The sequence below is a fragment of the Enterococcus sp. DIV0574 genome (assembly GCF_051711125.1).
Classification (GTDB): domain Bacteria; phylum Bacillota; class Bacilli; order Lactobacillales; family Enterococcaceae; genus Enterococcus_D; species Enterococcus_D gallinarum.
Genome location: NZ_JBIOMA010000001.1, coordinates 580172 through 695514, shown reverse-complemented (window position 1 = coordinate 695514; position 115343 = coordinate 580172). Strand labels below are relative to the sequence as shown.

At 40.3% G+C, this 115343-nt stretch carries 118 protein-coding genes, 1 tRNA gene and 3 pseudogenes (1 of these 122 cut by a window edge); 34 read left to right on the top strand and 88 right to left on the bottom strand.

Annotated features, from left to right (window positions below):
- Positions 1 to 856: 856 nt before the first annotated feature.
- From IGJ45_RS03440 to IGJ45_RS03415, 6 genes are all read right to left on the bottom strand, one after another.
- Positions 857 to 1045, bottom strand: a complete 189-nt coding sequence (locus tag IGJ45_RS03440; RefSeq protein ID WP_010733556.1) for a hypothetical protein — start codon at positions 1043 to 1045, stop codon at positions 857 to 859.
- A gap of 13 nt (positions 1046 to 1058) precedes the next feature.
- Positions 1059 to 3734, bottom strand: coding sequence for a pLS20_p028 family conjugation system transmembrane protein (locus tag IGJ45_RS03435; RefSeq protein WP_010733557.1), 2676 nt, complete (start codon positions 3732 to 3734; stop codon positions 1059 to 1061).
- Positions 3721 to 3939: a hypothetical protein gene (locus IGJ45_RS03430; protein WP_002332568.1), complete on the bottom strand. Its 219-nt coding sequence runs from the start codon at positions 3937 to 3939 to the stop codon at positions 3721 to 3723. Before IGJ45_RS03430 ends, IGJ45_RS03435 begins: the two co-directional genes overlap by 14 nt.
- Positions 3936 to 4811, bottom strand: coding sequence for a hypothetical protein (locus tag IGJ45_RS03425; protein WP_047638996.1), 876 nt, complete (start codon positions 4809 to 4811; stop codon positions 3936 to 3938). Before IGJ45_RS03425 ends, IGJ45_RS03430 begins: the two co-directional genes overlap by 4 nt.
- A 395-nt stretch (positions 4812 to 5206) precedes the next feature.
- Entirely contained in the window at positions 5207 to 5491 is a 285-nt protein-coding gene (locus IGJ45_RS03420) for a helix-turn-helix domain-containing protein (RefSeq protein WP_010733559.1), read from the bottom strand.
- Positions 5448 to 5726: a helix-turn-helix domain-containing protein gene (locus IGJ45_RS03415; RefSeq protein WP_010733560.1), complete on the bottom strand. Its 279-nt coding sequence runs from the start codon at positions 5724 to 5726 to the stop codon at positions 5448 to 5450. Before IGJ45_RS03415 ends, IGJ45_RS03420 begins: the two co-directional genes overlap by 44 nt.
- A gap of 134 nt (positions 5727 to 5860) precedes the next feature.
- Here IGJ45_RS03415 and IGJ45_RS03410 point away from each other — a divergent pair, with 134 nt between their 5' ends.
- Together IGJ45_RS03410 and IGJ45_RS03405 are read left to right on the top strand one after the other, a co-directional pair.
- Positions 5861 to 6433, top strand: coding sequence for a helix-turn-helix domain-containing protein (locus IGJ45_RS03410; RefSeq protein ID WP_010733561.1), 573 nt, complete (start codon positions 5861 to 5863; stop codon positions 6431 to 6433).
- Between the two features lie 51 nt (positions 6434 to 6484).
- On the top strand, positions 6485 to 7630 hold the full coding sequence (locus IGJ45_RS03405) for a site-specific integrase (RefSeq protein ID WP_010733562.1): 1146 nt from the start codon (positions 6485 to 6487) through the stop codon (positions 7628 to 7630).
- A gap of 84 nt (positions 7631 to 7714) precedes the next feature.
- Here the strand turns inward: IGJ45_RS03405 and IGJ45_RS03400 are convergent, their stop codons facing one another.
- The 5 genes from IGJ45_RS03400 to IGJ45_RS03380 all read right to left on the bottom strand — a co-directional run bounded on the left by IGJ45_RS03400 (position 7715) and on the right by IGJ45_RS03380 (position 10681).
- Positions 7715 to 8038 carry a DUF1292 domain-containing protein gene (locus IGJ45_RS03400; RefSeq protein WP_021149327.1) on the bottom strand — a complete coding sequence of 108 codons (324 nt, stop codon included), beginning with the start codon at positions 8036 to 8038 and terminating at the stop codon, positions 7715 to 7717.
- Positions 8039 to 8060: 22 nt separating this feature from the next.
- Positions 8061 to 8492: a Holliday junction resolvase RuvX gene (gene ruvX, locus IGJ45_RS03395; RefSeq protein ID WP_005471772.1), complete on the bottom strand. Its 432-nt coding sequence runs from the start codon at positions 8490 to 8492 to the stop codon at positions 8061 to 8063.
- Positions 8492 to 8758, bottom strand: coding sequence for an IreB family regulatory phosphoprotein (locus IGJ45_RS03390; protein WP_003127496.1), 267 nt, complete (start codon positions 8756 to 8758; stop codon positions 8492 to 8494). Before IGJ45_RS03390 ends, ruvX begins: the two co-directional genes overlap by 1 nt.
- A 165-nt stretch (positions 8759 to 8923) precedes the next feature.
- A complete protein-coding gene (locus IGJ45_RS03385; RefSeq protein WP_005471770.1) occupies positions 8924 to 9751 on the bottom strand; it encodes a TIGR03943 family putative permease subunit in 828 nt (275 codons plus the stop codon).
- Positions 9752 to 9754: 3 nt separating this feature from the next.
- Positions 9755 to 10681: a permease gene (locus IGJ45_RS03380; protein ID WP_003127494.1), complete on the bottom strand. Its 927-nt coding sequence runs from the start codon at positions 10679 to 10681 to the stop codon at positions 9755 to 9757.
- A 195-nt stretch (positions 10682 to 10876) separates the two neighbouring features.
- Between IGJ45_RS03380 and IGJ45_RS03375 the strand changes: the two genes are divergently transcribed.
- The gene (locus IGJ45_RS03375) at positions 10877 to 11245 is read left to right on the top strand and encodes a thioredoxin family protein (RefSeq protein ID WP_086269477.1); all 369 of its coding nucleotides are present in this window, start codon (positions 10877 to 10879) and stop codon (positions 11243 to 11245) included.
- Positions 11246 to 11310: 65 nt separating this feature from the next.
- Here the strand turns inward: IGJ45_RS03375 and IGJ45_RS03370 are convergent, their stop codons facing one another.
- On the bottom strand, positions 11311 to 11988 hold the full coding sequence (locus IGJ45_RS03370) for a redox-sensing transcriptional repressor Rex (protein ID WP_003127492.1): 678 nt from the start codon (positions 11986 to 11988) through the stop codon (positions 11311 to 11313).
- 215 nt (positions 11989 to 12203) lie between these two features.
- On the opposite strand from IGJ45_RS03370, the gene IGJ45_RS03365 reads away from it, so the two are divergent.
- From IGJ45_RS03365 to add, 4 genes are all read left to right on the top strand, one after another.
- The gene (locus IGJ45_RS03365; protein WP_005471765.1) at positions 12204 to 14162 is read left to right on the top strand and encodes an ABC-F family ATP-binding cassette domain-containing protein; all 1959 of its coding nucleotides are present in this window, start codon (positions 12204 to 12206) and stop codon (positions 14160 to 14162) included.
- A gap of 67 nt (positions 14163 to 14229) precedes the next feature.
- Complete coding sequence (locus tag IGJ45_RS03360) at positions 14230 to 14946, top strand: C39 family peptidase (RefSeq protein WP_137264473.1); 717 nt, start codon at positions 14230 to 14232, stop codon at positions 14944 to 14946.
- 207 nt (positions 14947 to 15153) lie between these two features.
- A complete protein-coding gene (ald, locus tag IGJ45_RS03355; RefSeq protein WP_270790945.1) occupies positions 15154 to 16263 on the top strand; it encodes an alanine dehydrogenase in 1110 nt (369 codons plus the stop codon).
- A 280-nt stretch (positions 16264 to 16543) separates the two neighbouring features.
- The gene (add, locus tag IGJ45_RS03350) at positions 16544 to 17560 is read left to right on the top strand and encodes an adenosine deaminase (RefSeq protein WP_147587110.1); all 1017 of its coding nucleotides are present in this window, start codon (positions 16544 to 16546) and stop codon (positions 17558 to 17560) included.
- Between the two features lie 264 nt (positions 17561 to 17824).
- On the opposite strand, the gene IGJ45_RS03345 is transcribed toward add, so the two are convergent.
- The 12 genes and pseudogenes from IGJ45_RS03345 to IGJ45_RS03290 all read right to left on the bottom strand — a co-directional run bounded on the left by IGJ45_RS03345 (position 17825) and on the right by IGJ45_RS03290 (position 27710).
- Positions 17825 to 18655, bottom strand: a complete 831-nt coding sequence (locus IGJ45_RS03345; RefSeq protein WP_147587111.1) for a sugar phosphate isomerase/epimerase family protein — start codon at positions 18653 to 18655, stop codon at positions 17825 to 17827.
- 70 nt (positions 18656 to 18725) lie between these two features.
- Positions 18726 to 19469, bottom strand: a complete 744-nt coding sequence (locus IGJ45_RS03340) for a restriction endonuclease (protein WP_261795501.1) — start codon at positions 19467 to 19469, stop codon at positions 18726 to 18728.
- 400 nt (positions 19470 to 19869) lie between these two features.
- Entirely contained in the window at positions 19870 to 20163 is a 294-nt protein-coding gene (locus IGJ45_RS03335; RefSeq protein WP_005471757.1) for a hypothetical protein, read from the bottom strand.
- 774 nt (positions 20164 to 20937) lie between these two features.
- Positions 20938 to 21132 (bottom strand): annotated as a pseudogene (locus tag IGJ45_RS03330) (site-specific integrase); the annotation flags it as partial.
- 116 nt (positions 21133 to 21248) lie between these two features.
- Positions 21249 to 21665, bottom strand: coding sequence for an arsenate reductase (thioredoxin) (gene arsC / locus IGJ45_RS03325; RefSeq protein ID WP_003127483.1), 417 nt, complete (start codon positions 21663 to 21665; stop codon positions 21249 to 21251).
- Complete coding sequence (gene arsB / locus IGJ45_RS03320; RefSeq protein ID WP_123866887.1) at positions 21662 to 22738, bottom strand: ACR3 family arsenite efflux transporter; 1077 nt, start codon at positions 22736 to 22738, stop codon at positions 21662 to 21664. Before arsB ends, arsC begins: the two co-directional genes overlap by 4 nt.
- 18 nt (positions 22739 to 22756) lie before the next feature.
- Positions 22757 to 23053: an ArsR/SmtB family transcription factor gene (locus tag IGJ45_RS03315; RefSeq protein WP_003127481.1), complete on the bottom strand. Its 297-nt coding sequence runs from the start codon at positions 23051 to 23053 to the stop codon at positions 22757 to 22759.
- A gap of 286 nt (positions 23054 to 23339) precedes the next feature.
- The gene (locus IGJ45_RS03310) at positions 23340 to 24413 is read right to left on the bottom strand and encodes an ABC transporter substrate-binding protein (protein WP_003127480.1); all 1074 of its coding nucleotides are present in this window, start codon (positions 24411 to 24413) and stop codon (positions 23340 to 23342) included.
- Positions 24410 to 25246 carry an ABC transporter permease gene (locus IGJ45_RS03305; RefSeq protein WP_003127479.1) on the bottom strand — a complete coding sequence of 279 codons (837 nt, stop codon included), beginning with the start codon at positions 25244 to 25246 and terminating at the stop codon, positions 24410 to 24412. The genes IGJ45_RS03310 and IGJ45_RS03305 overlap by 4 nt, the downstream gene beginning before the upstream one ends.
- Positions 25243 to 26052 (bottom strand): ABC transporter permease, encoded by an 810-nt coding sequence (locus IGJ45_RS03300; protein ID WP_021149310.1) that lies wholly within the window; start codon positions 26050 to 26052, stop codon positions 25243 to 25245. The genes IGJ45_RS03305 and IGJ45_RS03300 overlap by 4 nt, the downstream gene beginning before the upstream one ends.
- A 10-nt stretch (positions 26053 to 26062) precedes the next feature.
- Positions 26063 to 27151, bottom strand: coding sequence for an ABC transporter ATP-binding protein (locus IGJ45_RS03295; RefSeq protein ID WP_003127477.1), 1089 nt, complete (start codon positions 27149 to 27151; stop codon positions 26063 to 26065).
- A gap of 16 nt (positions 27152 to 27167) precedes the next feature.
- Complete coding sequence (locus IGJ45_RS03290; RefSeq protein WP_003127476.1) at positions 27168 to 27710, bottom strand: helix-turn-helix domain-containing protein; 543 nt, start codon at positions 27708 to 27710, stop codon at positions 27168 to 27170.
- 361 nt (positions 27711 to 28071) lie between these two features.
- Here IGJ45_RS03290 and IGJ45_RS03285 point away from each other — a divergent pair, with 361 nt between their 5' ends.
- From IGJ45_RS03285 to IGJ45_RS03270, 4 genes are read left to right on the top strand one after another with little or no spacing between them, the layout of a single operon-like run.
- The gene (locus IGJ45_RS03285; RefSeq protein ID WP_003127474.1) at positions 28072 to 29061 is read left to right on the top strand and encodes an acrylyl-CoA reductase family protein; all 990 of its coding nucleotides are present in this window, start codon (positions 28072 to 28074) and stop codon (positions 29059 to 29061) included.
- Entirely contained in the window at positions 29058 to 29810 is a 753-nt protein-coding gene (locus IGJ45_RS03280; protein WP_003127472.1) for a phosphopantothenate--cysteine ligase, read from the top strand. The genes IGJ45_RS03285 and IGJ45_RS03280 overlap by 4 nt, the downstream gene beginning before the upstream one ends.
- 12 nt (positions 29811 to 29822) lie before the next feature.
- Positions 29823 to 30380 carry a phosphopantothenoylcysteine decarboxylase gene (gene coaC / locus IGJ45_RS03275; RefSeq protein WP_003127471.1) on the top strand — a complete coding sequence of 186 codons (558 nt, stop codon included), beginning with the start codon at positions 29823 to 29825 and terminating at the stop codon, positions 30378 to 30380.
- Position 30381: 1 nt separating this feature from the next.
- Positions 30382 to 31017 (top strand): ECF transporter S component, encoded by a 636-nt coding sequence (locus tag IGJ45_RS03270; RefSeq protein WP_003127470.1) that lies wholly within the window; start codon positions 30382 to 30384, stop codon positions 31015 to 31017.
- Positions 31018 to 31109: 92 nt separating this feature from the next.
- On the opposite strand, the gene IGJ45_RS03265 is transcribed toward IGJ45_RS03270, so the two are convergent.
- The 3 genes from IGJ45_RS03265 to IGJ45_RS03255 form a co-directional block, all read right to left on the bottom strand.
- Complete coding sequence (locus IGJ45_RS03265) at positions 31110 to 32270, bottom strand: hypothetical protein (RefSeq protein ID WP_238696165.1); 1161 nt, start codon at positions 32268 to 32270, stop codon at positions 31110 to 31112.
- Positions 32271 to 32521: 251 nt separating this feature from the next.
- Entirely contained in the window at positions 32522 to 33412 is an 891-nt protein-coding gene (murB, locus tag IGJ45_RS03260; protein ID WP_369914735.1) for a UDP-N-acetylmuramate dehydrogenase, read from the bottom strand.
- 75 nt (positions 33413 to 33487) lie between these two features.
- Positions 33488 to 34417 carry a Gfo/Idh/MocA family protein gene (locus IGJ45_RS03255; RefSeq protein WP_003127467.1) on the bottom strand — a complete coding sequence of 310 codons (930 nt, stop codon included), beginning with the start codon at positions 34415 to 34417 and terminating at the stop codon, positions 33488 to 33490.
- A gap of 90 nt (positions 34418 to 34507) precedes the next feature.
- Between IGJ45_RS03255 and IGJ45_RS03250 the strand changes: the two genes are divergently transcribed.
- Both IGJ45_RS03250 and IGJ45_RS03245 read left to right on the top strand, forming a co-directional pair.
- Positions 34508 to 35260, top strand: a complete 753-nt coding sequence (locus IGJ45_RS03250) for an exodeoxyribonuclease III (RefSeq protein ID WP_005471734.1) — start codon at positions 34508 to 34510, stop codon at positions 35258 to 35260.
- A gap of 106 nt (positions 35261 to 35366) precedes the next feature.
- A complete protein-coding gene (locus IGJ45_RS03245; protein ID WP_005471732.1) occupies positions 35367 to 35900 on the top strand; it encodes a 3'-5' exonuclease in 534 nt (177 codons plus the stop codon).
- A 46-nt stretch (positions 35901 to 35946) separates the two neighbouring features.
- Here the strand turns inward: IGJ45_RS03245 and IGJ45_RS03240 are convergent, their stop codons facing one another.
- The 5 genes from IGJ45_RS03240 to IGJ45_RS03220 form a co-directional block, all read right to left on the bottom strand.
- Positions 35947 to 36468: a GNAT family N-acetyltransferase gene (locus IGJ45_RS03240; RefSeq protein ID WP_005471730.1), complete on the bottom strand. Its 522-nt coding sequence runs from the start codon at positions 36466 to 36468 to the stop codon at positions 35947 to 35949.
- Between the two features lie 5 nt (positions 36469 to 36473).
- The gene (locus IGJ45_RS03235; RefSeq protein WP_029487219.1) at positions 36474 to 37001 is read right to left on the bottom strand and encodes a GNAT family N-acetyltransferase; all 528 of its coding nucleotides are present in this window, start codon (positions 36999 to 37001) and stop codon (positions 36474 to 36476) included.
- Entirely contained in the window at positions 36994 to 37467 is a 474-nt protein-coding gene (gene tsaE / locus IGJ45_RS03230) for a tRNA (adenosine(37)-N6)-threonylcarbamoyltransferase complex ATPase subunit type 1 TsaE (protein WP_003127460.1), read from the bottom strand. The genes IGJ45_RS03235 and tsaE overlap by 8 nt, the downstream gene beginning before the upstream one ends.
- A gap of 629 nt (positions 37468 to 38096) precedes the next feature.
- Positions 38097 to 39080, bottom strand: coding sequence for a phosphate acetyltransferase (pta, locus tag IGJ45_RS03225; RefSeq protein ID WP_003127459.1), 984 nt, complete (start codon positions 39078 to 39080; stop codon positions 38097 to 38099).
- 141 nt (positions 39081 to 39221) lie between these two features.
- Entirely contained in the window at positions 39222 to 39911 is a 690-nt protein-coding gene (locus IGJ45_RS03220) for a uracil-DNA glycosylase (protein ID WP_003127458.1), read from the bottom strand.
- A gap of 128 nt (positions 39912 to 40039) precedes the next feature.
- Here IGJ45_RS03220 and IGJ45_RS03215 point away from each other — a divergent pair, with 128 nt between their 5' ends.
- Positions 40040 to 40909 carry a Cof-type HAD-IIB family hydrolase gene (locus tag IGJ45_RS03215; RefSeq protein ID WP_147587113.1) on the top strand — a complete coding sequence of 290 codons (870 nt, stop codon included), beginning with the start codon at positions 40040 to 40042 and terminating at the stop codon, positions 40907 to 40909.
- A gap of 38 nt (positions 40910 to 40947) precedes the next feature.
- A complete protein-coding gene (locus IGJ45_RS03210; protein ID WP_003127456.1) occupies positions 40948 to 41469 on the top strand; it encodes an LURP-one-related/scramblase family protein in 522 nt (173 codons plus the stop codon).
- A 5-nt stretch (positions 41470 to 41474) separates the two neighbouring features.
- Here IGJ45_RS03210 and IGJ45_RS03205 read toward each other — a convergent pair whose 3' ends face one another.
- Together IGJ45_RS03205 and gloA2 are read right to left on the bottom strand one after the other, a co-directional pair.
- Entirely contained in the window at positions 41475 to 42041 is a 567-nt protein-coding gene (locus IGJ45_RS03205; RefSeq protein ID WP_005471718.1) for a GNAT family N-acetyltransferase, read from the bottom strand.
- 93 nt (positions 42042 to 42134) lie between these two features.
- Positions 42135 to 42512: an SMU1112c/YaeR family gloxylase I-like metalloprotein gene (gene gloA2, locus IGJ45_RS03200; protein WP_005471717.1), complete on the bottom strand. Its 378-nt coding sequence runs from the start codon at positions 42510 to 42512 to the stop codon at positions 42135 to 42137.
- Between the two features lie 112 nt (positions 42513 to 42624).
- Here gloA2 and nrdI point away from each other — a divergent pair, with 112 nt between their 5' ends.
- Together nrdI and IGJ45_RS03190 are read left to right on the top strand one after the other, a co-directional pair.
- A complete protein-coding gene (gene nrdI / locus IGJ45_RS03195; RefSeq protein WP_005471716.1) occupies positions 42625 to 43062 on the top strand; it encodes a class Ib ribonucleoside-diphosphate reductase assembly flavoprotein NrdI in 438 nt (145 codons plus the stop codon).
- A gap of 54 nt (positions 43063 to 43116) precedes the next feature.
- Positions 43117 to 44763: a MutS-related protein gene (locus IGJ45_RS03190; protein WP_081131199.1), complete on the top strand. Its 1647-nt coding sequence runs from the start codon at positions 43117 to 43119 to the stop codon at positions 44761 to 44763.
- Between the two features lie 192 nt (positions 44764 to 44955).
- Here IGJ45_RS03190 and IGJ45_RS03185 read toward each other — a convergent pair whose 3' ends face one another.
- The 5 genes from IGJ45_RS03185 to IGJ45_RS03165 form a co-directional block, all read right to left on the bottom strand.
- Positions 44956 to 46785 carry an LTA synthase family protein gene (locus tag IGJ45_RS03185; protein ID WP_261795505.1) on the bottom strand — a complete coding sequence of 610 codons (1830 nt, stop codon included), beginning with the start codon at positions 46783 to 46785 and terminating at the stop codon, positions 44956 to 44958.
- A gap of 276 nt (positions 46786 to 47061) precedes the next feature.
- Positions 47062 to 47886 (bottom strand): ammonia-dependent NAD(+) synthetase, encoded by an 825-nt coding sequence (nadE, locus tag IGJ45_RS03180; RefSeq protein WP_147587115.1) that lies wholly within the window; start codon positions 47884 to 47886, stop codon positions 47062 to 47064.
- Between the two features lie 51 nt (positions 47887 to 47937).
- Positions 47938 to 49404: a nicotinate phosphoribosyltransferase gene (locus IGJ45_RS03175; protein ID WP_003127448.1), complete on the bottom strand. Its 1467-nt coding sequence runs from the start codon at positions 49402 to 49404 to the stop codon at positions 47938 to 47940.
- Positions 49405 to 49604: 200 nt separating this feature from the next.
- Complete coding sequence (locus tag IGJ45_RS03170) at positions 49605 to 49955, bottom strand: DUF1827 family protein (protein WP_005471710.1); 351 nt, start codon at positions 49953 to 49955, stop codon at positions 49605 to 49607.
- The gene (locus tag IGJ45_RS03165) at positions 49942 to 50820 is read right to left on the bottom strand and encodes an HAD-IIB family hydrolase (RefSeq protein ID WP_029487224.1); all 879 of its coding nucleotides are present in this window, start codon (positions 50818 to 50820) and stop codon (positions 49942 to 49944) included. The genes IGJ45_RS03170 and IGJ45_RS03165 overlap by 14 nt, the downstream gene beginning before the upstream one ends.
- 112 nt (positions 50821 to 50932) lie before the next feature.
- On the opposite strand from IGJ45_RS03165, the gene IGJ45_RS03160 reads away from it, so the two are divergent.
- Entirely contained in the window at positions 50933 to 51694 is a 762-nt protein-coding gene (locus IGJ45_RS03160) for a MerR family transcriptional regulator (RefSeq protein WP_003127445.1), read from the top strand.
- A 27-nt stretch (positions 51695 to 51721) separates the two neighbouring features.
- Here IGJ45_RS03160 and IGJ45_RS03155 read toward each other — a convergent pair whose 3' ends face one another.
- The gene (locus IGJ45_RS03155; RefSeq protein WP_147587116.1) at positions 51722 to 52657 is read right to left on the bottom strand and encodes a LacI family DNA-binding transcriptional regulator; all 936 of its coding nucleotides are present in this window, start codon (positions 52655 to 52657) and stop codon (positions 51722 to 51724) included.
- A gap of 10 nt (positions 52658 to 52667) precedes the next feature.
- Positions 52668 to 52940 carry a hypothetical protein gene (locus IGJ45_RS03150; protein WP_003127443.1) on the bottom strand — a complete coding sequence of 91 codons (273 nt, stop codon included), beginning with the start codon at positions 52938 to 52940 and terminating at the stop codon, positions 52668 to 52670.
- A gap of 187 nt (positions 52941 to 53127) precedes the next feature.
- On the opposite strand from IGJ45_RS03150, the gene IGJ45_RS03145 reads away from it, so the two are divergent.
- Complete coding sequence (locus tag IGJ45_RS03145; protein WP_003127442.1) at positions 53128 to 53379, top strand: helix-turn-helix domain-containing protein; 252 nt, start codon at positions 53128 to 53130, stop codon at positions 53377 to 53379.
- 394 nt (positions 53380 to 53773) lie between these two features.
- Here IGJ45_RS03145 and groL read toward each other — a convergent pair whose 3' ends face one another.
- Positions 53774 to 55402, bottom strand: a complete 1629-nt coding sequence (groL, locus tag IGJ45_RS03140) for a chaperonin GroEL (RefSeq protein ID WP_003127441.1) — start codon at positions 55400 to 55402, stop codon at positions 53774 to 53776.
- A 29-nt stretch (positions 55403 to 55431) separates the two neighbouring features.
- Positions 55432 to 55716, bottom strand: a complete 285-nt coding sequence (gene groES / locus IGJ45_RS03135; protein WP_003127440.1) for a co-chaperone GroES — start codon at positions 55714 to 55716, stop codon at positions 55432 to 55434.
- Positions 55717 to 55948: 232 nt separating this feature from the next.
- Here groES and IGJ45_RS03130 point away from each other — a divergent pair, with 232 nt between their 5' ends.
- A complete protein-coding gene (locus tag IGJ45_RS03130; RefSeq protein WP_029487226.1) occupies positions 55949 to 56593 on the top strand; it encodes a CPBP family intramembrane glutamic endopeptidase in 645 nt (214 codons plus the stop codon).
- Positions 56594 to 56721: 128 nt separating this feature from the next.
- Here IGJ45_RS03130 and IGJ45_RS03125 read toward each other — a convergent pair whose 3' ends face one another.
- From IGJ45_RS03125 to IGJ45_RS03090, 8 genes are all read right to left on the bottom strand, one after another.
- Positions 56722 to 57528 (bottom strand): MBL fold metallo-hydrolase, encoded by an 807-nt coding sequence (locus tag IGJ45_RS03125; protein ID WP_003127437.1) that lies wholly within the window; start codon positions 57526 to 57528, stop codon positions 56722 to 56724.
- A gap of 53 nt (positions 57529 to 57581) precedes the next feature.
- Complete coding sequence (locus IGJ45_RS03120; protein ID WP_041120409.1) at positions 57582 to 58436, bottom strand: two-component system regulatory protein YycI; 855 nt, start codon at positions 58434 to 58436, stop codon at positions 57582 to 57584.
- Entirely contained in the window at positions 58437 to 59741 is a 1305-nt protein-coding gene (locus IGJ45_RS03115) for a YycH family regulatory protein (RefSeq protein WP_021149292.1), read from the bottom strand.
- On the bottom strand, positions 59738 to 61579 hold the full coding sequence (gene walK, locus IGJ45_RS03110; protein ID WP_003127434.1) for a cell wall metabolism sensor histidine kinase WalK: 1842 nt from the start codon (positions 61577 to 61579) through the stop codon (positions 59738 to 59740). The genes IGJ45_RS03115 and walK overlap by 4 nt, the downstream gene beginning before the upstream one ends.
- Before the next feature lie 3 nt (positions 61580 to 61582).
- On the bottom strand, positions 61583 to 62287 hold the full coding sequence (yycF, locus tag IGJ45_RS03105; protein WP_005471699.1) for a response regulator YycF: 705 nt from the start codon (positions 62285 to 62287) through the stop codon (positions 61583 to 61585).
- Positions 62288 to 62443: 156 nt separating this feature from the next.
- Positions 62444 to 62731: a DUF1905 domain-containing protein gene (locus tag IGJ45_RS03100; protein ID WP_003127432.1), complete on the bottom strand. Its 288-nt coding sequence runs from the start codon at positions 62729 to 62731 to the stop codon at positions 62444 to 62446.
- A gap of 358 nt (positions 62732 to 63089) precedes the next feature.
- Positions 63090 to 63959, bottom strand: a complete 870-nt coding sequence (locus IGJ45_RS03095) for a DegV family protein (RefSeq protein WP_003127431.1) — start codon at positions 63957 to 63959, stop codon at positions 63090 to 63092.
- A complete protein-coding gene (locus IGJ45_RS03090) occupies positions 63952 to 64518 on the bottom strand; it encodes a DUF1836 domain-containing protein (RefSeq protein ID WP_005471696.1) in 567 nt (188 codons plus the stop codon). Before IGJ45_RS03090 ends, IGJ45_RS03095 begins: the two co-directional genes overlap by 8 nt.
- A gap of 283 nt (positions 64519 to 64801) precedes the next feature.
- Here IGJ45_RS03090 and IGJ45_RS03085 point away from each other — a divergent pair.
- The 4 genes and pseudogenes from IGJ45_RS03085 (at position 64802) to IGJ45_RS03070 (ending at position 67082) form a co-directional block, all read left to right on the top strand.
- Positions 64802 to 64874 (top strand) — tRNA-Lys (locus IGJ45_RS03085).
- A 228-nt stretch (positions 64875 to 65102) separates the two neighbouring features.
- Positions 65103 to 65324, top strand: coding sequence for a hypothetical protein (locus IGJ45_RS03080; protein ID WP_003127427.1), 222 nt, complete (start codon positions 65103 to 65105; stop codon positions 65322 to 65324).
- 5 nt (positions 65325 to 65329) lie between these two features.
- Positions 65330 to 65599, top strand: coding sequence for a hypothetical protein (locus IGJ45_RS03075; RefSeq protein ID WP_086269485.1), 270 nt, complete (start codon positions 65330 to 65332; stop codon positions 65597 to 65599).
- A gap of 680 nt (positions 65600 to 66279) precedes the next feature.
- Positions 66280 to 67082, top strand: a pseudogene (locus tag IGJ45_RS03070) (glycerophosphodiester phosphodiesterase).
- Between the two features lie 98 nt (positions 67083 to 67180).
- On the opposite strand, the pseudogene IGJ45_RS03065 reads toward IGJ45_RS03070, so the two are convergent.
- From IGJ45_RS03065 to IGJ45_RS02980, 18 genes and pseudogenes are all read right to left on the bottom strand, one after another.
- Positions 67181 to 67426 (bottom strand): annotated as a pseudogene (locus IGJ45_RS03065) (IS3 family transposase); the annotation flags it as partial.
- Positions 67413 to 68240 carry a WxL domain-containing protein gene (locus IGJ45_RS03060; protein ID WP_005471682.1) on the bottom strand — a complete coding sequence of 276 codons (828 nt, stop codon included), beginning with the start codon at positions 68238 to 68240 and terminating at the stop codon, positions 67413 to 67415. The gene IGJ45_RS03060 and the pseudogene IGJ45_RS03065, both read right to left, overlap by 14 nt.
- Before the next feature lie 689 nt (positions 68241 to 68929).
- Positions 68930 to 69205, bottom strand: a complete 276-nt coding sequence (locus tag IGJ45_RS03055) for an LPXTG cell wall anchor domain-containing protein (protein WP_041120413.1) — start codon at positions 69203 to 69205, stop codon at positions 68930 to 68932.
- Positions 69202 to 70494 (bottom strand): WxL domain-containing protein, encoded by a 1293-nt coding sequence (locus IGJ45_RS03050; RefSeq protein WP_227173419.1) that lies wholly within the window; start codon positions 70492 to 70494, stop codon positions 69202 to 69204. Before IGJ45_RS03050 ends, IGJ45_RS03055 begins: the two co-directional genes overlap by 4 nt.
- On the bottom strand, positions 70491 to 70955 hold the full coding sequence (locus IGJ45_RS03045) for a hypothetical protein (RefSeq protein ID WP_227173421.1): 465 nt from the start codon (positions 70953 to 70955) through the stop codon (positions 70491 to 70493). The genes IGJ45_RS03050 and IGJ45_RS03045 overlap by 4 nt, the downstream gene beginning before the upstream one ends.
- Positions 70956 to 71003: 48 nt before the next feature.
- A complete protein-coding gene (locus IGJ45_RS03040; RefSeq protein WP_086269488.1) occupies positions 71004 to 71744 on the bottom strand; it encodes a WxL domain-containing protein in 741 nt (246 codons plus the stop codon).
- A gap of 147 nt (positions 71745 to 71891) precedes the next feature.
- Entirely contained in the window at positions 71892 to 72935 is a 1044-nt protein-coding gene (locus IGJ45_RS03035) for a DUF916 and DUF3324 domain-containing protein (RefSeq protein WP_227173424.1), read from the bottom strand.
- Positions 72936 to 73453: 518 nt separating this feature from the next.
- Positions 73454 to 75550 carry a BglG family transcription antiterminator gene (locus IGJ45_RS03030; RefSeq protein WP_003127420.1) on the bottom strand — a complete coding sequence of 699 codons (2097 nt, stop codon included), beginning with the start codon at positions 75548 to 75550 and terminating at the stop codon, positions 73454 to 73456.
- A 20-nt stretch (positions 75551 to 75570) separates the two neighbouring features.
- Positions 75571 to 76203 carry a bifunctional 2-keto-4-hydroxyglutarate aldolase/2-keto-3-deoxy-6-phosphogluconate aldolase gene (locus tag IGJ45_RS03025; protein WP_003127418.1) on the bottom strand — a complete coding sequence of 211 codons (633 nt, stop codon included), beginning with the start codon at positions 76201 to 76203 and terminating at the stop codon, positions 75571 to 75573.
- Entirely contained in the window at positions 76196 to 77089 is an 894-nt protein-coding gene (locus IGJ45_RS03020; protein ID WP_003127417.1) for a dihydrodipicolinate synthase family protein, read from the bottom strand. Before IGJ45_RS03020 ends, IGJ45_RS03025 begins: the two co-directional genes overlap by 8 nt.
- Complete coding sequence (locus IGJ45_RS03015; RefSeq protein ID WP_003127416.1) at positions 77086 to 77700, bottom strand: SIS domain-containing protein; 615 nt, start codon at positions 77698 to 77700, stop codon at positions 77086 to 77088. The genes IGJ45_RS03020 and IGJ45_RS03015 overlap by 4 nt, the downstream gene beginning before the upstream one ends.
- Before the next feature lie 116 nt (positions 77701 to 77816).
- On the bottom strand, positions 77817 to 79079 hold the full coding sequence (locus IGJ45_RS03010) for a PTS ascorbate transporter subunit IIC (RefSeq protein WP_021149274.1): 1263 nt from the start codon (positions 79077 to 79079) through the stop codon (positions 77817 to 77819).
- Positions 79080 to 79102: 23 nt separating this feature from the next.
- Entirely contained in the window at positions 79103 to 79378 is a 276-nt protein-coding gene (locus IGJ45_RS03005) for a PTS sugar transporter subunit IIB (protein WP_005471675.1), read from the bottom strand.
- Positions 79371 to 79835 (bottom strand): PTS sugar transporter subunit IIA, encoded by a 465-nt coding sequence (locus IGJ45_RS03000; RefSeq protein WP_005471669.1) that lies wholly within the window; start codon positions 79833 to 79835, stop codon positions 79371 to 79373. The genes IGJ45_RS03005 and IGJ45_RS03000 overlap by 8 nt, the downstream gene beginning before the upstream one ends.
- Positions 79836 to 80204: 369 nt before the next feature.
- Complete coding sequence (locus tag IGJ45_RS02995; RefSeq protein WP_005471668.1) at positions 80205 to 81461, bottom strand: CapA family protein; 1257 nt, start codon at positions 81459 to 81461, stop codon at positions 80205 to 80207.
- A 290-nt stretch (positions 81462 to 81751) separates the two neighbouring features.
- Positions 81752 to 81883: a FeoB-associated Cys-rich membrane protein gene (locus IGJ45_RS02990; RefSeq protein ID WP_005471667.1), complete on the bottom strand. Its 132-nt coding sequence runs from the start codon at positions 81881 to 81883 to the stop codon at positions 81752 to 81754.
- Complete coding sequence (feoB, locus tag IGJ45_RS02985) at positions 81880 to 84027, bottom strand: ferrous iron transport protein B (RefSeq protein ID WP_005471666.1); 2148 nt, start codon at positions 84025 to 84027, stop codon at positions 81880 to 81882. The genes IGJ45_RS02990 and feoB overlap by 4 nt, the downstream gene beginning before the upstream one ends.
- The gene (locus IGJ45_RS02980) at positions 84024 to 84491 is read right to left on the bottom strand and encodes a ferrous iron transport protein A (protein ID WP_003127410.1); all 468 of its coding nucleotides are present in this window, start codon (positions 84489 to 84491) and stop codon (positions 84024 to 84026) included. The genes feoB and IGJ45_RS02980 overlap by 4 nt, the downstream gene beginning before the upstream one ends.
- 357 nt (positions 84492 to 84848) lie before the next feature.
- Here IGJ45_RS02980 and nrdH point away from each other — a divergent pair, with 357 nt between their 5' ends.
- The 3 genes from nrdH to nrdF all read left to right on the top strand — a co-directional run bounded on the left by nrdH (position 84849) and on the right by nrdF (position 88490).
- Positions 84849 to 85073 carry a glutaredoxin-like protein NrdH gene (nrdH, locus tag IGJ45_RS02975; RefSeq protein WP_003127409.1) on the top strand — a complete coding sequence of 75 codons (225 nt, stop codon included), beginning with the start codon at positions 84849 to 84851 and terminating at the stop codon, positions 85071 to 85073.
- A gap of 98 nt (positions 85074 to 85171) precedes the next feature.
- Entirely contained in the window at positions 85172 to 87331 is a 2160-nt protein-coding gene (nrdE, locus tag IGJ45_RS02970) for a class 1b ribonucleoside-diphosphate reductase subunit alpha (RefSeq protein ID WP_003127407.1), read from the top strand.
- Positions 87332 to 87521: 190 nt separating this feature from the next.
- Positions 87522 to 88490 (top strand): class 1b ribonucleoside-diphosphate reductase subunit beta, encoded by a 969-nt coding sequence (gene nrdF / locus IGJ45_RS02965; protein WP_003127406.1) that lies wholly within the window; start codon positions 87522 to 87524, stop codon positions 88488 to 88490.
- Between the two features lie 48 nt (positions 88491 to 88538).
- On the opposite strand, the gene IGJ45_RS02960 is transcribed toward nrdF, so the two are convergent.
- The 6 genes from IGJ45_RS02960 to IGJ45_RS02935 form a co-directional block, all read right to left on the bottom strand.
- Positions 88539 to 89555 (bottom strand): alpha/beta hydrolase, encoded by a 1017-nt coding sequence (locus IGJ45_RS02960; protein WP_029487237.1) that lies wholly within the window; start codon positions 89553 to 89555, stop codon positions 88539 to 88541.
- Between the two features lie 136 nt (positions 89556 to 89691).
- Positions 89692 to 90408 (bottom strand): MIP/aquaporin family protein, encoded by a 717-nt coding sequence (locus tag IGJ45_RS02955; protein WP_003127404.1) that lies wholly within the window; start codon positions 90406 to 90408, stop codon positions 89692 to 89694.
- A gap of 1 nt (position 90409) precedes the next feature.
- Complete coding sequence (gene glpO, locus IGJ45_RS02950) at positions 90410 to 92230, bottom strand: type 1 glycerol-3-phosphate oxidase (protein ID WP_003127403.1); 1821 nt, start codon at positions 92228 to 92230, stop codon at positions 90410 to 90412.
- Between the two features lie 3 nt (positions 92231 to 92233).
- Complete coding sequence (gene glpK / locus IGJ45_RS02945; RefSeq protein WP_003127402.1) at positions 92234 to 93754, bottom strand: glycerol kinase GlpK; 1521 nt, start codon at positions 93752 to 93754, stop codon at positions 92234 to 92236.
- A 138-nt stretch (positions 93755 to 93892) separates the two neighbouring features.
- Positions 93893 to 95332: a helix-turn-helix domain-containing protein gene (locus tag IGJ45_RS02940; protein WP_005471654.1), complete on the bottom strand. Its 1440-nt coding sequence runs from the start codon at positions 95330 to 95332 to the stop codon at positions 93893 to 93895.
- On the bottom strand, positions 95322 to 96632 hold the full coding sequence (locus tag IGJ45_RS02935) for an NAD(P)/FAD-dependent oxidoreductase (protein WP_003127400.1): 1311 nt from the start codon (positions 96630 to 96632) through the stop codon (positions 95322 to 95324). The genes IGJ45_RS02940 and IGJ45_RS02935 overlap by 11 nt, the downstream gene beginning before the upstream one ends.
- A 129-nt stretch (positions 96633 to 96761) precedes the next feature.
- On the opposite strand from IGJ45_RS02935, the gene IGJ45_RS02930 reads away from it, so the two are divergent.
- Entirely contained in the window at positions 96762 to 97559 is a 798-nt protein-coding gene (locus IGJ45_RS02930) for a DUF92 domain-containing protein (RefSeq protein WP_003127399.1), read from the top strand.
- A 39-nt stretch (positions 97560 to 97598) separates the two neighbouring features.
- On the opposite strand, the gene IGJ45_RS02925 is transcribed toward IGJ45_RS02930, so the two are convergent.
- The 3 genes from IGJ45_RS02925 to IGJ45_RS02915 form a co-directional block, all read right to left on the bottom strand.
- Positions 97599 to 98309 (bottom strand): MgtC/SapB family protein, encoded by a 711-nt coding sequence (locus IGJ45_RS02925; protein WP_005471648.1) that lies wholly within the window; start codon positions 98307 to 98309, stop codon positions 97599 to 97601.
- A gap of 228 nt (positions 98310 to 98537) precedes the next feature.
- Entirely contained in the window at positions 98538 to 99239 is a 702-nt protein-coding gene (nagB, locus tag IGJ45_RS02920) for a glucosamine-6-phosphate deaminase (protein ID WP_003127396.1), read from the bottom strand.
- A 122-nt stretch (positions 99240 to 99361) separates the two neighbouring features.
- On the bottom strand, positions 99362 to 99976 hold the full coding sequence (locus IGJ45_RS02915; protein ID WP_060815086.1) for a LysM peptidoglycan-binding domain-containing protein: 615 nt from the start codon (positions 99974 to 99976) through the stop codon (positions 99362 to 99364).
- A 241-nt stretch (positions 99977 to 100217) separates the two neighbouring features.
- Here IGJ45_RS02915 and IGJ45_RS02910 point away from each other — a divergent pair, with 241 nt between their 5' ends.
- The 5 genes from IGJ45_RS02910 (at position 100218) to IGJ45_RS02890 (ending at position 104406) form a co-directional block, all read left to right on the top strand.
- Positions 100218 to 100604, top strand: a complete 387-nt coding sequence (locus IGJ45_RS02910) for a YxeA family protein (RefSeq protein ID WP_005471644.1) — start codon at positions 100218 to 100220, stop codon at positions 100602 to 100604.
- A gap of 353 nt (positions 100605 to 100957) precedes the next feature.
- A complete protein-coding gene (locus IGJ45_RS02905) occupies positions 100958 to 101329 on the top strand; it encodes a hypothetical protein (protein WP_060815085.1) in 372 nt (123 codons plus the stop codon).
- Between the two features lie 438 nt (positions 101330 to 101767).
- Positions 101768 to 101950 carry a hypothetical protein gene (locus tag IGJ45_RS02900; RefSeq protein ID WP_029487242.1) on the top strand — a complete coding sequence of 61 codons (183 nt, stop codon included), beginning with the start codon at positions 101768 to 101770 and terminating at the stop codon, positions 101948 to 101950.
- A 588-nt stretch (positions 101951 to 102538) separates the two neighbouring features.
- Positions 102539 to 103108, top strand: coding sequence for a hypothetical protein (locus tag IGJ45_RS02895; protein ID WP_050762665.1), 570 nt, complete (start codon positions 102539 to 102541; stop codon positions 103106 to 103108).
- 146 nt (positions 103109 to 103254) lie between these two features.
- Positions 103255 to 104406: a tyrosine-type recombinase/integrase gene (locus IGJ45_RS02890; RefSeq protein ID WP_060815084.1), complete on the top strand. Its 1152-nt coding sequence runs from the start codon at positions 103255 to 103257 to the stop codon at positions 104404 to 104406.
- A 111-nt stretch (positions 104407 to 104517) separates the two neighbouring features.
- Here the strand turns inward: IGJ45_RS02890 and IGJ45_RS02885 are convergent, their stop codons facing one another.
- From IGJ45_RS02885 to IGJ45_RS02870, 4 genes are all read right to left on the bottom strand, one after another.
- Positions 104518 to 104781, bottom strand: a complete 264-nt coding sequence (locus IGJ45_RS02885) for a type B 50S ribosomal protein L31 (RefSeq protein ID WP_005228304.1) — start codon at positions 104779 to 104781, stop codon at positions 104518 to 104520.
- A 99-nt stretch (positions 104782 to 104880) separates the two neighbouring features.
- Positions 104881 to 106176 carry a transcription termination factor Rho gene (gene rho / locus IGJ45_RS02880; RefSeq protein WP_003127377.1) on the bottom strand — a complete coding sequence of 432 codons (1296 nt, stop codon included), beginning with the start codon at positions 106174 to 106176 and terminating at the stop codon, positions 104881 to 104883.
- A gap of 2 nt (positions 106177 to 106178) precedes the next feature.
- A complete protein-coding gene (locus IGJ45_RS02875; RefSeq protein WP_003127375.1) occupies positions 106179 to 107438 on the bottom strand; it encodes a UDP-N-acetylglucosamine 1-carboxyvinyltransferase in 1260 nt (419 codons plus the stop codon).
- 130 nt (positions 107439 to 107568) lie between these two features.
- Positions 107569 to 108438, bottom strand: a complete 870-nt coding sequence (locus IGJ45_RS02870; RefSeq protein WP_003127374.1) for a class II fructose-bisphosphate aldolase — start codon at positions 108436 to 108438, stop codon at positions 107569 to 107571.
- Between the two features lie 388 nt (positions 108439 to 108826).
- Here IGJ45_RS02870 and IGJ45_RS02865 point away from each other — a divergent pair, with 388 nt between their 5' ends.
- Positions 108827 to 109285, top strand: a complete 459-nt coding sequence (locus IGJ45_RS02865) for a YehR family lipoprotein (protein ID WP_003127373.1) — start codon at positions 108827 to 108829, stop codon at positions 109283 to 109285.
- Between the two features lie 368 nt (positions 109286 to 109653).
- Here the strand turns inward: IGJ45_RS02865 and IGJ45_RS02860 are convergent, their stop codons facing one another.
- From IGJ45_RS02860 to IGJ45_RS02835, 6 genes are all read right to left on the bottom strand, one after another.
- Positions 109654 to 110013 (bottom strand): PTS lactose/cellobiose transporter subunit IIA, encoded by a 360-nt coding sequence (locus tag IGJ45_RS02860; RefSeq protein WP_003127372.1) that lies wholly within the window; start codon positions 110011 to 110013, stop codon positions 109654 to 109656.
- A 1-nt stretch (position 110014) separates the two neighbouring features.
- Entirely contained in the window at positions 110015 to 110314 is a 300-nt protein-coding gene (locus tag IGJ45_RS02855) for a PTS sugar transporter subunit IIB (protein WP_003127371.1), read from the bottom strand.
- Positions 110315 to 110359: 45 nt separating this feature from the next.
- A complete protein-coding gene (locus IGJ45_RS02850) occupies positions 110360 to 111610 on the bottom strand; it encodes a PTS sugar transporter subunit IIC (protein WP_003127370.1) in 1251 nt (416 codons plus the stop codon).
- A gap of 15 nt (positions 111611 to 111625) precedes the next feature.
- Positions 111626 to 112411, bottom strand: coding sequence for a tyrosine-protein phosphatase (locus IGJ45_RS02845; RefSeq protein WP_003127369.1), 786 nt, complete (start codon positions 112409 to 112411; stop codon positions 111626 to 111628).
- A gap of 3 nt (positions 112412 to 112414) precedes the next feature.
- On the bottom strand, positions 112415 to 114292 hold the full coding sequence (locus IGJ45_RS02840) for a BglG family transcription antiterminator (protein WP_005471633.1): 1878 nt from the start codon (positions 114290 to 114292) through the stop codon (positions 112415 to 112417).
- Between the two features lie 397 nt (positions 114293 to 114689).
- On the bottom strand, positions 114690 to 115343 hold the 3' portion of the coding sequence (locus tag IGJ45_RS02835) for a CTP synthase (RefSeq protein ID WP_003127367.1). It continues 951 nt past the right edge of the window; only the last 654 of its 1605 coding nucleotides appear in the window; its start codon lies beyond the right edge, outside the window — the gene reads right to left on this strand; its stop codon occupies positions 114690 to 114692.

The window sequence follows — 115343 nt, the reverse complement described above, 5'->3', positions numbered from 1 at the left end:
AAGAGTGGCAAAATAAAGCTTGCCATTCTCTTTTCTATTCACAAAATTGGTTTAAATTTGCTTTCTTTAACACTTCATTTATATCATAGCAATTATAATGTTTACACTACACCATTCCTAATTTTAACGGTTGTTCCTCTTTATATTTTTTAAGTTCTACATTTTTTTGAGTTTAATTGCTTTTCTCTTTTCTTTATATTCCGCTCCAACTTTCTCTTTAATAGTGACAATAGAATTACATATTTTTGCTAAACTTCCTTAAAAAAAATGGATCTCGATTACTCAAATTTGCTTGCAGACTTCTCTAAGTGCTTTGTTTTTTTTTTCATAATTACTTGATTTCATTTCCATTTTCTTCTATTGAAAATTTATTATTTTTATTAGTCGTACGCATAGAACTGATTTCATTTTTTTATCTATTTGATTATCTAGCGTTTGAAATTCTAAATTTTGATTGGCTTCATCAATATCTTTTTATATTACTTTATTTTATTTACAATATTTATTTTCTTGTTTACATTGGTCACAGTTTCATTCGTCACTTCGGTGATATTTTTTCAATTTACAAATAAAAAGAGTTGAACCTAGTGTATAACGGTTCAACTCTTTTGCAAGTTTCATGGGGCATACTATCACTTTTAATCTGACAGATGTAAACCTCTCTTTATTTTTTTGTTACTCCAATTTTAAACAATAGCTCCTTTATATGTTGTCAATATTGCTCTACATATTCTAACTCTTTTACCCATTCTTTCACTGAAGTGGAAGAGAATAACAGCTTAATCCCCAATAATTCTTTATCATAAATCCATGTCAAATACTATTTTCAAAAAACATTTAATTCATGGATTTTCTCTTAACTTTTTTCTAGATAACAATATTTCAGGTTGTTTTTTATCTCATGTTTTATCTTCAATTCTTCTTGAATCATCAGTTCAATATAATTAGTGACCGTGATTTTTTCATTTGTCGCGTTCTTTACTGATTCACATAATTCGTCAAGCTCTAAGAAATCATGCGTACTAATCTGCAGAATTAATTGCATGACAATCACCTCTTTATTTTTTTAATAGACTATCGAAAAGTGGATTAGGATCATTAAATGTATCTCTGAACAACTCGTTATCTTCATAAGTGAATCTTCGTCTTGGTTTTGATCCCTTATCATTTTCACGGATTTCACTATCAATAATCACTGTTTCATGATTTGAATCAAATTTTTTCGCTGACTTTCTGTCTTCAACGATATTGATTTTTTGTGTTTTTTCTTTCATTTCTCCACTATCTTTTTGAACGTTCTCCCGAACATCTACTGTTTTGAATCCTTGACTACTTGTAGAACTTTGTACATTTTCTCGGACATCTACTGTTTTTGGTTGACTTGCACTGCTACCTTGCACATTCTCTCGAACATCCACTGATTTAAACCCTTGACTACTTGTAGAATTTTGTACATTTTCTCGAACATCTACTGTTTTTGGTTGACTTGTACTGCTACTTTGCAGATTTTCTCGAACACCAATTGTCTTAGTACCTTGACCATTTGAAGAACTTTGTAAATTCTCTCTTACATCAACATTCCGTCCGACATGACCATTCAATGAACCTTGAATATTTTCTCGGACATCTACTGATCGACCACCTTGACTACTTGTAGAATTTTGTAGATTTTCTTTGACCAATTTTTCTAATCCGGTATTTGAGTTTTTAGCTTCTTGGATTCTTTCTTTGGTCAACGCTTCTTTTTCGTCCGTATTAGTTCCTGTACGCCCTTCTACACGTTTCCTTAACATTTCCTCACGATTCATTGCTTCAGGCGTGTATTTAGCTTCTTGTCGCTTCTGATTAATTAATTCTTCAGCAGACTTAGCTTGACCGTGCATAGCATTTTTACGTTCTTCAATATCTTGTTGAACTTTTTGCTGAATTGCACTTACAGGATTATTATTCGATTCAGCATTATTTTTCATTGCTTCACGCATACGTTCAGAACTAGACATAATTCTATCGGCATTTTCAACCTTAGCACCATCTTTTCTATCCGAAAGACGTGTTGGCATGGAATCAGCGTATTTTCCAGTTTCATCTTCTTTATTTTTAGCTAACATAGGTTTGCTATTTTTATTAATAGCGGACACTGTACCATCATCTAAACCTTCTTTGAACTTATTCTTAGTATCATTAGCCATATTACGCATACTCTTAAATGGTTTTGTTGCTCTTTCACTAGCCATTGTAGCTCCATCTGAAGCTAAACCTGATATTCCACGTTCATGGGCATATCCCAAAAATCTTCCAGTTTTGCCAGCTTTTTTTGATAAACTTTCGCCGAAATTCTTTTCAGGTTTTCGATCTTCTCCTTCCCTGCTGTATGATCCATTTCCGTTTCCACTTCCTTTCGCTCGATTAAATCCATTTGATCCTTTTCTAAACAGCATAGCGCCCATGCCAAATGCTGAAGCAAGCTGGCCATAGCCTTCTTTTAAACCAATATCCACGCCAAAGTAACGCATGACTGTTCCACTACCCTTTATTAGAACGAACACGGCACAGATATAAGCAATTGTTTTTATAAAAATATTCGTTGAGATACCTTCGCCAGCGTTTAGATAATTTATGAACATTGCAAACATAGACAATCCAAATCCCTGAAAACCGACAGTCAAATAACACTGTAGAATATCTGACAAAACTTGTTTTGAACGCTGTCCTGTCTCAATATCTGATGCAAAAACAAGAACCCCTAACACACGCTTAAATGCCAGTTCTAGTATTGCTGTAATAATGACAAACGCGCTAAACACGTATGCGATTGCCAACGCTGTCAACCCAATCGAAATTCCCCAAAGATTTGCTTGATAGCGATAATAGCCTGATTTCAAGCTATCAGAAAATGTTGATAAAAAGTTATCAGAAAACTTTGTGGCAACAAATTCATTATTAGAATTTTCAACTAATTCATAGCGAAGATTATCCGCAACTGGATTTTCTTTTTCCAATTTATCAATCACTTTATCCGTCAACACTTGTGTGAGATCCGTCTGTTGAAAATTTTTTCGTGTTAACTTATTCCGATCCTCCGTTTTATCAATGCTTGAGTACTGATCTGTTTTATTAATATATGCCAAATCTGTTACTCCTTGTTTTATCAATGACCAAGCGACTCCGTCATCTGAATTTGTAATCGTAGTAGCATCATTGTAAAGTATTTTGGAAAATTGAATACCGCTAGAAATCATCGTTGGCATTAAAAGAATTAATGCAATCGACATTACAACATTCATTCCAACAGATTTTAGATCAACCGTTCCTTTACCTGTAATCATTTTATAACCAATAATCACTAGTGAAAGTACCATTAAGCCAACAACAATGGTACTTAAAACTGCTTGATAGACTTTATTCAATCCGGTACTTTCTACAAAGCTAAACAAATCTAAAACCTTGGGAATCATATTTTGAATACTATCGACAACAGCGAACGTTGCTTTTATAACAGACCATCCTATCCATAATCCAAACTGACTGTAAAAATTTCCGTTATATTTTTTTAGATAATTCTGATAGAGTGGATTAGTTAAAAAATCAGTTTGACTCTCAGTATCATCAAACCAGCTGAAAATACTTGCGTGAGTAACATCACACTTAAAAAGAATCATAGCTATTAGAACAAGAAAAATAACCGCCAACCAATTTATTTTTCTATTAGCAATCTTTTTTTTAATTATTTTCATCGTTACCTCCCTCAGCCCATTTTCTGAGACTCTCAGAGAGTTTCTGAGCTGTTTTTCTGTCAATTATGATATGAGTTACACATTTATCATTTTCAGATCTTAAATCGAGAACTACTGTGTTGAAGCAGATACTCTCGATTAGTTCGAGAGTATCAGTGTTTTGATCAAGACACAAAATCTGATCTATTAGACGATTTTTAATCATGTTTTTTCTCCCTCTAACCAATTATGCATAGAGATTTTAGGTAACTCTTTAATTCCGAATGCTTTATTGAATTGATCTGTAGTCTCTATATTTTCTAAAAGCTGATTTTTATATCTAATTTGAAGTCCATGTAGAAAAAATTTTGTGTAATCGAATAGTCCTTCATCTGTTTTCGCTTGAAAAACGCATGCTTTATGTTGTGTTGTAATGCATTGAGCGTTAATATACTGGATATTTTCATATAAAAATTCAATGATTTTTCTGATATCTTTTATATCTACATTAGTGTTTTTCAAATAGTGATACACTTGAAATAATTTTCGACCATCTTCGCTATTTGCTTCATAAAGAACACTAATCTTACTGTAAATTATCTTTATATTAATATCCTCTTCTTTTATGGTGGGAGTAGTCTTTGATGTGTTCTGTGAAGTAGTCTTTGTATACGTATATACGAATTTGTACATACCTCTACCTTTTTTTAAAGAGACATATCTCTTTTTTTTGATCCCCCTCTGACGAATTTTCGACACATACTCCTTTTTTTCGCAATCTAAAGAAGGAAAAGTAATTTCTATCAATTTATGTACATTTAAAACAATGTACATAACATTTGATAATGTAACTGCTCTCTGCTCATAGTAAATATTTCTAAAAACTCTTTTAATAATCCCCTTTTTCTCTAAGTACACAATTGCATCTTTTATAGCTCTTTCTGATAACCCTGTTTTTTTGCTTAATTGCTTATATGATTTTTGCAAAATATCTTCAATAAATTTCTTTTTATATCCAATTAACTGGCCCTCATCGTTAAAAATTTTTTTGGGTCTGTACCAGTAAGTAATTTCTGCTAAGATAACTATTGCATTCAGATAGGGCTTCTCAACACCTTTTTTCGTTTTTTTTCTTAATTGGCCGTACCACGAATGTGGAATTACATTTCCATCTAAATTTATTTCTCTAAGTTTGTCGACTACAACATTTCCAGAGGACAACATTTTTTCACCTGCTTTTTTGATATAATATCTATAAATAAAGTTTTCTCAGAACTTTATTGTCGAGTGTTCCCCCAGTCTGCAAACTTTCGGGAGCACTCTTTTTTATTTTTTTTTAACATTTTTAATACCCTTTTCTGCATATACACATTATATTGAATCGAATTGGATTGAAGATAAATCTCGATTTTTTTTAATCAACTTTGCTACTTCATCATCACTCATATATTCACTTCCTTTTTTCATATCAAAAGCACGCCACGCAACTTTTTTTATACTTCATATTCTTTGATAAATCTTGCTAATTCTTCTTTTCTAATAAACTGACAATCATTGATAATACTGACTTTCAATCCTTTTTCACGTATAAATTTCTTTAATGTACTTCTGCTCACACTTAAATATTCACATGCTTCTCCCAGCCTAAAAATTTCTTTGTTAAAAGAAGTTTCAATTCTGATCTGATCTACCGCCTCTTTTGCAACATGATAAAAGTAATTTCTTAGTTCATGATCAAGATTTGGAGGTAGAATCACCTGTATTTCTTTTTGAACCATTAAAAATCTCCCCTTCGCAACTACTTGTATTTCCGACATCATTGTTAAAAAAAATAATTTTAACTACATCATTTATTTTAAAAAGAACTTTAGATGAGGGTAACACCTTACCACTTTCAATTTCTGCATAATAACTTCTAGAAATTCCAATCAACCTAGCCATTTGGTTTTGTGTATACCCAAGACGTTTTCTTTCTACATATAAACGTTTCAGGTACTTCTTCCTAGATTTCATTTTAGCACCAACTTTCCATCTTGTATTTCCGACATTTTTTACACTTTTACTTTACCATGGCTATTAAATACCGTCAACAATTATTTCTTGTATTTCCGACACTTTTTATTTAATATGTATATGGAGGTGATTTTTTGGATATTGGTAGAAACATTAAAATTGCACGTAAACAAAAAAAAATGACGCAAAATGATTTAGCAATCAAAGCTAACATCTCTCGCTCTTATCTTGCCGATGTAGAAGGAAATCGATATAACCCTAGTATTGAAACTTTAGACTCCATAGCACGGGCATTAGACGTTCAAATAGGAACATTATTGAGCGATAGTTCAAAAAAGAATTTTTCAATAAAAAATGCTATATTGACCGAGACAACTGGACAATATGATATTAGATTTTTTAATGGATTTCAATATGATCTCATATCTTTACAACTTAATGTCAAATACTTAGAAAACATCACTCTCTTTATTATTGAAGCATTTGAGGGTAATGAAAACCAAGTTCTTGAGTATCTTGGAACATTTTATGATGAACTATTTATTTCTAAACTTGCTTTAGAAATTGTAAATAATTTTGTTGCTCAGATTAAATTACTTTCAAATAATGAAAAGGCTATTCTTATTTGGAAAGGCCTAATATTTTCTAATAAAGCAGATTTTCAAAAAGAACTTTTTAATTTTAAAGGCAAGTATTATATTACTTAAAAATCTTTTTCCTATCAAAAGCACGCCACGCAACTGATAGGAGGAAAAGCAATGGCAATAATTAAACAATATGAAAAGAAAGACGGAGCCAAAGCATGGATGTTTCAAACCTACCTTGGAATCAATCCATTAACTGGTAAAGAAGTCCGTACTACACGTAGAAATTTTAAAACAAAAAAAGAAGCTCAAATCGAGCTTAATAGACTACTTGTAGACTTTGAAGAGAACGGACTTAAACAAGACACGAACGAGACTTTTCAAGAAATCTATGAACTTTGGTATGAAAGTTATAAAACCACTGTAAAGGAAGTCACTCAATTAAAAATTGAGATCAAGTTCAATAAATGGATTCTTCCAAAATATGGTAAATTCAGGATCAAAGAAATCACTGTAAAACACGTTCAGAAAATATTGAATCAATGGGCGAAAATGACGGATCAATATAAAGTCCTACATTCTACCGTAAGCCGTATTTTCAAATACGCAATGACTTTGGGGCTAATTACTAAAAATCCCTGTGAACTTGTAATCATGCCCAATAGAAATGTTGAAAAAAAGAAAGATACTGTCAAAATTTATTCACGGAATCAACTAGAAATTCTCTTCCAATACTTGGAATCAAAAAGAAGTACCTATAGAGCAGATTACGATAAAACGCTACTTCGCTTTCTGTTTTTTAGTGGTTGTCGAATTAGTGAGGCTTTAGCTTTGAACTGGTCAGATATTGACTTTGATTCAAACACCGTAACTATAAACAAAACCTTAAGCCAAACAAAATATGGGTACAAAATTTCAAGTCCAAAAACGAAAAATAGTTATGGTTCTCTATCTTTAGACAATAAAACTATTAATTGGCTAAAGAAATGGCAAATCAATCAAAAAAGATATATGTTAACCCTTGGTATTACTGATCCAACAATGATTTTTTGTGGATTATACAAGGAAATCATTACTAAACACGCTATTTATTCTCGTATGATCACAATCTGCAAGAATTCCGGTATTCCATTTCTAGGAAACCATGTAACCAGACACACTCATGCTAGTATGCTGTTAGAGTCAGGAGTCTCCATGAAGGAAGTTCAAGAACGCCTTAGACACTCATCAATCAAATTAACAATGGATACTTATGCTCATCTAACTAAAGAAACCAAAGAAAAAACCGTTGAAAAGCTTGCAGAACACCTAAATTTCTAGCGGAACGTATTCAATCTCGTATTCAAAACAAAACACAAAAAAGCTGAACCCTTATTCGCTAAGGGTTCAGCCATCATTTTAAGACTATTCTTCTTCTTCCGCCATGAATGTGTTAAAGACTTCTTCGATCATGTCCCATTCAGCTTCTGTTTCAATTTGTTCTAATTCGCCTTCTGTACCATCTTCGTTTTCAACGTAGGCATAGGCTTGTAATTCGACATCTTCTTCTTCTGGGACTCCAGCTGGATAAAGCAACACGTAGTTGCGTCCAAATTCTTCTTGTCCATCTACTGTCAAAAGAATTTCGTATAATGTTTCATTGCCTTGATCATCGACCAATGTAATGTGTTCGTGACCTTCATGGTCGTGGTTGTGATCATGATTGTGATCATGCGTATGTTCTGACATTTTTTTTCCTCTTTTCTGTAAACTAAAACAGTTGTTTTCCAGCACCATCTAAATAATTCTGCAAAATCATTACTGCTGCTAATTTGTCAATGACTTTCTTACGTTTGGCACGAGATGTGTTGGCTTGTTCAACTAGCATTCGTTCTGCTTGAACAGTCGTCAAGCGTTCGTCTTGGTAGTCAACAGGCAAATCAAAACGTTCTTCGATGGCCTTGCCGTAAGCTAGTGAAGCCTCTGCTCTTGGACCAATGGTGTTATTCATATTCTTGGGCAGTCCCACCACAAAACGAGTCACTTCATACTCTTTGACTAATTCTCCAAGACGATCATAGCCAAAGTCATTTTCATCTTCGTTGATTCGAATGATCTCGATCCCTTGCGCAGTCCATCCCATAGGATCACTAACAGCTACACCAACTGTTCGTGAACCGACATCTAAACCCATGACTCTCATTATAGGTTGATCCCGTGATTTCCTAAGTAATAACGAATCAAAACTTCCAAAATCTCATCGCGTTCATGACGACGAATCAAGTTCCGGGCATCCCGATAACGAGGAATGTAAGCCGGGTCGCCAGAAAGGAGATAACCGACGATTTGATTGATTGGATTATAACCTTTTTCTTCTAATGCACGATACACGATAGCCAGTGTTTCACTGATTTCTTTCTTGCGGCTATCATCAAAATCAAACCGTACTGTTTCATCTGTAAAACCCATTTCACGACACCTCTCTTTATATTGTTTTTTAGCACATTGTACGTTTCTATTGTACTCGACGTTTTGTAAAACTACAAACATCTGCACTAGTTTATCTTTATTATAACAAAGCTTTATGATATTTTTGTGAACTTTTTCAAAAAAACCGATATTTCTCTCATTTCGCTAGAATGATCGATAAACATATTGGTTAGCCGGTGCCTCGATGGTTTGTTCTTGGTCAACGACTACCATTGGCAAATCTCGTTTAAAGGGTTGATAGTATTGCGACTGGATGGTTCCTTCAATGTGCAGCCATTGGTCATTCTCGGTAACCGTTTGTTCAGGTAACTCAACACGTAATCCAAAAACACCTGAATCCGCTACACAGTGAATGATCCCAAAACGAAACAGAAAGATTTCATTACGATCATCTTGCGCTGCATGATAAACAAAACCGTCATAGCTGATTTTTTTCCCGATAAATTCACTTGGATACGTATAGATCAATTCCATGAGTTCCAAATAATTCTCGTCGGTGACAGCAATCGTTTGTTTATCGGCATACTTCGCTAACGAAGTCGTCATTTGCTCGTCATAATCATCTTTATTGTAATAAAGACTAGTATCTGGTTTAAGGTATTGGGTATTCATTTCGGGATCGCCGACAGACTCTTCACTCAGCGGGAAATTAAACCCTTTTGCTTCAACAATGGTCGTATCCAGACTGACTGTTGGGAAAAACAAACCAACAATGATTGGCAATGCTAATAAGAAATACGCAATGAGGCGCTGAGATTTTTTTTCGAGTCCATGGTGATGCTCATCTTCATGTTCATCAGGCGTTTGTTTGACCCAAAAATACAACTGGACTAATGCCAAAAATAAAGCGACAATCATCGAAAGAATCGCTAGATAACGATAGTGGACATTGATGAACTGATTCAGTTTTCCTGATACCTGCAAGTACATCATCAACTCAAAATATCCAGATAAAATCAAAAAACGGATCATTGTTTACACCACCCATGCATAAATTGAGACTACAACAGCAATTAATCCCACCATTGTTGCAATAAAACGACCGGTAAAATATCGTTTCATCATCAGAAGATTCTTGATGTCCACCATAGGACCAAAGACCAGAAAACCCACGACTGGACCGGCGCCGAACAGACTAAGCAGCGAAGAACCGATAAACGCATCTGCTTCAGAGCACAGCGACATCGTCAATGCCAAAACAAGCATGACCAATACCGCCAAGAATTTCGTAGAACCCAAAGTCAACATCATTCCCGTTGGCAAATACGTCTGCATCGCTGCTGCAATCAATCCGCCAATGATCAAATACCGACCAGTATCGAAGAATTCATCAATACTGTGTTGCAACAAATGCCGTATTTGATGGGACCATTTTCGTTTCTCAGAACCTGTATCATGAGCATGCCCATGGTGATGTCCTTGATGGGTATCCTCTGAAGCTGTGATCAATTGGGTTTTCAAAATCTCTCTCTTACTGAAATAAGCCAGCCAAACACCTACCACCATTGCCACCAACAAGCTGCCAAGTACTCGCAAAAAGGCAAACTTCGCTGAATTGCCAAATGCGATGAATGTCGAAAAAATTACAATGGGATTCACAATAGGGGCTGTCAGCATAAAAGCAAAAGCCGTGTAGACTGGTACGTCTTTTTTGACGAATTGATTGACGATCGGAACGATTCCACATTCACAAGACGGGAAGAAAACGCCTAAACCACACCCCATTGCAATGGAGGCCAATTTATTCTTTGGCAGGATTTTTGTCACTCGTTCTGGCGTCAGAAAAACTTGCAGCGCCCCTGAAATCAAGCAGCCTAATAAGACAAAAGGCAAGGCTTCAATGACGATGGAGAGAAAGATCACGCTCATCTGCAAAACAGAATTAGGTAAGCTTTGTAACATATATTCAACCTTCTTTATAAAAAAATAATTGCGCTGGAACTACTATACGTTTTTTTGCCTCAATGCACAATGTTTTTTACAGTCTTTGCTGGCACCTTAAAGCTTGCTTTAGTTTTTATTCTTTTCCAGCAGTTTCTTTGACAAGTTGTCCCTCAAAACGTACATTAGACAGAGAATCTGCTTGGAGGAATTTGCATGATACAAATGAATACATTAGATGAACTGCTGACGAAGATAAAAGAAACCCCATTGGCACTTATTTATCTCTCACAGCCGGCTTGCAGTGTCTGCTTAGCAGACAAACCTCGTCTTAATAAATTAGCTTTAGAAAAGCATGTTCCACTTTATGCTGTCAATGTAGCGGAAGTCCCAGAGGCGGCTGGCCAATTTTCAGCATTGACTGCTCCTGTCGTCCTTCTTTATTTTCAAGGAGATGAACGCCACAGAGAAGCACGAATCATTGATTTTAATAGGCTGGCTGCTATTATTGATCGCTATAGGACTGCCTTGACCAAAACCGAGACCATCTCTTATGACGATCTTTTTGATCAACTGATGGAATAAAAAAACACTGTCTTTCCATCACCTACTAGACGCGAAGGTTGATGGAATGACAGTGTTTTTGGGTTTTATTCTGATTCAGTCGTTTCGTGGTTTTCCGGTTGATCTGTCGTTAAGACGTTGCCAGAATGCAAGAAATAAATCAGTGTTTGTAATTCATTGGTCAAATCAACATTTTGGATCAGCACACCTTTTGGTGCAGTGATGCGCGCAGGCGTAAAGTTCAAAATTCCTTTGATCCCTGCTTTCACAAGCTCATTGACTAAGTCTTGCGAATGTTGTGCGGGAACCGTCAAGATCGCGACATCGATCTGTTGGATCTTCACTTGTTCTTTCATATCGCTCATTGGATAGACAGGAACGCCATCCACGATTCGTCCTACGATATCTTCATTCACATCAAATGCAGCACTGATCCGAATGCTATTGCTCTGATGGAATTTATATTTTAACAGTGCGCTACCTAGATTACCAACACCTACTAGCGCGACATTTGTCATATGGTCTTCATTCAACGTTTTAGCAAAAAACTGCATCAGACTTTCCACGTCATAGCCATAGCCGCGTTTTCCCAATTCCCCAAAATAAGAGAAGTCGCGACGAATCGTTGCGCTATCCACTTGGACAGCTTCGCTTAATTCAGTAGATGAAACCTTCAACTTTCCAGCATTGTGCAAGATGCGTAAATAGCGGTAATACAAAGGCAAACGTTTCGCTGTTGCCTTTGGAATTTGATGATCTTTCAAGAAATACTCCCCCATTGTGAAAAATTCACGTGTGATGTAGCTATCATATCAAATAGTTTGCTCAAAAATCAATTTGATTGCTCACAATTTGAAATTTTTTTTATTTAATGATACAATCATTCTTTTTTCATAATCGCTGTTTATCACAAAATGTGATAGACTGATAGTATTGCAACCAAGGAGACAAGTGACTTCAAGAATAGGAATGAATACATATGATACTATTACAAGCAAATCAAATCGCCAGACTATTTGGCGCTGAAGTTTTATTTGAGAATATCAACCTAGAGATTGCTAGCCATTCCCGGATCGCGCTTGTGGGAAGAAATGGCGCCGGAAAATCGACCCTGTTAAAAATCATTGCCGGGATCGAAAGCCCCGATAAAGGAACGATCGCCAAAAATAAAACTGCGACACTAGGTTATCTTGCCCAAGACACTGGTTTAAACAGTACTGCTACAGTCTGGGAAGAAATGTTGACGGCTTTTGCCGGCATTCGACAGATGGAACAGCGGATGCGCTCATTAGAAGTCGCCATTTCAGAAACAGACCCGACAGCAGTCAATTATGATGGTCTATTAAAAGAATATGACCAGCTACAACATGAATTTGCCGAAAAAAACGGCTACGGATATGAAAATGAGATCCGTTCTGTTCTACACGGCTTTAAGTTCGACGGCACTTTTTATGAGCAATCCATTGAAACATTGTCTGGTGGTCAAAAAACTCGTCTAGCACTAGCAAAGATGCTGTTGCAAAAGCCAGATATTTTGATTTTGGATGAACCGACTAACCACCTGGATATTGAGACATTGTCTTGGCTTGAAAACTATCTTCAAGGGTATGCCGGTGCTCTTTTGATTGTATCTCATGACCGTTATTTCTTAGATAAAGTCGTCAATGAGGTCTATGAGCTTAGCCGACGGAAAATGCACCATTACAAAGGGAATTACAGTCGTTATCTGGTTTTGAAAGCCGAGCAGCTGCAAAGTGAATGGAAAGCTTTCGAAAAACAACAAGAAGAAATCAATAAATTAGAAGATTTTGTAGCGCGTAATTTAGTTCGTGCCTCCACAACTAAACGGGCGCAAAGCCGGCGCAAACAATTAGAAAAAATGGAGCGGCTCGATCGGCCTCAAGGAGATGAAAAATCCGCAAATTTCCTTTTTTCAATCAGTAAACCTTCTGGCAATGTGGTAATGCAAGTAGCCAACGCAGCCATCGGTTATCAAGAGACTGTTCTATCCGAGCCGATCGATTTGGATGTTCGCCGGAAAGATGCCATTGCATTAGTCGGCCCTAATGGAATTGGCAAATCGACATTATTAAAATCACTGATCCACAAGATTCCTTTGATTCGCGGTGACGTTCATCTAGGTGCCAATGTCTCAATTGGGTATTATGATCAAACCCAATCAGATCTCCATTCAACAAAAACAATCTTGAAAGAATTATGGGATGAGCACCCCACTACGCCAGAAGTAGAGATCCGCACAATTTTAGGAAGTTTCCTTTTTTCTGGTGAAGATGTTGAAAAACCAATCACATTGCTCAGTGGCGGCGAAAAGGCACGGGTCGCTTTAGCAAAACTTGCGATGGATCATGACAACTTCCTGATCTTAGATGAACCGACTAACCACTTGGACATCGACAGCAAAGAAGTACTCGAAAATGCCTTGATTGATTATGAAGGCACATTGCTTTTTGTTTCTCATGACCGCTACTTTATCAATCGAATCGCGACCAAAGTCATTGAATTATCTGAAACCGGCAGCAAATTGTATTTAGGGGACTATGATTATTACGTGGAGAAAAAACTGGAAGAAACAGAACTAGCTGCGATGCAGCAATCTGATGTTCAAGAGAAAGCCATCTCACAAGGCAAACAATCTTTCTTCCAGAGCAAAGAACAACAAAAAGCCATTCGCTCATTGCAGCGTAAAGTCACTCAAATTGAAGCAGACCTAGCCAAAACCGAAGCAGAGCTTGAAGAAATCGAACAAGCGATGACTCGTCCTGACGCATTGAACGACCACGTCCGTTTGTCTTCGCTGAATCAAGCAATGGAGACTGTCCAAGCCACCCAAGAACAGCTGATGGAAGCTTGGGAAAACACGAGTCTGGAATTGGAAGAACTAGAAACAACTGACACGAATCAGTCCACAGGCGGATGACAACCTTCATTCCCTCTGCTTTACTTGAAGTAAGGCAAAAAAGGCACGCTACTTCAGGAGGGAAGCTATGAAGAAAAAAGGGAAACAAAGAAAGCGTTATGTTTTTCTTGTTTTGTTGGGTTTATTATTGATTTTTGCTGCATTTATCCGACTTTCTCATGTGAGCTATTCCAGCCAAGATTATGAAGAATATCCCATGATGGATGAAATGGATTTTGATCAAGCAGCTTACAATGAACAAGCGAACGAGTATTTACAAGAAAATGGAGTGACTACGCCTCTTTACCTACAAACAAATGAAGAATGGGCTGATTATTCCTATGGTTCAGATGGTACGCAAACTTTAAGCGATAATGGCTGTGCCCTGCTCTCTCTTTCAATGGTACTCGCTTATTTGCGAGAGGATAATGTTTCGCCGCTTGAAGTTTTGGATTGGGCACAAGATAGCTACTATGTCGATGGGCAAGGAACCGATTGGCGGATTTTCTCTGATTTTGCGGATTCCTTTGGTTACTCGTATCACGATTTGGGCACAGACACAGCGCAAGTAGCCAATTATCTGGCAGTTGGACAGCCAGTGATCGTCTCTGTGACCAGTGGAGATTTCACAGATACTGGTCATATCATGGTGTTGGCTGCTATGCAAGACGAAAATGTGGTTGTTTTAGATCCAAACGATACGCCGGAAAAAAAACATTATTTAACGTCCTATTCATTGGAAGAAATCGCTGCTCAAAGTTTACATTTTTGGACATTTACAGAGGACGAAAGTACTAATTTATAAAAAAGAAACTACCTATAAGTTGTCAGGAAGGATCAAGCACGATTACCTCTTTCTTGACACTCTATAGGTAGTTTTTTTATAAATAGTCCTCATCAATGCATGTTGATAATGACCGCGCCTCTTGACGGCTACCTTGAGAAATCTTCGCTTTCTCCTTACAATGGATCCGCTTTCCTTTATAATAGAAGAAAGAAAGGTGTGACGCATATGAAAATCGGAATTCCTAAAGAAATCAAGAACAATGAAAAACGTGTAGCTTTGCCGCCAGCTGGCGTCTATGAATTGGTTCAAGAAGGGCACGAGGTCTTGGTTGAAGCAAATGCAGGTATCGGATCAACTTTTTCAGACGAAGCCTATCGAGCAGTCGGCGCAACGATCGTTGCTAACGCTGCAGACGTCTGGGCGGCTGACATGGTGATGAAAGTCAAAGAACCGCTGCCAGAAGAGTATTCCTACTTAAGAGCGGGATTGCTGTTATTTACTTACCTACATGTTGCTGCCAATCCAGAATTAGCAAAAGCGCTCATGTTCTCCAAGGTTCGAGCGATTGGCTATGAGAATGTCCAACTGGCTAATGGGACGCTGCCTCTCCTCTCTCCAATGAGTGAAATTGCTGGTCGAATGGCAGTTCAGATCGGCGCACAATTCTTAGAAAAAATCTATGGCGGCAAAGGAGTCCTCCTGTCCGGTGTTCCGGGTGTTCGAAAAGGTCAGGTCACGATTATTGGCGGTGGCGTTGCCGGAACCAATGCCGCGAAAATGGCGTTAGGGCTTGGTGCGCAAGTCACAATTCTCGATGTATCCATCCCACGCTTACAAGAATTAGACCAGCTATTTGACGGACAAGTTCAGACACTCTTCTCTAATCGTTTCAACATTGAAGCCGCTATTCAACAAGCAGACTTGGTGATTGGCGCCGTCTTGCTGCCAGGCAAAAAAGCGCCAAATCTAGTAACTCGTGAGATGGTGAAAACCATGGCAGAAAAATCAGTGATTGTAGATATTGCGATTGATCAAGGAGGCATTTTTGAGACAGAAGATCGTGTCACTACTCATGACGATCCTACCTACATCCAAGAAAATGTGATCCATTATGCTGTTGCCAATATGCCTGGCGCAGTTCCACAGACTGCTACATTGGCATTGAGTATCGCCACATTACCCTACGCTAAACAATTGGCTGCCGATCCTGAAAAGGCATTAAGAACAAACGCTGCACTGGCGCGTGGTGTCATCGCATTTGACGGTCACTTCACGTTGAAGGAAGCCGCACAAGATCTGGCGATCGATGCCGTCGAACTCTCAGAGCTGATTTAGTTTTCTCAGCAAAAAAGTGCCACCTCAACAAAATCGTACGCTGCCATGGGAGGATTGTCCCATGGCAGCGGCTTTTTTGATACGAGCTTTTTTGATACGGTTTTTTTTGACCGGAGCTTTTTTATAGAGGCTTTTTATAGCGGCTTTTTATAGAAGCTTTTTTGAGAGGGAGAGTTTTTATCATGAGAATTTCCTTTTTTCACTAGCACATAACCCGTATCTATGCTATATTCATACATAAAAAAATTCAGCGTACCCTGCGTATGCGAGGAGGAATGACGTGTTAACGAAAAGCCAAATCCAAGCCTTCCCTAAAGTAGAATTGCACTGCCATTTGGATGGATCGATTCGTCCAGAAACATTACTTAAGATCGCCAATCAGCAAAATCTGCCTATCCCACAAGAACTGTCGATCCTTGAAGAACGGATGCAAGCCCCCCAAGACTGTTCTGATCTTAATGAGTACTTAGAACGCTTTGATTTCGTTCTTCCTTATCTCCAAAGTGAATTTGCATTAGAAGCCGCAGCGTTTGATGTCATGGAACAAGCGTTTGAAGATGGTGTCGCGTATATCGAAATCCGCTTTGCTCCTAGTCAGTCAATGGAACAGGGTCTTTCCTGCCCACAAACGATTCAAGCAGTAGCTAGAGGAATCGCTCGTGCGGAGTCCCTCTATCCGCTAAAAGGGAATATCTTGATCATCGGGATGCGGCAAGAGTCTGCTGCTGCAATCTCCCAGATTTTTTCGGAGTCTGTTTCTGAAGAGAAAGTCGTTGGCATCGATTTAGCTGGTCCTGAAGAAGATGACTATGTTCCCAAATTAGCGCAAACTTACCAACTTTTCATAGACGGTCAAAACGTGCAATTGACATTGCATGCCGGTGAATGCGGCTGTATCCGTAATGTTTATCAAGCAATCGAAAGCGGTGCAAAACGCATTGGCCACGGTATCATTTTGAAAGGGGATAAGAAAGCCCAAGATTTTGTCTCCCGCAATCAAATCTGTATTGAAGGTTGTCCTACTAGTAATGTGCATACCAAAGCCATCACGGATTATCACCAATATCCTTTCAGGGAATGGCTGACAGCTGGGGTCCCTTTTTGCTTAAACACAGATAATCGCACCGTTTCTAAAACAACATTAACTGATGAATACATACACATGACCCGTCACTGCCAAATGTCGGAAAGTGAGCTGCGCTTATTGAATGAGACCGCCGCCCGCCATTCCTTTGCCAGTGAAAAAGAGAAAGAACAGCTGATCCATAGGATTCGTCATTGGCAGATCAACGAATAAAACAGCCTCAATTAGAACGTATCATTCCCAACAAAAAAAGAAGCGACAGATTAACGTTTAACGGGACAGAACACAAACATCCTCATCGCATATTTTGAGCGTTAATTCAGAATATTGGCAGGATTATGCGCTAGTGTCTGTTTGTCCCATTCTAACTTATGCTGTCGCTTCTTTTAAATAAGCGTGCTCTCTAAATGTGTTCGCGATTAGAGGCAATCACTTCTTTGACGTCAAATGATTTTTTTGCCAATGGGTTCATTCGATTCAGCTTAGCCCCTCTATCATAGCAACCGCCCGTTTGATTCCTTCATCTTTTGTTCCCTCCAATACGACATAGCAATAAGGTTTGTATTGGTCAACGATTTGTAAAATGGCTTGATAAGGAATGATTCCTTCTCCTAAAGGGACAGAAACAATGCGGTCCTCTTCAATCACGTAGTCTTTCAAGTGGAGACAGACAATTCGTTCACCAAACTTCTCAAAGGCCTCTGCAACGATTTCTACTTGTTTACTTGCCGTTTCTGGAGTGATGAGATTGGTAGGGTCATAGGCGATGCCCAGAAAATCAGAAGGAACTCTTGCGATCAATTCCTGAATTCGGTCATTGGAAAATAGGGGGTGATTTAATCCCGCTTCGATCCCAACCATTGTTTGATAACGTTCCCCGGTTTTTACCAACCGCTGGACAACAGTTACAAGCTCATCAAAAACTTCATCTGTGAAATTTTCTTCACTGTAACCAAGTGTGGGAATAACGGAACCCGTTTCCGAAGCAACCATTGACGCCCCAAAATAGCGTGCATGAAAAAGATAGCGTTCAAATTTCTGCAGAATCTTTTCTCGTTCATGAGGATCTGGATGAATCAAATTACTATAGCAGCTCAACAATGCCACTTGAACATTCTGTTGCCCAAATTCATTTTTAAAAAAAGTCCCCATTCCCGGATTGATCTGGGCAGCAGCACTAAGTTCCGGAAATGAAGCATTTAGTGCAAATTGAACATTTTTGATGCCTTTTTCAGCGATTTGACAAGCGAGATCTTGTGGATCACAAACCTTGGTTAAGTCGTGGCCACGAACAGCGAGATTAAACATCTTTTCATTCCTTTCTTCTACTAAGTGTCTGATTCGTTCAACAAATGAGCATTTTAGAGTACCAGTTATCCTAAGAAGAAATGCTATTATCTAGTTCTTTTGAGGACGTAGTAAAACTTTTACGTGTGTGCCTGAATGAAACACTTTCCGTATGTGCACACTCTGGAAACATCGTACATCCTTTGAAATAGCTATGTTTTTGCTTATTCCATTTTTGGACAATAAACCCTGATTCACATTCCGGACATTTGACTACTTGTTCTGGCAAACTATTTAAAAACATGTGCTTTTCCATTGTTTCTGGGATCAATGTGTTCAACAACTGCAATAACCCGTACCTGTCATACCATTCAATGTTTTGTGCTTTTTCATTCTTCTCGATCTCTAAATAAACATGGGGATTAAATAAAGATGTTGTGATAAAAAGTTTATTTGTCCAATTTTCATCTGAGATTCCTGAATATTTATTGACAAACTCTTTCGTGATCAAGTTGGGTGCTTTCGTGTTCAAGCGGTAATGTTTGGCTTGAACAGCAATCCGTTCCGCATCTTTGCTTAAAATCAAGTCTACATTGTCATCACCAGTGTAGACCTGTTTGCCTTGCAGATAGCTTTTTCTGGTGATCTCAACATCGTAGTTTGCTAGCCGAAAGACCGCTGCCAAAAATTGCTCAAAGGCATCTCCTTGCTGTTTCCGTCCTGCAGGTGTTGTGTCATACTCTCTGTCCATATGATTCAAAAAGTCCATAACGATCGATTCATCTTCGTTTTGTTCAAAAGAAAGCCCTTTTATTTCTCTGTGTTCTTTAGACACTACTTCGAATGATTGTTCTACTTTCCCAGTTTTTCATGTAAATTTTTGCAAAAATTGTTGAATCATGCTTCCTCCTCCAGATTGTTTATCCACTTTGTTGCTATATTTATAATACCCCTAAACAAACTAGATTCATAGATTTTTATGAAATCCTGTCTTTGATAAGCAGCATTGCATATCTAGCTAGACTCTTTAAAAATTCTACTGTTACACTACTATTACCAGTAGAAACGCAGAGACGATGTTCCATCAAAAAAAGAGTCCCTTTTTATTCACCTATTTATTTTGTTTGCTCAAAAAAATAGAGCCCTCCTCACAAAATTGCAAAGAAGGATCTATTTTTAGCCATATCTATGTTTGATGTTACTTATCAGAAAAATAAGTGACCTTAAAATTTCTTTTATAGCAAGTTTCTTTTTTCCATTTCATCTCGATACAACTTGTACACTTCATTACTTTGTTTTTCATGACTTTTGTAAAAAATTCCATAAGAAAATATGGCTTGCATCGTATTATATTGATTTGACTTTGCAACAGAATGATACAAGTTTACAAGTTGTTGATCTGTCATCTTATTACTCTTCAGTCGTTTTTTAACGGCTTTTTGCGACAAGCTAAATAAAACAGAAGTAACCAATTGATAAATAACCCAAATAACTAAGATAACCAATACAAACTTTACTAAATCTGGCACAACATTCCACTCCTTAGGCAAACGGTTCAGCAAAGCGAATGATAGCTGTCATCAAACATTCGCTTTCCCATTCATTTGTTTTCTAATTCAGGAGTTGTTTCGTATCTACTTAACAAGTCACTAAATTAGCTATAAAAATTAGTATAAATTTAATCTCCCAAAAAAACAAACTATTTTACCCTTTAAGCCAAAGAAAATCAGATTCCAAAATCATCCAGTCTTCTTTGGAAAGAAGAGACAGCTTTCGCTTATATACACAACTGCATTTCTCCCACCTTTCATGGCGTTCTCAATCAAGGGTCATTTCATGCGATAATTTCTAGAAAAATTCCATATTATTATCTTCGAATTAGCTGATTCATTCTAAAAACTACGGCTATAAACCCATGACCCTTTTCAAAAAAAGTTACTGTAACTGACGCATTGTATTTTTAGTTTTTATAGGATAGCGCTTTGTTTGGGACTATTTCTTGTTTCGACCTAGTACTGCTTAGTATTTCTTCTGCAGGGCAGCTGCTTCCAATTGTCTCAGCGACTCTTTTCTAAGACAAAAAAACCTGTAGACAAAGACTTTTGCTGTCTCTCTACAGGTCGCTAGGAAGCTGTAACTATTTTAAAACATAATGGGGAAAGATATTTTTGAAACTTGCTTCCTTCCCTTGTATCAGTCAATCAGCTGCATACTTACTTTCGATACATCTTCAACAGGAGCAACTCAACCAAAAACACTGGTACGAAAGCATTTGTCTGTCTTCTGGTAGCGTAGTGGAAAACTCAGACTGGCAATAAATCGTCATTTTTCGAAAGAATAGCGCCCTCTTGAACATTATCAATCGCGTTAACTACTTGTTGATCTGACTTTGCATATAAGTGACCGTAAGTTCCTAAAGTAATTTGAATATTCGCATGGCCCAATCGTTCTTGAATAGATAGCGGTTGAATATTCTGCTCAATTAGAAATGCAACATGTCTAGCGAAAGCCCAAAACGCTCAATTAATTTCCCCATCAAATCATTTAGCCAAACCATTTTTAGTAATTGGTCGCTAATCCAAGTCCACATACCTTACCCCGCTCCCTTTTTGAATTACACATTTAACTGCTGCGATAATTCAATCATTCTCTTTTTGATTTCATCTCTTGTGTTTCGAAAGGCACTTCTAATTTCTGCCTCAGATCCTTTCGCTTTGGCAGGGTCTACTAAATCCCAATGAAGGTGTGTGCTTTCCTTTGGAATCATGGGACACTTATCTGCTGCGTCACCGCAAAGAGTAATAATCATATCGGACTGATTAAAGTAGTCCAAATCAATCAAGTCAGATGTTTGATTCGAAATATCGATTCCAGATTCTTCCATTACAGCCACCGCTCTAGGATTCAAGCCGTGAGTTTCAACGCCAGCACTTCGAATCTCCCAAGAATCATCTAAGTATTTTTTAGCAAATCCTTCCGCTATTTGGCTTCGACAGGAATTGCCCGTACATAAGAAATAGATTTTTTTCATTCATTTTCTCCTTTTGTCGGGAACCAATCTTTCGTTCCATTGATCAATTTTACTAATAACAACATAACAGGCACTTCTGTCAGAACACCAACTGTTGTCACTAGCACAACTGGTGAATTGACACCGAAAAGCGTAATTGCTACGGCAACCGATAACTCAAAAAAGTCTGAAGCACCAATCAAAGCTGCTGGAGCTGCCACATTATGAGGCTGTTTTGTCCATTTACAAGTAAAATAAGCAAAGTTTGCGGTAATAATATTTTGTAAGACTAAAGGCACGGCAATCATGAGAACGTGAAACGGATTGTTTAAAATAATATCCCCCTGATAAGTAAAAATGATTACCAATATCAATAACAAGCCAATCGTTGTAATGGAGTCAAACTTTGGTAAGAAGCGATTGTTAAAGTAATCAATTCCCTTACGTTTTATCATGAAGTATCTCGTCAATGCCCCACCAACTAACGGTACTAGCACAAATAGTAGTACAGAAGCAAAGAGAATATTCCATGGTACAAACACATTATTTACTCCTAAAAGGAAAGAAACAATTGGTACAAATAGGACAATGATTAATAAATCGTTAATTGATACTTGAACCAAGGTATGTGCTGGATCACCTTTTGTAAGGTTTGACCAAACAAATACCATAGCGGTACATGGCGCTGCCCCTAACAAAACCGCTCCAGCCACATAGTCTTTTGCTAAGTCTGCTGGGATAAAATTGCTAAAAACAACATAAAAGAAGAAAGAGGCTAAGCCAAACATCAAGAACGGCTTAATTAGCCAGCTTGTAATGCTAGAGATCATAATCCCCTGATATGTTTTTCGGACGTTCAGTATTGATTTAAAATCGATTTTCATCATCATTGGGAAAATCATAACCCAAGTTAAAACGGCAATTGGAATATTTGTATTTAATACTTGATAGCTTTCTAATCGGTCTGCGACACTAGGTAAAAACTTTCCGATTAGCATGCCTGCTGCCATACATAACAATACCCAAACTGTTAGATACTTCTCGAAAAAATTTATTGCAGGTTTTTCAGTTACTTCCGTAGATACATTGTTCATTCATAAGACTCCTATCGTTTACCAGCTAATTGATTTTTCTTTGATAAGAAGTTCCTTCAAAATTACTAGGAAATCCTCAACAAAATCTTCCTGTAAAGCGTAATGATGCCATTGACTTTTTTTCGTTACTTTGACAATTCCTGCCTTCTCTAAAAGCTTCATGTGGTGTGATAATGTCGGTTGAGTAAAGTCAAAATGCTCCAACACTTCACATGCACAAAGAGAGTCAGCTGTAGAAAGTAAGTCAACAATTTTCAGCCTTTTTGGATCAGCTAAGGCTTTCATGATGGTAGCAATCTGTTCATAGTTTTCCATGGAGGACCTCCTATTGAATTGTATATAGATAATTATCTATATACAATATAGATGAACGTCTATATACGGTCAAGCGTTTCTGTCTTTTTATTTTCAACATCGTCTGGTAAAAATCTCTATCGCAAAGCTTTTCTAGCAAAGTATCTCTGGTAGAAAAAATAAAATAACACAAAAAAAGCGGCTTTTCAGCCGCTTTTGGTAGAAAATTGGAAAACTCAGATAGAAAAAGGACGATTTTTAGCTCTTTAGAACTTTGATAAATCCCCATTCTTACTGAGTTTTACCATTATCTCCTGTACATCTTCAACTCCAAAAATAGGTCATTATAAATGCCTAAATATTGGGCGCCTAGATTTTCATAGACTTCCAAATGCTTCATCAGCTCATCTGAAGGATAGAACTGTTTGTCTTGCGTGATTTCATCTGGCAATAACGCGAGTGCTTTTTTGTTTGGTGTGGAATAACCGATATACTCAGCATTTTGAGCAGCATTTTCTGGTTCAAGCATAAAGTTCAAAAATGCATAGGCCCCTTCTTCATTTTTTGACGTTTTGGGAATAACCATATTATCAAACCAAAGATTGGATCCTTCGGATGGGATCACATAATGGATATGTTCATTCTCATACATCATATCGGCTGCTTCTCCCGAGAAAGTCACAGCGACAGAGGCTTCTTCGTTTGCCATATACATTTTGATTTCGTCTGCTACGATTGCTTTGATGTTTGGCGTCATTTTGCGCAATTTGTTGAAGGCTGCTGTAAGCTGTTTGTCGTCTTTGCTGTTCAATGAATACCCCAAACTGTTTAACCCTAGACCGATGACTTCCCGCGCGCCATCGATCAGCATGATACTGTCTTTTAGTTCTGGTTTCCACAGATCATCCCATTCCTTGATTTCACCTTCAGCAAAAAATTTATCATTATAGACGATACCAAGAGTCCCCCAAAAATATGGGATCGAATAGCGGTTGTCAGGATCAAAACTTAAATCCAAGAAGCGGGGATCAATATTGTCTAGCCCTTTGATCTTGCTGTGATCAAGAGGTTTCAGCAAGTGCTCTTCCATCATTTTTTGGATCATATATTCACTTGGGATGGCAATGTCATAGGACGTTCCTCCTTGCTGAATTTTCGTAAACATCGCTTCATTGGAATCGAAGGTTTCATAATTGACCTTATAGCCGGTCTCGTTCTCAAACTTCTTCAAAAGATCTGGATCGATATAATCACCCCAGTTATAGATATTCAAAACTTTGGCGCCCGCCATTCCTGAAGAATGTTCCAACTCCCGTACACCAAACAGCAGTACCAAAATGATGGCGACAATTCCTATGACCAAAGATTGTAATCTTTTCATCGCAGATTTGCCACCTCCGCTCGCCGATTTTTACGTAGTTTTTTCGACACATTTTCTTTGCTGATAAAGTAGTACCCTACGACTAGAATCATTGAGAATAAAAAGACCAATGTGCTCAAGGCATTGATTTCTAGGCTGATCCCCTGACGGGCACGAGAATAGATTTCTACAGAAAGTGTGCTAAAGCCATTCCCTGTTACAAAGAACGTCACAGCAAAATCATCCAGTGAATAAGTGAAAGCCATGAAATAGCCGGCAATGACCCCCGGTGTCAGAAACGGCAAAATAATGTTCTTGATGACTTGCAGATTATTGGCACCTAAGTCACGAGCGGCATCAATCATGGAATCATTCATTTCTTGTAGCTTTGGTAAAACCATCAAAACAACGATGGGAATACTAAAGGCCACATGAGACAGTAACACACTAAAAAAACCTAGGCTAAAGCCGCGGAACAAATTTCCGATCATCGTGAAGAAAATCAGAAAACTGGCACCAATGATGACATCTGGAGAAACCAGTAAGACATTGTTCAAACTTAACAACGCTGTTCGTGTTCGCCGTTTTTTCGTATAGTAGATCCCCATCGCACCGAACGTGCCGATCACTGTTGCTAAAAGGGCGGATAAAAATGCCAGCATAAAGGTATTCAATACAATGATCATCAGACGTGTATCTTGAAAGACGGACTGGTAATGTTCAAAGGTAAACCCAGTAAAGTCATTCATTGTACCGCCATCATTGAAGGAATAAAAAATCAAATAAAAAATTGGGACGTACAATAGGATAAAGACAACGACAAGATAAAGATTTGACCAGCGGAATTTTTTCATTTTCGTTGTCCTCCTTTTTTCTTCTCACCTGTCAGGAGCATCACTAAGAACATAGCAATAATCAAAATCACACCGATCGTCGAACCCATGCCCCAGTTTTGTGTCACAAGGAAATGCTGCTCAATCGCAGTTCCTAACGTGATTACACGGTTTCCTCCAATCAAACGTGTCAGCATGAAGAGTGAAAGAGAAGGAATGAAAACTGCTTGTATGCCGCTTTTGACGCCGTTCAATGACAAAGGCAGAATGACCCGGCGAAAAGTCTCATAGCTGTTCGCTCCTAAGTCACGGCTCGCACTAATCAATGAAGGATTCATCTCCTCTAGTGCATTGAAAATCGGCATGATCATAAAGGGCAGCTCAATATAGACCGCTACCGTTAAAAAGCTAAAATCGGTGAACAAAATCTGTTTTGGTCCGACACCCATGATCTCCAAAAAATGATTGACGCTGCCATGAATTCCAAAAATACCAATAAAGGCATAGGCTTTTAACAGCAAATTGACCCATGTAGGTAAAATAATCAGCAGTAACCATAAGTCTTTATGACGTAGTTTTGTCAAAAAGTAAGCCGTAGGATAACTGATGACCAACGTGATCAATGTGATCAAAAAGGCATACCACACGGAGTTCAATGTCATGATCAAATACTTGCCGGAACCTAAATAACTTTGATAATTGACCAGTGAAAAATTCCCATCCATATCGAAAAAGGACTGATAGACGATCAATAATACTGGTGCGATAACAAATAGCAATAACCAAAAGACATAGGGTATTGCATAGAAACGACGCATTTTCGTCATGTGCTCCCTCCTAATCTTCGTAGCTCTCTAAACGAGCATCAAAATCTTCTTCTGATTCATTGAAACGCATGACATGAATGTCTTCAGGCTCAAAAAACAAACCGATCTTGCTGCCTTCTTTGGCTTTTCTAGTCGAATGGACCATCCATTCATTGCCTTGTTCATCGTAACAAATGATTTCATAATGTACGCCGCGGAACAATTGCGTGTCTACCTCAACGATCAATTTCCCTTTCTCAGCGGTGGTCAAACTTAGATCTTCTGGGCGGATCACGATTTCAACGGGTTCATTCGCCCGCATACCGCCATCCACGCACTCGAAGCGTTTGCCGACAAACTCGACTAAATTATCATCGATCATCGTGCCATTCACGATATTACTTTCGCCGACAAAGTCCGCCACAAAATGATTGATCGGCTCGTCATAAATGTCTACCGGTGTCCCACTTTGAATGATCTTTCCTTTATTCATGACGAAGATCTCATCACTCATCGCTAATGCTTCTTCTTGATCGTGGGTCACAAAGATAAAGGTAATTCCTAATCGCTGCTGCAGTTCCCGCAATTCGTACTGCATGTCTGTTCGTAATTTCAAGTCTAAAGCTGACAAAGGCTCATCTAAGAGTAAAACTTTCGGCTCATTGACGATCGCTCGCGCAATCGCCACCCGTTGACGCTGTCCACCGGACATTTCACTGATCTCACGATTTTCGTAACCTGGAAGTTGGACCAATCGCAATGCTTCTTTGACTTTCTTTGTGACTTCGTCTTTCGGCAGCTTCTTGATCCGTAAGCCAAAAGCCACATTCTCGAACACGTTCATATGTGGAAACAACGCATAGTCCTGAAAGACAGTATTAACTTGTCGCTGATTTGCCGGAACATCGTTGATACGCTGGCCATCAAAGTAAACATCGCCTTCTGTTGCTTCGGAAAATCCGGCAATGATCCGTAAGATCGTGGTTTTCCCACATCCTGAAGGACCTAAAAGCGTATAAAAACGCCCTTCTTCAATATCAAAACTAACATTTTTCAAGACGGTTTCATCGTCATCAAATCGCTTGACCACGTTATTGAACGAAATAATTGTTTTTCCCACACTTTTTCCCCCTAAATCATAAATAAGAATCAGTTACAACGATCAAGGCGCGACTTTTTTGCCGGCCGATATTTCTCAATTGATGCGGTTCTGTTGCTTGGTAATAAATGGACTGTCCCTTACGTGCTTTGTATTCTGATTCCCCGAGGCTCAGTGCAATCGTTCCTTCCAAAACATAAATAAATGTTTCCGCTAAAGAAGGTTCAAATGTCTTATACTCGCCGGCTTTCTCAAAAGTCAACACGACTGGCTCCATCTCTTTTTCATTCGAGTCTGGAATCAGCCACCGCAGTTCATAGCCATTTTCTTCATCATAATAACTCGTACTGTCTTCTTCTCGATAGACCACTTGATGGTCTGCATTTTCTTGACGGAAAAATTCTTCCGGGGTCACTCCAAGGACTTCTAAAATCGTAAAAAAAGTTTCCATTGAAGGTGAACTTAAATCCCTTTCTAATTGGGAGATGTACCCTTTGGATAAATCGGTTCGTTCCCCTAATTCTTCTTGTGTCAGATTTTTTTGGACCCGCAAATTGCGGAGCTTCTCGCCAATCTCCATCTACATTCCCCCTCGATCAAAAATATAGTAAAAAATTCCCACAAAAAAGTTTGCTAATAGTAAACTTCAAGTTTAATTTCACTTTTTCCAGTATACAAACTTTTCTAAAAAAAACAAGTCTTTTTTTACCTTTTTTGAAGAGAATTTTTCGAAGCTTTCTTATTGACTAAATGAGCTGCAGCCAATGGGCAGCTGTCACATAATGCCTTTATTTAGCCGTTTTCATTCAGTAGCTCTCAATGCTCTTCTCTCATTCTAACGAAGAAATTGTCTCATGAATAATCATCTGTTTCGCAACAATGATTAAAAATCAACCAGATTATGGTATCATGAGTTCAAACCATTAAAGGAGTTGCCTTGAATGACAGAATTTTCGTCTTATATCGTAACAAATGAACCAACATTTACTGCCACTTTAAAGACCTGCAAACTGACAGATTTACCTGAGGGAGACGTTCTTGTCAAAGTCGCTTATTCCGATGTCAATTATAAAGATGCTTTAGCAGCTAAAGAAAATGGCGGTGTTATCCGTACTTATCCGATGACACCAGGCATCGACTTGGCTGGTGAAGTCATTGAAAGTCAAAGTCCGGATTTTTCAACCGGCGACCAAGTACTGCTGACAGGTTACGGCCTAGGTGTTTCTCATCCCGGTGGCTTCAGCCAATACCAACGGGTACCGGCTGATTGGCTGATCAAACGACCAGAAACTTTATCGGCTAAAGATAGTATGTGTTATGGTACTGCTGGCTTTACTGCGGCACTGGCTGTCACCGAACTTGAAAAACTTGCCCTTGAAAAAGAAGCGCCGATCGTCATTACCGGAGCTTCCGGAGGTGTCGGAAGTATCAGCATCGCATTGTTGCATAAGTTAGGCTATACAAACATCGTCGCACTTTCTCGTAAAAAAGAGGCAGACTGGTTATTGGCATTAGGAGCAACCAAAATCACTGATCCAGCTGATTGGCAACCAGAAAAAATCAAACCGCTGGCGAAGCAGACAGTAGCGGCAGTTATTGATACCGTCGGTGGTTCCCTTCTTTCCGCATTATTGCCGCAAATCCGTTACGGCGGCGGTGCCTTTTTATGCGGAAATGCTGGGGGGATCAACATCGAAACGACGGTTTTACCCTTTATTCTTCGCGGCATCCGCGTGATCGGTATTGACTCGGTCAATGTTGACACTGCCACTCGTAACGAACTTTGGCAACGTCTAGCAACAGGCTGGTATGTCGCAGATCAGCTGCATAGTCATGAGATTACCTTTGAAACATTGCCGGAAACACTCGCATCCTTATTAGCCGGTACCCATCAAGGTCGGACGATCGTCAAGGTGGCATCAGAAGCATGAGAATATTGATCACTGCCGGCGGAACTTCCGAAAAAATTGATTCAGTACGGTCGATCACGAATCATTCAACAGGTTCATTAGGCAAAGCCATCGCTGAAGCGTTATTAGAAAAAGGGATTGAAATTGATTATGTCACAACTCGTCAAGCAAAACAGCCAGCTAACGATTCACGATTGACGGTCCACTCTATCGAAGGCGCTCTTGGATTACTGAATTGTCTTGAGTCCTTATTATCGGCACATACTTACTTTGCAGTGATCCACAGCATGGCGGTCAGTGATTTCACACCTGCTAACAGTTGGTCACAAGAAGCATTCTTGACAGCGATCAATCAGCTGCTTCCACAATTTGACAACCAAGTATCTCCTGAGTTGTTAGAGACATTAGTAGCACAGTCAATGGAACAGTCAGGCAAACTCTCTTCGAATACTGATCATCTAGTGATGGTCTTAAAGAAAACACCTAAAGTGATCCAGCGAATCAAAGCAAAACAACCTCAGACAAAGTTGGTGGGTTTCAAATTATTAGTCGATGTTTCGGAAGAAACACTTTTTCAAGTAGCCCGTGATAGTCTAGCTAAAAATCAAGCAGATTATGTCTTGGCCAATGACTTGACTACGATCAAAGAAGATCAGCATATTGGTCACTTACTAACTGCCGATAAAAAAATCGGTACCGGCCATACTAAGCCAGAAATTGCCGCATTGATCGTAGATACATTATTGAAAAATGAAGAGCCCCTTGGATAAGGAGGAATTAAAATGAAACAAAAACATGTATTATTAGGTATTAGCGGAAGTATCTCCGCTTATAAAGCAGCGGATATCGCGAATGAGTTGACAAAACGAGGGTATGCAGTCGACGTGATGATGACTGCTAATAGTACGCAATTCATCACACCATTGACTCTCCAGTCATTATCTAAGCGACCAATCCATGTGGATGTGATGCAAGAACGCCAACCTGACCGGATCAACCATATCGAATTAGCGAAGCAAGCGGACCTTTTCTTGATCGCGCCAGCCAGTGCCAACTTGATTGGTAAATTGGCTCATGGTTTAGCAGATGATCTGATCTCAACGGTCGCTTTGGCATTGACTGCGGAGGTACCAAAACTGATTGCACCAGCGATGAATACCAATATGTATCAAAATCCAATCGTGCAACGAAATCTAGCCATTTTGAAAGAGGTCGGTTATCAAGAGATCGCTCCTCGCGAAGCCTTATTGGCTTGCGGGGATTTCGGCCGCGGCGCGCTGGCGACCGTGGAAGCGATCGTTGAACAAGCTGTTGCAGCATTGGAAGTACGAGGAGTCTAACATGAAAAAAATAGCCACTTTTGATTTAGTTTTAACTGCATTTTTCCTGGGGATCTTGATTCTTTTAGCATCCGTTCCTTTTCTAGGGTTCATTCCTTTAGGTCCGATCAATGCTACTACGATGCACATTCCCGTGATCATTGCTTCCATCATTTTAGGACCACGGATCGGCGGCTTTCTGGGAGGGGCTTTTGGCATCATTAGTATGGTCCGTTCAACGTGGATCATCTCGCCGCTTTCTTTTGTGTTCTCGCCATTTGTCCCAGTCTATGGCATGGATCATGGAAGTTGGAAAGCGATCTTGGTTGCTCTGATTCCTCGCATTCTGATCGGAATCGTCCCTTATTTTGTCTTTAAAGCCTGCCAGAAAATGTGGCAAAACAAGCGGCAAAGCACTTCGTTGCTGATTGCTGGAATCGCTGGAGGATTGACGAATACGATTCTCGTGATGAACCTCATCTACTTTTTATTCCAACAAGAATATGCCGCTGCGATCGGTAATGCCGGAACTGCCGTCTATACCGCCATCCTTGGCGTTATTTTGACACAAGGTATCCCAGAGGCGATCGTTGCAGGAATTGCGACCATGGCTGTTGCTTCTGTATTACTGAGATTGACGAAAAAGCCACGTTTTTGATTCATTTGAAAGAACTTCAAATAAAAAGAGCCATTGAAGCAGCTTGATAAGCTTGCTTCAATGGCTCTTTTTTTAGTGTTCCTTTATGCTGCTCATAAATTTTGGCTTACTTGCAATGCCTCAGCCAAACGCTGGTCCTGTTCTTCGGTCAGTAAGTCTTCATAAATCAACAAAAAATCAACGATTTCTTCATCCGTCATGCCCTGTAGATCAGTGGCAACCATCTCTAATAATTGGTCAAACTCCTCGTCTGTTAGCGTATAATTTGTCCAATCTTCATCAGAGAGGGGATCATCGCCGTAATAACTGTCATCCCAAAAAGAGTCTTCTTGGTAGGAATCAAAAAACTCTTGCTGATCAACGACATTTTCTGAAGCAGGTAACTGGACTTTTTCATCACTTTGTTTGCCGCTGATAGTAAACGTGATCCCAATAGCCAAAGGCAGCTCGCCAGATTGGGTCATGTTCATCACAACTTTTTGGTTTTGTTTCTTTGCATTGACAGATACAGTCAAATCAATACGCTCACTGTCTTTCAGCAGATCTTCCCACTGCGTAATCTCACTAGTGTCTGCCTTTTGTTTTTTGGCATAGTCAACAAAGTCCAACAGCTCTTGTTTTGTGAATGTATGCGTGATGGTGTCACCATCTCTTTTAAAAGATTCACGATCCAACGTTTTGACATACTCTGCCAATGTCTCAGAAGAAAATAAGCTATTGTTCAATAGCTGGTCCGTGTCAAGATCTGACATCTCATCTGGTGACAGACGAATATATTTATCTTTCCCCATCGTATCTGGCGTTTCGCTACTATCAAATGTATCCGATGCAAACGTATCCGATGTACCGAATGTATCAAATGCAAACAGATTGCTCATTGCCTCAACGATTTCTGCTGAAAGGTAGGTGTCATGGCTCTTGCCATCGATCAAAAGATTCAGTGGAACATCGATTTCTCCAGAAGACAGTGAGGCATCCAAACGAATATTTTTGCTTTTTGGATCTTCAACAAAATTTCCTGTGATCTTGGTTCCCGCCAACTGGGAGAAAATCATCCCTGCGATCATGCTTTCTTGTGAATTTTGGCTGTCCTCGCCAGCAAATTCAAATGTATCGATCGTCACGCTAAAGTCACCAGCATTCATATCTTTTTGTACTGTTAACCCATCAGCAAACTGATCCTGCGGTAATTTCGTACAACCGGTTAAAAAGAATAGCCCAACCAACAAGCCAATACCCAACCACTTTTTCATACTATCCCTCCATTTTCCCCTTTTCTTTATTGTAGCCAAGACGGAATGGGTAGACAAATAGTACAGCCTTCCCATTGCCTTTTTTAATAAAAAATGTGACAACTGTCCAAATAAACAACCGTTCTGAAAGATTCAAGTAATGCTATAGGTTCTCGATACATCGCAACGATGCCTTACGAAGCCTTGCAATACATTCATTCTTCAGATATCGATTTGTCATCAGACGTTGTCACAATTACGAACATGTTGAATTATTTTGCTTCTTCTCCGATAATACGCACTTCTGTCTCTAACTGGACATCAAATCGCTCCTTGATCACTTGTTGGATATGAGCGATCAGTTCCACATAGTCCGTCGCTGTAGCATGATCGACATTGACGATGAAGCCAGCATGCTTTTCAGAAATTTGCGCGCCGCCCCATTTCAATCCTTGTAAACCGGCGTCTTGAATCAACTTGCCAGTGAAATGACCAACAGGCCGCTTGAAGACACTGCCGCAAGAAGGATATTCTAATGGTTGTTTCAGCTGACGGAGTTCCGTCAACTCATCCATTCGTTTCTTGATTTGATCTTGATCCCCTTGCGCCAAATCAAAACGAGCCGACAGAATGATCGCATGTTGGTCTTGAAGCGTACTGTGGCGATAAGAAAACGCCATCTCTTCTTTCATCATAGTCACGACGCGTCCATCTGCGAGCAAGACATCACAGGACGCAAAAATATCTTGAATCTCACCATCATAAGCACCGGCATTCATAAATACCGCTCCCCCGACGCTTCCTGGAATCCCGCAAGCAAACTCAAATCCTGTCAACGATTCATGGAGTGCCACATACGTTGTATCGATCAGCTTCGCGCCTGCTTCGACGATCAAAGTGGTATCTTCTACCGTTATCTGATTCATTTCTGATAGCATGATCACAACACCGCGAATCCCACCATCACGAACGATCAAGTTGCTAGCATTGCCTAAGACCAACCAAGGAGTATCAGTTTCTCGACAATAGGCGACAATTTGTTCTACTTCTTTTGCTGATTTGGGAAAAGCCAGGATATCTGCAGGCCCTCCTGTTTTCGTATACGTATAATTCAATAAAGCTTCATCTTTTAGTAACGCAATTTCTGGAAATTGCTTGATCATTAATTCTTTATTCACAAGAAAGAGTCCTTTCACATTAAACATCTTCCTTATTTTAGCATGTTCATTGAAAAGTTGCTACTTCTCTAAAGAATCACTTTTTGCCCGATGATTGGCAGCGATCATTTCTTGGCAAAGCTGGTGACTGTCTATCACTTGCGCTTGGCGCAGATCGATAGCCGTTGGATCGGCGACTGCTGCAATAAATGCCGAAACTAATGGATAGAACCCTCGTTTGTTCAACGTTGTTTCCCAATCGCCAAACTCATGTTCCACCGTTTTCCCCTCCACATACTCCGTAAGAGCAGTCAAATTCCTCACATCATAGGTTCCGCTTTTGGCGGTGATCCGGTAATCTTCCGTATTGGCACCACTCTTGAGATCCATCGTCAAAATCGCCGTTGTATGTGCTGTTTCCAAGATCAGTGTGGCCGTCTCCAATCCATCCGCTGATTCTTTGATCTGACTAGTATGCGCGATGATCGGTTCATCCAATAAATAGACACCAGTATCCACCAAATGTAAGAAGAGATCATAGATCACATACTTGGTATCATGACTAGCAGCTTGCCGGTGTTTTGACAGATAAATCATCCGCTTATCCGGAATTTGTTTTAATTGATCGACCATCGGGGCAAAGCGGCGATTGAAGCCGACCATCAACAACTTTTGTTTTGCTTTAGCTAGAGCAAACAATTCTTCTACTTCAGCAAAATTCTCGCTGACCGGTTTATCGACAAAGACATGGATTCCTTCTGTCAGACATTTTTTGATCAACTCATAGTGGCTGCCAGTAGCTGTATGAATGAAACAAGCCTCGATTCCCTGATCGATCAGCTCGTCTAAATTGGTGTACATATGCGCCAACCGATAACGTTGCTGCAATTCTTTCTGAACGGATTCACGCCGGGTGGCAAAATAAAAATCCGCTTGATCCTGCAATGCAATATAACTTGGCAAGTATGCTTTTTGTGCAATATTTCCTAACCCGATAACACCGATCTTCATGACTGATTCCTCCTAAACGTTACGTCTTGCTTTAATCTTACACTTTTTTTCGGTAGAATGGAAAATATAGTTGAACCGAGGAGGACAAATATGAAATTTATTTCTTGGAACGTGAATGGCTTACGAGCAATCGTCAAAAAGAACTTTTTAGAAGCCTTTGAGACCTTCGATGCAGACTTCTTTTGTTTGCAAGAAACGAAGCTGCAAGCAGGGCAGATCGAGTTGGATCTGCCAGGATACACGCAATACTGGAATTATGCAGAAAAGAAAGGATACTCTGGTACAGCGATCTTTGCTAAAGAACCGGCACTTGCTGCCCATTATGGGATTGGCATCGAGGAACATGATGCCGAAGGCCGGGTGATCACCCTGGAATACCCCGAATTCTTTTTAGTCACTTGCTATACACCAAACGCCCAAAATGAATTGCGTCGTCTCGATTATCGCATGACATGGGAAGATGCTTTTCGTGCCTATCTGACCGATCTGAAACAGCAAAAACCAGTTATCCTATGCGGTGACTTGAACGTCGCTCATCAAAACATTGATCTTAAAAACTGGAAAACCAACCAAAAAAACGCCGGCTTCACTCCTGAAGAACGGGAAAAATTTTCAACCTTACTTTCAGCAGGCTTTACGGATACTTTCCGCTACTTTTATCCCGATGCTGAAGGGATTTATTCTTGGTGGAGTTACCGGTTTAATGCGCGCAAAAATAATGCTGGATGGCGCATCGATTACTTCGTTGTTTCAGACGATTTAAATGACCGCCTGGTTGATGCAAAAATCCATACAGAAATCTTAGGCAGTGATCATTGCCCCGTCGAATTGCAGTTAAACTAATTGCTTACCATATTCTTTCGCTGTGTCCTATCGGCCATCCTGCCAAAAAAATCTTGTATCTTTTCATTTCAAAGATTTGTGCTAGAATAGCTTTGAGGTGAAGGCAATGAATTTTATCGCAATGGACTTTGAAACAGCCAATTATCAAAAGCACAGTGCTTGTTCATTGGCATTAGTCATGGTTCGGGACAGTAAAATTGTTGGAGAATACTACACGTTGATCCAGCCGGAGACAGATTTCTTTTGGAAAAATATCCAAATCCATGGCATTCATCCGGAAGACGTCGTCAATGCTCCTAAATTTCCTGACATTTGGAAACAAATCCAGCAATATTATAATCTCAACAGTCTGATCGTTGCCCACAATGCTGGTTTCGATACTGGCGTTTTAGCTGGATGTCTTGATTACTATGGGATAGAACAGCCAAATTATCTTTCACTCTGTACAGTACGTACAAGCCGCAAACTCTATCCTGAATTCGAGAATCACAAGCTGAATACTGTCTGCCAACAGCTGCAGATTCCTTTGCTGAATCACCACGACGCCCTTGAAGATAGTCGTGCCTGTGCTCAGATCTTATTACGTCAAGAAAACGATTTCGGGATCGACCCATTAAAAAAACTGGTACTCGTAAAATGAGTATCAGTTTTTTACTTTTCTTCTTACTTTCTTACTCTTTTGTCTTTCAGTTATTTGTTGAAAGCCAATAACGACGAGTACTATTCCCATTTACCGGATCGATCCATATATCTTCTAATTGACCACCATTTTTTTCAATGACCTTAGCAGATGCTTGATTGTGAGCATCGCATGTCACCAGTACTTTTTCTATTCCGAAGCTTTTGGCAATCGACAAGGATTGAGCAAGCATTGCTGTCCCATATCCTTTTTGGCGATACGTTTTTTTCACAGAATAACCGATATGACCGCCTTGCTGCAGCAAATAGTCGTTGAGCTCTAGCCGCAGATTCAAGATTCCGATGACTGTATCTGCTTGTTTTGCAAGATAAACCCGACTAATGACATGACTAGCAGGAACAGTTGCCGGTGATTTGTAGGCTTCTTGCAGTTCAAGCCATTTTTCGATTGTCTCCGCTGTTTCTAGCCCAGAACCTCCGTGAATAGTTTCATTGTCTTCTAAAAATGATGCGCGATAAGCTGTTAACTGTTCTTTGTCTGCTAGGGCCGGTTCAACAAGCAGGATCATCCTTCTCACTCCTCATCAACTAATTTTGCCATCATTAGAACATCAATTCGTTGCCCATCTTTTGTTTGGGCGGCTTGTTTCATACAACCTTCAATTTCAAATCCGTACTTCTGATATAAATGGATAGATCGTTCATTGCGCGCTTGGACCGTCAACTCCAAGCGTGTCAACAACCCTACTTCACTGACCCATTCAAGCAATTCTTCTAAAAGAAGTGACCCTAGTCCCATTCCCCAATAGTCTTTTAAAATCGATAGACCTATTTCTCCTACATGGGCCATGCGCCATTCCGAATAACCTTTGATAGAAGCCATACCAATAATTCGTTCTCCATCAAGGGCTAACAATAGGAGGTGATTGTCTTGTTCATACAAGCTTTCTAGTTGCTGTGCCAACATTGCTTCAGGCAGGGCGAGGCCTGTTTCATCCATGACCAAAAAGTCAGTTTCTTGACCAATCTTTTGACTGACTGCCAAGAGTTCTGCCGCATCTTCGCCCCGAGCCTCACGCAATGTCAAATGAATGTCACTCATTATCTGCCTCCCATTGCGCCAAAATACGCTGTTGGAAAGCCTCAGCTTTCGGACCAAATGTAAGCAATTTCACAAAACGTTTTTGCTCTTCTGTATTATCTTTTTCCAAAATCAGTTCCAAATAATCTTCCGGTAAAGACTCTTCCAGAAGATTTCCCCACTCGATCACAGAAAGACCATCACCTTCAAAATAATCATCTAATCCCAAGTCTGATGCGCCAAATTCTACCCGGTAAATATCCATATGATAGAGTGGCAACCGACCTTCAGTATATTCACGAATAATCGTATAGGTTGGGCTTTTGATCAGTTGACTGATCCCCAGACCTCGAGCGATCCCTTTGGTCAACGTCGTTTTACCGGCTCCCAGTTCCCCAGTTAACACCAAATTGTCTCCAGGCAGGGCCACTCTGCCAATCACTTCGGCAAATTTTTCTGTTGCATCTAAATCAGCGATCGTTATCATGTTTGATCCGTCCTTTATCTTTTCACTTGCTGTTAGTAGTTAGTATAGCTTGTTTTAGAATCAAAAGTAAAGAGCGTACCGTCGCAAGGAGTTTGAAAGAAAAACCATTTTTATCCTGCTGTGGGCAGTATTTTTGGAAGCGACGCCCCTCATCTTGCTTTGCCTGCAATTGTTTCTAAGCTTGTTGCGCTAACTAGACTTCCATGCCACTCTAAGGGCAATCGTTGTGATTCATACTGAGGTTACTACGCTTTCTTTGGTCCCCGCTGCTCATCATCTGCTCTCTGCTTCGCAAGCCAATCGCAGTGATTCAGGCTGAAGGTTACTACGCTCCCTTTAGTCGCCTAGTACTGCTCATCATCAACTCTGTCTTGCTATGCAAGCCAATCGCAGTGATTCAGGCTGAAGGTTACTACGCTCCCTTTAGTCGCCTAGTACTGCTCATCATCAACTCTGTCTTGCTATGCAAGCCAATCGTTGTGATTCAGGCTGAAGGTTACTACGCTCCCTTTAGTCGCCTAGTACTGCTCATCATCAACTCTGTCTTGCTATGCAAGCCAATCGTTGTGATTCGCAGCAAAAAGCCGTTCCTTGACAAAAGGAACGGCTTGGTTGTTTGATTAGTTATCTTATTTATCCATCAATGTTTGTGCTGCTGTGATGATGGATAGTTTGTAGACGTCTTCTTCGTTTGATCCGCGAGAAAGGTCTGAGATTGGTTTGTTCAATCCTTGCAGGATTGGTCCAATTGCTTCGAAGTTACCGAAGCGTTGTGCGATTTTGTAGCCAATGTTTCCAGATTGTAAATCTGGGAAGACAAAGACCGTTGCTTTACCAGCTACTTCTGATTCTGGTGCTTTTAATTGAGCGACAGCTGAAATGTAAGCAGCATCGAATTGCAATTCACCATCGATTTCGTACTCAGGCGCCAATTCTTGGGCAATTTTTGTTGCTTCAACCACTTTATCGACTTCTGGTGCTTTAGCTGAACCTTTTGTCGAGAAGCTAAGCATGGCAACTTTTGGATCGATATCAAATAATTCCGCTGTTTTTGCTGAATCAACAGCGATCTCTGCTAATTCTTGGGCAGAAGGGTTCACATTGATGGCACAGTCAGAAAATAGGTATTTTTCTTGATCACGACCACGAACCATCAAAAAGGCACCACTTGTGCGGCTCACGCCTGGTTTTGTTTTAATGATCTGCAATGCAGGTCTAACCGTATCGCCCGTTGAATGGATCGCACCTGAAACCATTCCTTCAGTGATCCCCATGTAAGTTAACATCGTACCAAAATAATTAACATCTTTTAAGATTTCTTCGGCTTGCTCTTTTGTTGCTTTGCCGTTTCGGCGCTCAACAAAAGCTTCGACCATTTCATCCCACCGGTCATAGTTTTCAGGATCTAGGATCTCAAAATTAGCGATGTTGATTCCTCGAGCTTCCGCTGCTTTCTCAATCTCAGCAGGGTTACCAATCAAAACTGGTTCTACCAATTCTTCTGAACGTAGACGGCTTGCTGCACCAAGGATACGAGGATCTGTTGCTTCTGGGAAAACGATTTTGATATGACGACGCACGATTTTAAATTTTAAACTTTCGAATAGTTCCACGGGTAAAGACCTCCAGTTTTTTTATACCCTTACATTGTACAATAGTTGCAAAAAAAAGAACAGATAAAAATGCTGTACTAATCGAAAAAGATAATTTTTGTTACACAATTCACAGTCCGTCTCTTCTGCACTACTACAGTTTCACACCTGTACTATTTTTTCTGGTAATTGCCAGTCAATTGGTGTTTCATCCAATGCGATCAATGCTTGATTGATTTTTGAAAATGGTTTCGATCCAAAGAAACCACGACTGGCAGATAACGGACTTGGATGGGGAGATTCTATGATGATATGCTTTTTCGTATCGATCAACGCTTTCTTTTGCTGGGCTGGTTTTCCCCATAATACAAAGATCACTGGTTTATCCCGTTGATTCAGCTTTTCGATGATAGTATCTGTCAATCGTTCCCATCCTTTGCCTCGATGCGAATAAGCCTGTCCTTCACGAACTGTCAACACCGTATTTAGTAGTAAAATTCCTTGTTGCGCCCAAGGAACCAAATAACCGTGAGAGACTGGCGCGATGCCTAGATCACTTTGCAATTCCTTATAGATATTGCGTAAAGAAGGCGGAATCCGTACTCCGGGTTGGACTGAAAAAGATAACCCATGGGCTTGATGCGGACCATGATATGGATCTTGTCCTAAGATCACTACTTTCACTTCATGATACGGAGTCAGCTTCAGTGCTTCATAAATATGGTCCATTGCCGGGTGGATCTTCTGTGTTGCATATTCTACTTTCAAAAATTCCCGTAACTGTTGGTAATAGGTTTGATCGAATGAAGCTTGCAAAACTTCTTGCCAATCATTTTCTAAAATCTTTCTCATCGTCTCGCTCCTTTGCTTTTAGTTAAGGATAACAAAAGATCTGCCTAAGAAACAAGGAGACATTCTCAAAAATAATTGCTGATTTGTGGTACACTATTCTATAGAAACCATAAGAAAGGACGCTGACAATGATAAAATTAATCGCTTCTGATATGGATGGTACTTTACTAAACGCCAACATGCAGATTTCAGAAGAAAATATCCAAGCGATCAAATATGCCCAATCCCAAGGAGTCGAATTCATGGTGGCCACTGGGCGCAACCGGAAAGAAGCTCTGCCGCCTTTGCAAGAAGCCGGTATTGATTGTGCTATGATCACACTTAATGGTGCACAAGTGTTTGACAAATCAGGAACTTCTTTATTCACCGTTCCTATTTCTAAAGAAAAAACCCGTTCATTGATGGACTTATTAAGAGAAAAAGACATTTATTTTGAGATTTCCACGAGCAATGGCATTTATTCAGAAAGCCAGACGCGCCGAATCGAGAATTTTGCGATCCATACAGCAGAAGCAATGCCCCATCTGACCCACAAAATGGCCATTGCCATGACTGCTGCACGACTAGCTTTTCTTCCCATCAATTATGTCAAAGGCTTCAATGAACTGTTTGCGATTGAAGATCTGGAAATCTTAAAAATCATTTGCTTCCATCAAGATGGCGCGCGTGTTTTAGGACCGATCACACAAGAAATCGATGGTTATGGCGACTTAGTGGTTACTTCTTCCGGACAAAACAATATTGAAATCAATCATCGCAATGCCCAAAAAGGGATCGCGGTGGCACACGTTGCTAAAGAGCGAGCGATTCAACTGTCGGATGTCATGACGATTGGTGACAACTTGAATGATGTCAGCATGATACAGCTTGCTGGTGTCAGCTTTGCTATGGGTAACGGGGAAATCGAAGTCAAAGAATATGCGAAGTATCTGACGGATACTAACATTGAATCAGGAGTCGGCAAAGCAATTATTCGGGCAATCGATGAGAATTTATAATTGACGCAGCTTTTCGGGATACAAGAGGAGGCGTAGATATGTCGGAATTTTTTATTCAAGACAGACAACTCAGCAGTATCACGCGAACGATCGTTAAAGACGAAAAGGGCAAATCGTTATTCTTGATGGTCGGGCGCTGGGGAACTAAAGGCGATGCACTTTCCCTCTATCGTTTGGACGGCACACTGGTCGCCAGTATTAAGCAAATTAGTTTTACCTTTGGCACACGATTTGAGATCTACAAGGACTTTGAAAAAGTAGGTACGTTACAAAAAATTTTCAACTGGCCTGGGGATTTTTATTATATCCAACAGCTCCATTGGGCTGTCCATGGGGATATCTACAATCATCGGTATGCGATCCATCATTTCAACAAGAAGATCATGGAAATGGATAAAGCAACACTATTGACTGGCGATTATTATGTGATCGATGTGGTCAACGATGAGGATGCGCCAGTTTGCATTTGTATTGCTGCGATTATGGATTATTGGCTCTACAATCGCAAACGCAAGACCCAGCAACATTTGGAGTTACGATTAACGAACGAAACCAGCTGAGATACTCAACTGGTTTCTTTTTGCATATGATCATATAGATGACCACTGATCTTTCGTTCAGCAACCACTTGAAAACCGTGACGTTCATAGAGACGTTTGGCGTGTGGATTGGCTTTATCGACACTTAAACCAATTGTGGTATAGCCATCTCGTTGGGCAATTTTTGGCAGTGCAGCCAATAAAGCTGAGCCAACCCCTTTTCCACGGAATTTTTCATCGACACAAATGGTATCTAAGTACCATTCGTTCTGCAACGTTTCTTGATCAACGAACAGTTTCATTTCTTTATCCAAACCGTAGGACTCCAGAATCTTCGTTAACGGTTCATCAATGGTAGGTTCATCTTTATCTGGGTAACCAAAAGCAACCCCAGCCACTTGTCCATCGATTTCATTGACCAATCCTCTGGTATAACCATAACGATAATCAGGCTCTAACATCGCTTCAGCCAAGATCTCGAGCGTTTTTTCTTCTCCTATTTCTGCCACAAACGGTAATTCCATATCTTTTAAAATGACTAAAACAAGTTTCGCCATAGCAAAACGATCTTCTTTTTGTGCAAATCGAATCACGATTTCTCCTCCTTGTGTTTTCTTCAGAATAACAGCATTTTTTTGTCATCCCAAGTAAAAAAGTGTCGTTGCGCTTCGAATGAATCCTCGATACTATTCGTGTAGTTCCAGTGGCAACCCATCTGGGTCTTGGAAGAATGTCATTTTTTTATTCGTAAAGCTGTCAAAGCGAATCGGCTCACACGTAATTCCTTTTGTTTCAAGTTCTGCTACCATTTTCTCAATGTTTGTTACTCGAAAAGCCAAGTGTCGTAAGCCGGTTGCTTCCGGATAACTTGCTCGTTTAGGTGGTTGATCCACGATAAACAACTCAATCTCAGATGAGCCAAAAGCCAAATCGATTTTGGTATCGTTTTTTTCGGGACGATGGTGCTCACGGATCACCTTAAATCCTAATTTGTCGACATAAAATGATTTTGCTCGTTGGTAATCACTGGCAATAATGGCCACATGATGCATCTCAGAAAACATATGCTCACTCCTTTTCTATCTACTTAGTTTACCTATTTTTCCTTCCTTTGGCTACAAAAGACCTGCTCTATTTTATTTTGATTCTGTTATACTGGATACGGAAGGTGATGACATGAAACTACTTTATATTTCAATCTCAGGAAATACCCGGGCATTTGTCAAACGACTAATGGACTATGCCGCCCAGCAGCCAACAGCGCATCCTCTAGAATGGTCCGTCAAAGAAATTGATGACAATTCCATTTTCGAAGAAGAAAGCGAACCTTTTGTCGTGTTTGTGCCGACCTATCTTGAAGGCGGCAACGGCGTAGATAATGGGGATCAGGAAATTTTGACAGAAACCATGCGGGAGTATATTGATTATGCGGATAATGCCCGCTATTGTCGCGGTGTGATCGGCAGCGGCAACAAAAATTTCAATTATCAATACTGCCTGACTGCCAAACAATATGCTGAACAGTTCCAGATTCCATTTCTAGCTGATTTTGAACTGCGAGGAACAACGCAGGACATCGCACGCATTTATGATGTCTTGCGTAAAATCAATTAACTTAGAAGGAGCAGGAGCTAGATCCTGCTTTTGCTCCTAGAAACGGAGAAAAACATGGACGCAAAATATATGGTTATCTTGATTATCTTGTTCGTTAGTGCACTTATTATTGGCTTAGATACTTGGAACCGAATAAAATTAAGACGTCGCGTCAAACAAGAATGGGGAAAATTCCCCCGTCAGCCTCGCTTTGACAAAGAAGAAAGCCTCAAAAAGGCCTGGATGGTAGAGAAAGATTTTTATCCCCATGATAGTGAGATCGATGACATTACTTGGTATGACTTAGACTTATTCGAGGTTTTTGAAATGATCAACAGTACTTACTCCAGTGTAGGTTCTGAAGCTCTCTATCAGCAGTTGCGCAACTTTCAATTTAAGCCGGATCGACAGCTGACCGCGTTAATTGATTTTTTCGCAGCCAATCCAAAAATTCGCGAAGATACCCAATATACCTTTGCCCAACTTGGGAAACTGGATAATAACTTTTCCAAAAACTATCTGGCATCAGGGAAGAAAGAAAGTATTGGCAACTTGCCTGTCTTTATTTTATTGGGCTGTTTGCCGATTGTTGGGCTGATTTTGATAGCTTTTGGCTTTTTGCCAGGAATTGCAGTGATTTTGATAAGCGTCCTCTTTAATACGGTTTACTATTCGATCAAAAAAGCCACACTAGAAACAGAACTCAACAGTATGCGCTATCTAGTTCAGACAGTGGCCTGCGGCAACAAGATTGCCAAACTTGCCACACCATTACAAGAGCAAATCAAAAAAGAACTGCTGCCTCTGAAAAAAATCCCCCGATTCGGCGTTTCTTTTCGTTCAAAAAACGGCAGTGAAGGCGATATGCTTTTTGAATACATCAATATCATCTTTATGCTGCCTTTTATCTCGTACCATTACGTCGTTACCTTATTGGCTCGATACAATCAACAAGCGATCGCATTATGGGAATTGTTAGGCAAGTTGGAAATTGCTTGCGCGATCCTTAATTTCCGTACCTATATGCCGATCACTTGTATCCCTGAATTCAAAAAAGGAACGGTCAGCGCAAAAGGGACCTATCATCCCCTTCTGACTGAAGCTGTCATGAATGATGTCGACTGGCAAACCAATACACTGGTAACCGGGTCAAACGCTTCTGGCAAATCGACCTATGTCAAAAGCATCGCTATCAATTGTCTATTGGCGCAAACTATCCAAACAGCTGTTGCTGAATCCTTTACGATGGAACCTGGTCATGTGTTGACCTCAATGGCGGTCGAAGACGATTTGTTTGAGGGCGATAGCTATTTTGTTGCAGAAATCAAGTCGATCAAACGATTGTTGGAACAAGTTCAGCAAAAAGAACGCTGCTATTGCTTTGTCGATGAGATACTGAAGGGAACCAATACGATTGAGCGGATCGCTGCTTCTGCTAGTATCATTCATTGGTTGAGCCGTTATCCAAGTTTGGCTTTTATTGCGACTCATGATATTGAACTGACTGAAATATTGAAAAATGACTGCAGCAATATCCATTTTTCTGAACAAGTCACAGCCGATGACGGTATCTCTTTTGACTATAAGGTCAAACAAGGTCCTTCAACAAGCCGTAATGCGATTGCCCTACTGCGAGTGCTTGGTTATCCGAAATCAATCGTTGAACAGGCTGAAAATGAAGCAGCTTACTTCAATCAGCAACGGACTTGGCAAGATCTATAATGACCTACAAGAAATCTGTGATCCTTAGTAGAGACATGCTGCTTAAAACACATCGCTAGGATTGCTCAATAAATAAAGGCTATGACAAAAGAAAGACATTTAGCGAAGAAACCAGCCTACTCTGAATAAGAGCAATGTGTTTCTTCCTTGATCCTTCTTTTGTCACAGCCTTTTTATGTTAGACAATTTTTCTTAGCCAAATAAATCTGTCTGTAAACTATATTGTTTTCCTTGTAAAATGTCATATTGAATCAGCTGATAGTCTTCATATAGCTGCCGTGATTTCGCATCTAAGCTTAGCTCACTTCGCCACTGTTCGCCTTGGTAATACTGCCCATGTTCAAAAGCCGGCAATTTTTCTTGCAGTGCTAGCAGCAACGCATAAAATCCATTGATTGGTTGCTGACTTTCATTCAACACGTTAGGTGCAAAGTAAAAGGGACTCGTTACCGGAACAGTGTCAGTTGAAAAGGTTCCATCAGAATCCACCATCAAGAATTCCGTTTCATGCAGCGCAGCAGTATCATTTTGATCTTTAATCGCATCCGAGTAGATGCCTGGCAGGTGATCCCCCCAGAAAACGACTACTGTTCTTCGATTCAGCTGCTTCAATTGTTCAATAAAGTCTTTTAGTGCGGTACTACTGTAAGAGATATCTTGCAGATAGTTTTCAAGAGCAGTTATATTTCCATCGCCTGTGGCTTGATAATTTAATGTCTGATACTTTCCTTCATAAGGCATATGGGTCTGCATCGTCACCAAGTGAACGAATTGCGGCTTTTTCTCATCTGACAAAAGAGACAGAACTTCTTTATAAGCAGAAGCATCCGAGATATAAGGATTGTTCTCGATCTTGTCCGTGTAAGTCATCGTGTCTTGATCCAAAAAGGTTTGGAAACCCATCACATCATAGACATCTTTCCGTTTGTACATCGATGTATCATAGGGGTGGATCGCAGTCGCATCATATCCTTGTTTTTGCAAGAATGAGACCACTGAAGGCAATTGTGTCAATTTAGGCACTAACATCGTGTAGGGCGTGGTCATTTGCGGATTCAACAGCCCCATTGAAAAACTGGTCAATGCTTCAAATTCAATGTTTGCAGTCCCACCGCCATAATTTTGCGACAACATTTTCCCACTGATCGTTTGATCGGCTACCGCATAATAATCCTTTAACGGATCTCCCGTGATCATCAGTCCTTTTAGATGACTTGGATCAGAAAAACTTTCACTCATGACATAAACGATATTTGGCGCTTCTTGGTCACGCGTTTTGTTTGTTTCGGCAGCTTCCGCGGTATATTTTTTTGCGATCTCTTTTATCGCAGCTTCAGAATAATCTGCTGGTTTCTCCATTGCCTCCACTCGTAGATTGAATAGAAACCCACCAATAAAACCGGTATTGTAATAATTCATTTTTTGTGAATAAGGAATCCATAATGCGGTCCGGTTATACGCTTTTCTAAGCAGATTATTGCTGTCATTAAAATGCGAAACATAAACTAAACCAACTGTACAAACGAGCATTGTCAGCCCTCTGAGGATCTGTTTCTTTTTTGATAATTTACGGCTTCGGTAAATACTCCAGATAATTGCTCCCAATGCGAGTATCACACAAAGCATCGCCAAAACGAAAGCTCCAGTTCCGATCATTGTATGCAGCAAGTCAAACTGAGTGATCATTTTCAAATCATCTGGATAGATTGGTTCTTGCCGATAAGCCATCTTGAGGTAATTTGCATAACCCAAGATCCCGATCACAATGCTATAGAACAGCGCTCCGACTCCTAGCGAGCCAGCAAGACTTGCCAATAATCCGTAGAAAAGCAGCAGCACCAGACAAGCTAAGAAAAACTTTTCTGTATGCCAAGAAAAAGCAAATTTTAATGCCAGCTCAACAGAAAGGTTGTTTTGACACCATTGTAGGTATAGATTACTAAAGATGATCAGAATAAAACTAGCGATTAGTTTTATTGCCAACTTCAAATTGGGATGAATCTTTCTTTTCACGAAGGACATTCCTCCTTTTCTAACCATAACCTGTATTTTATGCTTTGCGATTTAGAATGTAAAGAGCCGTTTGCTTGTTTTGTTTTTTTATTCTTGCCATTCTTCCTTGAAGAGAGTTATGACTAGGATAAAAAAAACAAAAAATCCCGAACAATCTATGAAATCCAGAAGACCTCGTTGAGCGATACAGCGAGGCCTCTCGGAAAAAATTCATTCATAAATCGTTCGGATATTTATTTTCTCCTAGATGCGATGGACCAAAAACTATCACAGAGTAAAAAAGATTTATTTCCAGAAGTCGTCAAAGATTGATATTGGCAGATGCCGTTTATGCTGTGTTTTGTGCCACCAATTTTCAATCGTTTGTTGCGCATTTGGTGAAACGGTCTTTCCTTCCAAGTAATCATCGATCTCATCATAAGTCACACCAAGTGCTACTTCGTCAGCGATCATTGGTTTGCCATCTTCCAAATCAGCAGTAGGAACCTTTTTGGACAGTGCTTCCGGCGCTCCTAATTCTTGCAACAATTGACGTCCTTGACGTTTATTCAAACGAAATAGCGGCAAGAGGTCAGCTCCGCCATCACCAAATTTTGTAAAGAAACCGGTGATGTTTTCGGCCGCGTGATCTGTTCCTAAAACAGCGCCAGCTTTTTCGCCTGCAACGGCATATTGAGTAATCATCCGCTGACGTGCCTTGATGTTGCCTTTATTAAAATCAGAAACAGGTAAGCCAGCTTCTTCGACGGCTGCCACTTGCGCATCGACGGCTGCTTTGATATTCACTCGTAATGTAATGTCCGGTTTGATAAATTCGATGGCTTTTTTGGCATCTTCTTCGTCAGCCTGTTCTCCATAAGGTAAGCGGATCGCAATGAACTGATAATTGGGATCATTCGTCTCACTGCGCATTTCTTCCATTGTCAACTGAGCCAATCGACCAGCCAGTGTTGAATCTTGTCCACCGCTGATCCCTAAAACAAGAGTTTTCAAAAAGGGATTTTTTTGAAGATATGCTTTTAAAAATTCAATGCTATTACGAATCTCTGCTTTCGCATCAATTGTTGGAACTACGCCTAACTCGCGAATGATTTCTTGTTGCAATGTCATAGAAACGCCTCCTAATTTTTTTGAAGATTGGTCCTAGCTTTCTAGGACCAATTAAATAATTTCTGTTTTGGTTTGCGTACGCACTTTTTCAATGGTCCGCATCTTGTGATTCCAGCACTCTTGAGAGAGATCGACTGGGTATTTTTGCGGATTCAAATCTCGTTTGTACTCATCCCATAATGAATCCAAACAATTTGTAGCATAGGCTTTGATGTGTTCAAGATCCGGCAATTGATAGACTTGCTGTCCTTCTACAAAAATGTCTTGCAGCAAAGGCCGAGCATCAAAATCTGTCACTGTTTTATTGATAAAGGTGTGAACCGGATGGAACATGAACAACTCTTTTTCTTCCTGGGGGTTTTCGTCCCAAAGAGTCACATAATCCCCTTCAGACTTGCCGTCTTTTTTACGTGTGATACGCCAGACTTGTTTCTTGCCTGGTGTAGAAACTTTTTCAGCATTACCGGATAATTTGATCGTATCGATCATTTCGCCTTGTTCGTTTTCGATCGAAACCAGTTTATAAACGGCTCCCAATGCCGGTTGATCATAGGCGGTGATCAACTTTGTACCGACACCCCAAACATCGATTTTGGCTTTTTGCATTTTTAGACTTAGAATCGTGCTTTCATCCAAATCATTTGATGCGTAGATCTTAGCTTCTGTAAAGCCAGCTTCATCTAGTTGTTCTCGGACTTTTTTGGAGATATAAGCCATGTCTCCACTATCGATCCGTACTCCTAAAAAGTTGATTTGGTCCCCTAGTTCTTTTGCGACACGAATCGCATTTGGTACACCTAAGCGCAATGTATCATACGTATCGACTAAAAAGACACAGTCTTTGTGCGTCTTGGCATACGCCATAAAGGCATCATAATCATTGCCATAGGATTGCACAAGAGAATGAGCATGCGTCCCGCTTGCAGGGATGCCAAAGATCTTGCCTGCTCGAACATTACTTGTGGCACCCGCACCTCCGATATAAGCCGCACGAGTTCCCCAAATCGCTGCGTCCAGTTCTTGCGCACGACGAGACCCAAATTCTAATAAGGGATCATCTCCGATCACAGACTTGATCCGAGCAGCTTTTGTTGCAATCAATGTTTGGAAATTAACCATGTTCAATAAGGCTGTTTCGATCAATTGAGCTTGTGCCAAAGGTCCTTCAACTTGAATGATCGGCTCATTGTTGAAGACGAGATCGCCTTCTAAAGCTGAACGAACCGTGCAGGCAAATTTGAATTCTTTCAGATAATCCAAGAAAGCCTCCGGATATCCGCCGATTTCTCTTAAATAATCGATATCTGAATCTGAAAAGGTCAAATTGTTCAAATAATCGACTAAGCGTTCTAACCCTGCAAAGATAGCATAGCCATTCTCAAAGGGCATGTCACGGAAATAGCACTCGAAGACTGCATTCAAATCCGCACGTCCTAATTCCCAATAGGTTTGCATCATGTTGATCTGATAGAGATCAGTATGCAAAGTGAAACTATCATCTTTAAATAATTTTTGCATCGTTTTGCTCCCTCATACTTACTTCTCCCTATTATAGCAAAAAAATAAAAAAAGAAAGTATTTCTTGTTTTTTTCCTCAAAAAAAGTCTGTGCCATAAGTTAGAAAAAGACCGAAAAACTTCATGATACGATGGGGTATTCCACCAGTTTCACTCGAATCATTGGGTCTTGCTTCAACTTATAACACAGGCTGCTAATGGTTAATCAACTGCTAATTGAACTAGGATGATATCTTTGCGAGGTTTCGCAAACTTGACTCCCGCTGCTTCCATCTTTTTACGGATATTGACATCTACAGTGACATCCTTGCGGTCAACTTTTAGTAAGCGATGAATCGCTGTATCCACTTCTCCGCGGCTGATCTTCTTTTTATTGTTGATCAAAACCAATGTGATCTTGTCAAAAGTATCCACATACATGATCTGGGTTCGATCAAGAGAATAAAGTTTGTAGTATTTAATCGCGACTTTATCAAAAATAAATTTTGAGATGACCGGATAAAATGTCTCCAAATTCAAATTTTGGTTGACTGGTGTTTCAATCAATTTCATATACAACATCCTCTCGTATTAGTTCATCCATGATAAATTGGCCGACTCCGCCGTCAGCTGCACTAGGAATCATACGATCGCAAACGTTACGGATCGATTCACTCGCATTGGCTACTGCAACAGAGACATCTACCACTTCAAACATGGCTAAGTCATTCTCACCATCCCCGATCCCAAAACTCTTTGCATGAGGGAAAGCCTGCATAAAATTCGTGATCGCGGCTCCTTTTGTTGCTAAGGGATCAACGACTTCCAATGTCTGAACAAATGACTGAAACGCACTGACTGGTTCAGTCTGCAGCAATAGACGCAACTGTTCGATCTTTTCATCCGATGCTTCCATCAGTTCGATCTTTAGGACATTGATCGTCGGCCGTTCCTGAATGTAGGCTAAAAGATCCGGTGCATGAATGCAGTCATGCACAAAATAGGCTTGCTTGTATTCAGCAATCATCGCCCCTCTCTCACCGAGATCTGTAACTAATTTATTGGTCAATGCGGTCAATTGTTCTTGATAATCCGCAGGATCTTTGCAGATCACTCCTTGATCGGTGTGCAGAAAATAAAAAACATTTTCTTTCTCTAAAATAGCTGTCACCGCTTCTAAGGTAGCTAGCGGCAAACAATTGGCTAAAACAGGCGCCTGACCTTCCAACTTCAAGCCGGCGCCATTGCCAAAGATGACATCACAGGAGATTCCTTCTTCTATCATCAGTGCTTCTACCAGATCATACCCTCGACCAGTCACAAAAACAAAATGATCGCCTTGTGCTTTCAGATAGTTGATCGCTGTTTTATTGATTTCAGGGACAGGCTGACCCATTTCCTGAAATGTCCCGTCTATATCGGAAAAAACTATTTGCATCGAATCTTCCTTTCTTTGCTATAATTATAACATAATTTGACGAAGCAAAAAATTTTTTGTTGACATTGACGTTACGTAAACCTTTATGATGAGAGCATAAGGAGGGAGAAATTTGGAATATAGTATAACAGCACTGGCTAAAATTTCTGGCGTCAGCAGCCGTACATTGCGCTACTATGATCAAATCGGATTATTAAAACCACAAAGGATCAATTCAGCCGGCTATCGTATTTATGGGGGACAGCAAGTGGATCGTCTGCAACAGATTTTGTACTTTAAATCCTTTGGCCTCCCTCTAGAAGAAATCCGTCATTTGCTAGATGATCCCGAACAAGATGTTCAAACACTGTTGGTTGCTCATTACAACCGATTGTCTCAGGAACGAGCAGCGCTTGATCGCTTATTGACAACATTAGCCCAAACAATCAATTATTATGAAGGAGAACAGACTATGTCAGATAAAGAAAAATTCACTTATTTTAAACAACAAAAACTCGCAGCCAATGAAGAAACCTATGGCGAAGAGATCCGTGCCGCTTATGGGGAAGAAGTCGTTGAACAAAGCAATCAAAAATGGCAGAACATGTCATTTGAAACCTACCAAGAATTGGAACAAACCGAAAACGAACTAATTCAAACATTGAAACAAGTGGTACAAGAGCCATTTGACGTGACTTCTTCTTTGGCAAAAACAGCCTTCCAGTTGCACAAAAAATGGCTGCAGCTTGCAGCGCCATTTTATTCTGCCGATTATCATCGCAGTTTAGGTGAAATGTACATTCATGATGCACGTTTTACTGACTATTACGATCAAAAAGCAGGCCAAGGCGCAGCCAGCTGTTTACAGGCAGTCATCGCTCATTACGCAGATTAATGACCCATAAAAAGGACTTGAGCCGCATTATGTGTGCTCAAGTCCTCTTCGTTTGATAAACGTATAAGGAATCCGGATGGACCCTTGTTCTTCTTGGATTGCTAACTTCAACGCCATTTCTCCACATTCATGCAAATGATAGTCGATGGTTGACAATTGAAGAACTTCACTAATAAATAAATTGTCTCTGCCAATAAGTAGTCGTTCGGAGGAAGAAGCCAATTTGATACCAGCAGCTACCTGATCCCCATTGGTAAAAATCGCTTGGACATTTTTATCAGCAAAGAAAGCGGCTGCCTCTCGCCCATCTTCTTCCGTCAAACAATCCCAAAAAATCAATTCTTCGGTAAAAGCTGGGAAATATTCCTGACACAAACGAACTGTGATCTTCGAATTGCTGCTCAGCTTACGACTTCTTCCAAGTGTAATTCCAATACGCTCGATACCATTTTCTTTCAAATAAGCAAACACTTCCCGAATGGATTGTTCACGATCGATATAGGTGCATCCATCTTGGACAGAGTCGATCTTTTCACAAAAAACGATGCGGCCATAAGCACGATAGGGCAATAGTTTTTCGAGGGGATTTGCTCTTGATGTGATAATCAGAGCATCAAACCCTTTTGCCGCAAATTCTTGCAGGTACTTTTCTTCCATTTCTGGTTCATAGCGGGTAGGCAACAAAGTCACCTTATACCCACGGGAAAAAGCACTTGCAGTAATCCCGCTTAGAAGGATATCAAAATACGGATGATTGACAAATGGGAGAATCACTCCGATGTTCTTCGTTTTTCCCGAGCTTAGCACACGTGCCGTATGATTCGGGATATAGTTGACTTGTTCCATTACCCGCAAAATCTCCTGACGCTTCTGCTCATCCACATAAGGATTATTATTGATGACTCGTGAAATCGTTGAGACCGAATAACCGGTCAGCTTAGCAATATCCCGAATGTTCACCATGCGCTTCTCCTTAGACAAATAATTGTTCTTTCATATAGTCTATCACACTTGCCCCACATTCATAGAATTGGTAATAATCATTCTGATGAATGAAACTGATTCGTTGCGCACCAAAATATTCATCCTGTACCAGGTGCCCAATTTCTGCAAGCGGTATTTGTGCGACCTTTTCTCTAAAAAATCCCTTGGGCTTCGTGAGAATCAAGTTCATCCCATCAAATTCAAGTGCAACATAGCAGCGTTGTATTCCATTGTTTCCCTTTACTTCCATATAAGTGTGCATCTTCATACGCCCCTTTCATGAATAGAATAATCTATGAAACGCGTACCAGAGCAAGCACTTTGTTTTCTTTTTTTCTCCTTGTTTATTTCTGATGTTGTGAATCATTTCGCTTATTTCTAGAATGTTGTTACAATAGAAATGGAGAAAGAAGTCATCAATCATTTTTCCATTCGAGGAGGAACGCAAATTGACATTAGAAGAAGCTTTTTTATTGGATACATTGCGTTGTCGATTCAAATTTTTGCGAGAAGGGCAAGCATTGACGCAAAAAGAGGTATCGCAGCAAATCGATGTATCGTTGGAAGACTATTTGGATTACGAAGCTGGTGATCGTCTACCAGACGTTATGACGATTTTGCATCTTGCTGCCTTTTATGATGTGTCAGTAGATTACATTTTAGGACAGACAGAAAACATGCAGCGCTATCCGCTGTCTTGATAAAAAAGTGCTACATGAAACTGCTCCTTGCTAGTTAGAATAAAAATCAAGCTAGTAAGGCGCACGTTCATTTTGAGTAAAAGGACTACTTTTTAAGCAAAAATACCCACTCTTGTAGGAAGAGTGGGTGTCTCAAAAAGAGAATGAAAATGAAATAGATTTGATAGATTGATCATAAACTTCTTCACTGAATCATTCAACATGAAGTTAATTCCTATTTGGTGTAAAAATATGGAGTATCTCTTTTGAGCTATGTTAGCGGTGAATGCCAAAATGATAAGGAATTCAATATACCAATGAGCAAGCAATGGACCATTGGTATTTGCTCCTTTCTATCATAGAAATAGAAGCATAAAGAAAAGAACCCCTTCGCTAAGGGGTTCTTTTAGTATAACTACATCATGCCGCCCATGCCCATGGATGGATCCATTGCTGGAGCTGCTGGTGCAGCAGGTTCTGGTTTGTCAGCAACGACTGCTTCAGTTGTTAACAATAATGCGGCTACAGAAGCGGCATTTTGCAACGCAGAGCGTGTTACTTTCGTTGGGTCAACGATTCCTGCTTCAAGCATGTTTACCCATTCGCCAGTTGCTGCATTGAAACCAACGCCAAGATCTGCGTGTTTCAATTTGTCGATGATCACGGATCCTTCGTAGCCAGCATTTTCAGCGATTTGACGTACTGGTTCTTCTAACGCACGCAAGACGATTTTCACACCGGTTGCTGCATCGCCGTCTGCTTCGATGGCTGCTACTTTGTTGATGACATTGACAAGGGCAGTTCCCCCACCAGATACCATTCCTTCTTCAACTGCTGCACGCGTAGCGTTCAATGCGTCTTCGATGCGTAGTTTCAATTCTTTTAATTCTGTTTCAGTTGGCGCACCCACTTTGATGACTGCCACACCGCCTGCTAATTTCGCTAGGCGTTCTTGTAATTTTTCGCGGTCAAAATCAGATGTTGTATCAGCAATTTGATTTTTGATCAATTGCACACGAGCATCGATTGCTGATTTGTCGCCAGCACCTTCAACGATTGTTGTGTTGTCTTTGTCCACAACAACTTTACTTGCTTGTCCTAGGTTGTCGATCGTTGCATCTTTCAATTCTAAACCTAAGTCTTCAGTGATAACAGTACCGCCAGTCAAGATCGCAATGTCTTCCAACATGGCTTTACGACGGTCACCAAAGCCTGGTGCTTTGACTGCCACGACATTGAATGTACCGCGGATTTTGTTCAATACAAGTGTTGGTAATGCTTCACCGTCGACATCATCAGCGATGATCAACAATGGTTTTGATTGTTGTAAGATTTGTTCTAACAATGGCAAGATGTCTTGGATGTTAGAGATTTTTTTGTCTGTGATCAAGATGTATGGATTTTCTAAAGCAGCTTCCATTTTATCATTGTCAGTGACCATGTATTGTGAAAGGTAACCGCGATCAAACTGCATGCCTTCCACTACATCTAATTCTGTTTCGATCCCTTTGGATTCTTCGATGGTAATTACGCCATCATTGCCGACTTTTTCCATCGCGTCTGCAATGTATTTTCCGACTTGTTCGCTACCAGAAGACACAGCACCAACTTGTGCAATGGCTTCTTTTGAGTCAACGATGGAAGAAATGTTGTGTAGTTCTTCAACAGCAACTTTAGTTGCCATTTCGATCCCACGGCGAATACCTAATGGATTCGCACCAGCTGTCACGTTCTTTAGTCCTTCGCGAACGATCGCTTGTGTTAACAATGTTGCTGTCGTTGTTCCGTCACCAGCAATGTCATTTGTTTTAGAAGCAACTTCAGAAACAAGTTTTGCCCCCATATTTTCGAAATGATCATCTAGTTCGATTTCTTTTGCAATCGTTACGCCATCATTTGTGATCAATGGTGAACCATAAGATTTTTCTAAAACGACGTTACGACCTTTAGGGCCTAAGGTTACTTTTACTGTATCTGCTAATTTATCTACCCCACGCAACATTGCTGCACGTGCATCTTCTGCAAATTTGATTTCTTTTGCCATGATTACATTCACCTCAACTAAATTATTTTTTATTCAACTACTGCAATAATGTCTTTTGCAGCAACGATCAAATATTCGTTACCTTCAAATTTCACTTCTGTGCCAGCGTATTTTTCGAACATGACTTGTTCGCCCACGTTGACAGCAACAGGAGCTTTTTCACCGTTTTCTAGCGTGCGTCCTTCACCGACTGCAATGACGGTTCCTGTTTGAGGTTTTTCTTTAGCTGCTGAAGCAAGCACGATACCTCCCACAGTTTTTTCTTCTTCTTTTGCGACTTCGATAATCACGCGATCACCTAATGGTCTTAACACGATAAATCCCTCCAATTTTATTTGATAGAATTTCCGTTAGCACTCTCATGCATAGAGTGCTAACTCACAAAATTAATATTACTCATTTTCTGTTTTTTTTGCAAGCCTTTTGATTAAATTTATTTTAGCTTTTTCTTTTTATTGCTCCATACCGTAAAAACCTAAGGAAAAATTTTGTTTCTAATGAGTCACTAGTCTATAATAGAAAAAAAGGAGTGTGATGATTTCACTTATGTCTCTAAAAAAGTACGCATTATCGACGATTTTGATTTATGGGGTCGCATTTTTTATTCCTGTCGCTTTTATATCTAGTGGTGCTACGATCCCTGCCACAACCGTTTCGTATATCGCCGGCGCAATCTTGATGATTTTTCTTTATTTTAAACAAAATGAACCGCTGTCGTTTGAACGCAAGCAGCCAAAAGTATCGGCTATTATTGTTTATGGCCTAACAGGAATCATCGCCGCCATTCTTTTGCAAAACTTCGCTGTCTTTATTGAGTCGCTCTTTGGCGAAGTGGCTGCATCGCAGAATACTGAGAATATTATCACTATTATTCTGCAAAACCCGATTTTTGCCCTTGCCGCTATGATTGGCGGACCTATCATGGAAGAATTTGTATTTCGCCGTGCCCTTGTGGGAATCATTGCAAACTATTCGAATATTTGGATAGGTGTCATTGTCAGTGCTGTCGCCTTTGCCTTTGCACACAGTGACAATCACTTGTTGGTGTATATTCTATTGGGACTCTTTTTCTCTGGACTTTATGCGTTGACAGGACGTATCTGGACATCGATGATTACCCACGTGGGAATGAATACACTAGTCATTATCATTCAACTATTGGTTCACGCCGGTTATATCAAGGTTCCATGACACAAAAAAAAACGATGTTGAAAATTTCAACATCGTTTTTTGTCTTAAGATAAATTCTCTGGCTTGGTGGAAAACTGTCCGCATTCCATCACCGTTGTTTTCTTCAAAAAAACGCTCGCCACTCATCCTCAAATACTGAATAACTCAGTCGCTTTATCGGGATCCGTATCATAAACCTCAAAGGCCTCACCGACACCTAAGTCATGTTCTTTCATCGTATTGACCATAGTTAGGTGGGCTAACTCTTTTAGGTTGTTTTCTTTACTCAAATGCCCGAGATAAACTCGCTTCGTGTTATCCGTCAATATATCTGCCATGACTAGTGCCCCATCTTCATTGGATAGATGTCCTCGATCACCAAGAATGCGCTGTTTGAGACTCCAAGGATAAGGACCCATCCGCAGCATTTCTAAATCATGGTTGCTTTCGACAAGATACGCATCGGCCCCTTTGATGATCCCCCGAACATGATCGCTGCAATAACCTGTGTCGGTCAACATCACAAAAGATTTGCCATCTTTATGGAACCGATAGAACTGTGGTGCTGCGGCATCATGGGAAACGCCAAAACTTTCGATGTCCATATCCCCCATCGTCAAAACTTTACCCATTTCAAAAACATGTTTTTGTTCAACCGCAATATTGCCTACCATATTATCCATTGCTTGCCATGTTTTTGTGTTTGCGTAGACATCCAACTTGTATTTGCGCGCCAAGACCCCTACACCGTGGATATGGTCGCGATGCTCATGGGTGACCAAAATAGCATCTAGATCCTCTGGCTTGCGTCCAACTTCATCCAATAATGAAGTGATCTTTTTGCCGCTCAGTCCTGCGTCCACTAGGATTCGTTTTTTGTTGCTCTCGATATATAACGAATTTCCTGAACTTCCGCTAGCTAAAATGCTTACTTGAAAGGCACTTTCCTTCATCATTGTTTCTGTCTTCCTCTCTCTTACTTTCAACGAGTTCCATTATACCTATTTTTCTATGGATTTTCTACTTTTTGTACTGCATTGTTTGTAATGATTCGATTACTAAAGGCATTGACAGTTTCGATCTGAATATTTACATCCGCATCTGCTTTGACAGCAACGAACCAAGCCGGAATGTAGACATTCCGATCACCAACAATCAAAATCCTTGTGTAAGCCAGCTCTGTCCATAATATCTTAGAATGACTAGGCAACTTATTATTCAAATAAAGCGTGTTGACGGCTTCTTTCTCTGAATAGAGAGTCATTTTCTCCCGCAGCGGGGTGATATTGGAAATGTGGGTCTGAGTATACTTAGCGATCTGCAACAGTTTATCTGACGATTCTAAAGTCATATCGATCCGACTTGAGCTATCATTGAAGGGAATAGTTTCATAGGATTGGCTAGCAACAATGGTTGGATATTCTTGATCCAACAGCGACAAGTTTTTCCTATAATGGTATTCATCTCCATAAAGTACCTGGTCTTTACGCTGCAGGTATTCATTGACCGTCTTTTCTGCCTGAGTATCATCACTAATGTAGAAACCACCCGAGGAAATATGAGTCAACTGTTGTCCTTTGACAGTAGTCGCCTCGACTAACCGCTTGTCCCCTTGCGCTTCTTTCAAAGCAGCAGCCAAATCGGTTTGTTCACCGCTTAAATAGTACCCGCTCAAATACTCGTCAGAAAGTTCTCCTGAATATTTAATGTCTTCTGAGGCTAGTCGCTGTTCAATCGGGATCGTCTGATTTGACTGCAAAACGTTCTGCTGTTCACTGCGGGCTTCACTGTAAATGTTGAACAAAAAGACATTCAACCCCAAAAACGCTAGGAAAAAAATCCATTCGATTCGCTTGAAATCCAATCAAACTCCCCCCGTTTCTGTCAATTTAGCCATTAATTCCTGATAATTGAACCAGTTATTCTCATACTTTACATACCAAGTTGGTGTCAAATCGACGACAGAAGCCCCTTTGATGTCGCCCCATTGATAGCCAACAATAATCTGCTGCAGCTGATCCGTCTCTGCCCCTGCAGAAAGCAAGTCACTGCGAACGGTTAAGCTTGAAGGCAGCTCCACCTCGGTCTCAGAAGGAATCGGCACTTGGATCGCATTTAAACTAGATTCGATTGCCATCTCTCGATTCCCTAATTGCCCACTGTTAGAAAAAGTTACTTTCATCAATCCCTGAGCACCACTGCTGAAGACTGGATACCCTTCTACAAAAATACGATAATCTAGTTGATTGCTCAACCGATCAAAAAAGCGTATCGTTCCGAAATTGTTGCCCAAACGACGAATATAGTCCGCACTTTGCATAAACAGATCCGTTTCATCACTTTCTGAAACAGTGGTTTCAAATTTGACTACTTGATCATCATGCAAAACCGCCATATTCTGTCCACCTTCATAATAATAAGTATCTACACTATCATCATTGACTTTGACATCTTTTGGCGAAGTAAAAAATGCTTCTCGAAAGAGATTCGCCGATTGCAAAGAGGAAACATAGCTGTATTTTTTCAGCTTGATCGTGTCCTGTGTATAGAACTGATTGCTTTTTCCTGATTCTTCCTGGCGCATCGCTGTCCATTCTCTTGGATTATCTTTCAAAATGCGATTCACATCATTTTTATCCCAGTCAATCTTGCCTTCAATGATCCGTGATTCTTCCAAATTCACAAACTGGATTTTATTCTCTTTCAAATCGATTTGAATATGGGAGAAAGCCATTTTGTTGGCTTCGTTGTCACCTAATGCCAATTCAACATCAAAGGTCTCCGCGTAATCATTTAGTAAGAACGGCGTGTAATACGCCAACGTCACTCCCTCATCCAATGTTGCTGCCTCTGAAAAAGACTTGGAATCATAATTTTGTACCGTCAGATCATTGACTTGAGCATCCGAGAGCAGTCCCTGAACGTCACGAATCAACGTTTCAGAATTGGTTTCCTTGACTTCATCTTGGTGGATCCAGGTTAAATACAATGGCAAAAATAAATCACTTTTTTGTTTGTAGGTCTGAATACTCGTATTGACTGTATCTGTAGCTTGTTCGACTGAACGATCGTAACCGGTGGGATTCAGCCAAATCATGTAGGAAAAGTAAAAGCTTAGGGCAACCATAACGATCAGACCTAAACGAATCATTTTTTCTGAGACTTTCATTCCCACCAATCCTCCTCATACGGTTCATATGGCAACATGATATAAAATGTTGAACCGCGGTTTTCTCGGCTTTCTGCCCAAATGGCTCCTCCATGAGATTTGATCACTTCGCGGGAAATGGCTAATCCTAAACCAGTACCACCTTGTTGCCGGGCGCGGGCTTTATCAACACGGTAAAAGCGGTCAAAGATTTTGGTAAGATCCTTTTTAGGGATGCCTAGGCCTTGATCATTGATACTCAAAACGATATTGTTATGGGTTTCCATCAATTTGACTGTGATCACACCGCCATCAGGTGAATATTTGATAGCATTGTTCATAATATTGTCGATCACTTGAATCATCTTATCCGTATCGACTTCGACCCAAAGTTCACGTTTGGTGAATTCACGACGAATCACATATTTTTTGTTCTCATTCGTCACCATCATATCAAATCGATCCAACACAAAGCTGACTAACTCATTGAAATTGATGTATTCCAATTGCAGTTGCGCATTGCCGCTGTCCATTCGTGAAAGACTCAGTAGGTCATTGATCATTCGAATCATCCGATCCGTTTCATCTAATGTCACTTTCAAGAAGTTCGGTGCGATTTCTGGATCTTGCCAAGCCCCTTCGCTCAATGCTTCAATATAGCTGCGCATACTGGTCAAAGGTGTTCGCAATTCGTGAGACACATTGGATACAAACTCTCGCCGCTCTTGTTCATTTTTCTCTTGTTCTGTAACATCATGCATCACCGCTACTAAACCAGAAATAAATCCAGACTCACGGCGAATCATTGAAAAGTCGATTCGTAAAATCAAATTCGTTCCAACGATGTCATTGTTCGGCCGTTCGATCAGCATTTCATCAGGACTTTCTAGCAGTTTACGCAAGGTGTATTCTTCATCGATTTGGAGCAGAGTCAGAATCGATTGACCGACTGCTTCTTCAGAAGTAACATTCAATAACGACATCGCCATCTCATTGATTGTAATGACTTTCCCACGGCGGTCAGTCGCTACGACGCCATCGGTCATGTGGGAGAGGACACTATCTAGTCGATTTCGTTCCGACTCCATTGCTTCTTGTGTTTCTTCGATACGTTCTCCTAGCTGATTGAATGTTTCAGCCAGCTGTCCCAGTTCGTCTTGGCCATGAACTGCTACTTTCCGGCTATAATCCCCTTTGGCAATCCGAATGGCTTGTTCCCGCATTTCCCCAATCGGCTGAGTGATGGATCGAGAAACAAGTAGGGCAACAACAATTGAGATCGCTGCAGCAATTAAAGAAGCCGTCACAAAAATCACGGCAGTATCACTGACTTCACTGTATTTCTGTTCCAGATTGCTTCGCAGGTACAAAGTACCTAAAACCGTATCCCCTGTAGGCGACTGGATCGATTGGACAATGTTGTAGACCCGCTGTCCTGTCGATTCGTCATACAACACTTCACTACGGTTCGTATCATAATCTCGGTAATCGTTTTTTTCACCCACTGAACCTCGATCATTGATATTGGTGGTTGCCCGAATGATTCCTTGTTCATCTACGACCCGCATCTCTAAAATCTCAGAAGAGTTGGTACTGGAAAGGATCCGGTTCAAAGAAGAATTCATTGCATCCCAATCGAGGCTGTCTTCGGCGTCCATTCGACTAAGTTCTGAACCTAGAGTAACGACCAACGTGCTAGCTCTTGCCTCCATGTCGCGCTTAAAGGCATCGATCGTTGTTTTCTCTAATTCGCGAATAAAATACGCCCCGATAATCTGGATCGAAATCAATAAGATCAAGATAAAAGTCAGGGCGATTTTGAAGTTCACTGATCGAAAAAAGCGAACCTTATTTTTCATAGCTTATTCCTGTTCAGGGTTCCGCAAGTAATAGCCGACTCCGCGACGAGTGACCAAATAATTCGGATGACTTGGGCTATCTTCGATTTTTTCCCGTAAACGGCGAACGGTAACGTCGACGGTCCGCACATCACCAAAATAATCATATCCCCAGACGGTTTGCAGCAAATGTTCCCGTGTCATGACTTGACCTAAATGTTTCGCTAGATAGTGCATTAGTTCAAATTCACGATGGGTCAATTCGATTGCTTCGCCATTTTTAGTTACCATGTACGCATCTGGATGGATCGTCAAATCACCGATCGTCAATTCTGCATTCGGTGCTTCTTCTGCTTCTTTCGCCGAAGCAGAACCGCGACGTAAATTAGCTTTGACACGAGCTACTAATTCACGGTTGGAGAAGGGCTTAGTCACGTAATCATCGGCACCCAATTCCAGTCCTAACACTTTGTCGATCTCAGAATCTTTGGCGGTAACCATAATAATCGGCATATCGTGATTTTTTCGAACTTCACGTGCCACTTCTAATCCATCCATTTTCGGCAGCATCAAATCTAATAAAATCAGATCCGGTTCAACTTCTGCCACTTTTTCTAATGCTTCTTCACCATCATAAGCTGTATATACTTCGTAGCCTTCTTTTGTCAAATTGAATTTGACGATGTCCGAGATCGGTTTTTCATCGTCCACGACTAGGATCTTTTTCAAAAAATGTCACCTCATTTTTTATTCTTTCCTACTTATTATACATGATTTAGGATGTGTTTTCATCTTTCCTCAAATCTTAGCCTTGATCTATGCTTATTCTTAAGAAAATTTTGTATCGATGTTCTTTCTTTTTCATACTCATGATTGCTAACTTATTCATTCCGTAATAGGTTTCACAACAACTTTTACAGTATCGCCAATGTCTTTTTTGATCTGTTTGCGAATCTCTTTCTTGATTCCTAAAATATAACAAATACTTCCGTCTTGATTTTTCAACCCCATATTGACGATACTTCCTTGATAGTCAACGCCATCAAATGTTGCCTGAACTTTCAGCCGCCCTTTATTCCATTCAGCCCGCAAATCGTAAGGAAAAATCACGTATGCTCCACCTTTACCAATCTCAGAAGAATAAATGGTTGATTCAAAAACATATTCTTTCATTGTCACTCACTCCTTTTTCATAAACAATTCAAGATACTGCCTTAAGTAATCCGGATAGCATAAAGCTCCATCTGTAAGCATCCGTCTCCTTGGAGAACTGTTGCTTTGTTCTATGAAATCATTATACTGCTTGTTTTGTTCAACGAAAATAACTTAGGAGTAAATAGGAGCAAAAGAGAGCAAAAGAGCGCCAACCCTTCATGTCACTGACCATTGCGGCATCTCTAGAGAAACAGGTTTCTTTTCACTCATCGGCACAAAAAAAGGTATGAAAGTTGAAAAGACAACTTTCATACCTTTTAACATTCATTAATGAATGATTGTGAGCGGCTCTTAGAAAACGATCACAGTCACTCGATCAAATCCCCGTTTCGTCTAACAGCTGCACTCCGACGCCTAATAATCCAGGCCCTGTATGCACAACCAGTGCCGGTGAAATCTGTCCAAAGAAAATTTCTTTCACTTGAGGAAATTCTTGTTCAAGACGAGTTTTCATTTCTTTAGCTTCTGCCAACGCATCCCCCTGGGCCACGGCTAGGCGAAATTGTTTGTGATTTCCAATGTACTGTTTCACCAGTTCAACGGTCTTGTCCAAACTCTTTTTACGTCCTCGTGATTTCGCTACTGTGTAATAAATCCCTTCGTCATTACAAGAAATGATTGGATTCAATTTCAAGGCATTTCCGAGAATTGAAGCAACCAAACCAATTCGGCCGCCTTTTTGCAAGTACTCCAATGTCGCTACATTGAAAAAGACCTTATTTCGGACAACTTCTTGTAGCAGCTGTTCTTTGAGCTCTTGCCATGTGACTCCCTCATTCAGCAACTCAGCAGCTCTGATCGCTTGTAATCCAGCACCAATCCCGATATTTTTCGTATCTAAAACAAAAATATCCAAGTCATTCCGTTGTTCTCCCATCAAGCGAACAACATTATAAGTACCGCTCAACCCACTAGAGATGGTGACTGCCAGAACTTGTTCATAGCCATCGGCTTTGATCCGATCAAATATCTTGTTGATGGTTTCGCCATCGGGCAATGACGTACTAGGAATTTCTTGCGGCAATCGTTGATAGATCTCTTCCGCTGTAATATCCACTTTATCCGTATACGTCCGATCCTTGTATATGATCTGCAATGGCAACATATACATACCATATTGTGACATAATTTCTGCCGGGACATCGGTTCCCGAGTCGACAAGCAGGGCAATTTTCTCTTTATTCATGGGATTCTCCTTTGTGCGTTTCCAAGTAATTTACTTCTAGTTCAATCGTTTTTTCTGCCAATAATTTATTTGCAAACGAACGGGTCGCCCCTTTGATCGCGATCAGTTCTACTGGAATCGGATCGGTAGACACCGCTTCTTTTGACCCTGCTGCCTCTTGGCAGACTGTCCAAATGGCTTTTTCCTGTTCTTCACAAAATAAATTGTACGCATTTCGTATCCCGACTACTTTTCCTTGAAACAATATTCCCGTCTTGATTTCTGGGATTGTCAACACTTGCTTCAACATCGTAATGGCAATCAAAAATGCCAAATGTTTTTGGTTATACCGTTTTTTCTCTGGGGGTGGGATCATCCCTTTTTTGACGTAATTATTGACCATTGATGATGTCAGCAGTGAATGTTTTTCCGACTGGATTACCGGCGACAAGTACTGATCGATCAACGTAATGACTTGATCCATGTACAGTTCCAAAGTTGGCAGCTCTTCCCACCGCGGCAAATGAAAGGAATTCAGCGACTCGCTCCAATCAAATAAATCTGAACGTAATTTTTCCATAATCTTCTCCATCTTAAATAGCAGAATATTGGTTTATCAAAAACTTTTTATCTGGTTTTGATAACTAGATAAATTTTACCATATACTGGTATTGGATTGTAGTCCTCTGCTCAAAATTTAGGAAAACAAAAGAATTTGATTTTTGAAGGGGATAAGTATTACGGAGTATGTACTCTATGGGTAGTCTTCTTTTGAAACGAAAGATAAAAAAACGGATTTTTTTTTAACAGAACGATTGATTTTTAAAAGTCGGAGTGCTAAGATAATATAGTAATTTTGATACGGGCCGTTAGCTCAGTTGGTAGAGCAGCTGACTCTTAATCAGCGGGTCGCGGGTTCGAACCCCTCACGGCCCATTGGGTGCCAAACCCACGCCACATAAGGTTTCTTGGCTACTTCGGTAGTTTAGAAAAGAAACCTTGATGTGGCTTTTTTTATGCTGTGGGTATACTTTGTGGGTATATAAATTTATCTTCTTTTATTTTATAACAATTCTGTGCGGAACTTATTTTTGAGGAGTTTCGCCTTTTTTTGTTTACAAATAGAACATAGGTTCGTATAATTCTTGCGAGGAGTGATTTTAAATGTTTGAAGATATGATTGCAGAACAAATTGATGCAAAACTTGCTAACGAATACTCTACCCTTTCTGACGATGATAAGATTTTCTTAGATTTATCCATTCTTGCTGTATTAGCTCAAAGCGATAAATCTATTGCTGTAAAACGTGAACGCTTTATAAAAAATGGCAAATTTTATGATCGTATGATAATTGAATCTCCACTAAAAATTAGAAGTAAGAAGTAGTTATCATGAAATCATTGAGAGGTGTAGTTTCGAAGATACGAGTGTTGAAAATGTCGAGGACCCCTTTAGTGCGTTTCTCTCTTGACGGTACGAATTGTTTGATTGCAGCACATAGTTTAAACTTCTTGGCAGATGTGGATGAGGGAATGCAGGTTGTGGTTGCTGATGAGTTTAACGATCGGAAGCAATTTGTTGTTAAGAAGTATTCGGTGATTGGCAAGACGAAGATTATGATTGAGTTTGAGTCTTTAAATAGGACGTTAAATACGCTATAATGATTACGATGTAGAAACATAGTTTCACTTGCGCAGTGTGTGTAAATACGCTGTGCTTTTTTGTGCAAAAAAAACGACCCACCCTCCCCGAGAGAGAGTGGGAACTTATAAAGAAGATTTGGAAATTAAAAAATTGGTTGGTACTTACATTCTATACCTGGCCCTTGAGTAATTCAATACTAAAGGTTAATATTAAATTGTGTATGTTTAAAAAACATAAAAGTCATATGTACATCTTACCAAAAAGTAATGCTTCTTATTGGAAAATTAGGTACACTTAAAATGAAGAGGATTAGGCACACTTCCCCAAGTTTCCCCCGCCTAATCCTCTTCATTGACGATTTAATATCGCCTTACAAAGTCTACAATAAAATAATTTTTAATTCAAATGAAAAGAATAACGTTTAATATTTCGTTTATAAGCTCTCCGCAGCGGGCTATTTGTTTACCATGGATTCTTGTTGTTGCTGTTCAATTAACATTAAAAATCAACAATATGACTAATTTGAATACGTCATATTGTTGATTTTTATCATCTTTAGTTCCTAGTTGTCGGTATTCGTCGATAAATGATTAATTTATTTGCACATTTATTTATGCCTTAGGATCCCCAGTTAGAAAAACTGTTCCTTTATATATTTTTTTTCTGGTACAATAAAAGAAAAACCTTGAGGTACCGTATGCATCGTAAAAAGATAAAAAAAACAAAAATACTAATTCCATTCTTAATATTTTTAGTAATTCTTTCTTCAGTAATAACATTTTACTTAATAAAAAACACTAACGATTCCAGTTCAAGGGTATACTCCCATAGAGGAGCCTCTGGAGAAGAGATTGAACACACAGTCGCTGCTTATGATCTGGCTATTTTATACGGATCAAAATATATCGAACAAGATCTTGTGACATCCAGAGACAACACTCTTTATGTTTCTCATGATTTATCAGCAAAAAGAATAACTGGTGTAGACAAACTTTTTGTAGATATGACCGATGATGAAATTTCTGATTTAAGAACTGAAGATAATGAAAAGATATTGAGTTTGCAAGATGTGTTTAATCGATACGGGAATACTGTGAATTATGTAATAGAACTAAAGGAAAACTCCAATCAAACGAAGCTTTTCGAAGATCTTGTGAAAAAAATAACTTGGAAGATAATATCGTAGTTCAAGCATCTGATATTAAACCGTTGCAAGACTTGAGCAAAAGTTTTCCAAATATGCCAAAACTCTTATTAGTTAAGAATCAAAGCGAATTAGAAAAGGCAGTCACGTATGACATAGTAGATATAGTTTCTGCTGAAAAGAGTATGATGACAAAAGAAAATGTTAAATTAGTTCATGGCCACAAAAAACTTTTGAATATTTGGACAATAAACTCCACTAGTGAAATAAAAAAGGCAATCAATCTTGGTATAGATAATTACTTTACCAACTTCACAGCAAAAGCTTTAGCATTAGAAAATAAATACAGAAAATAAAAAAGCCCCTTCTCATTTGCAGAGTGTAGTGACCCCAAAAAGTTAGACTTTTATGGAGTGGAGAAATCCACTCCTTTTTTGTATGATAAGATTAACTGTTAGACAGCTGTTTTTACAGCTTCTCGAAACTGAACCGGACTTCGCCAATTTAATTTCTTTTTGATGCGTTTATGGTTGTAATAATAGATATATTGGTCAATTTTTGTTTTCAATTCATCTAAACTCCGATAGACTTCTCCGTGAAAAATCTCTTGCTTTAATAAACCAAAGAAGTTTTCCATAGGTGAGTTATCTAAACAATTCCCTTTACGAGACATACTCTGGAAGATTTTATGCTGCTTCAACATCTTGACAGCGTATATCTGTTTTTAAGGTAGTGCAGTTGCCATCTTTAAATAAATTACGAATTTCTTTCGTTAAATAATGTTGTTTCATTGGCGTGTTGGTCAATGTCCAAGTCACATTTCCTTTAAATGTTTGATCTGGCACTCTACTTGGATCAGGAATTTGTAAACCGACATCGCCTAACTGTAAATCATAGACTCCATTGACAAATTGTCCGCCATTCGTATACATGATCGTCTGATCCTCTGATGTGACCATTAGATGCTCATTTTCAGATTTATTTACTTCATTTTGGTTATTTTTTTTGACTTGTTCAGTTAAATCGTCTGCTTCAAAAGGAGTATCCCCATCATTCATATTTCTTTTAACGTCACCTACCAGAGGAACCTTTAGCTCCACCCCTTGATAGCCATTATCGACATTAATCGAGTGTCTCACATTCAATGACCATGTTTGTGTATCTTCCCGTCGCTTGTCTTTCACTCCAACGTTAAATGTTTTTCCATTTTTATTCGTCGTAGTGATTGTTTGCTCTTTTATGCTATCTTGCAATTTGGTGATCCCAAAATCAAAGGTTCTAGGCACATAAGAAATACCAAAATAGCTATTTTTGATTCCTGTTTTTTCATTTAAATCACTCGGCGGATTGGGATCGTACCCACCATTTTCTGATAAACCTAGGTTTCCTTGTAACGGTGTCGTTGCTTCAGAAGGGTTTGCCTGATTTTGCTCAGCCGCAGAAGCGTATGTACCACCTAATACCAGCACACTACTCAACGTAATTGCCTTTAATACTGCTTTACTGATCTTCATTTTTTTCATCCTTTCTTTCGTTTATTCGCATTGCTATAAACAGTATAGCGGAGCTCATTCCACTTCTTTTCTTAGTTATTTTATGAAAAGTTGCAACCTTTTAAAAAAAATAAAATCGGCGCTCCTCTGTTTTATTATGAAATTATTCCGAGCTTTACAAAAAGGAATACTTTTAACAAACAGGTTGCATCTACTAAATCTCTTCCTTTCAGCTATTACCCCAATGAAACGACTAAACAATCACACTCTTAATCAGTGAGCCGTAGATTCGAGCCCAGTGAACGCTCATCTTAGGATGGATTTTAAGCAAATCAAGTTCGAAGGTGGAACCTCTTATGCCCTCTTTTAAAAGATATTCTTTCGCTTAAAAAGCTTCTGCTTTGTGGCTAATACAGATATTCCTATCAATCGTAAGTACATTAAATGGCCAGTAAGGTCCTTTTAGCAAATGAAAGAATTACTCTTGTTAAAAATTGTTCGATTCTTATTTATTCTTCAATCAATTAAATCAATCAATTAAAATGATACAAAAAAACCTGAGATAGAATGATGATCATTCTATCTCAGGTTTTTTGCTATACGACACGTCATTCCTTATTGATGAAGAACCTGCCGATGGTATAACCAATTTTTTTTGCTGTTCTTTGCCTCGAAAGATGTCCCTCTTTTACAAACACGCTGTGAAATCTTCAATTTGTCCTTCTACGTTTTTTTTCTCTGTTTTTTAAGTACCACATCACAAAGACAATGACTAAGCCTAGCATTCCTATATAAGAAAAGGTGCTTCCAGTTTGTGGGAGTGTTCTTGGATCATCGAGGTCTGGTTGGGTGGGTTCTTCCTCTTGGTAAAAGCTCACAACCGCACGATTCTCATTTGTTGTCGCATGTCCAATCACTGTGCTCCTTGAAAAGACGGGGATAAAAATGCAGAGACCGACCAAAAACACGACCACTCTCTTTCTCATCGAATGCCTCCTATCGTCGGATCCCCGACTAGTTCCCAAGTAATTGTTGCTTGATACTCTCCCTTGTCCACAGGTGTATTGGCAGGCAAATGAAGTGACACACCGGTTAATGTCTGGTCTTTTACTTCTCCAATTTGAATGATTGTTCTTCCGTATTCATCTCTTGTTCCTGATCTATCTCTTGCCGCAATCATTTGAGGGCTGGTTCCCAACAGGATATCATTTTTGGGAATGGAAATACCTGTATGAACAGATTCGATCACTTTCAACTCCTTCAAAGCGATGGCTGCTTCTCTTAACTCCTGATTTCTTTCATTTATAAAAGGGCTCATCGACGCATAAAGGCTCCACTGGGCAGTATCACTGTAATCACTGACCATAATCGTTGGAGCAGACTCTCCTTGCGCTGGAATATTTTGTCTACGGCTCGTTTTTAGGACGTCGCCAAAATCAAAATTGCCATGAGCAATTCCCGCCAACTCCAGTCGTCCAAGTCCAACTGTAAAGGATACCTCGTACGTCATTGAAAAACGGTACCCATTTTCTTTTGTTTGTGTCACTTGTACAACTGCTTTGCCTTCTTTGCCTGGTAATAGTGCATCAGAACGGATCAAATCAAACGAAAGCTCTTCTTTTTCCTGTTCCGTAAATTCTTCATGGAAATTGAAAAATTCTGTCATTCTCTGAAGGATTTCTTCTGTTGAACTACTAGCTGCAAAAGTTAGTTTATTCGTCGTTAATTGATTCACTCGCAACAATTGGAAGCCGCTTGGTGTCATCATATACAGAGCCTCTGGCCAGCCAATCGCCTCTCGAACAGGTTCTTCATTTCTCGTGACCCATGTATTGGCTCCATTGTAATTCTGATTGGCTACTGCGAACCTATTTACGCTTAATCCGATCACATCACCGAAGTCAATCGGACTATTGTTTAACACATTGTTCCAAGCTTGTACGACACTGCTTCTTGATTGGTTTACTGTAAAAAAAGGAAGCAGCGTTTGGTTGGTGTAATCGTTGCGATAAATCGTATAACGTGGTCTTGATGTAACTTGATTCGGCCAAGAATTACCAAATCCTTCTGATGCAACAAGAGATGGTCCGTTATCATTGATATGAAGACTGATTACTCCAGTGCTAGCACTGATTGCTGCTTCTCGTGAAAATATCGAGTGGCCCCATATCACTTCCACCGGTACATTTATCTGAGTCGCTGCTTGTGTTTCTACATGTACGACGGTGATTGGGACTTGCAGATTTCCCAGGAAAGTGGTGTTCGGTTGATTCAAAAGAGTGACTTTAAAGTCCTCATTTGCGACTTCACATTCAGCCTGACGTTTGTCACTAACTCATTCAGTCGTTCCTCGACAAATTTCCCACCTAGTCCTATCTTTTGAGGGACTGCTTCGGCTGTGAGCACAGTTTCGTCAGAATAACCGCTATGTTCACTTGGTTGAATCGTTTTAGACTCTTCCGTTCTGTCTGGAATCGTGCTTAATTCAGGATCAATGTTCTCTTCATCCAACCCTGAATCAAGCAAATCTAAGTTTCCCTCTGATTCATCAGCCGCATGATCTTCTGCATCTACGGGTTCAAAAAATTGATGTTCATCTGAATCAAGAGTGGAACTTTGGTCTTCTGCCCTTTGCCTCTCTGACGCATCAACGGTTTCCGCAAATAGGATTGTCGAGGGAAGCAAGTGCCCTGTAACGAGTAAACTTGCTATGGTGATAAGGACATTTCTTTTCATTTGATCGCGCCTTTCCCTTCAAATTAATCCAGAAGAATTTAGGGTGATTTATCCACCTATTCCTGTAGTCGGATCCGCAACCAGCTCCCAAACAATCGCAGTAGAATATTCAGTATTGTTTGCTGTGGTATTGGCTGGTATACGCAATACAACACCGTCAGTATGCCCTTCTCCATTTGATTGTCCTAATGCTAATACCCAAGCACCTGACCCTTGCGCGGCATCTGCTGTGGCTAGCGTTTGTGCCGCTGCTCCGAGGACGATCTCATTTTGATTGACTATTGGTGTAGCAGCCGTTGCATTCACATAACGCAGCCCGGATAAAGTAATCGTTGCCCCAATCAATTCATGACCACTCGCATCTGCCAATTGATTCGGCTGTAATACTTGTAATTCCCATCCTAGCCGTTCACTTCCTCGGCGATCTTCTGTCGCGACAAAAGGCACACGCGAGACTTCTTCACCGTTTACCCACACATGATCGAGCCGTGCTTTTTGTTCAATCGCACGTGAGACATTTTGAATCTGACCAAAATCAAAGTTTGATACATAGTTGATCCGTAAAAGTCCCGGATAAGGATTGGTTGGTTCTTCGGGAGTAACTTCATTTCCTGGATTCTCCGGGTCAGAAACGACTGGGTTTGAAGAGTCATTTTCCAAGATTTTCACTTTTCCTTCAGTCGTAATATTCGCTGCGTCATCATAAGTTGCCGCATCCCCCATTTTGCTACCCAATCCAAGACTAGCTGCTAAAAGTACAATTGATAATGTTCGTGTCGTTTTTTTCATTTTCTTTCCTCCGTTATCCTTTTGAAGTTCATTTTACAGGGTGTTCCTTCATAGTTTCACAAGATCCTGCTCATTCATTTCATTACGATTAAGCATTTTATTTTATGCTCTTTAATTTGCTGGATGACTCCGATAAGCCAGTCCTTTTTATATCATGGGTCGTTTTCTTCTCTTTTTTCTCCGAGTCCGCCTTCGAGTCCACCACATCACCAAAAGAACGAGGATCACGCCAATTCCGACAAATATCCCATATGACATGTAGGATGTCGTCCGCTCTAGATTGACCGCACTTTGATTTAATTGCCGGGCATTCGCATTCGTAATGGAAAAAGATTGTTCAAAGCGATACTCTTTTTCATCAGCTGTTACTTGCGTCTTTAGAACATAATTCCCTGCTTCAATTGGCTGATTTCCAGCAGGGATGCCAAAGTTGAAATTAGAATTTGGTGCCATTCGCAACTCGTATGCGTCATATGTATAGATAGGGGTTCCACTTCCTTCTCTATAAATGCTTGACTGAATAGACATGTTGCGAACAATCACAGCAGCTCTATTTTGTAGATTTGCTTCAATGTGATTCCGATAATTACGCTGACTCGCGGTCACCTCATTTAAAAACAATTCATTTTCAACTGCTGACCCGCCTACTCGATTTAAAAGAATGCCTACCGTATAGGCGACTTCATGAGTCACAGTTTGTTCACTCTGCTGATTCTTTTTTTCAGTAAAACGAATGCCTCCAAGGATATCCCCTTCCCATTCTTCTTGTGGTAAGGAGATAATCAGTGTTGTGAGTACCGAAGAACCTGCAGGAATCAGGAGTTCACTCTCTTCAATTGCGACCAGTTGATCCATTCGATGAATGAGAGAAGCATCATACGCTTCTTCCCCTAAATAACTGGGGATTCCATTTTGATTCGTAGAAGCTGGATTTACGGTCACATTCACGCTGATTTCTTCTTCAGAAAGGTTATACACTCGAATTGAAACAGTGCGTTGCTTTCCTGGCTCGTCAATGATATGGTAATAGCCATTCTCATTCACATTTCCATTCTCATCTAGTGGTTGGATTGAGAACGTATTGACGTTTTCTGCAAAAACTTCTTTTTGGAAGAGACCAATAGTCAATAGCGCCAAAACTGCTATCATGACAAATCGTCTAATTTTTTTTCTTAAATTGTTGTTTTCCACCACACCCCTCCTCAGTCTAATCTTTTGATAGTATAACTTGACGGTAAAGGCTGTCCCAAATTCATCTCTACCTTCATTTTGACTAAAAAAAGGATTGAATCTAAAAAAAAGCAAGTGCAATCAATAATACGCAATGATTGCTCTTGCTCTTTTTATATGAAAAATGTTAATTTAATTATTAAAAATGATCCTTCTGGATGTTATAAGCGGGTTTACTGCATGATTCAGCGGAATAACTTAAATAGTGCCTCATTCAATAAGGATAGGATTCCCATGTCCTTATTAGATGTAAATAACCTACCTCAAGCGTATACGTCTGATTAAAAGCACGATCGATTTATTGCATGATCTCTCATCAAGTAACCTAAATGCTCTTTGACTGTTCAGTGGTATTATCTTATCTACATCTTCGTGTGTCAGTTGTAGTGGAAAGAGTCACAAACAACACTGATTATTGAAGCAACCCAATAAGTTAGATTTTTTGGGGGTGATCACTCTGGTGTAGTTATTCAGTCCAATTACATCGGAACCATATGCTTATTTTTCAAGAGAAAAGATGCGATCCAGTCAAAGATTTGTTGAGGATCGGCTTCTTGTTCGAGTAAGTTGAAAAAACTTTCCTGTTCCAACAAAGCGACGAGCTCGGCAATGGCAGATAGATGTTTGCTGTGATCAATTGCTGAGAGGGTGAAGATGTATTTAATCGACGCTTTTTTGTTGATTATCACTGGTTCTTGTAAGACTGTGATGCCTAGGCCTAGCTTTAACGCGCCTTCTTCTGGCCGTGCGTGAGGCAATGCTACTTGATCCATGATAATGAAAAAAGGTCCTTCTTTGCGAACGTTTTGGATGATCGTATCAATATAACCACGTGAGATCACTTGATCCTTGATCAGTGGCGTTGCTGCCAAATAGAATGCCTCTTCCCAAGAGCGTACTTTTATATTAGTCAAAATGTACTGTGGGTTAAGCATATCAATCAACGCAACGGGCTTTCTTTCCTCGCCTAGGGTTGCTGAATAAGCTGGATTGACTTCTCTTCTGGTAAGGAGCAATTGCAATTCTTTCTTCAAACTTTTATCATCTTCGATTGTCGCATGCTTTTTGATAACAGCCATAAGTTCTTCCACCCCAATCAGAGAAATAGCTTCGCTGGGCTGATGGTAAACTTCTTGAATCAATTGATTTCTTTCTTCATTGGTCATTATTGGATTTACCACATAAACTGGCTTTTTCAGTGTATAAAGACTGACATTGGGTACCGTAGTAAAGATCAGGTCACATTCAGGGCGCTCAAGCAATAGTTCTTTGGTCTCAATGGGTCCGATAAAAATAATGTCTGGAAAGATCATTTTTAATTCATTATAGATCATGGCAGAGCTACCGATTCCATTCGGACAAACAATCACACCAATTTTTTGATTGACTTGGTATTCATCAAAATCATTGATCAAAGAAGCAAAGTGGATGGTTAAAAAAGAAACTTCATCTTCTGGGATTCCGCGTTCAAAAAGATTTCCGATGGGACGCAATGTTTCTTGAACAATCTGATACAGATCTTCATATTCTTCAATAATTTTTTTATGTAAGGGATTGATAATTGGCAATTGAAAAAACAAGCGGTAATAAGCTGGTCGAAAGTGACTATATAATTGATTGATGACTTTTTGCTTATCTTTAAAACGGATGCCGGACAATAGTTCAAAGCGTTTGATGATGCGCTCGACCAGTTCATGAATAATCGAAAAATCCGCTGATGGATAAGTGGTATCCCCTAGCGCCATCCCCAGCAGCCACCCACAGATATACAATTGGGCTGATTTATTTGTGATACCAAATTCCATTAATAATTCTTTTGCAAATAAATACTCTTTCATCTGAAAAAAAGTCTGGTAATTATAGGTTTCATAAAAATCTTGCCACTGTTTGTTTAAACGAGGAAGGATCATCGTAAACAAATAAGAGAATTCATTCAAGCGATTCTCCACTAATTCTAAAGAAAAGGTTTTTAGTTTTTCTCTTGCGATACCCTCGACCTGTGAGAAGCCATCAATTTTTTCATTGACCAAGAAATAATGATAGACAAACTCCTCCTGATTATCCCCAAAATCATGAAACATCATCTTCATAAAAAAATTACGCAGATTTTCTTCATTCCCAATCAGCCCATAGCCGTTCTTCCGCGTATACCCAATAGTGATCATTGACAGAGACAGTTCTTTTTCTAATTTTTTCATATCCGCCATAAAGGTAGTCTTGCCAACACGCAGCGCAGACAAGAAGTGATTCACAGAAAGATAGTCTGATTCATAATAAAACAACATCAGAAAAATATATTTTTTTCGTTCTTCACTATTCATCTCATACTGGGTATAAACGGCACCGTTTAGGAAATCATTCAGAAAAAAAGCTTTTGCTTTTGGTGCTAATTGAATAAAATAAGGATCTGATCGAATCAACGGCTGTTTATTTGCTTTTAATAGTTCATTGATTTTTCTGATTGCATAATCCAATTGATTTTTTGACAGAGAAAAGAAGCGCATTATCTCCTCTTGTTCCATCAATGGTTTTTGAATCATTTTCTGTATCAGCTGTAATGTGCGTTGATCGATCATGACCCTCTCTCCTCTCTTTGTTAATTCACAAATGTGTCGATTTCTTTGCGCAATCGTGCCGCATTCTTTGCAATTTCTGCTTGCGAACCTTTTGTCAATAATGTTCCTACTCCCATACATTCTACACCAGCATTCAACCATTCTGTAACATTTGTCAAAGAAACGCCCCCTGAAGATAAGATCGGGACAAACGGCAATGGTGTTTTGATTGTTGAGACGATCCTTGGCCCATGTAAAGAAGACGTTGGAAATGCTTTGATCATATCCGCTCCTGCTTCGAGAGCTTCTAAAACCTCAGAGATAGAAGTACAGCCTGGCATGTAGCTGATTTGATAGCGATTGCTTATCTGTGCGACTGCTTTTGAAAAAGCCGGTGAGATGATGAATTCAGCACCATGTAAAATCGCATCCCGAGCGGTTTCGCTATCCAATACGGTTCCAGCACCGACAACGATTTCGTCTTGATAGATTTCTTTCAGTTGCTTGATGATTTCCCCGGCATTGTTATTCGTATAACTGATTTCCAAGCAAGTTATACCACCGGCTTTACAGCCTTCAACAATTTCAACGGCTCGTTCCACTGTTTCGACCCGTACGATCGCCATGATTTTTTCTTTATGGATCCGGTTGAGGATCACGAGCTTCTTATTCATCGAATCCCTCCACTTTTCGATATTCCGCTAAAACTTGATGGATCTCTGGATAGTCCTGTTCATCTACTGGCAGCACCGGCAGCTTAGGATCACCGACAGGAATTCCCATCCAACCTACGCAGTATTTTAGGACACTGGGTACTGTACCGAACTTTAAGATACGGCGAAAGTCTTCAATACTTAATTGATAGTTTCTAGCTTTCTGGGTCTCACCACTTTTAAATGCGTGATAAATAGCTAAGTCAGTTGTCGTTAAGACATTGGAAGTTGCTGCGACTGCCCCATCAGCGCCACATTCCAACGCTTCCAAGATCAAAGAGTCAGAACCTACTAAAATAGAAAAATCGTCTCGCTCATTCAATTTGAGATAGCTTTTGAGGTTTTCTATGTCCCCGCTGCTGTCTTTGATCCCAATAATAGTGGGTATTTTCAGCAATGCGTTAAAGATGGTTTCATTGATCGCAATGCCGGTATTCTTAGGAATATTGTAGAGAATCAATGGGAGTTTTGTCTTTGCAGCAATCATTTTATAGTGTTGGACTACTTCTTGATCCGTAAGCTTGATCAAATAAGGAGTGATGATGGAAGCCGCTGTGACTCCAATGGTTTGAAATTCATTCACTAAATCAATGACAGCTTCTGTCGAAATCCCACCTGCTCCTGCAAATACTGGTACCCGACCTGCTGTCTCCTCTACAACGATGGTTGCCAATTCGAGCTTTTCAGCATGAGATAAGGCATAAAACTCCCCATTGGTCCCTAGGATAAATAACCCATGGATCCCTTTCGCAATCAATTGATTAACTAGTCTTCTAGTGGCTGCTCGATCGATTCCCTGCTCATCTAAAGGACTGACCATGGCTGTAATGATTCCTTCGATCTTCATTCTTCGACACTTCTTTCTTGCATGATAGCACTCCCTAAGCTTCCTCCAGGATGCCATGCATAATAATCATCAATATCAATGGCGGCTTCTTGTTGCAGTAAAATCGACAAGCTTTGTAAAACGATGATTTCTGCCAATATCGAGATTCGTGGGGGTTTGTTCAACGGATCTCCTTCATTCGTGATACCAGCAAACAAGAAGGCATCGGAATGTTTTTGCAGCCATGAGTCGATACCTCCACTCACTCCGATGACTTTTATTCCTAAAGCTTTGAGCGTAAGAAGCGATTTTTTCAATTCTTCTGTTTCGCCGCTATTGGAAATAGCAATCACGACATCCCCTTTTTCGGCTTGGCCGGCAGAGCCGTGGATCGTTTCAGTTCCATCTAAAAAATAGGTAGGAGTGCCTGTGGAAGAAAGCAAAGCTGCTATATATTCCGCAACATGACTTGGCTTACCGATGCCAGTCACATGCACACGCCCCTTCTTTTTTTTTGCAGCAACGATCAGTTCAGCTGCATCGATCAACTGTTGTTGATTGATCTCATTCAAATAAGCTGTAAGCTCATCTTTGGTTGTTTGCAAAAAATAAGCCAAATTCGTTGTTTCCATATAAAATCCTTTCTGTCACTGATCCGTTTTCACTGAATCTTTGCACACTTTGAGATAGTTCTTTTTGCGTGCAAAGATTCAGAAGTTCAGTTGATGACAAATATATTAGCGATCGATTACTGACCAAACAAACTTAATAGTTTATCTAATAAAATTCCCATGACATTGTAGTCGATATTTGGGAATGTCGATCCCTCGATGCCTAAGCTACCATACACCGGGTAAAGAACTGTTGGTAAAAAGGCGAGTAACAGCCCGATGACAAAGGATCCTGCAATCGCTCCCCGCCAACCGCCAGTAGAGTTTCCAAAAACGCCGGCTGTTCCTCCAGAGAAGAAACAAATATGGGCTGCTGGAATGATCACGACTGGAAAATTGAAAAGCACCATGATCAATACTCCCAATAAGCCAGCGACATAAGAGGATAAGAACCCTACAATGACTGCTGTTGGTGCAAACGGGAAAACAGTTGGCACATCCAATGCCGGACGAGAATTTGGAATGAATTTTTCCGAGATCGAAACAAATGCCGCCGTAATTTCAGACAAGAACATGCGCACACCAGTCATCAAGATCGACATCCCCGCAGTAAAGGTAAATGCCTGCACGAAAGGAAAGACCAGCCAATGAGTCGTTCCTGCTAATTCTTGAGTGACATCTCGTCCCGCTTTTAATGCAGAGATATAGAATAGCACTAGCATAACTGCCGCAACGCCCATCAAGAAGTCTCTAAAAAAGGATAACCATTTCGGAAAATTGATGTGTTCCGTTGTTTTATCTTTGTGTTTACCAAATAGCATCCCAATGTAACCAGACAATGCATAACCCACCATGTTAAAGTGTCCAATGGCGGTCTCATCACTGCCAGTAATGCGCCGCATAAATGGTTGGCACAGCTGAGGTAACGCAGCAGAGAAAAAGCCGAGTAATGTTCCGCCAATTAATATCGCTGGAATATCAGCAAACTGATGAGCCTTTAGGATCAGTGACAACACACAAGCAAAAAATAAACTATGCCCTGTAGTAAAGAAAATATTTTTAAATGGCGTGATTCGAGCAATGACTAAGTTCATCAAAAAGCCGAGAATCAATGTACAACTGGTCACAAATGCAAATTCTGTTTGGGCTAGGGCAGTGGCGGCCTCTGGCGATGCAACGACCCCTACGATGTTGAACCCTTTTTGGAATAGGGTATTGAAATTCTGTAGTGCGCCAGTCATGATCGAACCGCCGGAACTGAATACTAAGAAACCGATGATGGTTTTAAAGGTTCCAGTCAACACTTCGGTCATTGATTTTTTTTGGGCCAATAACCCAATCATTGCAACTAAACCTAAAAGTACGGCTGGCGTACTAAGAAAACTGATAATTAAATCCATGAGCGTTTCTCCTTCATTGATTTTTAGACTAATGCGGCTGCGATTTTTTCTTTGATTTCTTTCTTATCAACGATGTTGTTGATCCCAATAATGGTTTGCTGCAAATTTTTTTCTCTTAATTCATTGGCAACATCTGTCAAAGTAATGATCAGATCTCCCGTAAAACCAGAGACCGCATCTAAAGACGCATGTTCCACCTCGATTGGAAAGTCATTTTCCCGGATGACCTCATTCACTTTGATTTTTAACATCAGACTTGAGCCTACGCCTGCTCGACAGGCAATCAGTGCTTTATGCATAGTTATTCTCTCCTTCAAATTTTTTTAGAAATGCAATTAGTTCGTTTTTTTCAGTCATTCGTCCTAACAATTCCAGAAAGTCTTTGTTGCCCAGCAACTCAGCCAGTTCGGATAACAATGAAATATGGGATTCATTGTCTGGTGCGCTAAGGGGAAACAAAAATTTGACAGGATCATTTGATTCATGACCAGAAATGACGGGTCGTTCTAATCGAGTGAATCCTAATGCTAATTTCTTTGCCCCCTTCTCTATGGGTGCATGAGGCAGCGCAATTTGTTTCGTAATAACAATGTAAGGCCCAATCTCATGATAAATGGAAAGGATGGATGAAATGTATTCATTCTCGATGACATCGGCAGTCAATAGCGGCTGTGCGGATGCCTTGATTGCTTCGTCAAAATTTTCTACTGAGATATCCAATTGGATATAGTCTTCTTTTAATAATTCGCTTAACAAAGTTAACCACCTCTCGTACAAAGAATTCTCGAGTCTTCTTGTATGCGTTTACTATAAGCAATATCACTGGTACCGGCAATAGTGATTGCGTTCATCTCTTCTAGAAAAAAGCTTGAAAAACTGAACTGTAGCCAATGAAATTTGCTGAATTTTGCTGTTTTATCAACTTACAGCAACTAGTCTGCTCTCAGTGATTGTCATTCTGTTCAACTTGTGGGTGTCATTACTAGAAAAAGCGGGCTAAATGCTCCTAAAAGATCTGCTGCAAGATGATCGAGCTACTAAATAAAACAGCAAAAAAGCAGACATCTTACCTCAAAAGATGCCTGCTTGATACCTGTCATAGGTTAGTGAGACAGATTCAGCTGCTTATTTCCATTTTAAATTTAGCAGCTCCATCATTTCATGATACGCGGTTTCGATTCGCTGGCGTTTGTCTTCGGGTACTTTATCCGCATACTTCCCCCCAGGAAGATATTCTTCTGCCAGTACAACTTGAAAATCATAGGCTTCGGTAGTGCCAAACTCTGGATCGTCATATCTACGATCAGGGATCGGCTCTTTAGAGACCCATGTTGGATGCAGCTTGATATCACTCAAAAATGTACGATCACCTTCTTTTGTGAGTTCGACTTCTGGAATGACCCCTCGCTCGGTCCAATAGTTGTTGACTGTTTCGTAGCGTTGATTGGATAGCAAATTTCCCATTGAATAGAGAATAAATTTTTTCTCGCCGTCTTTTTCGATGATTTCTGTTGGTTCAGCGACATGTGGATGACCGCCAAAAATGATGTCCGCTCCGAGGTCGATCATTTGTCGATAAATCTTCTGCTGCTCTTCTGTAGGTTCTAAGGAATATTCTACACCGAGTTGCGGCATAACAACGGTGATGTCGGCTACTTTCTCTGCCTCTTTGATTTCAGCTGCTACTTTTTCCATGGATAAATCTTTTAAATAGGTCGTATATTCTTCCGGTGCCAAGCTAGCTTCATTGCCATTGAATCCGTAAGCATAAGCCAGCATCGCTACTTTGATGCCATTGGCTTCTTTGACGAATATCCCTTGATCATTTACATTGACACCAATCGGCTCCAATCCAATCTCCTGAAAAGCATTAGCAGTCGTTTTAAGCCCTTCGATTCCAGTATCCAAAATATGATTATGGGCTAGATCAATCACATCAAAACCAGCTGCTTTGATACTTTCTACTACATTCGGAGGCGCATTAAAGGTAGGATAACCGCCTAGTTCTTTGTTGGGATTGATGGTGCCTTCAAAGTCACCAAAAGCAATATCGGCAGAAGCGATCAACGGTTGCACCTGCTCAAAGTCATTGTCAAAATCATAGCGTTTCCCATCAAATGCACTCATATAAACTGGTCTGTGATAGAGCATATCGCCACTTGCTGTCAGAGTAATTTTCGACGATTGAGAGGCCGTTGTTGTTTCTTGGCTGGAAGTAGAAAGTGACACTTGGTTATCTGGGGAGCTTGTTGACGAATCAGTCCCAGTACGCATGGTGTGAATCAGCCAATAACTAACGGCAATCGTAACAAGCAGTAAACTTATGCTCAATGCCCATAGAAGCTGTCTTTTCCGTTGTTCAATCCTTCGTTGTTGCCTCATTGCTGCTCTCCGCCTTCCCAATGTAACTTTCATTATCAACGTTCGCTCGTTCTTGTTTGCATTACTGTTTATGATATTTGCTTTATCTACATTTCGTTTCATGCTGTTTTTCTGCTTACTTTCTTTAATAAAACAAACCTATATATCATGTATATAATTAATCATACTAAAGAATCAGTTCTTTTGATAGCCCTTTCTCATAAAAAGAGCAGCTAGGCATTTCTGCCTAACTGCTTTACTCATACTCGCTAGTTACCTAATAAAACTGGCGTTAGATTCATGGATAATTTTTAGATTTTCTCTTCTTGCTTTACTGGACAGCTTTGATGGCAATCAGAACAACTGCCTTTTTTGACCATTCGATAAAGCACTTTTCCTGCATAGCCAAAGATCACTAGACTTAAAAGAATCGTTGCAATCATTTTTCGCCTCCTACTACTTCTCCGACTACTTGTAATAGTGGTGAATTTTTTTGTTGGGGTCTCTTTATCAGAGCAAACAGCAACAAACCAAGAACAATCAACGCTGCCAAGGTTCCTACTGTCAGTTGCCCTCCTTCAAAGAAGATATGCCCGAATTGGTAAACAATCAGACTTGCACAATAAGCCAGTCCACACTGGTAACTAATAGCCAACCAAGTCCACTTGCTATCCCCCATTTCACGATGGATCGCGCCGATGGCCGCAAAACAAGGGGCACACAATAAGTTAAAAATCAAAAAGGAGTAGGCGGCTACTGGGGTGTAATCGCCTCGCAGCACTTGCCAGATCTCTGTACCGGTTTCAGAAACCCCACTTTGGCCGTACAAAATCCCAAAAGTCCCGATGACATTTTCTTTTGCCACCAATCCTGTAATGGTCGCCACGGCACCTCGCCAAGTGCCCCAGCCTAGTGGCGCAAAAATCGGTGCTAACAAACGGCCGAAAAAGGCTAAGATGCTTTCTTCTTCCCCCACTCGATCAAAGGTAAAGTTGTAGCTAGAAGTAAACCAGATAAAGATACATGCAACGAAGATGATCGTTCCGGCTTTTTTGATGAAGGCTACGGCCCGATCAATCGCACTTTTCAACACGGTTCCTAGTTGCGGCAAATGATAGGCAGGCAGCTCCATGATGAAGGGTGCTGGGTCGCCGGCAAAGAGAGCAGTCTTTTTCAATGCGATACCTGATAAAATAATGGCCCCCATCCCAATGAAATACGCAGAAGGTGCGACCCATGAACTGCCGGGAAAGAACGCCCCGGAAATCAGTGCAATGATCGGCAGCTTTGCAGAACAAGGCATAAATGTCGTGACCATGACCGTCAAACGGCGATCTTTTTCATTTTCAATAGTCCGGCTGGCTATGACCCCAGGTACACCACAGCCAGTAGCGATCAGCATCGGAATGAAAGACTTTCCTGACAAACCAAACTTGCGGAACAAGCGATCCATCACAAAAGCGATGCGTGCCATGTAGCCGCAATCTTCTAATAACGCCAAGCAGAAAAAGAGCACAAAAATTTGTGGAACAAATCCAAGGACAGCCCCGACACCCGCCACGATCCCGTCTTGGATCAATTCCTGCAGCCATTGGGCTACTTGCCATTGGTTCATCAGCTGCTGCAGAATATCCGGGACTAAGCTGCCAAACAGGACATCATTGACCCAGTCGGTGCCCATCGTACCGATCGATTGGATGGATAAGAAGTAGATTCCCCACATGAAAAGGGCAAAAATCGGTAGTGCCAGTAGGCGGTGGGTCAACACACGGTCGATTTTGTCGCTTAAGGACAAGCGGTACTCTTCTTCCTTGACTGTTGCTAAAGCTAACAATTGTTGAATGAATCCATACCGTTCGTTTACTATAATTGCATCGCTTTGCTCATCAAAAATCATTTCCGTGATTTTAATGATTTCCGCTAATTCTTTTTCATCGCTCGGAGTCAAAGCGACTTGTTGACGAATCAATTCGTCACCTTCAAACAGCTTGACAGCAATCCAGCGTCGTTTGCTCTCGGGAATTTCAGTTGGCAATAGACCAATGATCTCTGCTAAAGCCGCCTCTAAACGTGAATCGTAGATGACGCTTGACTGACCATTTCCTGCTCTTTTCTTTGCAGCATCGATCAGCTTATTCAGTCCCTGTTGTTTCAAGGCACTGATTCCCACAACCGGTACGCCTAAGCCATAGGCTAGCTTCTCAAAGTTGATCTGGATCCCTTTGCGCTTTAAAAGATCGATCATATTGATTCCCACTATTGTAGGCAGACCCATTTCCAACAATTGTAAAGTGAGGTAGAGATTCCGCTCCAAGTTCGTTCCATCAACGATATCTAAAACCGCATCGATGGGGGCTTCTGCCAAATAATTTCTCGAGATCACTTCTTCAGGAGTATAAGGAGACAATGAATAGATACCCGGCAAATCCTGGATCGTGATTTCTTTGGCTTTACGGAGCTTTCCTGATTTTCGTTCGACTGTCACTCCCGGCCAGTTCCCAACGGTTTGCTTGGCCCCCGTCAGTTGGTTGAAGGTGCTAGTTTTGCCGCTATTGGGATTGCCGACTAATGCGAATTGATAGGTCATTCCTCTACTCCTTTTTCAACAAAGACGAAAGCTGCTTCTTGTTTTCTCAGCGACAATTCATACCCTCTTAAGCGAATCTCGATCGGATCACCTAGTGGCGCTAGTTTCACGATATGAATCGGCACATTCTTGGTGATCCCCATATCCATCAATCGCCGCCGCAAAGCACCAGTCGTTGCAATTTTTACCACCTTGCCCTGCTCTCCTACATGTAATTGATCTAGAGAAGTCAAAACCGTCTGCTGTTGTCTTTCGGACACGTCAATCTGCTCCATGACGCTGGCATCCAATGCGATCCGGTTGTCCCGATGCAAGATGATGCCGCTTTTACAGTTTTTTTGAACCATGAGAATGTCAACGCCTACCCGAAGACCCAAATCATTTAAATGCGCCGTGACGTTCTTTGGTGTCGTGATCGCTTCGATTTGGTATATTCTGGAAGCCTCTGTTTGCGCCATTTTCATGATTTCTTCCTCCTCTTGTGAAAGATTCCTATTATTTATTCGTTCAATTGAGAATGATTATCATTATAATAGAGCGATTTAGGACTAAAGTCAATCTGTTTCACAGAGGAACTTGAAAGTTCGTTCACAATTCGATTTTTTTTTACTCACATCCATTGCATATTCTCGGATCTTTTTGGCTATAAATCGCGATTTTCTAGGAAAAATCAGCTTTTTTTGGCTGTATAAAAACTGGCTAAACACTATAAATTGTGTATGTAATTTTCACAAGCACTAGATATAGTGTTTTTCCGTTGACTTTCTCCAAGACTTATTTATACTAGATTTATAACTACTACTGACTCGGAGGAAATCATTATGAATATTAAACTATTTTCAAAAAACAACTGTATGCAATGTAAAATGGCAAAACGCTTTTTAAGCGATAATCATATTTCTTTTGAAGAAATCAATATTGACAACCAGCCTGAAGCAATTGAGTTTTTGAAAGAACAAGGATTCCAAAGCGTTCCGATCATCACTTCTGATGCACAAACAATCATTGGCTTCCGTCCGGATCAATTACGTCAATTGGCCAGCTAAGCAGTAACTTAACCAATGTGTTTTTGGAGGATTTGTCAGTCGTCAAGACCTGCAGATCCTTTTTTATACGATCAAAACAAGGAAAGAGGTTGCTTTTTATGAGCTTGAAAGAAATCAAAGATGTAAGCTATTTTAAATTGAACAATGAAATCAACCGCCCCGTTGATGGACAGATCCCTCTACACAAAGATAAAGAAGCCCTGGCGGCTTTTTTCAAAGAAAATGTTGAGCCAAATACGATGACTTTCGATTCAGTCACTGACAAAATCGATTACTTGATTGAACATGACTACTTAGAAGAAGCTTTCATTCGTAAGTATCGTCCTGCGTTTATCGAAGAACTTTATCAGTTTCTGTCGGAACAGCATTTTACCTTCAAGTCCTTCATGGCAGCGTACAAATTTTATTCTCAATATGCATTGAAAACTAATGATGGAACAGCCTATTTGGAAAGCTATGAGGACCGTGTAGCATTCAATGCCCTCTATTTTGCAGATGGAGATGAAGAATTAGCTTTGGCTTTGGCTGATGAAATGATCTATCAGCGTTATCAGCCGGCAACACCTTCTTTTTTGAATGCTGGCCGCAAACGTCGAGGCGAATTGGTTTCTTGTTTCCTGATCCAGTTGACCGACGATATGAACGCAATCGGTCGGGGGATCAATTCCGCATTGCAACTTTCTCGAATCGGCGGCGGCGTGGGAATCACGTTGTCTAACCTACGGGAAGCTGGTGCGCCAATCAAAGGCTACGAAGGCGCTGCCAGTGGTGTGATGCCGGTCATGAAATTGTTCGAAGATAGCTTTAGCTACTCCAATCAACTCGGGCAGCGGCAAGGTGCTGGTGTCGTTTATCTCAACGTGTTCCATCCAGACATCATCAGTTTCCTATCTGCCAAAAAAGAAAATGCGGATGAAAAAATCCGGGTCAAGACTCTTTCTCTTGGTGTGATCGTTCCTGATAAATTCTATGAATTGACCCGTAAAAATGAAGACATGTATTTATTCAGCCCATACAGTGTCGAAAAAGAATACGGTATTCCGTTCTCTTACATCGACATCACAAAAGAATACGACAATTTAGTCATGAATCCTAACATTCGTAAAACAAAAATCAAAGCTCGGGACCTTGAAAATGAAATTTCGAAATTGCAGCAAGAATCTGGCTATCCTTACATCATCAATATTGATACCGCCAATCGTTCCAACCCAATCGATGGCAAAATCATTATGAGTAACCTTTGTTCAGAGATCCTGCAAGTTCAAGAACCTTCTGTAATCAACGGCAAACAAGAATATGAAGTGCTTGGCACCGACATTAGTTGCAATCTTGGTTCAACAAACATCGTCAATTTGATGGACAGTCCTGATTTTGGAAAATCCGTCCGTGCCATGACTCGCGCATTGACTTTTGTTACAGATGCTTCTGACATCGACGTTGTTCCTTCTATTCAAAATGGAAATGCGTTGAACCATACGATTGGTTTAGGTGCAATGGGCTTGCATACCTATTTTGCGAAGAATCAAATGGAATATGGTTCTCCTGAATCATTAGAATTCACAGACTTATACTTTATGTTGCTCAACTACTGGACACTTGTAGAAAGCAATAACATCGCCAAAGAACGGGGCGAAGTGTTCCATAACTTTGAGAAATCAGCTTATGCGGATGGCAGCTATTTCACAGACTATATCACAGGGGATTACCAACCAAAATCAGACAAAATCAAAGCGTTGTTCGACGGTGTCTTTATTCCTTCTGGAGAAGATTGGGCCGCATTGGCAGAAGCAGTCAAAAAAGACGGCTTGTACCACCAAAACCGTTTAGCCGTTGCGCCAAATGGTTCTATCTCTTATATCAATGATACAAGTGCGAGTATCCATCCAATCACACGAATGATCGAAGAACGGCAAGAAAAGAAAATTGGGAAGATTTACTATCCTGCACCTTACTTGAGCAATGATACGATTGGTTACTATCGCTCAGCCTATGATATGGATATGCGTAAAGTTATCGATGTTTATGCAACTGCACAAAAACACGTGGATCAAGGAATGAGTATGACCCTCTTCATGCGCTCAGATATTCCAGAAGGGCTCTATGAATGGAAAGAAACCAGTAAACAGACAACCCGTGACTTGAACATTCTGCGTCATTATGCGTTCCATAAAGGGATCAAATCGATTTATTATGTACGGACCTTTACGGATGACGCAGAAGAAATCGGCAGCAATCAATGCGAAAGCTGTGTGATTTAATCACGCACGCTAAGCTAAGCACTGACTAAGAACAAAAAAACTACCTGATTGAATCAAATGTCTTCACCAAAGCATGATCGAGATGGATTAGAGATCCTCCCGAAAGGTTGAAGGCATTTGCGACTGACAATCAGGTAGGCTCCTTTTGTTCTTGTCTCTGGTATCAAGACTACTATTGGAGGAACCTAAGATGGGCAAAACTTATTATGAAGCAATCAACTGGAATGCGATTGAAGACATCATCGATAAATCAACTTGGGAAAAGCTGACAGAACAATTCTGGCTAGATACGCGTATTCCATTATCCAATGATTTAGATGATTGGCGGACACTTTCAGATCTAGAAAAAACAACGGTTGGTTATGTATTTGGCGGGCTAACACTGCTCGATACGGTTCAATCAGAAAGCGGAATGGATCAGCTGCGTAAAGACGTACGCACGCCCCATGAAGAAGCTGTTTTGAACAATATTCAATTCATGGAATCTGTCCATGCCAAAAGTTATTCTTCTATCTTTAGCACATTGAATACAAAAGCCGAGATCGATGAAATCTTTGAATGGACCAATACGAATCCCTATCTGCAAAAAAAAGCAGAACGTATCAATGAGATCTATAAGAACGGGACTCCCCTTGAAAAGAAAATTGCGAGTGTTTTTCTAGAAACGTTTCTTTTTTATTCCGGTTTTTATACACCGCTCTATTATTTAGGCAATAATAAATTGGCTAACGTTGCAGAGATCATTAAACTGATTATCCGTGATGAATCGGTACATGGAACGTATATCGGCTACAAATTCCAATTAGGTTTCAATGAGCTTCCTGAAGAAGAACAACAGCGTTTGAAGGACTGGATGTACGATTTGTTGTATGAATTGTATGAAAATGAAGAACGGTACACCGAAGAATTGTATGACGCGATCGGCTGGACGGAAGAAGTCAAAACCTTCTTGCGCTACAATGCAAACAAAGCATTGATGAACTTAGGCCAAGATCCCCTGTTTCCAGATACGGCCAATGATGTCAATCCGATCGTAATGAATGGTATCTCTACCGGAACCAGCAATCACGATTTCTTCTCTCAAGTGGGGAATGGCTATCTATTAGGAACGGTAGAAGCAATGAAAGATGATGACTATTTCATCGGTCTAGGAGATTAAAAAAAGTTGACCTTTTATTAGGTCAACTTTTTTTCGCGTTTTGAAGCCTTACAGCATCACATTTTTAAGGAAGTCGAGGGTTTCATCCAAACATTTCTTTGATTCTTCTAGCGAATAATCAAATTGGTATTCATGATTGACTGCCTCAGGAACATCTTTGTAAAAGAGAGATTTAACTGGCACATCTAGCTCTTGAAGCTTCTGATCAAAAGCGATTCCTTGATCCTGGAAAGAATAGGCATTGCCATCCGTGATATAGGTTGGCGGAAATTCTTTGGTCAATTTATTGACTAATGACACTTGCTGCAATTCCTTACTGTTTTTCCAATCTTTGGTTCCTAATAAAGACCACGCGACTGTTTTAACAAAGAATTTCATGAAGCGATCATCAGAAGTTTGATGAGCCATTTGCTTCAAGTCAACAGGTCCGCAATAAGAAATGAATCCTTTTATATCTCCTGATGGGATCACTTGCGTCATCTTCATATCTTTGGCGTAATCCGAATTGGTTTGGATCGCTAAGAATTGCCCAGCAATCTGTGAGCCGGCAGAGTCTCCACCAAAAATGACTTTTTTAAAGTCTAACATTGGATATTGCGCTGCCTCTTTCTTGATCGATTGATAGGCTTGATTGATTTGTTTGACTTGCCCTGGGTATTCTAGACTAGGAGCCCACTCATAGTTCAATGAAACCACTGCCACTTGTCCGCGATCTGCTAAGTAGGTCGCAAATTCTTTGGCCCCTTCCTTATCACCACCGACGTAACCACCACCATGCACCCAGAAAACAACTGGTACTTTCGAAGCACCTTGGGGATGATAGAGGTCAAATGTACTACGATCATAGTCAGAAGTATAGGTCAGATCATTTTTTACCGTCACATGAGGCAAACTTTTTTGATACGCGGTTTCATCTGTGATCTTCACCTCGTCATTAAACATTTTTCCAATCAGATAGGCCCCTGGACGAGGCGACACTTGAAAAGCAATCAGTACGACTAGTGCTAGTGTTACTAGAATACCGACAAGCCATAAACAAACACGCAAAATTTTTTTCACATACATGCTCCTTTGCTCTTTTTTCAGCTTCTTTATTTAACCACTTTCGCTGGAAGAATTCAATCAAACGAAGGAATTTATCAAAAAAAAGAAACGATAGCCATCTAGCAGATCGCTATCGTTTAAAAGATCAATGAGTCAATTAGAGCGGTAAAATCATGAATAGTCCGGCTGCCAATGCTGCACCGATAAAAGGTCCAATGATTGGTACAAACGCATATCCCCAGTCAGATGTTCCTTTATTTTTGATGGGCAAAATTTGATGGGCGATCCGCGGACCTAAATCTCGAGCTGGGTTGATGGCATATCCTGTCGGTCCGCCTAAAGAAAGACCGATCGCCAAAATCAAGATTCCGACTACGATTGGGTTCAAGCCATCCGTAAAGGTATTTGCACCAAATGCCAACAAGCCAAATACTAAAACAAACGTACCGATCACTTCGGTCATCGTATTCGCGGCTAAGTTACGAACGGCAGGTCCAGTGGCAAATGTCCCTAAAATAGCGCCTTGATCTTCTGTTTCATCCCATAACGGCAAGTAATTGAGCCAAACAAGAATTGCACCGACGATCCCGCCTGCTAACTGTGCTAACATGAAAGGTACCGCCAATCCCCAAGAAAAATTACCCGTCATTGCCATTCCCAACGTTACAGCAGGGTTCAAATGGGCAGGTCCCATGAAACCAGAGGCATAAACAGCAATCGTCACAGCTGTTGCCCAGCCTGTCGCGATCACGATCCAGCCGGAAGCTTCTGCTTTACTCTTTTTAAGGTTGACTGCCGCACAAACACCATCCCCCAGTAAAACTAAAATTGCCGTTCCCAGAAATTCACTAAAGATTTGTGTTGCATCACTCATATCATTCTCCTCCTTTTAAGGCACTCAAATCTGATTCCGCAATTACTTGATCCAATTCTTCGGCATACATTTGCTTGTCTGCAGCTGTCCATTCAAAATAATCCGCCATTGCATCGATCACACCAACTTTGATCTGATCCAACGTATCTCGCATAAAGAGAACATGATTGGTTCGTCGCAATAAATAATCCACAGGGGTCAGAACCAGTTCTTCTTGCAAGGCATAATTCAATGCCGTGCTTTCTTTTTCGTCCAGCCCCGCAAACGTGGTTTTATAGGTAAGGACTATCGGTAAGTTTGAACCGTAAAGATCGGCCAAGTATCGCGCATCTTCAGGGGAAAAACCGGCAGCTTCGGCGGTTTTCGCCAATTGCGCCAGTTCGTCCTCGACATTGGTCGGATCAATTTCGCCGCCAGACACCGGATAACGCGTGGAATCCACTAATTCAAACTGCTGCCCTTTTGCAGCCAGTAATTCATTGATTCGTTTGACGGCGCCTTCAGCCATTAACCGATAATCTGTAATCTTGCCCCCGGCCAGTGTCAACAGTCCGTCTTGAGACATTTCCAAGCTGCTGCCCCGAGAAACTTGTGAAGGATCCACACTGCTGGCTTCTAGACGTTCCTCTGCTTGTTTGATCGCCCTTTCGACTTGCGGGCGTTTGCGGTGATCGTCCAAATACGCTTCTACAGTTTGCACGATTTGATCAAAGCTTTCATCCGAAAGTTTGCTCTTAGCTCCGCCGTTGTAATCAGAACCGCCATTAGCCGTGATCAGCGGGCGTAACCCCGCCCAGCTAGCTTCAATATCATCCAGTTGGATCGCAGCTTCTGGAAAGCGATGGTTGATGATCTCTAAAAGATAATCGACGTCTTCTTGCGTAACAGTCGGATGGGAAAAATCGCCCGTGTAATCCGTATCTGTCGTACCAAAATACGTCTTGTTCTCCCTAGGAACCACAAAAACCATCCGACCATCATTCTTGCCAGTATCAAAATAAGTTGGCTGAGGTACTTTCAGCTTTTCACGATCCACCACTAAATGGACACCTTTGGTTGGGCGCATTTGCGGCGGTAAGTTATCATTGCTATCTAATTCTCGAACGATATCAGACCATGGTCCAGTGGTATTGATCACAACTTTCGCATGGATGGCGAATTGTTCTTTCGTTAATTGATCTTCTACTTGAACACCATTGATTTTTCCTTGTTCATCATGAAGCATACCGACAACTTTGGCTTTGCTGATCATTGCAGCACCATCTTGATGGGCCCGTTTGATATTTTCGATCACTAAACGGGCATCGTTGTTGCGGAAATCCAGATAGACTCCGCCTCCGGTCAAGTTCTCATGTTGCAGTTGCGGTTCTCGTTCCAATACTTCTTCTTTCGTCAACGTATAATTGGCATATTTACTATCTGTTACATTTGCCAGACGATCATACAAATCCATGGCAATCTTGACAGAAAAAAGATTGAAGGTTGCACCGGGCTCATCGTAGATAGGTAAAAGCATGGGATCTGGTTTAGGAATATGGGGAGCGATCTGTTGCACGATCGCTCGTTCCCTCACTGTATCTGCCACAACTTCGACATCAAATGTTTTCAAATAGCGGATGCCCCCATGAACCAGTTTCGTCGAACGAGAGGAGGTTCCTTCAGCAAAATCCTGCATTTCTACCAAAATCGTTTTCATGCCGGCAGCTGCCGTTTGCACGGCGACTCCAGCACCAGTGATTCCGCCACCAATGATCAATACATCATAGGTCGTATTTTTTGCTTCTGCTAGGGCGTGTTGCCGATCTTTATAAGAAAAAGTCATGGCTTACTCGCCTTCTTTCTTCACTTTGAATTTAAACATCTGAGTCGCTGCCACTGCTTGTTTCCATCCTTCATAAAGGTTCTCACGTTCATCAGCTGGCATTTCTGGTGTAAAGAGTTGACCATCTTCTGCCATTGCTTTCAATTCGTCGAGGTCTTTCCAGAAGCCGACGGCCAAGCCAGCTAAATAAGCCGCCCCCAGTGCTGTCGTTTCAAGATTGGCTGCCCGTTGTACTTCAATATCTAAGATATCTGCTTGGAATTGCATCAAAAGATCATTTTTAGCAGCCCCGCCATCCACTTTCAACAATGGGATATCGATCCCTGAATCTTTTTTCATGGTATCGATGACATCCTTCGATTGATAAGCGACAGCCTGCAAGGTCGCCCGCACGAAGTCTTCTTTCGTTGTCCCGCGGGTCAAGCCAAAAACTGCTCCCCGAGCATCAGAATCCCAATAAGGTGCACCTAATCCCGTAAAGGCTGGTACGACATAGACTTCATTGTCGCCAGTCGCTTTTGCCGCTAATTCTTCAGATTGCGGAGACGTCTCGATCATACGTAAGCCATCCCGCAACCATTGGATCGCTGAGCCGGCAACAAAAATACTACCTTCCAATGCGTAGTATACTTTACCATTGATTCCATAGCCGATCGTGGTCAACAGATCATTGTCGGATAATTGTGGTTCCTCTCCGGTATTCATAACGATAAACGCCCCTGTACCGTACGTATTTTTGATCATGCCTTTTTCAAAAGCCATTTGCCCAAAGAGAGCAGCCTGTTGGTCCCCTGCCATCCCAGCAATCGGTACTTCACTGCCATAAAAATGATAGCTGCGAGTATGGCCGTAAACTTCGGAGTTGCTTTTGACTTCCGGCAACATGGATGCTGGAATATTTAACAAATCCAAAATTTCTTGATCCCATTCTAAACGATGGATGTTATAAAGCATGGTCCGACTCGCATTGGAGTAATCCGTCACATGGACTTGCCCATCTGTCAGTTTCCAGACAAGCCACGAATCAATGGTACCGAATAGTAGATCCCCATTCTCTGCTTTTTCTTGTGCACCTTCCACATTATCAAGCAGCCAGCGGATTTTCGTAGCAGAGAAGTAAGCATCGATCACTAACCCTGTCTTTTCATGGATCATGTCTGTATGTCCGTCGGCTTTCAATTGGTCAGCAATCGGAGAAGATTGGCGCGATTGCCAAACGATCGCATTGGCGATCGGTTGACCGGTATTTTTATCCCAAACAACTGTTGTTTCCCGTTGGTTGGTAATCCCGATTCCGGCGATTGCTTCAGGTCGAATCCCAGATTCGATAAAGGCTCCCGCGATAACTGATTGAACAGAGTTCCAGATTTCATTGGCATTGTGTTCTACCCAACCAGATTTTGGAAAATATTGGGGAAATTCCTTTTGCGAACTACCGACATTTTGTCCGTTGCGGTCAAAAATAATTGCTCTTGAGCTTGTAGTTCCTTGATCGATTGCCATAATATAGTTTTTCTCTGCCATGTTTCTCTCTCCTTTTAAATGGTTGATTTATTCTTTTGATACCGTTTTCTTACATTTATCTTACTCGAATTACCTGTAGTGATCTCGTCAACTTTTTAGAGATTTTCTAAGAAATTGACGAAATCTGGAAAAACGCCATTAGTTGAAGCGTTCGCGAATCATCTTTTTGATTTTTTCTCGATCGTAAGTCGTCCCTAACTCACTGATCCGATATGTAGGAATCGATGTTTCAATCGGATAATTCGTCAAGATCAGATCATAGTCTTGTTCTTTAGCATAGCGCTCAACGACGACCCCATTCAAATTTTTTAAGTACAGCAGCCACATATAAAAGACTGCCTCTTTGAAAAGTGCATCCATATTCAACGCGATGCCTACCCGAAATTCCCGATTGATTTGGTAATCAATGATCGTCAGGACACTCAAATATTTGACCATGGTCATCATATACAATGTATTTTCTTCTGATGCTTCCAGCTTCATTTCTTGTACAGCAGTATTCAATAAACGTTCACTGATCTGGCGAATATTACGACTTGAGAGTTTTGCTTCTAATTGCCAAATATTTTCTCGATCAAAAACTTCGACATCTCCTTTGAAAAAATACAAACGACTATGGATCTGAGAAAGATGAAAATAACAATTGGCTTCGATTTCTTGCGGGACAGCCGGTCGATACAAATGCAGGATATGTTCCAAGATCAGCGTATCGGTAAGTGCTGTCGGCGTAAATCGGGAGCGTTGCAGCATGTACTGGCGAAAATCTTGTTCAGAGAAAACGGAAAAGGAAAGCAAGAAAACAAAATGGAGCATCGCCTCTTCTTCACGAACTTCCAGTGCATAATGCCCAAAACTGCGAAAGACAAGTTCCCGCAGTTGCTGATACAATGGATCTTTCTCATAAAATGCCATGTTTTCCCGTAGTCTTTGAAACGATTGTCCGGGCGCTTTTAAACGATACTTCATGATCTTCAGCCACAAACTGACCCGTTGCTGTGCTTCCTCGGTAAAGGTCAGATTGAGCCCACGAGCGATCAGTCCCACAAATTTTGTATCAATCGGTAATGGCTGACTCTTGAAAGAATTTAAGTACCAAAGCAGCTGAAAATAAAAATAGCGAATCTGAGCTTCTTCCCCCATGAGTTTCCCCTGCCAAATCTCTAATCCGAATTCTGCCAACACTTGATTCAATTCTTTGATTTTGCGAAACAGGGAGGATTCACTAATCATTAATTTTTGCGCTAACGGAATCGTGGCGATTTCTTGATTGATCAATACATGTTCCAGCACTTGAAATTTGATCGACGAGTGGTAGAACACATATTCAATCTGATTCAACGAGAACTCTGGGCTCGTTTCTAGAACTAATGATGAACCTTGATAAAAAAGATGGCATTGATCAGAATAAGGAGCTAAATATAGAAATAACTCATCAACATATTTTTCTAAGGATGGTTTGCTGATCCTAAGGTAAGCAGCCATCTCATGAAGCTCTAGTTCACCTCCAACTAGAAGCAGCTTTTTCAGTAGCTGTAATTGCTTGGCTTCTTTTTTTTCTAATAATTGTTCAAATTTCATTGGCAGCACTTCCTAAAGCAATCGCATTGGACAGTTCAAAGACATCAGTAAAATGAGGATGAAAAAAGAAATCTTTTTGCGCTAACTCTGACAATGTGCTCTCCTTTTCAATGGCAAATGCCAGCAGGTTGATTTTTTCTAAGAGATTGTACTTTGACAGTAACTGAGCGCCCAATACTTGCCCGCTTGTCTTGGCAATGATCAGTTTCCCGTGGATCGGTGTGTCATCTACTAATGAAGCTTTAGCGGTAAATTTTTTGACGGTAATTTCTTGTTCATAAAAGAAGCGATCTGATTCAGTCATTCCTGTACTAGCCAGATACCAGCCAAACAGATGGGTTCCCACTGTCCGTAAGCCGCCGCGAAAAGGTTCTTTTTTCTCTTGCAAATTATGCGCAGCAGCGATTCCGGAACGAACTGCATTGTTTACTAATGGCATATAAGCCGTATCCCGTGTAATTGGACTGTAGATCTGAATCAAGTCACCGACAGCAAAAATACCCTTTTCGGAAGTTTCCAAATAAGCATCCGTCCAAATCGTATGATCACTGTGCAAGCGCAGCTGCTGAAATGCTGGGTGCGGCCGCGGTCGGACATTGACGGTCGTCAATGCAAGCGCGCTGAGCAATGTCCGATTGGCGGTCTCCACTCGGAAGCCTGTTTCCGTGGATTCAATGGCAATGGTAGGTTCTGCCAGATAAAGCTGCAGATTTTTTATTTGTGCTAATTCATCTAAAAAAGGAGCCAGAAACGATTGATCAAAATATTTGAATAAAGGATACGTCATTGATTCCACTAGTTGGACTTGTTTTCCTAGCGTCGTTAATGTGTTGGCTGCTTCCATACCTGCTTGTCCAGCCCCAACGATCGTAATCGTTTCTGCCTGATCTAATTCCTGAATAAATTGCTTGGCAGCGCCGTAATCTTTATAGGTCAATGCGGCTTCATTCATCGGTAAGAGAATTTCTGATTCTTGTGCAGATCCTGCTGCTAAGATCAACCGATCATAAGCGATTCTGCGCTGATCTGTTTGAACGAAATGGTTCTTAGGATCAAGTTTCAACATTGTTTCTTGCAATGCTACTTGAATGTCCAACTGCTCAAGCTGTTCCTTGGAGCAAAAGAATGCGTCTTGCAACGAAGGAATCTTGCCTTCTAAATACAGGAGCATCCCGCTGGGAATAAACCCGATATGGGCTTTTTTTTCAATCAATACGATTTCAGATTCTGGATAGATTTTGCGTGCTTCGATGGCGCAGCTGATCCCTCCGAATGAACCGCCGATGATCACGATTTTCATACACTCACCTCTTAGTCTAAGCTTAAATGAAACGCTCTCATTTGACGAGCAAAATGCTGTCAGTAACGAAAAAAAGCTACATACAAGTTTGCTTTATGCTAAACTGATGAAAAAAGCGAGGTGGAAGCTGTGGTCTTTTTCTATCAATTTTTACTGGGACTGATCTGTAGTGCATTTGTAGCAGGATCCGCTTTTATTTTGCAGTGGTTGTCTTTATCCGGTGCTTTAGCAGCTGCCTTAAGTGGGACGATCATCATTGCTTTGGGACCTTGGTTCAGTATCTTTTTAGTTGGTTTCTTTTTTGCCAGCTCTGGGATCATCAATCACTTAAAGAAAAAAAACTCAGCCGATGATCTGGTGATCAAAGGTGCGCGCCGCGAAGCCATCCAAGTGCTGGCTAATTTATCGCCTAGTTTATTGGCATTGATCGGTTACGCCTCTTTCAACAATGAGAACTATCTCTGGGCATTTATTGTCGGGATCGCTAGCTGTACCGCCGACACTTGGGGATCAGAGATCGGTGTTTTGAGCAAAAAGGCACCCCGAAATCTCTTAACGGGAAAAAAATTACCTGCGGGTCTTTCTGGCGGTGTCAGCCTCCTAGGTACCATTGCTTCTTTTGCGGGCAGCGGCGGTATCGTTTTACTTCTGGCGATCTGTCTCTGGCTCAGCGGCCAACCGCTCTCTTTGACAGCATTGATTTGGGTACTCTTGTTAGGATTTAGCGGTAGTATAATCGATAGTTTATTGGGAGCAACGATTCAAGTACGTTACCAATGCACGGTTTGTCATCAATTTACCGAACAAAAAAGCCATCACCAGCAGCCAACGAAAAAAGTGCATGGCTATGCTTTGATCACAAATGAAGCAGTCAACTTTCTTAGCAATCTAGCGATTGTCGGGATCGCATGTTTCTTTCCTAACTAAAAAAGTACTGCCAAAGGTGTGACCTTTGGCAGTACTTTTTTAACTAACATCAACCAACCGCAGCTTAGTGATATTTTTATAAACTGATAATTCTTCGATAACATCAGAGAAACTCAGCCCCCACGGTAAGTTGATCGTATAAATATTGGTATAGATCCGATAGTCTTCCATGAACTTCACATCAAAGTTGACATCTTCGATCACGATTTTTCGATCAAGAAAATACTCTGTCAAAAATTCCTTTGTTTCCGCACGATGAATGTATTGAATCTCCAATTTTTTGGCTGTCGGGACTCGCACAATTCGCTTGATCACCGTCAGTGCAAAAAAGATCCCGGCAAAACTAGTAATCGAAATCGCATAAAATCCCATGCCGATCGCAATCCCTAAGCCAGCAATCGCCCATAATGAAGCAGCTGTCGTCAATCCAGTTACCGAGCGTTTTGTCACGATAATCGTCCCGGCACCCAAAAAACCAACCCCACTTACCACTTGTGCGATCAATCGAGCTTCATCTGAACGAATGACCCCTGCGAGATCTGGATGATTCAACGCATCACGCATCGCCCCACTAGCGATCTCTACTTGGATCAGTGCAATGACACATGCCCCCATACAGACTAAAATATGGGTCCGTAATCCCGCTGGCCGACTTTTGTACTGTCGCTCAAAACCGATAGCGCCTCCCATGACCATTGCTAAAACGAGTCTAAGAATAATTTCTGGAATCGATAAGACCATATCAACCATTGAAACACCCCTTTTCAACTATACCATCTATTTTTAAAAATGAAAAAAGGAAGGTCCAAATTCCGCAACCCATCTTTAAGCTGTATTCCATGAAAAATAAAAAAAACCGAAGAATCATCGAAAATACCAACTTTTCATCCGACTGGATGAAATGGGGAAGTAGCTGGTTTTTCCGATGTTCATTCGGATTTTGTCGATTAGATTGGACGCTCTGCCAACTAATTGATGTTAAAGATTGGCTGCCGCTGCTTCATCCACGATGACTGTGACATCTGGATGATTTTGCAAAGCAGATGCAGGCAGATCCGTCGTTACCGGACCTTCAATCATCCCTTGGATTGCGTCCGCTTTAGCTGGTCCAAAGGCCATCAAAATAATTTTTTTACCTTTCAAAATTGAACCGATGCCCATTGAGATTGCAGTAGTGGGTACATCTTCTACCTTGTCAAAATAGCGTTTGTTGGCATTGATCGTTGATTCAGTCAAATCAACGACTGATGTTGTGCCATCAAAAGATGCCCCAGGTTCATTGAAGCCAATGTGACCGTTCTGACCAATTCCTAAGATTTGGATGTCAACTGGATGTTCCGCGATCACTTCATCGTATCGTTTGCATTCCGCTTGCAAATCTTCGGCTTTTCCATTCGGTACAAAGGTTTCCTTGAATGGTTTTTTGTCAAATAAATGAGCATTCATAAAGTGGCGATAACTTTGATCATCTTCGCCGCCAAGTCCGACATATTCATCTAAATTAACAGAAGTCATGTTTGAAAAATCGACATCGCTAGCTGTCATCTCTGCATACAATGTTTCTGGCGTACTGCCTGTCGCCAATCCAAGAACTTTAGCGCCGTTTTCAACGCCTTGCTGAATCAATTCAAATGCCTTTTTTCCACCTTCAGCTGCATCTTTCACGCGAATAATTTCCATGATACGCTCCTCATTTCATTTTGGTATAGTCCAATGATACCACACTCTCATTTTTTTGACAAGAATTAGTCTAGACCATAACAAAAAAACAGCTGCATATTTCATGCAGCTGTTTTTGCTGATTACCAGTTTGTGTAAACGTCGATTCCGCTGTGACCAACGCCTGTATCATAGACTTTGTAGGCACCCAAAGAAGATTGCCCTGTTGAGCCTTTGGCTTGATTGTCACTAGCTACAACGATATAACCATCTGCATCACGGATCGTTCCGTCAGCGGCAACATGTCGGCCAGGAATATCTAAGCCGCCACCAGCTAATACTTTTTGTGAATAATAAGATTCTCTGACACCATTATAGTAATTGATACCGTCCACTGGATTCAAGACTCCTGAACCAGTACTTGGTGTACTTGCAGCGCTAGTGCTAGCAGCGTTTGATTGTGTAGCTGCCGGCGCAGTTTCAGTTTGCGCTTGCGCTGTTTCTGTCGTTTCTTGCGCGCGTGTCATCGGTTGTGCATCACTAAAAATCAGCAATGTTTCGCCATCAAAAATCAAATTAGGGTCTTGAATGGATTCATTCAATGCTAAAAGGTCATCCACTGTCGTACCATATTCAGTTGCTAATCCTGACAGTGTGTCTCCTGGAGCAACCACATGGGTTTGTTCCTCTGCAGATGCAACAGTGCCTCCGATAAATAAACCTAGTCCTGCAACAGCTGTGAATACAAATTTTTTTATTTAAAAAACCTCTCTTTTTGTGTATTTGTACCTCTCCCCAGGCACAAATAAAAGATTAACATTACAATATTGCAAAATGATTTCAATTCTATTTTCTTCTATCACAATTCCTCGACAGAAAATTACAGCTATATTCTCATGTAAACAATCAAAAACTTACAATAGTGTTATCTTTTTCAATGAATTTTTTAAGCTAGTCCGTGTTATAGTCGTCTCAGCAAAAAAGAAATGAGGGTTAATTATGAAAAAAATGATGCTTGCTCTTCTTGTAGTCGCACTTGGTGTAGGAGGCTATTTTAGTTATAAATACTATTCTGAGACCTATCAAGGAGTCACTGCCTATGCACGCACACCAAAAGAAACACCTGAAAGGAAACAAACAGTAGACGGTTCAGGAAAAAAAATCGAAGGCTATTCTTCTTATAAATATACGTTTGAATTTGTTAAAGAAAATGGCGAAAGACAAGAAATGACCTATGAATTGTCTGGTGAAGATATCCAGCCTTATGCTCCTAACACACTAGTTAAAGCAGAGATCAGTCAAAAACGTATCATCTCCGGACCGAATGAGGTCGCTGAAAAAGATGTGCCAGCTGATGTATTAAAAAAATTAAATGCACAAAATTAACATTTTTCATTGATAAAATTGATTTTTTTCAAAAACCAAAAACTTCTGAACTCAAGAGTAACTGTCTTCTCCACTCTGCTTTCAGGAGTTTTTTTATTTATACATTGTTTTAATAATAATATCCAATCCCTCTTATAACCTTATTGTGACGGGGTTTATCAAGGTGCATTCCTCCGTGACAGAAAATCACCGCAATTTTTCTCAGTCTGTAAACCAAGATTTCATTTCTTAAGCAAAAACAATCATGCCTAATACTCGAACCATTGAAATAACAAATCCTACTGTTGACCTCTGAATAAATATTTGCTAAATTATTTTCTGCCTTTTGGTAATTTTTTTTTAGGAGTGTGAACGTGCCTTTTGTTGTATATTTTTTTCTTTCTTTATTAATCATTTATATCCCTTTTCCCACAGCACTTTTGTTCTTTCAACAGCTTGCCGAACAACATGCTACCATCACGGCTTTAAACAAACTATCATTACTTTTTTTTGTCCTACGCGATTATTACATCAGCTATCACCTACTAAAAAGATGCCAAGTAAAAGCGAGTAGTTATCTTATCTTGATTCTCATGAATCTTGGTGAATTACTCGTACATATCTACCTTTACCAGCGTTACGGAACTGTCAATTTAACGATTACCTTACTTTTTCAACTCTTTCTATTGTTCTGCATGTTTGTTTTTCCTTGCTTCAAAAAATTTAGATGTTACATATTTGAATAAACAAAGGTTTATTGATTACTTGATGAGTAGTGAAGAAACTTTTAGTTCCAGTAGTTTCTTCACTTTTTTGTTTTAACAGTTGTTTGAAAAAATTGGCCTTCTTGATTGCCGAGGAATAATCGAAAAAAAGAGTTCGATAACTTGTGGGACTGAATTATCTTTTACTAATAGGCCTAAAACCCTATATATTTTTAGAAAGTTATAATTTAAACTAATCTAAAAAGGATGTGTGAATATGTTAAAAGTATTAGTCTTTTGCATAGCCGTAGCTATAATCATTGCCCTGTATTCGAATAAAAATCGCTCGAAGAAATAGAAGTTCTTTCTATTTCTTTTTTATTTCGTCGGATAGTGAAATTATTTATTTCGACTTTCTTTGGTATTATTTTTTCACATTGAAAATAAAGTATGATATGCTGTTCGAAAGGAGTGAGCACTTTGAAAAGAAAAACTAGTTTCTACCTTTACCTGCTAGCCGCTTGTGTAAACTTTATAGCAGCTTTTTTATTTTTAGCTTCAATTGGTGCCATTCCAAAAATTGCAGGGCTTTTATTTTTTGCGAGCTTTTGTGTCCACCTAATACGAGCAATTAAACTTAAAAAATCTGAAAAGCAAAACTGATTCTGATTTCATCTCGTTAGTTGCCTGATTTGGTGAATAACTGATTAAGTATCAATTTTTTTTGATATTATTTATTTATCATAGTATTCTTTTTATAGAGGTGATTAGATGAAAAAGAATAGTGCTTGGTTAAAACCTTGGAAAATTATGTTGATTGTTCTCGCTTCTTTTGCTGGTTCCTTTATTGCAAAAATGGTCTTTTCTTTATTTTTTGTACACATGTAATAACTTTGATCCGCCCATAATCCTTACTAAAAGAGCGATTTCTTTTAGTAAGGACGTTATTTATTCCTACAGTTCCTAGTGTGTGGAAAGAAGAATGAAAGCACGAAGATATGGTATAGAGATACTTGTATCTCTATACCATATCTTCTAGAATGTGCGTTGAACGTATGGAATAATAAATACGGAACAAAACACTTTCATCATAATTATATTTTTACTTTTGACAGCGAATCTATTTTCGTTGAACCCATGAAAATATTTTGCTAAAAAAAGAAAGCTCTTAGAAGCTCCAACTTCTAAAAGCCCTAACCTCATTTCTGAGACAGTACAAATATATTATATCAAAGAATCGAGGAAATAAAAATGGCAAAAAGAGTTAGAGGCGAAGATGGTAAATTGTATAAGGTAAAAAAACCCTTTTACAAAAAGGTATGGTTCTGGATTTTAGTGGTAATTCTAGTTGCTGCAGTTGGCGGATCTCTTGGGGGTAATTCTAAAGATAAAAACTCTGCTGAGAAAACATCTACCAGCTCAAAAGAAGCAACTTCGACATCAGATAAAACATCAGAAAAAGCTTCATCAGAAAGCCAAGCTCCAAAAGAAGAGAGCAAAAGCGCTGATGAACAATATCAAGCTATTCTAGACGAATACACTCAAAAAATTAAAGAAGCAGCACCGAAGTTAGTTGATGAATACAATGCTGAATATCCTAATAATCAAAACGGAGTAGAAGGTTTAGCAGAATTGTCAAACGACAAAATAAGTGAGTTGGCTGAAATTTCCAATGAAGGAATACAGGAAATGGCAAATGTTCATTTGACTAGCGGATCTGGGAAATATGAAGATTACGAAGATTGGGCTACGAAATTGACCGATGTCTATATGGAACAAGCAGAATTAATTACTGATGCATATATGACTTCTGCACAATAAAAAAACACGCCCCACCGACCAAAGCGAGAGCGTGCTAAAACCAAATAAACCTAATGCTTATTTGCTATACCCAATTATACCAAATTGAAAGGAGTGATGCCACTCGTTCGACATGCTGGCGGACAAGAAAGGACGATAATATATTTATGGCGAAAATAAAGAAATATAAAAAGAAGAATGGTGAAATTGCCTATAAATTTCATGTTTACCTTGGTAAAGACCCATTAACTGGTAAAGAAATAAAAACTAATCGTAGTGGTTTTAAAACAAGACAAGCGGCAAATCTTGCTTTATCTCGATTGCTTCTAAAATCAAAAAGCGCTGATTTTATTTTTGATAGTAACCTTCACTTTGAAAAAGTAGCAGAAATGTGGTTAGAACAGTATAAGAATACTGTGAAAGCAAGTACACTTACTGCTCAAAAATTTGCTCTAAAGAAGCATATCATACCTCATTTCGGAAAAATTCCGATCAACAAGATAACTATCCCTTATTGTCAGTCTAAAGTAAATCATTGGTTCAGCTATTACAAAAAGTTCAATAATTTGATTATGATTACTTCTCAAATCTTTCAGTATGCTATTAGTGTACGCTTGCTTACTAATAACCCAATGAATGGTGTAATTCGACCCAAAAGACAAATGGACATTGATCAAGAGGATTATGCAGCGCCCTACTACAGCCAAAAACAATTGATTACTTTTCTAGATAAAGCAAAAAAACAGTTGCCTTTTTCTGAATTCCTGATGTTTAGAATTCTAGCATTTACCGGACTTAGGAAAGGTGAGCTACATGCCTTACGTTGGAAAGATATAAGTTTTGGTCGAGGAACCTTGTCTGTTAAACAGACGGTTGCTACTGCTGATGGTTGGAAATTAATTTTTCAAACCCCTAAGACAAGAAAAAGTGTCAGAGAGTTATCTTTAGATGATGAGACACTCAAACTTTTGAAACGTTGGAAATTACAGCAAAAAGAGCTTTTCTTCAAACTAGGGATAAAACATGATAATGAAGAACAATTACTTTTTACCTCAGAAGAAAACAAAGTTTTATATCTTGATTTTTTAAATCATCGACTAACGAAAATTCTTAAAGATAATAACTTAGAATATATGACAGTTCATGGATTTCGTCACACTCATTGCAGTCTCCTACTTGAATCTGGCGTACCTATCAAAGAAGTTCAAGAGCGCATGGGGCATACAGATATAAAAACAACAATGAATGTATATGCTCATGTAACTGATAAAAAGCGGGAAGAGACAGGTAATCGCTTTGCACAATTCATGACGAACTAAGTTTAAATAATATCGCAACAAGAAACGCAACATGCGCAAAAAAAGAGATGTCTCCAGTGAAGGAAAACATCTCTAAATCGTTGATAAACCAACGTTCTAACCTTGTTAGAATTATTCCGCAGCGTTCGCGTCTTTGAGACCGTATTTTTTGTTGAAACGGTCCACACGTCCATCTGCTTGTGTGAATTTTTGACGTCCAGTGTAGAATGGATGTGAATCAGATGTTACTTCGACACGGATCAATGGATACGTGTTGCCATCTTCCCACTCAACAGTTTCTTGTGAATTCTTTGTTGAACCTGATAAGAATTTGAAACCAGTAGTTGAGTCCATGAATACAACTGGATGATAATCTGGATGGATATCTTGTTTCATTTCTTCTTCTCTCCTTTGCCCTGGTCCATTTGCTGTACCAGAGTTGATTTGTCGATTTTACAACATGACTATCTTACCATGTTTCGTTTTTCGATGCAATTATCTTTTTAGATTTCTTTTTGGCCGTTTATCGCCAAAATGTACGTCATGAAAAGCAGACAAGAAATCCGCATTGGTTTTTGTTTTTCTTAAAAACTGTAGGAATTGTTCCGTGAATTCTAATGAGTCACCAGTCATATTATTGCGCAAGCGCCAAGTCTCTTCTAATTGTTCGCTGCTCATCAAGAGCTCTTCTTTTCTGGTACCGGATTTCTTGATATCGATGGCTGGGAAAATACGACGCTCGGCTAAACTGCGAGAGAGCTGCAGTTCCATGTTTCCGGTTCCTTTGAACTCTTCGTAGATAACATCATCCATTCGGCTGCCGGTATCAACTAACGCAGTGGCTAAAATCGTCAGACTGCCACCTTCTTCGATATTCCGAGCAGCTCCGAAAAATTTCTTCGGTTTGTATAATGCGGCTGGATCGATCCCGCCACTCAATGTACGGCCGCTTGGTGGCACGACTAAGTTATAGGCACGCGCTAAACGCGTGATACTATCCATCAGTATCACAACATCACGCTTGTCTTCAACTAAACGCATGGCACGCTCCAAAACCAATTCAGAGACCCGAGTATGGTTGCTAGGCTGCAGATCAAAGGTCGAAGAAACAACATCTCCTTTGACACTTCGTTCCAAATCCGTCACTTCTTCCGGGCGTTCATCAATCAATAAGACGATCAACTCTACATCCGGGTGATTGTCAGTGATCCCGTTAGCGATTTCTTTTAATATACTAGTCTTCCCGGCTTTCGGCGGGGCAACGATCAATCCCCGTTGACCAAAGCCAACCGGCGCCAGCATGTCGATCATCCGTGTTGACAGACGACCAGGGGTAGTTTCCAATTTCAAATGACGATTCGGATAAAGCGGCGTCAATGCAGGGAAGTGCGGTCGTTCTTTTGCTTCTTCCGGATCTTTGCCATTCACAGATTCTACATGCATCAAACCATAATAACGTTCTGACTCTTTTGGCGGTCTCGCTTTCCCCGCTACTTTGTCGCCATTTCGCAAACTGAAGCGGCGAATCTGAGAAGAAGAAATATAGATATCTTCTGCACTGGGGCCATAATTGATTGGACGCAAAAAGCCATAACCTTCCTGTCCAACGATATCAAGGATACCTTCCATATAAAAGAAACCCTGTTTTTCTGCTTGGGCCCGAATAACAGCCAGTGATAATTCTTTTTTGTTCATTTGGCTGTAATAAGGAATTCGAAATTCTTTGGCAAACGTGTAGATTTCTTTTAGCGTTTTGTTCTCCAGTTCTGCCATTGTTAGATAGTCGCTCATAGTTACTCCTCTACCATTTGAATGTCAGCCCCTAAGGCTGTAAGTTTATCGATTATATGATCATATCCCCGTAAAATATATTCGACATTGAAGACTGTGGTGGTTCCCGTAGCCATCAGTCCAGCAATTACTAAACAAGCTCCTGCTCGCAAGTCTGATGCAACGACTTCTGCGCCATGAAGCTGGCTCGGTCCGTTGAGCAAGATCAAATTGCCTTCCGTTGTTGCTTGCGCACCCATCCGTGCAAGTTCTGGTATGTGATTGACACGTTTTGCATAGATTGTATCCAAAATTTCTGACGTGCCATTTGCTTTCAAAAGTAAGGGAGTGATCGGTTGTTGCAAGTCGGTAGCAAAACCAGGGTATGGGTATGTTTTTACATTGGCTGGCTTTAAATCTTTCGATGGATAAACATAGATTTCATCTTCACTGATATCCATGCGCACACCAATTTCTTCTAATTTAGCGATGTAGCTTTCAAGATGCTCATAAATGACATTTTTGATGGTGATTCCTTCACCGGCTGCTGCCGCCAAAGAAAGATAAGTGCCTGCTTCAATCCGATCGGGAATGATCGAATGGCGGCAACCGTGTAATTCTTGGACGCCTTCAATGCGGATCTCGTTGGTGCCTGCCCCACGGATCTTGGCTCCCATGTTGTTCAGCAAAGTTGCCACATCAATGATCTCAGGTTCGCGAGCGGCATTTTCGATGATCGTCTTGCCTTTAGCTTTGACAGCTGCCAACATGACATTGATCGTCGCTCCGATAGATACCATATCCAAGAAAATCCGTTCTCCGGCAAGCCCCGCTTCACTTGTACGCAAATACATCGCACCATGCTCATTCGTAACCGTAGCCCCTAACGCCTCGAATCCCTTGATATGCAGATCGATCGGACGAGGACCTAGGAAACAGCCGCCAGGTAAGCCCACGACTCCTTCACCGAACTTGCCTAACAATGCGCCCATGAAATAATAAGAAGCGCGTAAACTATTGATTTTGCCGCTTGGCATCGGAATCGAAACGATCTCGGTTGGATCGATCGTCAGTGTGTTTTCTTCAAAGTGCGTTTGAACACCCATAATTTCTAATATTTCAATCAATGAGTGCACGTCTTGAATATCCGGCACCCCTTCTAATACGACAGGAGAATCAGCCAAAATCGCCGCAGGAATCAACGCTACTGCACTATTTTTTGCCCCGCTGATCGTCACTTCTCCTTTTAAGGGACGATTGCCTTGAATGACAATTTTTTTCATCTATATCCACCTATACTTTAGAGTTTGTGTGTATCATGCCAATTTTAGCATAGAACAGACAAAGAAAAAAGCAGGATTTCCCCACAAAAAAAGAACGATCACTTGTGATCGTTCTTTTGAACTGAAAGAATTAAGCTTTACCAGCTGAACCGAACCAGTCAATGTGTTCTTCTGCATCTTTGATGATTGCAGCTTTACCTGGTGCCAATAGTTTACGAGGGTCAAAACCTTTACCTTCTTGGTCTTTACCAGCTTCGATATATTCACGTGTTGCTTTTGCGAATGACAATTGGAATTCAGTATTTACGTTTACTTTAGAAACACCCATTGAAATTGCTTTTTCGATTTGTTCTTGAGGAATACCAGAACCACCGTGTAATACTAAAGGAACATCAGAACCTACAGCATCAGCGATTGCTTGTAAGTGGTCAAAAGCAAGTCCTTGCCAGTTTTCTGGGTATTGTCCATGAATGTTACCAATTCCGCAAGCTAGGTAATCAATACCAGTTGCAACCATTTGTTTACATTCTTCGATGTCTGCTAATTCACCAGCTCCGATGATGCCATCTTCTTCACCACCGATTGAACCAACTTCACATTCAACAGAAACGCCTTTAGCATGTGCTTTTTCAACAACTTCTTTAGCCAATTTCAAGTTTTCTTCGAATGGTAAATGAGAACCATCGAACATAACTGAAGTATAGCCAACTTCGATACATTCCATTGCTGCATCGTAGTCACCATGGTCTAAGTGAATCGCAACTGGAACAGTGATGTTCATTGATTCAACTAGATCACAGATAAGATCTTTAGCAAGTTTGTATCCGCCCATGTATTTTGCAGCACCCATAGAAGTTTGAATAAGAACTGGCGCTTTTTTCGCTTCAGCAGCTTCTAAAATCGCTTGAGTCCATTCTAAGTTATTTGTATTGAATCCACCTACTGCATATCCGCCTTGACGAGCAGCTTTTAAGAATTCAGCTCCTGATACTACTGGCATAAAAAATTCCTCCTAAGTTTTAAAAAACTTTATTTGTTAAGCAATGCTTAACCGACACTGCTATTTTAGCAAACATTTGCAGTATTTGCTACTAAAAGATGTAATTCTCTTTTCAATAAAAGATTGCACAAATTAAAAATTCTTTGCTTTTCATTTTCTTTTCTGAAAAAACTTTGTGAAACTAGCCTCTCGTCTTACATTTGTTTGCATACAATAACAAGAATACTTCTGAAAATTCGAGAAAAAATTCACGAACTTTTTCAACAATTTATCATTTTCCCGCTGACGATATGGATTGCCTATCGGACAAAGAAAGACTATTTGTTTTTGAGCATATGAATAGCTCTTGCAGGTGGAGTATACTATCATGAAAAAAAGGAGGGATAGAATGAAAAAAACAGTAGTGGGATTTATAGCGTTGTTGGGTATATTCTTTTTAGCAAGTTGCGGAGCAAATGGAGCGAGTCAAAAAACCAAGACATTCACGAATGAACAAAACGGAGTTCAAATGGAGTTGGTCTTCAATTACGAAGGTGACGAAGTGAAAAAGCAAACCGCCAACAATATCATGCCTTATTCTTCTGTTGGCGTATCTACGAAAGAGGAAGCAAAACAATTATTGGATCCGATCGCCAAACAGTATCAGGCAATCAAGGGTATCGATTATTCGCTTGATTACGGAGAAGATGCAGCAACCGAATCATTGACGATCGATTACAGTAATTTAGACTACGATGCGGCAAAGCAATTGCCAGGGGTCACATTTGAAGGTGATACTTCAAATGGCATCAGCATGGAACGAACGGAAAAAATGTTACTAGACCAAGGGTATACCTTGAAAAAATAAACTATTCCTTTGAGAAACGAGCGAATGTGGAATGGTCCTAGAAAGATCATCCCTACTGGCCCCTGAAAAAGGGGCTTTTTTAATGAAAACCAGCTTTCCCCCATTTCTTCTTAACGGAAGAAATGGGGGAGCTGTTCTTCGTATGTTTCTTTTGCTTTTTTACTTCTTTGAACGAGTCCATGCATCCCATCCTCTCAAAGAGATAGTGCCATTTGCTTTGGTAATCCACTTTTCTTGCCTGCTCCGTTTTGAGACCAGCTTTTTTTATCTTTTTTCCTAGAAAAATGTTCCACCTGCCATAGACCAAGAAAAGACGTCCACGATTTCACTCGAATCGTCTCATCGTAGACGTCTTTCTTCTTTGATTGTTATTCTTTTGTGTTCAATGAAGAAATATGCTGATCAATCATCTGCTTTAGCCCATTTACTTCTTCATAAAGTAAATTGAACTCTTTGGCCAACTCACTCATAATATCTGCACTCATTAACAAGTCCTCGGCGTGACTCAATAACAACGACATCCAAACTTTATCACCTTGTGCTTCTTGCTGTACCAATTGCCGATGAGCAATATGCGCTTTGTGATAATGACTCTTGCCACTTTCAATCGCAGATAGGGCCTCTTTTGTTTGCTCTTTTCGCATTTGTTGAATACTTTCGAAAAAGCAACTTCTTGCCATCCCAGCTTCGGAAATAATTTGAAAACAAATTTGTTCTTTTTCTTCCATCTTACTCTCCTATCAATTCCAGCGCTTGTTCTAGTGCTTTTTGTCCGTCCATCATACCGTAAGTTCGCATATCAATAGAAGCTGTTGGGCAAGCCACTAACCCTTGAACTTCTGCTAAACGATAAGAAACCTGTGGACCTAATAACACACAATCTGCATCTTTAGCCACACTAGCTACCGATTCGATTGAAAATGCGTCAATCGATACTGGAATAGCTTTTTTTTGAGCTGCTTGTTTCATATTATTTACTAAGACACCAGTAGACATTCCACCAGCACAAACTAAAACGATCTTTTTCATCTTAAATCCCCCACTTAATTTTAATTTATAGGCTGTCAGTACTTGTTATGCTTGCGCAATTTTTCCTTCTTCTGCCAGTGCTGCTTTATCTTGCCAGCGCATGAAAGGAATATAAATCAGCACGCATAACACAAATTGGATCAGCTGAGCGATAATCCCTTGCCAGCCATTCGTTAAGAAACCGCCAAAAATGATTGGAAATCCTGTTGGGATATTGACGCCATTATGATAAGGCATAAAGCCAACAATCGTTAATAAATAAGCTGATAAAACAGAAACAGCTGGTGTTACCATAAGTGGTATCAACATCCTTATGTTCATCACCTGCGGAATCCCAAATTTGATTGGCTCTGAGATTCCAAACATAGAAGGAATCAATCCAATTTTCCCAACAGCTTTGAGCTGTTCTGATTTGCAACTGAAAATGGCTAATAAAGCTACTGCAAAGGAACGAGCGCCGCGATTGTTGAGTATAAAACCAATGGTAAACAAATGTGGCAATGGTTGGCCAGCACTATAGGCAGCCAAGTTGTCTAGCATAGGTTGATAAAAGACCAGCATCAACACTGGATAGACAGCTAATACACCATGGATACCGAAAAACCATAGGAATTCAATAAATGCCACAATAATCATGCAAGCAAACACATTGGCACCCAATAAGGTTAGCGGTGCTTGAACCCACGTGTAGATCATATCTGTTAACGTTCCATATGGAGTAGCTGCTATTACAACATAAATAATCCCCATGATCGTGGAAACAATCACTCCAGGAACGATTGCAGCAAAGGACTTATTGACAATTGGTGGGACTGAGTCTGGCATTTTGATTGTCAGATTCTTTTCCACACATAGAATATAAATCCTTGCACCTAGTATCCCGCCGAACATTGCAACGAACATTCCACTAGAACCCAGCGTCGAAAACTCGATCACTTTGGTCTCTTCGAATGTTGCGATGGGACTTAAAATCAAGAATGAAACTAAACTCATAATGCCAGCGTTTAATTGATCTGCATTCAAATGTTCCGCCAGTTTATAGCCAACTAAGAAGGCAACATAGACGGAAATGACATCAATGGTCATCGCATTGATTTGTGTCAACAATGATTTAAGACCTATTTGATCCATTATTTGTTGTGTATTGCCAATATCGATGGCATTGATTAAAGAAGCAATCGAACTGATCATCATAATCGGCATTAACCCCATCATGGCATTAGAGATCGCTTTCATATAAACATTATTTTGCACCTTAATTGCTCCCGCCAACACCTTATTCTTAAACGTATTCATAATATCCTCCTATCCTTAATTTTGTAAGTATTTTTCTCTTAACAAGCGGATTTTTTGTTGGGAAAAACCAAGTTTGTTGACCACATAGCCCTCAACTCCACCATAAGCTCCGATTCGCGCCAATGCATTCTGCAAAAAATGACGATCAGCTTCTTTAAAATAGCGCATCGCCTGAACAAAATCGGGATTATCGGTCTCTTGAAGCAACAGCTGCAGGCTTTTCTCATTTTTTTCTTTTTTGTATACATTGGTTAAGAGATAGTCATGCATCACATCTGCTTCACTGACGCCAAGTAGTAATTGAATGAGAGCGACGCCATAACCAGTGCGATCTTTCCCTCCACGGCAATGTTGGACGATTGCCCCCTCTTCAGCTAAGTGAATTTCTAAGACTTCTCTATAAACGTCTTGACACTGTTTATTTTCAACAAATTCTTCATTCTGACGGATCATTAATTCTTTTGCCAGAGCCGCCGTCATTTTTTGGGGAGAAAGTGCACTTTCTTCATCATGTTCAGAAGAAGCTAGGGCAGCAATATCCGCAATGGGTGTCAAATAAAGAATCTCTGCATTACCGATCGGCCGATCTTCATTATTCAGTCTTTCCTTTTTATTTCGATAATCAATGATCTTACTGATTCCAAGTTGTACTAACTTTTCTTGATCTGCAGCTGTAATCTTGCTTAATTCATCAGAACGATAGAGTCGCCCACGTATGAGACGCTTTCCTTCTTTGTTACGGTAGCCGCCAAAATCGCGAAAATTGTATGCTCCTGATAGTTTGATTTTTTTGTCTGTCATAATCTACTCCTTTAAGTGATGGATAAATGTGATGAAGTCATTCGTCGCAATCAGTTCGTTCACTTTCTCAGATGATGTACATATTTTGATCAAATGATCGTTTAGCGACTTAGCCTTTAAATGGTCTTGCTCAGCAATGACTAGTAAGAAGACCAAACGAACCGATTGTTTATACCAAAATATTGGTTTCTTCAAATGGGCAACAGCAATCACTGTTTCCGATCCAATCAATACATTGGGGTGTGGAAAAGCAACCATCGGCAAGAAATCGGTTCCAAAAAAAGCTTCTCGTTCAAATACCAAAGCTTCAAAATTATTTGGCATCTGATATTGTTCGTTAATGCAATGACATAAAAAATGCAGCACTTCTTCTTTTGTTTCAAAGTCTTGGTCACAAATAAACAGCGGTTCCTTAAAGAAGGTCAAAAGTTTTTCAACGGTAAAAACAGTCGACAGTGCATCAGCTATTTTTTTGATCATTTCAGGCCGCATAAAATAGTCAAAACTCATTACAGGAATGGTTCCTTCATAAGGTAGATCGATTGATGAAAAGATAAAATCAAAGTCTTGTTCTTTTAGGAACTGAGCAAATTCATATTGATTACAAACCGTTACTTCTTTAATGTAATTTCGGAAATAGAATTCAAACTTTTCTTTTAAAAATGCATTGGCTGCTCTCCCCAGATCGTTTACAACTAAAATATACTTACGCTGCGTTTGTGAACTCTTCTTATTCAGGGCGACATCAAAGTGCATGGCTAAATAGCTAAGTTCATGATCGCTGATACGCTTATTGAAATGCGCAACGATTACTTGACCAGCAATAATAGCTAAATCGTATCCTACATTGCAATGGACTTTTACGTCATCTAACAGCGGGTTTTTCAGCTCAATTCCTAATTCGATTCGATCAATCAAAGGAACAAAGTGAAGCATCAGCATCGTCTGTAAGTCCAAATCTTGACTGAAGTCAATTTGTCTTCGGTTTTTGATTTTTTTTAGAACTTGCCTCACTAAGTCCGAAACTTCCTCTGAGACAACGTTTTTTTCATTTTTGGGAATGACCCGTTTCCCCACGATCTGACCAAGCACATAATTTCGCTCACATTCTGTAAAAAGAACACCGCATTCTTCTTCGATCCGCTTGACGATTCGCTTGCCTAATAATGATTGTTCAGCATTGGTTCTTCCTCCAATAGGCAGATTGCGATCCAAGTAGCGGCCGCTTTGCATTCGCATTACAGCGATTGCTAGGTGATTGACTAAGTTCGTCACTATAGCTTCTGAAATCGGATAGGCTTTTTGAGAAAACTCAGCTAAAATGATTGCTTGAATCTGTCGATGCAACTGCGATGGCGTCCCTTCACTAGAAGGTAATTGATGCAGTTGTTTAAGGTGTGTCTTTTGCAGATAATTGCTTGCCATAAAGCGACGTAAGTCGAATTCACTGCCGCAAAGCTTCATGCCGTAGTAAGGCTTTGTTTGGATGGATAAATTATAATGGCTTAAAATCCGTCGCAGTTTTTTGAGTTCTTGAGATAACTTGCTTTGTGAGATAAATAAGCGTTCACATAATAATTCTGACTTGATGTATTCGTCTTCTTGGACGAAGTACTCAATGATTTGTGTCACAAAATCTTCTTGAGGTGTGTTTTCTAAGCTACGTTGAAATAATTCATGATTGATTATTTGTAAAAACAAGCCACTTCCTTTCTTCCCTTGAATCACACAGCCATAAAGCGATTGGCTTTGATTGATTTTCTCCACATATCTACGAACTGTTTTCGTACTGACACCTACTTTTGCAGCGATCTCTTTGGTTGTCATAAACCCGTCTTGCTCTGAAAGAGCCCTGATCAACAATAAGCTTATTTTTTCCATCTTTCTCTCCCTCATTAATTAGTTTAGAGTCTATTGTAGTCAACCTCCATAGGTATATGGTCCCTTTTATTAGGGTCAATTTCTACAAGAAGTTTTATCTTTAATAGTTAGGAGTAGCTGAAAAGGCGTATCACTTCGGATGCTACTAAAAAAAGCACTAGCACTGGCTAGAACGGAAACACCCTTCAAAAGTTAACCCAAAAAACTAACTTTTGAAGGGTGTTTTATGAGAACGTTCCTTTATAAATGGGTCGAGTGATCCTGACTATATTTCCCCCACATTTATTTAGAGCGTACTCTTATGCTTAAAAAAAGGCTGTAGGCCTCCCTTTTCCGGGACATTGCCTACAACCTGAAACCAGCTCAACAGCTGGTTTTTAATCTGGTACTATATGTGTTACCCACGATTGTCTAATGATGCACCAACAAATGCTTTGATCAATCGTTGTGGACGTGTTGGTCGTGAAATCAATTCGGGATGGAATTGGCAACCCACAAAGAATTTATTTTCTGGAATCTCAACGATTTCAACTAAGCGATTGTCTGGTGAGACACCTGAGAAGACCATACCTTCTGCTTCAAAGATTTCGCGGTATTTATTATTGAATTCATAACGGTGACGATGACGTTCTTGTACGACTTCTTCTCCTTCATAGGCTGCAGCTGTTTTCGTTCCTTTTTTGACTTTACATGGATACAAGCCTAAACGTAGCGTACCGCCTAAGTTTTCAATATTTTCTTGATCTGCCATCAAATCAATGATGTTGTTTGCTGTATCGGGATCAGTTTCTGCCGAATTCGCATTTTCTAACCCAACGACATTGCGGGCAAATTCCACGCAGGCCATTTGCATTCCCAGACAAATCCCTAGGAATGGGACATCATTTTCACGAGCATACCGAATCGCTTCGATCTTGCCTTCGATTCCACGATCGCCAAAACCGCCGGGAACTAAGATACCGTCTGCATCCTGTAAGTATTCGGCAACATTGTCTTTCGTTAATTCATGGGCTTTGATCCAATCGATCGTAATGTCGGCATCATAAGCAAA

Excerpts from the sequence above, each read along its gene's own strand:
- IGJ45_RS03440 (WP_010733556.1), bottom strand. The coding sequence starts at position 1,045 with ATGCAATTAATTCTGCAGATTAGTACGCATGATTTCTTAGAGCTTGAC.
- IGJ45_RS03435 (WP_010733557.1), bottom strand. The coding sequence starts at position 3,734 with ATGAAAATAATTAAAAAAAAGATTGCTAATAGAAAAATAAATTGGTTG.
- IGJ45_RS03430 (WP_002332568.1), bottom strand. The coding sequence starts at position 3,939 with ATGATTAAAAATCGTCTAATAGATCAGATTTTGTGTCTTGATCAAAAC.
- IGJ45_RS03420 (WP_010733559.1), bottom strand. The coding sequence starts at position 5,491 with ATGGTTCAAAAAGAAATACAGGTGATTCTACCTCCAAATCTTGATCAT.
- IGJ45_RS03415 (WP_010733560.1), bottom strand. The coding sequence starts at position 5,726 with ATGAAATCTAGGAAGAAGTACCTGAAACGTTTATATGTAGAAAGAAAA.
- IGJ45_RS03405 (WP_010733562.1), top strand. The coding sequence starts at position 6,485 with ATGGCAATAATTAAACAATATGAAAAGAAAGACGGAGCCAAAGCATGG.
- IGJ45_RS03400 (WP_021149327.1), bottom strand. The coding sequence starts at position 8,038 with ATGTCAGAACATACGCATGATCACAATCATGATCACAACCACGACCAT.
- ruvX (WP_005471772.1), bottom strand. The coding sequence starts at position 8,492 with ATGAGAGTCATGGGTTTAGATGTCGGTTCACGAACAGTTGGTGTAGCT.
- IGJ45_RS03390 (WP_003127496.1), bottom strand. The coding sequence starts at position 8,758 with ATGGGTTTTACAGATGAAACAGTACGGTTTGATTTTGATGATAGCCGC.
- IGJ45_RS03385 (WP_005471770.1), bottom strand. The coding sequence starts at position 9,751 with ATGATCCGTTTTTTGATTTTATCTGGATATTTTGAGTTGATGATGTAC.
- IGJ45_RS03380 (WP_003127494.1), bottom strand. The coding sequence starts at position 10,681 with ATGTTACAAAGCTTACCTAATTCTGTTTTGCAGATGAGCGTGATCTTT.
- IGJ45_RS03375 (WP_086269477.1), top strand. The coding sequence starts at position 10,877 with ATGATACAAATGAATACATTAGATGAACTGCTGACGAAGATAAAAGAA.
- IGJ45_RS03365 (WP_005471765.1), top strand. The coding sequence starts at position 12,204 with ATGATACTATTACAAGCAAATCAAATCGCCAGACTATTTGGCGCTGAA.
- IGJ45_RS03360 (WP_137264473.1), top strand. The coding sequence starts at position 14,230 with ATGAAGAAAAAAGGGAAACAAAGAAAGCGTTATGTTTTTCTTGTTTTG.
- ald (WP_270790945.1), top strand. The coding sequence starts at position 15,154 with ATGAAAATCGGAATTCCTAAAGAAATCAAGAACAATGAAAAACGTGTA.
- IGJ45_RS03345 (WP_147587111.1), bottom strand. The coding sequence starts at position 18,655 with ATGTTTAATCTCGCTGTTCGTGGCCACGACTTAACCAAGGTTTGTGAT.
- arsC (WP_003127483.1), bottom strand. The coding sequence starts at position 21,665 with ATGAAAAAAATCTATTTCTTATGTACGGGCAATTCCTGTCGAAGCCAA.
- arsB (WP_123866887.1), bottom strand. The coding sequence starts at position 22,738 with ATGAACAATGTATCTACGGAAGTAACTGAAAAACCTGCAATAAATTTT.
- IGJ45_RS03315 (WP_003127481.1), bottom strand. The coding sequence starts at position 23,053 with ATGGAAAACTATGAACAGATTGCTACCATCATGAAAGCCTTAGCTGAT.
- IGJ45_RS03310 (WP_003127480.1), bottom strand. The coding sequence starts at position 24,413 with ATGAAAAGATTACAATCTTTGGTCATAGGAATTGTCGCCATCATTTTG.
- IGJ45_RS03305 (WP_003127479.1), bottom strand. The coding sequence starts at position 25,246 with ATGAAAAAATTCCGCTGGTCAAATCTTTATCTTGTCGTTGTCTTTATC.
- IGJ45_RS03300 (WP_021149310.1), bottom strand. The coding sequence starts at position 26,052 with ATGACGAAAATGCGTCGTTTCTATGCAATACCCTATGTCTTTTGGTTA.
- IGJ45_RS03290 (WP_003127476.1), bottom strand. The coding sequence starts at position 27,710 with ATGGAGATTGGCGAGAAGCTCCGCAATTTGCGGGTCCAAAAAAATCTG.
- IGJ45_RS03285 (WP_003127474.1), top strand. The coding sequence starts at position 28,072 with ATGACAGAATTTTCGTCTTATATCGTAACAAATGAACCAACATTTACT.
- IGJ45_RS03280 (WP_003127472.1), top strand. The coding sequence starts at position 29,058 with ATGAGAATATTGATCACTGCCGGCGGAACTTCCGAAAAAATTGATTCA.
- coaC (WP_003127471.1), top strand. The coding sequence starts at position 29,823 with ATGAAACAAAAACATGTATTATTAGGTATTAGCGGAAGTATCTCCGCT.
- IGJ45_RS03270 (WP_003127470.1), top strand. The coding sequence starts at position 30,382 with ATGAAAAAAATAGCCACTTTTGATTTAGTTTTAACTGCATTTTTCCTG.
- IGJ45_RS03265 (WP_238696165.1), bottom strand. The coding sequence starts at position 32,270 with ATGAAAAAGTGGTTGGGTATTGGCTTGTTGGTTGGGCTATTCTTTTTA.
- murB (WP_369914735.1), bottom strand. The coding sequence starts at position 33,412 with ATGATCAAGCAATTTCCAGAAATTGCGTTACTAAAAGATGAAGCTTTA.
- IGJ45_RS03255 (WP_003127467.1), bottom strand. The coding sequence starts at position 34,417 with ATGAAGATCGGTGTTATCGGGTTAGGAAATATTGCACAAAAAGCATAC.
- IGJ45_RS03250 (WP_005471734.1), top strand. The coding sequence starts at position 34,508 with ATGAAATTTATTTCTTGGAACGTGAATGGCTTACGAGCAATCGTCAAA.
- IGJ45_RS03245 (WP_005471732.1), top strand. The coding sequence starts at position 35,367 with ATGAATTTTATCGCAATGGACTTTGAAACAGCCAATTATCAAAAGCAC.
- IGJ45_RS03240 (WP_005471730.1), bottom strand. The coding sequence starts at position 36,468 with ATGATCCTGCTTGTTGAACCGGCCCTAGCAGACAAAGAACAGTTAACA.
- IGJ45_RS03235 (WP_029487219.1), bottom strand. The coding sequence starts at position 37,001 with ATGAGTGACATTCATTTGACATTGCGTGAGGCTCGGGGCGAAGATGCG.
- tsaE (WP_003127460.1), bottom strand. The coding sequence starts at position 37,467 with ATGATAACGATCGCTGATTTAGATGCAACAGAAAAATTTGCCGAAGTG.
- IGJ45_RS03220 (WP_003127458.1), bottom strand. The coding sequence starts at position 39,911 with ATGAGAAAGATTTTAGAAAATGATTGGCAAGAAGTTTTGCAAGCTTCA.
- IGJ45_RS03215 (WP_147587113.1), top strand. The coding sequence starts at position 40,040 with ATGATAAAATTAATCGCTTCTGATATGGATGGTACTTTACTAAACGCC.
- IGJ45_RS03210 (WP_003127456.1), top strand. The coding sequence starts at position 40,948 with ATGTCGGAATTTTTTATTCAAGACAGACAACTCAGCAGTATCACGCGA.
- gloA2 (WP_005471717.1), bottom strand. The coding sequence starts at position 42,512 with ATGTTTTCTGAGATGCATCATGTGGCCATTATTGCCAGTGATTACCAA.
- nrdI (WP_005471716.1), top strand. The coding sequence starts at position 42,625 with ATGAAACTACTTTATATTTCAATCTCAGGAAATACCCGGGCATTTGTC.
- IGJ45_RS03190 (WP_081131199.1), top strand. The coding sequence starts at position 43,117 with ATGGACGCAAAATATATGGTTATCTTGATTATCTTGTTCGTTAGTGCA.
- IGJ45_RS03185 (WP_261795505.1), bottom strand. The coding sequence starts at position 46,785 with ATGTCCTTCGTGAAAAGAAAGATTCATCCCAATTTGAAGTTGGCAATA.
- nadE (WP_147587115.1), bottom strand. The coding sequence starts at position 47,886 with ATGACATTGCAACAAGAAATCATTCGCGAGTTAGGCGTAGTTCCAACA.
- IGJ45_RS03175 (WP_003127448.1), bottom strand. The coding sequence starts at position 49,404 with ATGCAAAAATTATTTAAAGATGATAGTTTCACTTTGCATACTGATCTC.
- IGJ45_RS03170 (WP_005471710.1), bottom strand. The coding sequence starts at position 49,955 with ATGAAATTGATTGAAACACCAGTCAACCAAAATTTGAATTTGGAGACA.
- IGJ45_RS03165 (WP_029487224.1), bottom strand. The coding sequence starts at position 50,820 with ATGCAAATAGTTTTTTCCGATATAGACGGGACATTTCAGGAAATGGGT.
- IGJ45_RS03155 (WP_147587116.1), bottom strand. The coding sequence starts at position 52,657 with ATGGTGAACATTCGGGATATTGCTAAGCTGACCGGTTATTCGGTCTCA.
- IGJ45_RS03150 (WP_003127443.1), bottom strand. The coding sequence starts at position 52,940 with ATGCACACTTATATGGAAGTAAAGGGAAACAATGGAATACAACGCTGC.
- groL (WP_003127441.1), bottom strand. The coding sequence starts at position 55,402 with ATGGCAAAAGAAATCAAATTTGCAGAAGATGCACGTGCAGCAATGTTG.
- IGJ45_RS03130 (WP_029487226.1), top strand. The coding sequence starts at position 55,949 with ATGTCTCTAAAAAAGTACGCATTATCGACGATTTTGATTTATGGGGTC.
- IGJ45_RS03125 (WP_003127437.1), bottom strand. The coding sequence starts at position 57,528 with ATGATGAAGGAAAGTGCCTTTCAAGTAAGCATTTTAGCTAGCGGAAGT.
- IGJ45_RS03115 (WP_021149292.1), bottom strand. The coding sequence starts at position 59,741 with ATGAAAGTCTCAGAAAAAATGATTCGTTTAGGTCTGATCGTTATGGTT.
- walK (WP_003127434.1), bottom strand. The coding sequence starts at position 61,579 with ATGAAAAATAAGGTTCGCTTTTTTCGATCAGTGAACTTCAAAATCGCC.
- IGJ45_RS03100 (WP_003127432.1), bottom strand. The coding sequence starts at position 62,731 with ATGAAAGAATATGTTTTTGAATCAACCATTTATTCTTCTGAGATTGGT.
- IGJ45_RS03095 (WP_003127431.1), bottom strand. The coding sequence starts at position 63,959 with ATGAATAAAGAGAAAATTGCCCTGCTTGTCGACTCGGGAACCGATGTC.
- IGJ45_RS03090 (WP_005471696.1), bottom strand. The coding sequence starts at position 64,518 with ATGGAAAAATTACGTTCAGATTTATTTGATTGGAGCGAGTCGCTGAAT.
- IGJ45_RS03080 (WP_003127427.1), top strand. The coding sequence starts at position 65,103 with ATGTTTGAAGATATGATTGCAGAACAAATTGATGCAAAACTTGCTAAC.
- IGJ45_RS03075 (WP_086269485.1), top strand. The coding sequence starts at position 65,330 with ATGAAATCATTGAGAGGTGTAGTTTCGAAGATACGAGTGTTGAAAATG.
- IGJ45_RS03060 (WP_005471682.1), bottom strand. The coding sequence starts at position 68,240 with ATGAAGATCAGTAAAGCAGTATTAAAGGCAATTACGTTGAGTAGTGTG.
- IGJ45_RS03055 (WP_041120413.1), bottom strand. The coding sequence starts at position 69,205 with ATGAGAAAGAGAGTGGTCGTGTTTTTGGTCGGTCTCTGCATTTTTATC.
- IGJ45_RS03045 (WP_227173421.1), bottom strand. The coding sequence starts at position 70,955 with ATGAAAAGAAATGTCCTTATCACCATAGCAAGTTTACTCGTTACAGGG.
- IGJ45_RS03040 (WP_086269488.1), bottom strand. The coding sequence starts at position 71,744 with ATGAAAAAAACGACACGAACATTATCAATTGTACTTTTAGCAGCTAGT.
- IGJ45_RS03030 (WP_003127420.1), bottom strand. The coding sequence starts at position 75,550 with ATGATCGATCAACGCACATTACAGCTGATACAGAAAATGATTCAAAAA.
- IGJ45_RS03025 (WP_003127418.1), bottom strand. The coding sequence starts at position 76,203 with ATGAATAAGAAGCTCGTGATCCTCAACCGGATCCATAAAGAAAAAATC.
- IGJ45_RS03020 (WP_003127417.1), bottom strand. The coding sequence starts at position 77,089 with ATGAAGATCGAAGGAATCATTACAGCCATGGTCAGTCCTTTAGATGAG.
- IGJ45_RS03015 (WP_003127416.1), bottom strand. The coding sequence starts at position 77,700 with ATGGAAACAACGAATTTGGCTTATTTTTTGCAAACAACCAAAGATGAG.
- IGJ45_RS03010 (WP_021149274.1), bottom strand. The coding sequence starts at position 79,079 with ATGGATTTAATTATCAGTTTTCTTAGTACGCCAGCCGTACTTTTAGGT.
- IGJ45_RS03005 (WP_005471675.1), bottom strand. The coding sequence starts at position 79,378 with ATGCATAAAGCACTGATTGCCTGTCGAGCAGGCGTAGGCTCAAGTCTG.
- IGJ45_RS02995 (WP_005471668.1), bottom strand. The coding sequence starts at position 81,461 with ATGAGGCAACAACGAAGGATTGAACAACGGAAAAGACAGCTTCTATGG.
- IGJ45_RS02990 (WP_005471667.1), bottom strand. The coding sequence starts at position 81,883 with ATGATTGCAACGATTCTTTTAAGTCTAGTGATCTTTGGCTATGCAGGA.
- feoB (WP_005471666.1), bottom strand. The coding sequence starts at position 84,027 with ATGACCTATCAATTCGCATTAGTCGGCAATCCCAATAGCGGCAAAACT.
- IGJ45_RS02980 (WP_003127410.1), bottom strand. The coding sequence starts at position 84,491 with ATGAAAATGGCGCAAACAGAGGCTTCCAGAATATACCAAATCGAAGCG.
- nrdH (WP_003127409.1), top strand. The coding sequence starts at position 84,849 with ATGAATATTAAACTATTTTCAAAAAACAACTGTATGCAATGTAAAATG.
- nrdE (WP_003127407.1), top strand. The coding sequence starts at position 85,172 with ATGAGCTTGAAAGAAATCAAAGATGTAAGCTATTTTAAATTGAACAAT.
- nrdF (WP_003127406.1), top strand. The coding sequence starts at position 87,522 with ATGGGCAAAACTTATTATGAAGCAATCAACTGGAATGCGATTGAAGAC.
- IGJ45_RS02960 (WP_029487237.1), bottom strand. The coding sequence starts at position 89,555 with ATGTATGTGAAAAAAATTTTGCGTGTTTGTTTATGGCTTGTCGGTATT.
- IGJ45_RS02955 (WP_003127404.1), bottom strand. The coding sequence starts at position 90,408 with ATGAGTGATGCAACACAAATCTTTAGTGAATTTCTGGGAACGGCAATT.
- glpO (WP_003127403.1), bottom strand. The coding sequence starts at position 92,230 with ATGACTTTTTCTTATAAAGATCGGCAACACGCCCTAGCAGAAGCAAAA.
- glpK (WP_003127402.1), bottom strand. The coding sequence starts at position 93,754 with ATGGCAGAGAAAAACTATATTATGGCAATCGATCAAGGAACTACAAGC.
- IGJ45_RS02940 (WP_005471654.1), bottom strand. The coding sequence starts at position 95,332 with ATGAAATTTGAACAATTATTAGAAAAAAAAGAAGCCAAGCAATTACAG.
- IGJ45_RS02935 (WP_003127400.1), bottom strand. The coding sequence starts at position 96,632 with ATGAAAATCGTGATCATCGGCGGTTCATTCGGAGGGATCAGCTGCGCC.
- IGJ45_RS02925 (WP_005471648.1), bottom strand. The coding sequence starts at position 98,309 with ATGGTTGATATGGTCTTATCGATTCCAGAAATTATTCTTAGACTCGTT.
- nagB (WP_003127396.1), bottom strand. The coding sequence starts at position 99,239 with ATGGAAATTATTCGCGTGAAAGATGCAGCTGAAGGTGGAAAAAAGGCA.
- IGJ45_RS02910 (WP_005471644.1), top strand. The coding sequence starts at position 100,218 with ATGAAAAAAATGATGCTTGCTCTTCTTGTAGTCGCACTTGGTGTAGGA.
- IGJ45_RS02895 (WP_050762665.1), top strand. The coding sequence starts at position 102,539 with ATGGCAAAAAGAGTTAGAGGCGAAGATGGTAAATTGTATAAGGTAAAA.
- IGJ45_RS02890 (WP_060815084.1), top strand. The coding sequence starts at position 103,255 with ATGGCGAAAATAAAGAAATATAAAAAGAAGAATGGTGAAATTGCCTAT.
- IGJ45_RS02885 (WP_005228304.1), bottom strand. The coding sequence starts at position 104,781 with ATGAAACAAGATATCCATCCAGATTATCATCCAGTTGTATTCATGGAC.
- rho (WP_003127377.1), bottom strand. The coding sequence starts at position 106,176 with ATGAGCGACTATCTAACAATGGCAGAACTGGAGAACAAAACGCTAAAA.
- IGJ45_RS02875 (WP_003127375.1), bottom strand. The coding sequence starts at position 107,438 with ATGAAAAAAATTGTCATTCAAGGCAATCGTCCCTTAAAAGGAGAAGTG.
- IGJ45_RS02870 (WP_003127374.1), bottom strand. The coding sequence starts at position 108,438 with ATGCCAGTAGTATCAGGAGCTGAATTCTTAAAAGCTGCTCGTCAAGGC.
- IGJ45_RS02865 (WP_003127373.1), top strand. The coding sequence starts at position 108,827 with ATGAAAAAAACAGTAGTGGGATTTATAGCGTTGTTGGGTATATTCTTT.
- IGJ45_RS02860 (WP_003127372.1), bottom strand. The coding sequence starts at position 110,013 with ATGGAAGAAAAAGAACAAATTTGTTTTCAAATTATTTCCGAAGCTGGG.
- IGJ45_RS02855 (WP_003127371.1), bottom strand. The coding sequence starts at position 110,314 with ATGAAAAAGATCGTTTTAGTTTGTGCTGGTGGAATGTCTACTGGTGTC.
- IGJ45_RS02850 (WP_003127370.1), bottom strand. The coding sequence starts at position 111,610 with ATGAATACGTTTAAGAATAAGGTGTTGGCGGGAGCAATTAAGGTGCAA.
- IGJ45_RS02845 (WP_003127369.1), bottom strand. The coding sequence starts at position 112,411 with ATGACAGACAAAAAAATCAAACTATCAGGAGCATACAATTTTCGCGAT.
- IGJ45_RS02840 (WP_005471633.1), bottom strand. The coding sequence starts at position 114,292 with ATGGAAAAAATAAGCTTATTGTTGATCAGGGCTCTTTCAGAGCAAGAC.